The sequence below is a fragment of the Sulfuricurvum sp. genome (genome assembly GCF_028710345.1).
Lineage (GTDB): Bacteria > Campylobacterota > Campylobacteria > Campylobacterales > Sulfurimonadaceae > Sulfuricurvum.
This window is the reverse complement of sequence record NZ_JAQTUH010000003.1, coordinates 1-115,343: the sequence shown is the minus strand read 5'-3', so window position 1 is coordinate 115,343 and position 115,343 is coordinate 1. Positions and strand designations below refer to the sequence as shown.

General features: G+C 40.6%; 115 protein-coding genes and 1 pseudogene (1 of these 116 running past the window's edge). 75 read left to right on the top strand and 41 right to left on the bottom strand.

What is annotated here, in order from left to right; all coding sequences use genetic code 11:
• The 7 genes from PHC76_RS05175 to PHC76_RS05145 all read right to left on the bottom strand — a co-directional run.
• A protein-coding gene (locus tag PHC76_RS05175) for a GGDEF domain-containing protein (protein ID WP_299970353.1) crosses the window boundary here: on the bottom strand, nt 1–455 show its beginning. It extends 715 nt beyond the left edge of the window; 455 of the gene's 1,170 nt are visible here — the first part of the coding sequence; the start codon lies at nt 453–455; its stop codon lies beyond the left edge, outside the window.
• A 106-nt stretch (nt 456–561) separates the two neighbouring features.
• Nucleotides 562–747: a hypothetical protein gene (locus PHC76_RS05170; RefSeq protein WP_299970356.1), complete on the bottom strand. Its 186-nt coding sequence runs from the start codon at nt 745–747 to the stop codon at nt 562–564.
• A gap of 130 nt (nt 748–877) precedes the next feature.
• Complete coding sequence (locus PHC76_RS05165) at nt 878–1,096, bottom strand: cold-shock protein (protein WP_299970359.1); 219 nt, start codon at nt 1,094–1,096, stop codon at nt 878–880.
• A 188-nt stretch (nt 1,097–1,284) separates the two neighbouring features.
• Nucleotides 1,285–2,964, bottom strand: a complete 1,680-nt coding sequence (locus PHC76_RS05160) for a DNA polymerase III subunit gamma/tau (protein ID WP_299970362.1) — start codon at nt 2,962–2,964, stop codon at nt 1,285–1,287.
• Nucleotides 2,965–3,090: 126 nt separating this feature from the next.
• Nucleotides 3,091–3,897: a glutamate racemase gene (murI, locus tag PHC76_RS05155; protein ID WP_299970365.1), complete on the bottom strand. Its 807-nt coding sequence runs from the start codon at nt 3,895–3,897 to the stop codon at nt 3,091–3,093.
• A 6-nt stretch (nt 3,898–3,903) separates the two neighbouring features.
• Nucleotides 3,904–5,235 (bottom strand): transcription termination factor Rho, encoded by a 1,332-nt coding sequence (gene rho / locus PHC76_RS05150; RefSeq protein ID WP_299970368.1) that lies wholly within the window; start codon nt 5,233–5,235, stop codon nt 3,904–3,906.
• Nucleotides 5,236–5,373: 138 nt separating this feature from the next.
• Nucleotides 5,374–5,766 carry a YchJ family metal-binding protein gene (locus PHC76_RS05145; RefSeq protein ID WP_299970370.1) on the bottom strand — a complete coding sequence of 131 codons (393 nt, stop codon included), beginning with the start codon at nt 5,764–5,766 and terminating at the stop codon, nt 5,374–5,376.
• Between the two features lie 80 nt (nt 5,767–5,846).
• Here PHC76_RS05145 and PHC76_RS05140 point away from each other — a divergent pair, with 80 nt between their 5' ends.
• The 3 genes from PHC76_RS05140 to rmuC are packed head-to-tail and all read left to right on the top strand — an operon-like array spanning nt 5,847 to nt 8,575.
• The gene (locus PHC76_RS05140) at nt 5,847–6,281 is read left to right on the top strand and encodes an NfeD family protein (protein ID WP_299970373.1); all 435 of its coding nucleotides are present in this window, start codon (nt 5,847–5,849) and stop codon (nt 6,279–6,281) included.
• Between the two features lie 11 nt (nt 6,282–6,292).
• The gene (locus PHC76_RS05135; RefSeq protein ID WP_299970376.1) at nt 6,293–7,210 is read left to right on the top strand and encodes an SPFH domain-containing protein; all 918 of its coding nucleotides are present in this window, start codon (nt 6,293–6,295) and stop codon (nt 7,208–7,210) included.
• Between the two features lie 54 nt (nt 7,211–7,264).
• Nucleotides 7,265–8,575: a DNA recombination protein RmuC gene (gene rmuC / locus PHC76_RS05130; RefSeq protein WP_299970379.1), complete on the top strand. Its 1,311-nt coding sequence runs from the start codon at nt 7,265–7,267 to the stop codon at nt 8,573–8,575.
• On the opposite strand, the gene PHC76_RS05125 is transcribed toward rmuC, so the two are convergent.
• On the bottom strand, nt 8,570–9,130 hold the full coding sequence (locus PHC76_RS05125) for a CDP-alcohol phosphatidyltransferase family protein (protein WP_299970382.1): 561 nt from the start codon (nt 9,128–9,130) through the stop codon (nt 8,570–8,572). The two genes, rmuC and PHC76_RS05125, sit on opposite strands and share 6 nt — an antisense overlap.
• A 160-nt stretch (nt 9,131–9,290) precedes the next feature.
• On the opposite strand from PHC76_RS05125, the gene PHC76_RS05120 reads away from it, so the two are divergent.
• The 5 genes from PHC76_RS05120 to PHC76_RS05100 all read left to right on the top strand — a co-directional run bounded on the left by PHC76_RS05120 (nt 9,291) and on the right by PHC76_RS05100 (nt 14,232).
• Nucleotides 9,291–10,487: an OprD family outer membrane porin gene (locus PHC76_RS05120; protein WP_299970385.1), complete on the top strand. Its 1,197-nt coding sequence runs from the start codon at nt 9,291–9,293 to the stop codon at nt 10,485–10,487.
• A 9-nt stretch (nt 10,488–10,496) separates the two neighbouring features.
• Entirely contained in the window at nt 10,497–10,736 is a 240-nt protein-coding gene (locus tag PHC76_RS05115; RefSeq protein ID WP_299970387.1) for a FeoA family protein, read from the top strand.
• Nucleotides 10,726–12,837, top strand: a complete 2,112-nt coding sequence (gene feoB, locus PHC76_RS05110; RefSeq protein ID WP_299970390.1) for a ferrous iron transport protein B — start codon at nt 10,726–10,728, stop codon at nt 12,835–12,837. The genes PHC76_RS05115 and feoB overlap by 11 nt, the downstream gene beginning before the upstream one ends.
• A gap of 84 nt (nt 12,838–12,921) precedes the next feature.
• Nucleotides 12,922–13,419: a CZB domain-containing protein gene (locus PHC76_RS05105; RefSeq protein WP_299970392.1), complete on the top strand. Its 498-nt coding sequence runs from the start codon at nt 12,922–12,924 to the stop codon at nt 13,417–13,419.
• A gap of 75 nt (nt 13,420–13,494) precedes the next feature.
• Nucleotides 13,495–14,232 carry a response regulator transcription factor gene (locus tag PHC76_RS05100; RefSeq protein ID WP_299970394.1) on the top strand — a complete coding sequence of 246 codons (738 nt, stop codon included), beginning with the start codon at nt 13,495–13,497 and terminating at the stop codon, nt 14,230–14,232.
• Here the strand turns inward: PHC76_RS05100 and PHC76_RS05095 are convergent.
• Genes PHC76_RS05095 through PHC76_RS05085 form a run of 3 tightly spaced genes read right to left on the bottom strand, consistent with a single transcriptional unit; the run spans nt 14,222 to nt 17,328 of the window.
• Nucleotides 14,222–16,300, bottom strand: a complete 2,079-nt coding sequence (locus tag PHC76_RS05095) for a CHASE2 and HATPase_c domain-containing protein (protein ID WP_299970396.1) — start codon at nt 16,298–16,300, stop codon at nt 14,222–14,224. The two genes, PHC76_RS05100 and PHC76_RS05095, sit on opposite strands and share 11 nt — an antisense overlap.
• Nucleotides 16,301–16,303: 3 nt before the next feature.
• Nucleotides 16,304–16,903 carry an OmpA family protein gene (locus PHC76_RS05090; RefSeq protein ID WP_299970398.1) on the bottom strand — a complete coding sequence of 200 codons (600 nt, stop codon included), beginning with the start codon at nt 16,901–16,903 and terminating at the stop codon, nt 16,304–16,306.
• Between the two features lie 2 nt (nt 16,904–16,905).
• Nucleotides 16,906–17,328, bottom strand: a complete 423-nt coding sequence (locus PHC76_RS05085) for a FecR domain-containing protein (protein WP_299970400.1) — start codon at nt 17,326–17,328, stop codon at nt 16,906–16,908.
• A gap of 106 nt (nt 17,329–17,434) precedes the next feature.
• On the opposite strand from PHC76_RS05085, the gene PHC76_RS05080 reads away from it, so the two are divergent.
• The 12 genes from PHC76_RS05080 to PHC76_RS05025 all read left to right on the top strand — a co-directional run bounded on the left by PHC76_RS05080 (nt 17,435) and on the right by PHC76_RS05025 (nt 28,909).
• Entirely contained in the window at nt 17,435–18,097 is a 663-nt protein-coding gene (locus PHC76_RS05080) for a response regulator transcription factor (RefSeq protein WP_299970403.1), read from the top strand.
• Nucleotides 18,094–19,386 carry an ArsS family sensor histidine kinase gene (locus PHC76_RS05075; RefSeq protein WP_299970406.1) on the top strand — a complete coding sequence of 431 codons (1,293 nt, stop codon included), beginning with the start codon at nt 18,094–18,096 and terminating at the stop codon, nt 19,384–19,386. The genes PHC76_RS05080 and PHC76_RS05075 overlap by 4 nt, the downstream gene beginning before the upstream one ends.
• Before the next feature lie 3 nt (nt 19,387–19,389).
• Nucleotides 19,390–20,157 (top strand): 5'/3'-nucleotidase SurE, encoded by a 768-nt coding sequence (gene surE / locus PHC76_RS05070; protein WP_299970408.1) that lies wholly within the window; start codon nt 19,390–19,392, stop codon nt 20,155–20,157.
• Complete coding sequence (locus tag PHC76_RS05065) at nt 20,154–20,792, top strand: tRNA threonylcarbamoyladenosine dehydratase (RefSeq protein WP_299970604.1); 639 nt, start codon at nt 20,154–20,156, stop codon at nt 20,790–20,792. Before surE ends, PHC76_RS05065 begins: the two co-directional genes overlap by 4 nt.
• 45 nt (nt 20,793–20,837) lie before the next feature.
• Complete coding sequence (gene greA / locus PHC76_RS05060; RefSeq protein ID WP_299970411.1) at nt 20,838–21,335, top strand: transcription elongation factor GreA; 498 nt, start codon at nt 20,838–20,840, stop codon at nt 21,333–21,335.
• Nucleotides 21,322–22,335, top strand: coding sequence for an N-acetyl-gamma-glutamyl-phosphate reductase (gene argC / locus PHC76_RS05055; protein WP_299970414.1), 1,014 nt, complete (start codon nt 21,322–21,324; stop codon nt 22,333–22,335). The genes greA and argC overlap by 14 nt, the downstream gene beginning before the upstream one ends.
• Nucleotides 22,325–23,068 (top strand): UDP-2,3-diacylglucosamine hydrolase, encoded by a 744-nt coding sequence (locus PHC76_RS05050; RefSeq protein WP_299970417.1) that lies wholly within the window; start codon nt 22,325–22,327, stop codon nt 23,066–23,068. The genes argC and PHC76_RS05050 overlap by 11 nt, the downstream gene beginning before the upstream one ends.
• A complete protein-coding gene (locus tag PHC76_RS05045; protein ID WP_299970420.1) occupies nt 23,065–24,003 on the top strand; it encodes a chemotaxis protein in 939 nt (312 codons plus the stop codon). Before PHC76_RS05050 ends, PHC76_RS05045 begins: the two co-directional genes overlap by 4 nt.
• 9 nt (nt 24,004–24,012) lie before the next feature.
• The gene (locus PHC76_RS05040) at nt 24,013–26,460 is read left to right on the top strand and encodes a chemotaxis protein CheW (protein ID WP_299970423.1); all 2,448 of its coding nucleotides are present in this window, start codon (nt 24,013–24,015) and stop codon (nt 26,458–26,460) included.
• Nucleotides 26,461–26,462: 2 nt separating this feature from the next.
• Nucleotides 26,463–26,957: a chemotaxis protein CheW gene (locus PHC76_RS05035; RefSeq protein ID WP_299970426.1), complete on the top strand. Its 495-nt coding sequence runs from the start codon at nt 26,463–26,465 to the stop codon at nt 26,955–26,957.
• Nucleotides 26,958–27,041: 84 nt separating this feature from the next.
• On the top strand, nt 27,042–28,346 hold the full coding sequence (locus tag PHC76_RS05030; protein ID WP_300209839.1) for an aminopeptidase P N-terminal domain-containing protein: 1,305 nt from the start codon (nt 27,042–27,044) through the stop codon (nt 28,344–28,346).
• A gap of 53 nt (nt 28,347–28,399) precedes the next feature.
• Nucleotides 28,400–28,909, top strand: a complete 510-nt coding sequence (locus PHC76_RS05025; RefSeq protein WP_299970432.1) for a hypothetical protein — start codon at nt 28,400–28,402, stop codon at nt 28,907–28,909.
• A gap of 45 nt (nt 28,910–28,954) precedes the next feature.
• Here the strand turns inward: PHC76_RS05025 and PHC76_RS05020 are convergent, their stop codons facing one another.
• Nucleotides 28,955–29,245 (bottom strand): nucleotidyltransferase family protein, encoded by a 291-nt coding sequence (locus tag PHC76_RS05020; protein ID WP_299970435.1) that lies wholly within the window; start codon nt 29,243–29,245, stop codon nt 28,955–28,957.
• The gene (locus PHC76_RS05015) at nt 29,238–29,657 is read right to left on the bottom strand and encodes an HI0074 family nucleotidyltransferase substrate-binding subunit (RefSeq protein WP_299970437.1); all 420 of its coding nucleotides are present in this window, start codon (nt 29,655–29,657) and stop codon (nt 29,238–29,240) included. The genes PHC76_RS05020 and PHC76_RS05015 overlap by 8 nt, the downstream gene beginning before the upstream one ends.
• A 309-nt stretch (nt 29,658–29,966) precedes the next feature.
• On the opposite strand from PHC76_RS05015, the gene PHC76_RS05010 reads away from it, so the two are divergent.
• Nucleotides 29,967–30,197 carry a type II toxin-antitoxin system HicA family toxin gene (locus tag PHC76_RS05010; protein WP_299970440.1) on the top strand — a complete coding sequence of 77 codons (231 nt, stop codon included), beginning with the start codon at nt 29,967–29,969 and terminating at the stop codon, nt 30,195–30,197.
• Nucleotides 30,194–30,550, top strand: coding sequence for a type II toxin-antitoxin system HicB family antitoxin (locus tag PHC76_RS05005; RefSeq protein WP_299970443.1), 357 nt, complete (start codon nt 30,194–30,196; stop codon nt 30,548–30,550). The genes PHC76_RS05010 and PHC76_RS05005 overlap by 4 nt, the downstream gene beginning before the upstream one ends.
• 11 nt (nt 30,551–30,561) lie before the next feature.
• On the opposite strand, the gene PHC76_RS05000 is transcribed toward PHC76_RS05005, so the two are convergent.
• Nucleotides 30,562–30,996 (bottom strand): hypothetical protein, encoded by a 435-nt coding sequence (locus PHC76_RS05000; protein WP_299970446.1) that lies wholly within the window; start codon nt 30,994–30,996, stop codon nt 30,562–30,564.
• Nucleotides 30,996–31,475 carry a hypothetical protein gene (locus PHC76_RS04995; protein ID WP_299970449.1) on the bottom strand — a complete coding sequence of 160 codons (480 nt, stop codon included), beginning with the start codon at nt 31,473–31,475 and terminating at the stop codon, nt 30,996–30,998. The genes PHC76_RS05000 and PHC76_RS04995 overlap by 1 nt, the downstream gene beginning before the upstream one ends.
• 70 nt (nt 31,476–31,545) lie before the next feature.
• Between PHC76_RS04995 and PHC76_RS04990 the strand changes: the two genes are divergently transcribed.
• The 5 genes from PHC76_RS04990 (at nt 31,546) to PHC76_RS04970 (ending at nt 38,929) form a co-directional block, all read left to right on the top strand.
• A complete protein-coding gene (locus PHC76_RS04990; RefSeq protein WP_299970452.1) occupies nt 31,546–32,247 on the top strand; it encodes a DUF445 domain-containing protein in 702 nt (233 codons plus the stop codon).
• 173 nt (nt 32,248–32,420) lie between these two features.
• Nucleotides 32,421–35,000 (top strand): AAA family ATPase, encoded by a 2,580-nt coding sequence (locus tag PHC76_RS04985; RefSeq protein WP_299970455.1) that lies wholly within the window; start codon nt 32,421–32,423, stop codon nt 34,998–35,000.
• Nucleotides 35,001–35,028: 28 nt separating this feature from the next.
• Nucleotides 35,029–35,937 (top strand): phosphate/phosphite/phosphonate ABC transporter substrate-binding protein, encoded by a 909-nt coding sequence (locus PHC76_RS04980; protein WP_299970458.1) that lies wholly within the window; start codon nt 35,029–35,031, stop codon nt 35,935–35,937.
• Nucleotides 35,934–38,558 carry an EAL domain-containing protein gene (locus PHC76_RS04975; RefSeq protein WP_299970460.1) on the top strand — a complete coding sequence of 875 codons (2,625 nt, stop codon included), beginning with the start codon at nt 35,934–35,936 and terminating at the stop codon, nt 38,556–38,558. Before PHC76_RS04980 ends, PHC76_RS04975 begins: the two co-directional genes overlap by 4 nt.
• A 17-nt stretch (nt 38,559–38,575) precedes the next feature.
• Nucleotides 38,576–38,929, top strand: coding sequence for a hypothetical protein (locus PHC76_RS04970; RefSeq protein WP_299970463.1), 354 nt, complete (start codon nt 38,576–38,578; stop codon nt 38,927–38,929).
• On the opposite strand, the gene PHC76_RS04965 is transcribed toward PHC76_RS04970, so the two are convergent.
• Complete coding sequence (locus PHC76_RS04965) at nt 38,926–39,450, bottom strand: hypothetical protein (protein ID WP_299970466.1); 525 nt, start codon at nt 39,448–39,450, stop codon at nt 38,926–38,928. The two genes, PHC76_RS04970 and PHC76_RS04965, sit on opposite strands and share 4 nt — an antisense overlap.
• A gap of 140 nt (nt 39,451–39,590) precedes the next feature.
• Between PHC76_RS04965 and rpmH the strand changes: the two genes are divergently transcribed.
• The 10 genes from rpmH to PHC76_RS04915 all read left to right on the top strand — a co-directional run bounded on the left by rpmH (nt 39,591) and on the right by PHC76_RS04915 (nt 45,668).
• Nucleotides 39,591–39,725, top strand: a complete 135-nt coding sequence (gene rpmH, locus PHC76_RS04960; protein ID WP_013459438.1) for a 50S ribosomal protein L34 — start codon at nt 39,591–39,593, stop codon at nt 39,723–39,725.
• 11 nt (nt 39,726–39,736) lie between these two features.
• Nucleotides 39,737–40,057, top strand: a complete 321-nt coding sequence (gene rnpA / locus PHC76_RS04955) for a ribonuclease P protein component (RefSeq protein WP_299970469.1) — start codon at nt 39,737–39,739, stop codon at nt 40,055–40,057.
• Between the two features lies 1 nt (nt 40,058).
• A complete protein-coding gene (yidD, locus tag PHC76_RS04950; protein ID WP_299970472.1) occupies nt 40,059–40,391 on the top strand; it encodes a membrane protein insertion efficiency factor YidD in 333 nt (110 codons plus the stop codon).
• Entirely contained in the window at nt 40,385–42,001 is a 1,617-nt protein-coding gene (yidC, locus tag PHC76_RS04945) for a membrane protein insertase YidC (protein ID WP_299970475.1), read from the top strand. The genes yidD and yidC overlap by 7 nt, the downstream gene beginning before the upstream one ends.
• Nucleotides 41,988–42,824, top strand: a complete 837-nt coding sequence (locus tag PHC76_RS04940) for a Jag N-terminal domain-containing protein (RefSeq protein WP_299970478.1) — start codon at nt 41,988–41,990, stop codon at nt 42,822–42,824. The genes yidC and PHC76_RS04940 overlap by 14 nt, the downstream gene beginning before the upstream one ends.
• Nucleotides 42,824–44,167 carry a tRNA uridine-5-carboxymethylaminomethyl(34) synthesis GTPase MnmE gene (gene mnmE, locus PHC76_RS04935; protein ID WP_299970480.1) on the top strand — a complete coding sequence of 448 codons (1,344 nt, stop codon included), beginning with the start codon at nt 42,824–42,826 and terminating at the stop codon, nt 44,165–44,167. Before PHC76_RS04940 ends, mnmE begins: the two co-directional genes overlap by 1 nt.
• Entirely contained in the window at nt 44,167–44,559 is a 393-nt protein-coding gene (ruvX, locus tag PHC76_RS04930) for a Holliday junction resolvase RuvX (protein WP_299970483.1), read from the top strand. The genes mnmE and ruvX overlap by 1 nt, the downstream gene beginning before the upstream one ends.
• Nucleotides 44,550–44,936, top strand: a complete 387-nt coding sequence (locus PHC76_RS04925; RefSeq protein WP_299970485.1) for a hypothetical protein — start codon at nt 44,550–44,552, stop codon at nt 44,934–44,936. Before ruvX ends, PHC76_RS04925 begins: the two co-directional genes overlap by 10 nt.
• A 106-nt stretch (nt 44,937–45,042) precedes the next feature.
• Nucleotides 45,043–45,273, top strand: a complete 231-nt coding sequence (locus PHC76_RS04920; RefSeq protein ID WP_299970488.1) for a type II toxin-antitoxin system Phd/YefM family antitoxin — start codon at nt 45,043–45,045, stop codon at nt 45,271–45,273.
• A gap of 5 nt (nt 45,274–45,278) precedes the next feature.
• Entirely contained in the window at nt 45,279–45,668 is a 390-nt protein-coding gene (locus PHC76_RS04915) for a type II toxin-antitoxin system VapC family toxin (protein WP_299970491.1), read from the top strand.
• On the opposite strand, the gene PHC76_RS04910 is transcribed toward PHC76_RS04915, so the two are convergent.
• Nucleotides 45,665–46,303, bottom strand: coding sequence for a hypothetical protein (locus tag PHC76_RS04910; RefSeq protein WP_299970494.1), 639 nt, complete (start codon nt 46,301–46,303; stop codon nt 45,665–45,667). The genes PHC76_RS04915 and PHC76_RS04910 overlap by 4 nt on opposite strands.
• A 169-nt stretch (nt 46,304–46,472) precedes the next feature.
• Between PHC76_RS04910 and ilvC the strand changes: the two genes are divergently transcribed.
• From ilvC to PHC76_RS04895, 3 genes are all read left to right on the top strand, one after another.
• On the top strand, nt 46,473–47,495 hold the full coding sequence (ilvC, locus tag PHC76_RS04905) for a ketol-acid reductoisomerase (protein ID WP_299970497.1): 1,023 nt from the start codon (nt 46,473–46,475) through the stop codon (nt 47,493–47,495).
• A gap of 140 nt (nt 47,496–47,635) precedes the next feature.
• Nucleotides 47,636–48,673 (top strand): divergent polysaccharide deacetylase family protein, encoded by a 1,038-nt coding sequence (locus PHC76_RS04900; RefSeq protein ID WP_299970500.1) that lies wholly within the window; start codon nt 47,636–47,638, stop codon nt 48,671–48,673.
• Nucleotides 48,674–48,732: 59 nt separating this feature from the next.
• The gene (locus PHC76_RS04895) at nt 48,733–49,521 is read left to right on the top strand and encodes a DNA-processing protein DprA (protein ID WP_299970503.1); all 789 of its coding nucleotides are present in this window, start codon (nt 48,733–48,735) and stop codon (nt 49,519–49,521) included.
• 10 nt (nt 49,522–49,531) lie between these two features.
• Here PHC76_RS04895 and PHC76_RS04890 read toward each other — a convergent pair whose 3' ends face one another.
• Genes PHC76_RS04890 through hemW form a run of 6 tightly spaced genes read right to left on the bottom strand, consistent with a single transcriptional unit; the run spans nt 49,532 to nt 54,473 of the window.
• A complete protein-coding gene (locus PHC76_RS04890) occupies nt 49,532–49,855 on the bottom strand; it encodes a sulfite:cytochrome C oxidoreductase subunit B (protein WP_299970506.1) in 324 nt (107 codons plus the stop codon).
• 9 nt (nt 49,856–49,864) lie between these two features.
• Nucleotides 49,865–51,091, bottom strand: coding sequence for a molybdopterin-dependent oxidoreductase (locus PHC76_RS04885; protein ID WP_299970509.1), 1,227 nt, complete (start codon nt 51,089–51,091; stop codon nt 49,865–49,867).
• A gap of 52 nt (nt 51,092–51,143) precedes the next feature.
• On the bottom strand, nt 51,144–52,166 hold the full coding sequence (queA, locus tag PHC76_RS04880) for a tRNA preQ1(34) S-adenosylmethionine ribosyltransferase-isomerase QueA (RefSeq protein ID WP_300209875.1): 1,023 nt from the start codon (nt 52,164–52,166) through the stop codon (nt 51,144–51,146).
• Nucleotides 52,162–52,944, bottom strand: coding sequence for a twin-arginine translocase subunit TatC (gene tatC, locus PHC76_RS04875; RefSeq protein WP_299970515.1), 783 nt, complete (start codon nt 52,942–52,944; stop codon nt 52,162–52,164). The genes queA and tatC overlap by 5 nt, the downstream gene beginning before the upstream one ends.
• Nucleotides 52,944–53,363, bottom strand: coding sequence for a Sec-independent protein translocase protein TatB (gene tatB / locus PHC76_RS04870; RefSeq protein WP_299970517.1), 420 nt, complete (start codon nt 53,361–53,363; stop codon nt 52,944–52,946). Before tatB ends, tatC begins: the two co-directional genes overlap by 1 nt.
• A gap of 48 nt (nt 53,364–53,411) precedes the next feature.
• Nucleotides 53,412–54,473 carry a radical SAM family heme chaperone HemW gene (hemW, locus tag PHC76_RS04865; protein WP_299970520.1) on the bottom strand — a complete coding sequence of 354 codons (1,062 nt, stop codon included), beginning with the start codon at nt 54,471–54,473 and terminating at the stop codon, nt 53,412–53,414.
• 206 nt (nt 54,474–54,679) lie between these two features.
• Between hemW and PHC76_RS04860 the strand changes: the two genes are divergently transcribed.
• The 9 genes from PHC76_RS04860 to motB all read left to right on the top strand — a co-directional run bounded on the left by PHC76_RS04860 (nt 54,680) and on the right by motB (nt 63,288).
• On the top strand, nt 54,680–56,308 hold the full coding sequence (locus PHC76_RS04860; RefSeq protein WP_299970523.1) for a methyl-accepting chemotaxis protein: 1,629 nt from the start codon (nt 54,680–54,682) through the stop codon (nt 56,306–56,308).
• Nucleotides 56,309–56,432: 124 nt separating this feature from the next.
• Nucleotides 56,433–56,903: an RNA pyrophosphohydrolase gene (locus tag PHC76_RS04855; RefSeq protein WP_299970526.1), complete on the top strand. Its 471-nt coding sequence runs from the start codon at nt 56,433–56,435 to the stop codon at nt 56,901–56,903.
• Nucleotides 56,903–58,114: an aspartate kinase gene (locus PHC76_RS04850; RefSeq protein WP_300209837.1), complete on the top strand. Its 1,212-nt coding sequence runs from the start codon at nt 56,903–56,905 to the stop codon at nt 58,112–58,114. The genes PHC76_RS04855 and PHC76_RS04850 overlap by 1 nt, the downstream gene beginning before the upstream one ends.
• Nucleotides 58,114–58,665, top strand: a complete 552-nt coding sequence (locus tag PHC76_RS04845) for a HobA family DNA replication regulator (RefSeq protein ID WP_299970532.1) — start codon at nt 58,114–58,116, stop codon at nt 58,663–58,665. Before PHC76_RS04850 ends, PHC76_RS04845 begins: the two co-directional genes overlap by 1 nt.
• Nucleotides 58,652–59,275, top strand: a complete 624-nt coding sequence (locus PHC76_RS04840; protein WP_299970535.1) for a DNA polymerase III subunit delta' — start codon at nt 58,652–58,654, stop codon at nt 59,273–59,275. The genes PHC76_RS04845 and PHC76_RS04840 overlap by 14 nt, the downstream gene beginning before the upstream one ends.
• Nucleotides 59,265–60,404, top strand: a complete 1,140-nt coding sequence (folP, locus tag PHC76_RS04835; RefSeq protein ID WP_299970538.1) for a dihydropteroate synthase — start codon at nt 59,265–59,267, stop codon at nt 60,402–60,404. Before PHC76_RS04840 ends, folP begins: the two co-directional genes overlap by 11 nt.
• A 2-nt stretch (nt 60,405–60,406) precedes the next feature.
• A complete protein-coding gene (locus PHC76_RS04830) occupies nt 60,407–61,576 on the top strand; it encodes a cation:proton antiporter (RefSeq protein ID WP_299970541.1) in 1,170 nt (389 codons plus the stop codon).
• A gap of 87 nt (nt 61,577–61,663) precedes the next feature.
• Entirely contained in the window at nt 61,664–62,434 is a 771-nt protein-coding gene (motA, locus tag PHC76_RS04825; protein WP_299970544.1) for a flagellar motor stator protein MotA, read from the top strand.
• A gap of 11 nt (nt 62,435–62,445) precedes the next feature.
• A complete protein-coding gene (gene motB / locus PHC76_RS04820) occupies nt 62,446–63,288 on the top strand; it encodes a flagellar motor protein MotB (protein ID WP_299970547.1) in 843 nt (280 codons plus the stop codon).
• Here the strand turns inward: motB and PHC76_RS04815 are convergent, their stop codons facing one another.
• The 6 genes from PHC76_RS04815 to PHC76_RS04790 all read right to left on the bottom strand — a co-directional run bounded on the left by PHC76_RS04815 (nt 63,289) and on the right by PHC76_RS04790 (nt 67,910).
• The gene (locus PHC76_RS04815) at nt 63,289–63,819 is read right to left on the bottom strand and encodes a peptidylprolyl isomerase (RefSeq protein WP_299970550.1); all 531 of its coding nucleotides are present in this window, start codon (nt 63,817–63,819) and stop codon (nt 63,289–63,291) included.
• A gap of 14 nt (nt 63,820–63,833) precedes the next feature.
• Nucleotides 63,834–65,282 (bottom strand): hypothetical protein, encoded by a 1,449-nt coding sequence (locus tag PHC76_RS04810; RefSeq protein WP_299970553.1) that lies wholly within the window; start codon nt 65,280–65,282, stop codon nt 63,834–63,836.
• A gap of 113 nt (nt 65,283–65,395) precedes the next feature.
• On the bottom strand, nt 65,396–65,680 hold the full coding sequence (locus PHC76_RS04805; RefSeq protein WP_299970556.1) for an HU family DNA-binding protein: 285 nt from the start codon (nt 65,678–65,680) through the stop codon (nt 65,396–65,398).
• Nucleotides 65,681–66,027: 347 nt separating this feature from the next.
• Entirely contained in the window at nt 66,028–66,273 is a 246-nt protein-coding gene (locus PHC76_RS04800; protein WP_299970559.1) for a helix-turn-helix transcriptional regulator, read from the bottom strand.
• A gap of 316 nt (nt 66,274–66,589) precedes the next feature.
• Nucleotides 66,590–67,255 carry a hypothetical protein gene (locus PHC76_RS04795; RefSeq protein WP_299970562.1) on the bottom strand — a complete coding sequence of 222 codons (666 nt, stop codon included), beginning with the start codon at nt 67,253–67,255 and terminating at the stop codon, nt 66,590–66,592.
• On the bottom strand, nt 67,245–67,910 hold the full coding sequence (locus tag PHC76_RS04790; RefSeq protein WP_299970565.1) for a hypothetical protein: 666 nt from the start codon (nt 67,908–67,910) through the stop codon (nt 67,245–67,247). The genes PHC76_RS04795 and PHC76_RS04790 overlap by 11 nt, the downstream gene beginning before the upstream one ends.
• 138 nt (nt 67,911–68,048) lie before the next feature.
• Here PHC76_RS04790 and pyk point away from each other — a divergent pair, with 138 nt between their 5' ends.
• Both pyk and cmoA read left to right on the top strand, forming a co-directional pair.
• Entirely contained in the window at nt 68,049–69,494 is a 1,446-nt protein-coding gene (gene pyk, locus PHC76_RS04785; RefSeq protein ID WP_299970567.1) for a pyruvate kinase, read from the top strand.
• A gap of 111 nt (nt 69,495–69,605) precedes the next feature.
• Nucleotides 69,606–70,322: a carboxy-S-adenosyl-L-methionine synthase CmoA gene (gene cmoA / locus PHC76_RS04780; RefSeq protein WP_299970570.1), complete on the top strand. Its 717-nt coding sequence runs from the start codon at nt 69,606–69,608 to the stop codon at nt 70,320–70,322.
• A gap of 85 nt (nt 70,323–70,407) precedes the next feature.
• On the opposite strand, the pseudogene PHC76_RS04775 reads toward cmoA, so the two are convergent.
• Both PHC76_RS04775 and nth read right to left on the bottom strand, forming a co-directional pair.
• Nucleotides 70,408–70,572, bottom strand: a pseudogene (locus PHC76_RS04775) (hypothetical protein); the annotation flags it as partial.
• Nucleotides 70,573–70,589: 17 nt separating this feature from the next.
• Nucleotides 70,590–71,240 (bottom strand): endonuclease III, encoded by a 651-nt coding sequence (nth, locus tag PHC76_RS04770; RefSeq protein WP_299970573.1) that lies wholly within the window; start codon nt 71,238–71,240, stop codon nt 70,590–70,592.
• 165 nt (nt 71,241–71,405) lie between these two features.
• Between nth and PHC76_RS04765 the strand changes: the two genes are divergently transcribed.
• From PHC76_RS04765 to PHC76_RS04755, 3 genes are all read left to right on the top strand, one after another.
• Nucleotides 71,406–73,352, top strand: coding sequence for a response regulator (locus PHC76_RS04765; protein WP_299970576.1), 1,947 nt, complete (start codon nt 71,406–71,408; stop codon nt 73,350–73,352).
• A gap of 13 nt (nt 73,353–73,365) precedes the next feature.
• Nucleotides 73,366–75,279 (top strand): response regulator, encoded by a 1,914-nt coding sequence (locus PHC76_RS04760; RefSeq protein WP_299970578.1) that lies wholly within the window; start codon nt 73,366–73,368, stop codon nt 75,277–75,279.
• Between the two features lie 74 nt (nt 75,280–75,353).
• Nucleotides 75,354–76,196: a peptidyl-prolyl cis-trans isomerase gene (locus tag PHC76_RS04755; protein ID WP_299970581.1), complete on the top strand. Its 843-nt coding sequence runs from the start codon at nt 75,354–75,356 to the stop codon at nt 76,194–76,196.
• A 56-nt stretch (nt 76,197–76,252) separates the two neighbouring features.
• On the opposite strand, the gene fbaA is transcribed toward PHC76_RS04755, so the two are convergent.
• The gene (gene fbaA, locus PHC76_RS04750) at nt 76,253–77,335 is read right to left on the bottom strand and encodes a class II fructose-bisphosphate aldolase (protein ID WP_299970584.1); all 1,083 of its coding nucleotides are present in this window, start codon (nt 77,333–77,335) and stop codon (nt 76,253–76,255) included.
• A gap of 127 nt (nt 77,336–77,462) precedes the next feature.
• Here fbaA and PHC76_RS04745 point away from each other — a divergent pair, with 127 nt between their 5' ends.
• The 12 genes from PHC76_RS04745 to PHC76_RS04690 all read left to right on the top strand — a co-directional run bounded on the left by PHC76_RS04745 (nt 77,463) and on the right by PHC76_RS04690 (nt 90,728).
• Nucleotides 77,463–78,821 (top strand): M23 family metallopeptidase, encoded by a 1,359-nt coding sequence (locus PHC76_RS04745; protein ID WP_299970586.1) that lies wholly within the window; start codon nt 77,463–77,465, stop codon nt 78,819–78,821.
• A gap of 61 nt (nt 78,822–78,882) precedes the next feature.
• Complete coding sequence (locus tag PHC76_RS04740) at nt 78,883–80,469, top strand: methyl-accepting chemotaxis protein (protein WP_299970589.1); 1,587 nt, start codon at nt 78,883–78,885, stop codon at nt 80,467–80,469.
• A 59-nt stretch (nt 80,470–80,528) separates the two neighbouring features.
• Nucleotides 80,529–81,038 (top strand): shikimate kinase, encoded by a 510-nt coding sequence (locus tag PHC76_RS04735; protein WP_299970592.1) that lies wholly within the window; start codon nt 80,529–80,531, stop codon nt 81,036–81,038.
• The gene (locus tag PHC76_RS04730) at nt 81,035–81,454 is read left to right on the top strand and encodes a thioredoxin family protein (RefSeq protein WP_299970595.1); all 420 of its coding nucleotides are present in this window, start codon (nt 81,035–81,037) and stop codon (nt 81,452–81,454) included. The genes PHC76_RS04735 and PHC76_RS04730 overlap by 4 nt, the downstream gene beginning before the upstream one ends.
• A gap of 8 nt (nt 81,455–81,462) precedes the next feature.
• Nucleotides 81,463–82,755: a histidinol dehydrogenase gene (gene hisD, locus PHC76_RS04725; RefSeq protein ID WP_299970598.1), complete on the top strand. Its 1,293-nt coding sequence runs from the start codon at nt 81,463–81,465 to the stop codon at nt 82,753–82,755.
• Between the two features lie 202 nt (nt 82,756–82,957).
• Nucleotides 82,958–83,596 carry a 4Fe-4S dicluster domain-containing protein gene (locus tag PHC76_RS04720; RefSeq protein WP_299970599.1) on the top strand — a complete coding sequence of 213 codons (639 nt, stop codon included), beginning with the start codon at nt 82,958–82,960 and terminating at the stop codon, nt 83,594–83,596.
• Nucleotides 83,596–84,495, top strand: coding sequence for an NrfD/PsrC family molybdoenzyme membrane anchor subunit (gene nrfD / locus PHC76_RS04715; protein WP_299970601.1), 900 nt, complete (start codon nt 83,596–83,598; stop codon nt 84,493–84,495). The genes PHC76_RS04720 and nrfD overlap by 1 nt, the downstream gene beginning before the upstream one ends.
• Nucleotides 84,496–84,506: 11 nt before the next feature.
• Complete coding sequence (locus PHC76_RS04710) at nt 84,507–87,899, top strand: molybdopterin-dependent oxidoreductase (protein ID WP_300209873.1); 3,393 nt, start codon at nt 84,507–84,509, stop codon at nt 87,897–87,899.
• A 93-nt stretch (nt 87,900–87,992) separates the two neighbouring features.
• Nucleotides 87,993–88,610, top strand: coding sequence for a molecular chaperone (locus PHC76_RS04705; RefSeq protein WP_299973977.1), 618 nt, complete (start codon nt 87,993–87,995; stop codon nt 88,608–88,610).
• Nucleotides 88,607–89,707 (top strand): 4Fe-4S binding protein, encoded by a 1,101-nt coding sequence (locus tag PHC76_RS04700; RefSeq protein ID WP_299973974.1) that lies wholly within the window; start codon nt 88,607–88,609, stop codon nt 89,705–89,707. Before PHC76_RS04705 ends, PHC76_RS04700 begins: the two co-directional genes overlap by 4 nt.
• 92 nt (nt 89,708–89,799) lie before the next feature.
• Nucleotides 89,800–90,237 carry a hypothetical protein gene (locus PHC76_RS04695; protein ID WP_299973971.1) on the top strand — a complete coding sequence of 146 codons (438 nt, stop codon included), beginning with the start codon at nt 89,800–89,802 and terminating at the stop codon, nt 90,235–90,237.
• Nucleotides 90,234–90,728 carry a hypothetical protein gene (locus tag PHC76_RS04690; RefSeq protein WP_299973968.1) on the top strand — a complete coding sequence of 165 codons (495 nt, stop codon included), beginning with the start codon at nt 90,234–90,236 and terminating at the stop codon, nt 90,726–90,728. Before PHC76_RS04695 ends, PHC76_RS04690 begins: the two co-directional genes overlap by 4 nt.
• A gap of 14 nt (nt 90,729–90,742) precedes the next feature.
• Here PHC76_RS04690 and PHC76_RS04685 read toward each other — a convergent pair whose 3' ends face one another.
• Genes PHC76_RS04685 through PHC76_RS04660 form a run of 6 tightly spaced genes read right to left on the bottom strand, consistent with a single transcriptional unit; the run spans nt 90,743 to nt 97,228 of the window.
• Nucleotides 90,743–91,423 carry a response regulator transcription factor gene (locus tag PHC76_RS04685; RefSeq protein ID WP_299973965.1) on the bottom strand — a complete coding sequence of 227 codons (681 nt, stop codon included), beginning with the start codon at nt 91,421–91,423 and terminating at the stop codon, nt 90,743–90,745.
• Entirely contained in the window at nt 91,423–93,486 is a 2,064-nt protein-coding gene (locus PHC76_RS04680) for a cation:proton antiporter (RefSeq protein WP_299973962.1), read from the bottom strand. The genes PHC76_RS04685 and PHC76_RS04680 overlap by 1 nt, the downstream gene beginning before the upstream one ends.
• Nucleotides 93,487–93,538: 52 nt before the next feature.
• On the bottom strand, nt 93,539–94,045 hold the full coding sequence (locus tag PHC76_RS04675; RefSeq protein WP_299973959.1) for a phosphatidylglycerophosphatase A: 507 nt from the start codon (nt 94,043–94,045) through the stop codon (nt 93,539–93,541).
• A 9-nt stretch (nt 94,046–94,054) separates the two neighbouring features.
• Nucleotides 94,055–95,245 (bottom strand): sulfate adenylyltransferase, encoded by a 1,191-nt coding sequence (locus PHC76_RS04670; protein ID WP_299973956.1) that lies wholly within the window; start codon nt 95,243–95,245, stop codon nt 94,055–94,057.
• Entirely contained in the window at nt 95,223–96,110 is an 888-nt protein-coding gene (locus tag PHC76_RS04665) for a response regulator (protein ID WP_299973953.1), read from the bottom strand. Before PHC76_RS04665 ends, PHC76_RS04670 begins: the two co-directional genes overlap by 23 nt.
• Complete coding sequence (locus PHC76_RS04660; RefSeq protein ID WP_299973950.1) at nt 96,107–97,228, bottom strand: bifunctional 2-C-methyl-D-erythritol 4-phosphate cytidylyltransferase/2-C-methyl-D-erythritol 2,4-cyclodiphosphate synthase; 1,122 nt, start codon at nt 97,226–97,228, stop codon at nt 96,107–96,109. The genes PHC76_RS04665 and PHC76_RS04660 overlap by 4 nt, the downstream gene beginning before the upstream one ends.
• A gap of 221 nt (nt 97,229–97,449) precedes the next feature.
• Between PHC76_RS04660 and thiC the strand changes: the two genes are divergently transcribed.
• The 3 genes from thiC to PHC76_RS04645 all read left to right on the top strand — a co-directional run bounded on the left by thiC (nt 97,450) and on the right by PHC76_RS04645 (nt 101,969).
• Nucleotides 97,450–98,826 carry a phosphomethylpyrimidine synthase ThiC gene (gene thiC / locus PHC76_RS04655; protein ID WP_299973947.1) on the top strand — a complete coding sequence of 459 codons (1,377 nt, stop codon included), beginning with the start codon at nt 97,450–97,452 and terminating at the stop codon, nt 98,824–98,826.
• A gap of 107 nt (nt 98,827–98,933) precedes the next feature.
• Nucleotides 98,934–100,106, top strand: coding sequence for an Mrp/NBP35 family ATP-binding protein (locus PHC76_RS04650; RefSeq protein WP_299973944.1), 1,173 nt, complete (start codon nt 98,934–98,936; stop codon nt 100,104–100,106).
• 60 nt (nt 100,107–100,166) lie between these two features.
• Nucleotides 100,167–101,969 (top strand): GGDEF domain-containing protein, encoded by a 1,803-nt coding sequence (locus tag PHC76_RS04645; protein WP_299973941.1) that lies wholly within the window; start codon nt 100,167–100,169, stop codon nt 101,967–101,969.
• Here the strand turns inward: PHC76_RS04645 and PHC76_RS04640 are convergent.
• The 3 genes from PHC76_RS04640 to PHC76_RS04630 form a co-directional block, all read right to left on the bottom strand.
• Nucleotides 101,966–103,768: a GGDEF domain-containing protein gene (locus PHC76_RS04640; protein ID WP_299973938.1), complete on the bottom strand. Its 1,803-nt coding sequence runs from the start codon at nt 103,766–103,768 to the stop codon at nt 101,966–101,968. The two genes, PHC76_RS04645 and PHC76_RS04640, sit on opposite strands and share 4 nt — an antisense overlap.
• A 148-nt stretch (nt 103,769–103,916) precedes the next feature.
• The gene (glmS, locus tag PHC76_RS04635; protein WP_299973935.1) at nt 103,917–105,731 is read right to left on the bottom strand and encodes a glutamine--fructose-6-phosphate transaminase (isomerizing); all 1,815 of its coding nucleotides are present in this window, start codon (nt 105,729–105,731) and stop codon (nt 103,917–103,919) included.
• Nucleotides 105,732–105,734: 3 nt separating this feature from the next.
• Nucleotides 105,735–108,242 carry an HD domain-containing protein gene (locus PHC76_RS04630; protein WP_299973932.1) on the bottom strand — a complete coding sequence of 836 codons (2,508 nt, stop codon included), beginning with the start codon at nt 108,240–108,242 and terminating at the stop codon, nt 105,735–105,737.
• Nucleotides 108,243–108,320: 78 nt separating this feature from the next.
• Here PHC76_RS04630 and mqnE point away from each other — a divergent pair, with 78 nt between their 5' ends.
• The 6 genes from mqnE (at nt 108,321) to PHC76_RS04600 (ending at nt 115,185) form a co-directional block, all read left to right on the top strand.
• Nucleotides 108,321–109,382: an aminofutalosine synthase MqnE gene (gene mqnE / locus PHC76_RS04625; protein ID WP_300209835.1), complete on the top strand. Its 1,062-nt coding sequence runs from the start codon at nt 108,321–108,323 to the stop codon at nt 109,380–109,382.
• Between the two features lie 9 nt (nt 109,383–109,391).
• On the top strand, nt 109,392–109,961 hold the full coding sequence (locus tag PHC76_RS04620) for an aminodeoxychorismate/anthranilate synthase component II (RefSeq protein WP_299975362.1): 570 nt from the start codon (nt 109,392–109,394) through the stop codon (nt 109,959–109,961).
• Nucleotides 109,958–111,139, top strand: a complete 1,182-nt coding sequence (locus PHC76_RS04615; RefSeq protein WP_299975365.1) for a hypothetical protein — start codon at nt 109,958–109,960, stop codon at nt 111,137–111,139. Before PHC76_RS04620 ends, PHC76_RS04615 begins: the two co-directional genes overlap by 4 nt.
• Before the next feature lie 94 nt (nt 111,140–111,233).
• Entirely contained in the window at nt 111,234–112,550 is a 1,317-nt protein-coding gene (locus tag PHC76_RS04610) for an ATP citrate lyase citrate-binding domain-containing protein (RefSeq protein ID WP_300209833.1), read from the top strand.
• Nucleotides 112,551–112,560: 10 nt separating this feature from the next.
• Nucleotides 112,561–114,378 (top strand): citrate/2-methylcitrate synthase, encoded by a 1,818-nt coding sequence (locus tag PHC76_RS04605; RefSeq protein ID WP_299975299.1) that lies wholly within the window; start codon nt 112,561–112,563, stop codon nt 114,376–114,378.
• Nucleotides 114,379–114,507: 129 nt separating this feature from the next.
• Nucleotides 114,508–115,185: a type II/IV secretion system protein gene (locus PHC76_RS04600; RefSeq protein ID WP_299975296.1), complete on the top strand. Its 678-nt coding sequence runs from the start codon at nt 114,508–114,510 to the stop codon at nt 115,183–115,185.
• The last annotated feature ends 158 nt before the right edge of the window (nt 115,186–115,343 follow it).

Sequence of the window (115,343 nt, the reverse complement as noted above, 5' to 3'; positions counted from 1 at the left end):
ACGACCATCGGCAGATAAAAAGAGGGGAACGCAACAAAAACAGATGAATTGGCACTAAATGCTCCGGCAATAAGACCGGTATAGACGACAAAGAGGACGACTTGATAAGCCGCAGGCCACGATGGGTCTAGTAAAAATGCCAAACTTCCCCATATAACACCTGCAAAAAATGTACATATAATATATCGACGTACCCATATTTCTGTCATTTGATCGCTGATGTGGGTACGAAAGAAGAGGATAGTAGTGACAAATCTCATAGAATAAGCAATTATCATGAGTATTAACCATCCGCTAAGTAACGTGTGATCGGCAACTTTCCAAAGCGTTATTGCGGTGACAATCGCGGTTATCATACCAAGAACTTGAACGCTTCGGTTTTGAAGAAATAGTAAACGTATTTGTTCAGCTCTTACAGCAGGATTAGCAGGTTTAGGGAGAAGACGTTTTAGCATACTTTTTTCTTTATCATGGGAATCGTTATATAATAAAAAATAATTTGTTTATGGAAGTGTAGTGAAAAGTATCTTAATATCTTAGTATAAATCTCCGCGCGATAGATTAATCGCGAAGATTGAGCCATGAAGGGGGATTGTCAAAACAAAGTTCACTCTCGTGCCAATCGCTTTTTTCGCCATGACGGGCATGAAGTTTTCCATCTACAAGATGGTATTGTAGTCCGGTTACATTACTGGTAAGTTTTTTTCCTTGTGCAAGGGCGTCTAAAACGGCTTCTCTGCTTTCCATGGTACTATCCTTAAATTGGCTCTTTAAAACACATATTTGGTGTCTTAGTAGAATAAATTCTGAAGTAAATAAAATCGAAGTAAAAAATTGAGGTGGAGCTTAGATGCGGGCTAAAGCCCGCGAGGAGAAGTTACAGCGCAGTAACGTTTTCTGCTTGTGGGCCTTTTTCGCCTTGACCAACAGTATAAGTTACTTTTTGACCTTCTTCAAGGTTAACACGTCCGTAACCAGTGCGGTTTACTTGACGGAAATGAACGAAAAGATCTTTGTCTCCGCTATCTTGTTGGATAAATCCAAAACCTTTTTCACCATTGAACCATTTTACTGTTCCGTTTTGTAGATCTGCCATAATGAGCCTTTTTGTTAAAAATACACCCCGTTGCCGTGGTGGTCGAAAATATAAAGTGGAGTGTTCTTAGAGCGGGCCGTACTGTTAACAAAAGGTCTTCAATAGAGAGCTAGCTAAAGATGAAACTCTAAATCATCTTTCAATAGCTGAAGTATAGCTGAAAAAATGCTAAAAAGCAATGATTATAATTAAACTTTTGACTGTACGGTGATTTTGGTCGCCTCGAAGAGGGTTGCCGCTTTTTGAATCATCGGTTCTTTGAGGACATCGGAGCCGTCAAACTCTTTGACACTGGTCTCATCGCATTGGCTGACACAGCTACCGACACCGATTTCAGAATCTTCAATCATTGAAGTGGGTTCAACGCTCTCCTCTGGGTGAGCGTCTACTTCGGTAATGGTGAACGGGTCTGAGGATAGTTCAGCTTTAGGTGCTTCTGATAGAGGCATTTCAACTATCGGTGCTTCTACTATGGGTGCTTGAGATGGCGCTTGAGAACACGGTTGTGATTTGATTTGGGTGTCGATACCGTAGACTTCACGGACGAATTGACGGATGATGGCATAGCCGTGTTTGAGAAGCTCTTTTTCATCCCCCTCGGCGCAACTTTCCCATGTCAAAGTATCTTCTGCAAAAGAGACAAACGAAATATTTTTTTCAAAACAATAGAAAAGTTTTTCATCACGATCTTTTATCTTGTCGCACAGTTGGTCAAACAGTGATTTAGTAGGGGGTTGCGGTTTGGTGATCGGAGCCGTTTCGGTTGGGGCTAGTGAAATTCCTGAGGGGATGGCACTGATTTGGGTACGTGATTCGAGAGATTCAATCATCTCATCAATCTCTTTGATCTTGAGTGCTTCAATCATTTTAAAGAGGATGAGTCCGATGACAAATCCCCCATCGGCATTGATGGCAAAAAGGGTTTTCGCATCACTGAGGATTCGGAAAAATCGCTCAATTACCAAAGGGGTAAAATGGTGGTCTCCCTCGTAGAGTTTATCTTTGAGATAGGCGATAAGTTCATCGACGACCATCTCAGCTTCATACGATTCGAGCTCTTTAATCATCGGGATCAGGCGAGGGCGGTCTTTGGTAAAAATCGCTTCAAAGAGGGTATCGATATAGTTTGGATCGAGGAGCCCGAGCATATCGGCAACGGTTTTGACATCGACAAACCCTTTGGAGTAGATGATTGCTTGATCCATGAGGGTGAGGGTGTCACGCAGAGAGCCTGAACCGCTACGGGCGAGGATGTCGAGCGCTTCGGCTTGGTATTCGATGTTCTCCAAATGGAGGATGTGGCTCAGATGATGGACGATATTAGGATGGCTGATCCGTTTAAACCGAAAATGTTGCGTACGGCTGAGGATGGTCGGCGGAAGTTTTAGCGGATCGGTGGTCGCGAGGATGAATTTAACGTATTCGGGTGGCTCTTCGAGCGTTTTAAGGAGGGCATTATGTGCCTCTTTGGTGAGCATGTGTACTTCATCGATGATAAAGATTTTAAAAGCACCGCTGGCTGGACGGTATTTGGTATGTTCTATAAGATCGCGGATATCGTCGATTTTACGACTCGATGCCGCGTCCATCTCGATGATATCGATATGTCGCCCCTCGTTTGCCATAACACAGTGGCTACAGACGTCACACGGTGCCGAAGTAGGACCGTTTTCACAAATAAGCGATTTGGCAAAAATACGTGCGGTAGAGGTTTTTCCTGATCCCCGTAGACCTGAGAAGAGATAGGCGTGGGAGAGACGTTTAGAGTCGAGGGCGAGGGAGAGAGTTTGGGAAATACTCTCTTGCCCGATAAGCTCTTCAAATCGACGTGGACGGTATTTTAGTGCTAATACTTCTGAAATTGCCATATTTGAGAGCCTTATAGTATTTGTTGATGTATAAATACCTCTTAAATTCTCAAAAACGTAGTTTTTGTAGCTTTAGGGGGTTGCAAGGGACAATTTGTCCCTGCCGCTAAAACGGATGCATTCGTTTTAGTGCGTAACATCAGTTAATTGATTTAATTTTACCGTATCTACCCTAAAATTTTGACCTAAAATAGTCTTAATCATCGTGGAATTGAGAGGACCTGTGCTTAAGAGTGTCAGAGAATTTTCTCCCTGATTGATATGCCCTTTTTGCTCTAGCAAATGGAGTGTCCTATTGGAGACGGCATCGGCGGTTTGAACCAGAGTGAGGGGGGTATCCATAATGTTTTGAATTTCATGGGCAATCAGGGGATAGTGGGTGCATCCTAAGACAATAGTATCGACATGAGCTTCACGCATAGGTTTCAACCACGCTTCGAGCATCGAGAGGGTTTTGGGTGTTGATGTCTCACCCGCTTCGATTTGCTCAACCAATCCGTGACACGCTTGCTCATATACTTCGACGTGGTATTGGGATTTGAGAGAGGTGACTAATTGTTTGTATTTTTCCCCATTTAGTGTCGCAGGGGTGGCGAGAATCCCCACCTTTTTAGTGTGGGTATGAGAAAATGCAGGTTTTAGCCCCGGTTCGGTTCCGACGATGATGAGATTGGGGTATTGTTCTCGAAGCTCGTTAATGGCGGCGGAGGTGGCGGTATTACACGCAACGACGAGGGCATCTATCGAGTAGTGTTTTAAAAAGTATTCGGTGATGGAGATAGAGAAGTCTAAAATTTCATGTTTCGATTTTTCACCGTAGGGGGCATTGGCAGTATCGGCGAGATAGATTATCTCGACTCCATGGAGACGATGGAGCATGGTAGAGACGATGGTAAGACCGCCTAAACCAGAGTCAAAAACACCGATTCTCATAGTCGGTTATTTACTATCCCCGTTCATGCTATCGAGAAATTCAACGTTTGATTTGCTTTTGAGCATGGTGTTGTAGAGGAATCGGAGTGCTTCCACTTCGTCCTCTTGTTTGTGGAGCATGGAGCGCAATACAAACACTTTTTGCAAGATATCGGCACCGATAAGGAGCTCTTCTTTACGAGTTCCTGATTTGAGGATATCGATAGCAGGGTAAATACGACGGTCAGAGATTTTACGGCTGAGGACTACTTCGGAGTTCCCAGTCCCTTTGAACTCTTCGAAAATGACCTCATCCATTTTACTTCCCGTTTCGACGAGTGCAGTAGCGATGATGGTCAAACTTCCGCCGTTTTCGATGTTACGCGCTGCACCGAAGAAACGTTTCGGTTTATGGAGAGCATTGGCATCAACTCCCCCTGAGAGCACTTTTCCCGAACTTGGTGTGACGGTGTTGTACGCACGTGCTAGACGGGTGATAGAGTCTAAGAGAATCACGACATCTTTACCAAGCTCAACGCGTCGTTTCGCCCGTTCGATTACCATTTCGGCTACTTTGACGTGGTTTTTTGCAGGTTCATCAAAAGTAGAGCTGTACACTTCCCCTTTGACGGAACGTTCCATATCGGTTACCTCTTCAGGGCGTTCATCGACGAGGAGAACCATGAGCTCAACTTCAGGGTGGTTGTTGGTTACCCCATGAGCAATCTCTTTCATAAGCTCTGTTTTACCTGAGCGAGGAGGTGCGACGACGAGACCCCGTTGCCCTTTACCGATGGGACAGAACAAATCCATCATACGTCCCGTAAGGCGGGTCGGTTGGTATTCGAGTTTGAGTTGCTCAAGAGCGTACAATGGAGTCAAGTTTTCAAAGAGAGGACGTTTTTTAGACTCTTCAGGTGGGAGATAGTTGATTGCTTCGACTTTGAGGAGGGCGTAATAGCGCTCTTGGTCTTTTGGTGCGCGTACTTGTCCTGTGACGATATCCCCATTACGGAGGGCAAAACGGCGAATTTGAGTGCTCGATACATACGCATCGTGCATTGAGTCGCTAAAACCTTGGTCAACTGCGCGTAAAAAGCCGTAACCGTCTTGCATAATCTCCAAAATTCCCGTAAAGAGGATGAATCCCCCTTGTTGAACTTGGGTCTTCAAGATTTCAAAAATCAAATCTTGGCGTTTAAGCTCATTAGGGTCTTCAACTTTTAATTCAGTTGCAATCTCTAAAAGATCTTCGAGTTTTTTAGCACGAAGTGCTTCAACAGTGAAGCCATCAACTGGGGTATGGGTACGATTTTTAGAATTATTTCGAGGAGTAGGGGTTTTTGCGTTATCGCTCATTAGGAAAGAAGCCTTAAGGTAGTGTAGATTTTGAGTGAACAGAAGAATTTGGTGTTGTTAGTGTTCACGAGAGTCATTGTTTGTTGATGACATTATAATCAATGCAGATTTGGTTGTCAAGTTTCGGGTCAAACCTGATTACACCATGCTCTCATAAAGCCATTTCCCCTCGATTTTTAAAAATCGGCTTTTTTCTTTGAGAACACCGCTGTCTAATAGTGCTTCAAATGACACATACGATTCGTATTCCCCATCGATAAATTCAAGAATTTTCAATCCTAAAAACTGAGTGTTTTGAGAAAATTCCAAAATGCTTTCTTTCCAGATGGCTGTTTCATTGGTATAATCAGGATTATTGGGATGGGTAGTATGGATAATATAGTCTGCTAAGTGCAAAACATAAGCACTATAGCGGGAACGCATAAGTTTGAGGGCAGTGGATGGAAGGCTCCCTTTGTGGTAGGGGAGACAACATTGTTTGTACTTTTTACCACTGTGACAAGGGCAGAGGGCATTAGAGGATATTTTCATAGTATAGTTCGTTTTTTTTGGTTTATTATAGCGTAAGTATTGAAGGTGTATGCTGTGTATAAATTATCAAAGGGATTTTAATGTCATACTATCTTTGGCTTATTTTTGGTGTTGTCGCATTTGTTGTGGAGATGATGCTTCCGACATTTTTTGCTCTGTTCGCGGGGGTGGGATTTTTTGCGGCCGCCGCTGTCTCATTTTTTATGCCTGAATCGCTGAGTGTGCAGTTGATGGTTGCTTCGGTATTTATGATAATTGGTGCTGTTGTTTTTAAAAAAAGACATATTGGTGATGATGAACGTGATTCGGTGGGAACGCACAATGAATTCGTTGGAATCAATGGTAGAGCGTTGAGTGAACTCTCTGCTCATCAAGAGGGGGAAGTTTCTCTCTATGAACCGGTGGTCGGGGCACGTCATTGGCCAGCGGTGAGTGTTGAGGGGACGATTGAGCCTAATGCAGAGATTCGGATTGTGAAATTGAGCGGTAATACCCTTATCGTCGAAAAAATTTAAAGGAGCGTGTTATGGATATAAGTATCCTTTTTCCCTTAGTCTTAATGGTCGCGGTGGTGTATACACTGTCGCAAATGGTGCGTATTGTCCCTCAGGGGGAGGAGTGGGTTATCGAGCGGTTGGGTAAATACCATACGACCCTTTTGCCGGGGCTTCATTTACTGATTCCGATTGTGGATATTGTTGCGTATAAAATTGTTACCAAAGAGCTGATTCAACAAACGCGCGAACAAGAGGTTATTACCAAAGATAACGCGGTCGTCATCATCAGCGCGGTCGTCTTTTACCGTGTTACCGATCCGGGGAAAGCATCCTACTCGATTAGCAATTTCGAGAGTGCGGTTGCCAATATGACGATGACGACACTTCGTGCAGTAATCGGGGGGATGACACTGAATGAATCGCTCTCTCAACGGGATGTGATTAAAGCGGAAGTTGCAGGGAAGATTCGTGATTCTCTCAGCGGATGGGGTCTAACTTTAGGGAATCTGGAAGTCCAAGATATCCGTCCGAGCCAAAATCTCCAAGAGGCGATGGAGCGTCAAGCGGCGGCAGATCGTGAACGTGAAGCGGCTATTTTAATAGCAGACGGTCAAAGACGAGCCGCTATTGCTCAAGCGGAGGGGCAAAAACAGTCGGTTATTTTACAAGCAGAAGGGCGACTCGAAGCGGCGAAACTCGAAGCTCAGGCAAAAGTGGAACTCGCTGAAGGGGATCGTAAATCGATGGTTGTTGTGGCACAAGGATTTGCTGGGGGCGAAGCTTCTCCTCACTATCTCCTTGCGCAACGCTATATCGACAGTGTTAAAAATTTGAGTGAGTCGGCAAACTCCAAAGTGGTTTTTATGCCTGCCGATTGGCAACAAAGTCTTGCGGGTGCAGTAGGATCATTAGGATATTTGGGAACGGCATTGGGTGAGAAAAAATAGGGCAATTTGTCATATTTTTTACCCTCTTAGGGGTGATGGGCTATAATCACCCTTATGATGTACGAAATAACAACCCTTATAGGCTTTATCGCCACCGGAACACTCGCATGGATGTGGAATCAATCCCGACAACACTACGCGCTCCTCGAAGCGCGTGCACTACAACTCCAAGAACTCTACACTCAGGAACAAACTCTCAAATCAAAAATCCAAGCCCATCTTGATACTACCCAGAGCGAGTATCATGCATTAGAACGCGATTACGCGGTGCTCCATACCCGTCACGAAGAGTCCTCACGCTCTTTTGAGGAAAAAATCCGTCTTTTGGACGAAGCCAAAGTACAGATGAAAGTGCAGTTTGAACAACTCGCGGCGCAGATATTTGAGCAAAAATCTAAAACGTTTGATGAAGCCCATACTAAAGGGCTCGATTTGCTCCTAAAACCGTTTCGTGAGCAGATAGCTCAATTCTCAACCCAGAGCAAAGAGCAGTTTATCCACGATGCGAAAGAGCGTCAAAGTATCAAAGACGAAATTCTCCGCCTCAAAACCCTCAATGAACGGCTCAGCCAAGATGCGATTAATCTAACCCAAGCACTCAAAGGTGAGAACAAAACCCAAGGAAACTGGGGAGAGATAGTGCTAGAGCGAATACTCGAAGAATCGGGGCTACGTGAGGGGCATGAGTACGACATCCAAAGCACACTGAGTGATGAGGAGGGGAAAAAGTTCCGTCCCGATATGATCGTCCATCTCCCTCAGAACAAAGACATTATCATCGATTCCAAAGTCTCACTCGTTGCGTACGATGCCTTTATCCGTGCCGAAACCGACGAAGATAGGACTCATGCTCTCAAACAACATCTCCTCTCGATACACTCTCATATCAAAGGATTGAGCAACAAACGGTACGAACAGCTCAGCGGGGTACGAACGCTTGATTTTGTGTTGCTCTTTATGCCTATCGAGGGGGCATTTCTCCTCGCGTTGGAGCAGGACAACACCTTTTTTAAAACAGCGTATGAACAAAACATCGTCGTCGTTTCCCCTTCGACACTGCTCGTAACTCTTCGTACCATCGAGCATATTTGGCGAAGTGAGTATCAAGAACGCAATGCTAAAGCGATTGCTGAGTCTGCCGAAGCGCTGTACGAAAAACTGGTAGCGTTTGTGGAGGATATGGAGAAAATCGGCGAGCAGATCGGACGTACCCAAAAGAGTTACGAGGGGGCGATGAATAAGCTTAGCAGTGGAAAAGGTAATTTGATCCGACGTGTCGAGTCGATGCGAAAATTGGGATTGAAGCCGAAGAAGATGCTTCCCTCATCATTGATGGAAGCGGACGAGGACGAAACTCTGTTATAGATGCGGAATTTTTACTTTTGAATTCAGCAATGCTCCGATGAGTATCATCATCGCGAGGACCCCCATCCAGCCAAACGAAACGTTTAGCCCCAACCAAACAAGCCATACAATCCACAATAAAATTGCCCCAAGTGGTGTTGGAACACCCGTAAAATATTTCGCAACTTCTCCCGCATCGGCGTTGATGTTAAACTGGATTAGACGGCGTAGACCGCTGATGACGTAATAGATAGAGACGATTGAAGCGACGATAAGGGGTATTCCGCTGAGGTGATTGTAAACCGATTGAAAAATAAAGAAAGTCGGGACGAGGACAAAGCTGAGAAAATCAGCGAATGAATCGAGTTGAATCCCAAATTCGTTGGATAATCCGTATTTTCGGGCAACTTTACCGTCAAATATATCAAATGCTCCACCCATCCATGCTAAGATAGCAGCAATCATAAAATGATTTTGGGTAATAAAATAGGTAGCGAGAAGTCCGCAGGTAATGTTCGCCATCGTAATGAGATTGGCAAGGTTGAAATGACTGGTTGAACGCCAAAGAAATTGCATAAAAGTCCTAATAAGGTATGATTTGGTTTAGAATTATAGCTAAAGCAGGAAAAATAGCTCTAATTGAAAACAATTATCAAGATTAAGCCGTATAAAAGATGATAGTTATTATCATTACCAAATAATTTAAAGGTGCATTGTTGTTACAAGGAACAATAGAATGAGAAAAACCCTAACACTAAGCATAATAACCGTTATTGCACTCAACGGAGCCAATATCGATGAGGCGTTTAAGTCAGGAAAAGCGAGCGGACAACTTCGTACCGTATACCTAAGCCAAGATAACGCGATCGATACCGATACCTACGGAACCTCACTCGGAGGTATTTTGAAATACGAGAGCGGAGAGTGGAACGGATTGAAATTGGGTGTCGCAGCATACATCTCCCAAAAAGTTGGATTTGCAACCGGAGATGAAGCAAAAGCCAATAATGACTTGTTTGCTAATAACGCTCAATCATACGCCTATGTCGGTGAAGCGTATGCAGATTACACCATGGGTGATTTAAATCTTAAAATCGGTCGTCAACTACTCGATACTCCATTCGCACAAACTGATGATATTCGTATGCACCCGAACACCTTTGAAGCGGCAATCGCTACTTACAGCGGATGGGATAAAACAACCCTCATAGGCGGTTACGTCAAACGGTTCGCAGGATACGACTCAGGAGATGATATCTCTAAATTCAAAAGATTCGATGGGTTTGACAGTAAAGGTGTAACGGTTCTTGGTATTATGAATGAGAGTATCGAAAACTTCAAAGCCCAAGGGTGGATGTATGGAATCGATAATATGGCAAATGCAATTTATGCCGATGCTATCTATTCACTACCATTGAGTGAAACAATGGGATTAGAACTGAGCGCTCAAGCAGCTAACTTTTCTGAAAAGAGTGGAAGCGGTTTAGACGGTAACGTCTATGGAATCGCTACAGCATTCAATTACAGTGCATTGAGACTCAGCGCGGCATACAACACATCCTCCAGCGATAATGGAAAAGTAATCTCTAACGGTTTCGGCGGAGGACCTTATTTCACCTCTATGGAAGAGATGACTATCGATGGATATGAAGATGCAAAAGCCTGCCAGTTGAGTGCTGAACTCGATTTAGCCGATGCGGGGATAGAGGGATTAAAATTGAGTGGACAATACGGCACGTTTAAAAGTACCCCAATGGATATCAAAGTTAAAGAGGTTGACTTTATCGCTACCTATGCTATCAATGAAGCTCTGAGTGCAGAAATGAGCTATGCGATGGTGAATGATAAAAACAAAAATACGTTTGACAATAACGGAACACCGGATGATGGCGGGTATGACCGACTCTTGGTGCGGTTGAGTTATAACTTTTAAGGATTTTGAATGAATACAATGACACTGTTAAGTGCCTGTACCAAAGGTGGGATTGCCACCGTGGTCAAGATTAATGCGACAGGTGCTCTCAAACAGCGGTTAATATCGTTTGGGTTGATGAAGGGTGTCGATATTATGATGCTCGAATGCGGTTTAACGAAAAGTACGTTTGAAATCAAAGTCGGCAATGTCAATCTCGCACTGCGACGTGAAGAGGCTGAATTAATCGAGGTATGTAATGTCCGATAAAAAAATAACTGTCGCCCTTGTAGGTCAACCTAATGTCGGTAAAAGTATGCTCATCAACTCCATCGGGAACGCTCGGTTGCAGGTCGGGAATTTTACTGGGGTGACGGTTGAAAAAACGGTTGTTACGTTCGAACATGACGGGTATGAATTTAGTGTTGTGGATCTCCCAGGAACCTATGCGTTTACCGACTATTCCATCGAAGAGCGGGTAACGCACGATTATTTGACCCAAGAGCAGTACGATCTTATAATCAACGTATTGGACTCGACCAATATGGAGAAAAATCTACAACTGACCGCTGAACTCATGACCATGAGTAAAAAAATGGTTATTGCACTCAATATGAGCGACGAAGCGGATAAAGAGGGAATCGAGATTAACGCACCTTATCTCTCTGCTCTGTTGGGAATTCCGTGTATTCGTGTATCTGCGGCGGCAAAAACGGGGCTTGATGAATTGATGGCGGCGGTTATCAAAACGCATAAACTTTCGTATCAAGAGCAAAAATTGGTTTTTAGTGAAGCGGTGGAAGAGGAGATTAATTTAATCGCTGATTATCTGAATCGTCATAAGTTTAAAGCCTCAATCAGTAATCGCAATATCGCTATTAACCTTTTGCAAAAAGAGAAAAAAACATACCGTGTGCTCCATGATAATCCCCTTTGGACGGAGTTACAACCGATGTTGATTGAAGCAGATCGACATGTACTTCTTCACCACGATACCGATGATATGAAAGAGGCGTTAGCGGAAGAGTATTTTTCGTTTAACCGAGGTATCATCGCCGAATCGGTAAAGATAAAGGCTAAACTTCCGCAAAAGAAAACAACAACGGAAAAGATTGATAGTGTGTTAATCCATCCGATTTTAGGGATTCCGATTTTTCTTTTCTTTATGTGGTCACTGTTTCAGCTCACTTTTGAAATCGGTTCTATCCCGATGGATTGGATTGATGCATTTTTCGGATGGTTCGGTAAGATTGTCGGAAATACCATTTCGAATGATGATGTACGGTCGTTGATTGTTGATGGGGTGATTAGCGGAGTTGGGGCAGTGGTCCTTTTTATCCCTAATATCGTTATTTTGTTTGTTGGGATTGCACTGCTCGAATCGACGGGGTATATGTCACGGGTTGCATTTTTACTCGATGGTTTTTTCCATAAATTCGGACTTCACGGGCAGTCGTTTATCCCCCTCGTATCGGGATTTGGGTGTTCTATCCCTGCGTATATGTCGGCGAGGATTTTAAAAAATGACCGTGACCGTTTATTGACGCTGTTTGTCATCGGATTTATGAGTTGCGGCGCACGACTACCTGTATATGTCCTCTTTACGGGCGCTTTCTTTTCTCCTGAAATGGCGGGAAATGTACTATTTGGTATTTACATTCTCGGTGCGATGATAGGTCTAGTGGCGGCAAAAATTCTCAAACTAACTGCGTTTAAAGGAGTTGATGAGCCGTTTGTTATGGAGATGCCCAAATATCGTCTCCCTTCGGTGAAACTGATTTGGCATACCGTTGTGACCAAAACAATGATGTATATGAAAAAAGCGGGGACATTTATTGCTCTTGCGTCACTGCTCGTATGGTTTTTGAGTACCTATCCTAAAGATGGCTCTCTCGATAAACTCTATGGGGCAAAAATCGAAGCAGCAATGTCGGATGAAGCAAAAAAAGGGCTCGAAAATCAACTTGCGGAAGCGCAATTAGAGCAAAGTTTTTTAGGGCAAATCGGACATCTCATCGAGCCGGCATTTACTCCGCTCGGATTTGATTGGAAAATGGCGGTTGCTCTCCAAACAGGACTTGCCGCCAAAGAGGTCGTTGTCTCGACGATGGGGGTTCTCTATTCACTCGGAAGCGATACTACCGAAGCAGATCACTCCCTTATCAATACTATCAGGTTACAAATACCGTTTGCATCAGCAGTGGCGTTTATCGTCGTGATTATGACCTACTTGCCCTGTTTAGCAGCGTCGGTCGTCTTTACCCGTGAGGCGGGGGGGATAAAATATTTCGTTTATCTGTTTGTATTTACGACGATAGTAGCGTATTCGCTTGCATTTATCACGTATCGTTTGGTGTTGTGGCTTAGCTAACACACTATATATTATTCTTATAACAATTGGCTCACATTCTCCTAGTAAACTTTCGTAAAATATGATAGTAAATTAGGATAAATGATGACAGTTCCACAAAATTTTGTATACGGAAACAGTATTCGAAAGCAAATTGTAAAAGAGATCCGTGATGCGTATGTTGCCCATGAAAAATGGGTACGCCGAGCAAAACATCTCGTTGAGAATCTCCCCGTAGATGAAAAAATGATTCCGGTGGATTCGACGGAGTGTCAGTTTGGACAATGGCTTTACGGAAATGGAATGAAATATAAAAATATTGCAAAGTTGTCAGATATTTTGCATAAAATCGAACTAGAACACCGCAATCTTCATGATACCTATTTGCGTATCTATAAAATTTATTTTTTAGAAACAAAACGCTCTTGGATAATGAATTTAGTAACACAATCTCGTAAAGAGGTTACCCCAAAAAAACAACAAGAAGCTCTCCACTATTATCATCAAATGGTGAAAATATCTACAGTATTACTCGAATCGCTAGAAGTGTTGGAAGCGAGTTTAGTAATGCAAAAAGATGATGTTCTTTTAACTTTTTCATAAAGAATGAGATAGTTCTTAAGATAAGAGCGTTAAAATAGTGTGTTTAAGTGAACAAAATAGGGTAGCAAAAAAATAATGAATCTAGAAAAAATTTATGAACAAACACGACGGATGAATGTACTGTTTGTAGAAGATGATCCACAGTTGCGAGAACGGACGGCAGAGATGCTCGAAGATTGTTTCTATCGACTCGAAATCGCTGAAGACGGTGTGGATGCGTTGGAGAAATACAAAGAGTATTATAATCGTAAAGGGAGCTATTTTGATATTGTCATCTCTGATATTCAAATGCCACGGATGGATGGGGTGGAACTAACACGTGAACTCTATGCGTTGCGTAACGATCAGCCTATTATCATCCTCTCCGCACATACGGAAACAGACTATCTATTGGCCCTTATCAATCTTGGTGTTGCCCAATTTGTGACCAAGCCGATTGAGTACACCAAGATGCTGGATGTGTTATACCATGTTGCGCACAAGATTAATACCGCTTCGGTAAATCTTCCGAGTAAACCTTCCCCTCTTATCACTATCAGTGACACAATGGTGTGGGATATGGAGAGCTCTTTACTTTTGAACGATGGAAACTCTGTCTCTCTGACGAAATATGAGATCTATCTTATGAAAGTGCTAAGCGCAAAATTTGAACAGGTGTGCAGCAGTGATGAGATTGTGAACCATTTTTATCTTCACGATCTTGACATTAGCTCAGAGAGTTTACGGGGGATGATGATGCGATTACGAAAAAAACTTCCCGAAAATGCTCTTGGTAGTGTTTATGGATTAGGGTATCGTCTCTCTAGTGTTTGAGAGGCAAACGAATCGTAAAAATAGTACCATCCTCTGTTGTTGAAGCCGTGATAGAACCCCCCATTTTGGTCCGTATAATTGCATCACAGATATACAATCCGATACCGCTCCCCCCTTTGTCGTGTTTGGTAGAGAAATAGGGATTAAAAATTTGATCTATAATTTCTGCGGGAATCCCACCCCCGTTGTCGGTAATAGTGATGAGTGCATCCGTCTTAGTCGATGAGAGCTGGAGACGGATATAGGGTGTTTGGATACGATTTTCCAAAAGGGCATCGCGGGCATTGTGCAAAAGATTGATAATCACTTGTTTAAATTCACTGGGAGAACCCATAACGATAAGCGGTGCATTGCCATACTCTACGCCGATGGTGATGCCGTTAGCATTAAACATCTTTTCTACCAAACGGAGAGACTCTTCGAGCGGTTGAGCGATGTCAAATGGGGAATTTTTGCGGTCAGGTTTGACGAAATTACGAAAATCTTCGATGGTTTGGGACATAAATAAAATCTGCTCCATTGAGTCAGCACTCATTTTTTTGAGATAGGCTGAATCCACTCTCCCTTTGGCAAATGCAAACTCAGAATTTTGGACAATCGCTCCTAGAAGATTAAGCGGTTGGCGCCATTGATGCGCGATGTTATCGATCATCTCGCCCATCGCCGCGAGTTTGGATTGTTGAAATATCATCGCTTTTTGATACTCTATTTCACTTTCACTTTCATACAGTGCCATTTGTAACTCTTGTTTTTGTTTGGTGGAGAGGTTTAGCTCATCAATAAAGCGTTTTTTATTTCGGTAATCGATAATAAACATCAAAAGAGCCAGAATAAACAAATAACTACCCAACGGTATCAACAGATACCCTATAGAGATGTAAATATGTTTTTGCCATGCCCCATACGTTATTACTGCACTCACAACAATGATTAGGGTGAAAATAGCAAGGACGCTGAGATAGTGTTTACGGAGCATTTGTACAAGCAAGAGCAAACTGAGAAAAAATCCAATAATGAGGTTGAGAGGTGGATAGAGGGTAGGCTGAACGGATACATCGTTGTTTAAAATATTTTCAACCAGTGTAGCATGGATATAGACCCCTGAGCGGACAGAACCGTCACTCATTGTATAGGTTCGATCTAGCCCCAGTGCGGTGGAACCGATAAAGATGTATTTTCCTTTGAGACGATCGGGAGAAACTGCACCGCTGAGAATATCGACCGCTGAAATTTTTTCGTAGTGCTCAAAGGGATAGAAATGCAACAGTGCTTGGGCATGACGATCTGCATAAAAATGGTGGTGTGCCATAGTAAGATTTATTCCGCCGACCAAGGGAGATGCGGTATCAAAATGGATTTTAGGAGAGACGGAGGCAATAGTGGCTACTCCTAATGTCGGAATCCAAATATCCTCATGTGTCATCCCCAGTGAGAGGCGTCGGAGGATTCCATCCCCATCGGCTGCGGCATGGATATGCCCTATGGCACGGGAGTGGTTCTGAAAACGGGGCTGATTACACACTAAATCATTTAACGGAAGCAAATCATTTTTTTGGAGCAGATGATTATACGTTACGGTATCGGGCAAAATACATACACCGCTTTGTCGTGCGGTGTTGGAAAAGAGGGGCAAAACCATAGGGGATTTTGTCATGATAGAGGATAATACGGCATCGTTGTCTTCGAGCGATTGAGGGAGTCCGTTAATGGAGATATCGACACCTAGTAGGGTGTGGTAAAATGTTTTTAGCGTTGCGGGGGATGTTCGGTCGTTTTCAGAAAATACCATATCCAGTGAGATTGCCAAGGGGTCGGCTTCTGCAATCTTTTCAATCAATTTTGCGGTGATGATTCGTGGCCACGGCCATTGTCCCAACTGTTTTAGACTGTTATCATCGATCTCGACAACAACGGTTGATGATGGGAAATGGGTTGAGGGGGTGGCATGATCGGTAAAATCATACAGTTTATAATCGAGATAAGAGAGTAGCGGGGTATTCCACCAAAAAAAATACAACAGGATTGTGAGACCCAAAGAGCTCACAATCAATAGAGTGTTTTTTTTCATTAATTAGCGAACGATAACTTCTACTCGGCGATTTTGAGGTTCGGAAACCCCATCTTCTGTAGGAACAATAGGATCACTTTCACCATAAGAGGTAATGGTGCTTTTTTCCAATTTTACTTGACGAGACAAGAGGTACGTTTCTACTGATTTGGCACGCTCTAATGCCAAGAGATAGTTTTGTTGAGCCTCACCCTCACGGTCAGAATGACCGATAATATCGATAGAAGCAGGGGCGCGAGAAGCGATAATCTGAATCAACTCTTCTACTTGGTTTTTAGACGATTCAGTAAGATCGGCGGTTCCGGGTTCGAAATGAAACAGCATTGAGACCGGTGCTGTAGGTAAGCTTGTGAGTTGTTGTGCATATTTTTGCTCGATTTCTTCACGATTTCCCTCTTGAATAGGGGATGGTGCTTTATCGGCTGATTGTAAGGTAGTATAACTATAAGGTTTATCTACGGTGAGATTCCCCTCATTGGTAGAGACAACAACGGCATTGTGGGAGCTGTTGTTCTCTAATAAAATCAGAGTAGTTTTCGGTGAGTGTGAGAACATCGGAAAGGATAAAATAATAGCACTGCATAGTACAAAAAACGCTCCCATGATTATTCAGCCTCCACGATAAATTTGGTTCCACGAATACCGATAATCCCCTGAGGGACTTTAATTCCTACTTTTTCAGGGGCAAGTTTCCCGATTTTTCCCGATTCAAATACGAGTGACCCTTTTGGGAGACTCACATTAAATTTAAAATCTTGTTGCGCCGGAGCAAAGAGGAAATCATCGATTTTAAAATGGGTGTTAGCGCCAATGGAAATACGGGTTCCATCATCAAAAGAGAGACCTACAGTACTGTTTTTACCTGTAATGAGTTCATCTTTGCTAAAAAGCTCTTCCCCTTGTTGCAGAGGGTGAGTGAGATTATTCCGCATTACGGAAGCTTCACCGGAGATGCTTTTGATAAAGGCCACCGATTCGGCACCAAAAGCATAAAAGGTTAAGAGGAACATTAAAACTGCTGATTTCAAGATGATCGTCTCCTTTGTTAAATAATGAAAATATTTTATCACATAATTACTTAGAGAGTAAAAACCATTTGGAAACTATTAACCCTCCCTGCGTTACAATATCACCATGAGTAAAATATTAATGATTGAAGATGATCTCGAACTCGCCGAGATATTGAGCGAATTTTTAGAACAGTACGATTTTCAAGTGGTGACGGAAGATGATCCGTTTAAAGCCTTGAGCATCCTGAAATTGGAAAAATTTGATGTGGTCATATTGGATTTGACGTTACCGGGTATGGATGGGTTAGAGGTGTGTGAGGCGATACGGATGCGTCAAAACATCCCTATCATTATCTCTTCGGCACGCTCGGATGTAACCGATAAGATTAATGCGCTTGAATTAGGAGCGGATGATTATCTCCCAAAACCGTATGACCCCAGAGAGCTTGAAGCCCGTATCCATTCGGTATTGCGTCGATATGATGCAGTATCTCAAGCAGCGGCGGAGAACGAAAGTGATTTTCGACTGAATGAATCTGCCATGCAAATCAACTATAAAAACAGAGCGTTGGAGTTAACCAATGCAGAGTATGGGATTCTCGCCTACATGATTAAAAAACAAGGGATGGTGGTATCGCGCGAAGATTTGATTCACAATGTTTCTGCGATTAATGAAGACTCCTCCAACAAAAGTATCGATGTTATGATGGGGCGTATCCGTAACAAACTAGGGGATAAAGCATTGATCGAATCGATTCGCGGTATCGGCTACAAACTGCTCAAATGATTTTTAAACGCAATGCAGTTTTAGTTACTGTTCTTTTTGCTCTGAGCGTTACGGTTCTGAGCGTCAGTTATACGTTTTATCAGCTGTATGAAACCAATCGTACTAAACACATTGACAACCTTTTTACCAAATACTCTCTCATTTCTCAGATTTACAACAGTTTTTTGCTCAAACAAATATCACTTCCGATGTTGGAAGCCAATCTCGCAGTATATGACCTCTATGTTATCAATAACACTGCTGAATACGATGATATTACCTCTCAATCAACTGTTTTAAAAGAGGATGGGGAAAAAATATCACCTCATATTGCTTATGATGCCCCTTATAATGAATTTATTGTTAGTCAGATACATGCGCGGATGCTTCAAAATGATGGGAAAATTTATTTTTGGATTCAATCAAATCACCACTCTATGTTGCTTGAAGATCGCAAAGTAAGCGGATATTCCCCCTCAACATTGATATATGCTTACATCACGATTTTGATGATGCTTCTATTCTCATTCGCATTGATTATCTATAGACTTAATCCCCTTCGTCGTTTGCGTCGTCAAATTGCTCGTTTCGGAGAAGGAAATATGGCGGTACGATTTCGGACAAAGGGAGAAGATGAGATTGCATTGATTGCCAACGAAATGGAAACGGCTCAGGAGAAAATTCGTTCCCTTATCGAATCACGTACCCTTTTCTTGCGTAATATTATGCATGAACTAAAAACCCCTATTGCTAAAGGGAGAATTGCGGCAACGATGTTGGAAAATGAGAAACAGCAAAGCCGATTTGCCGGTATATTTGAACGGCTTGAGGGGCTGATTGTGGAATTTGCCCTCATCGAAGAGATTACTTCAGGTTCTCAGTATATTCAAAAAAAAGAGTATAGAGTGCTTGATTTGATTGATGGGGCAATCGATATGGCGATGGTTGATTATGATGCGGTTGATAACGCGGTAGTGGGGTCAATAAAACTGAATGTGGATTATCGTCTTTTTACTACAGCAATAAAAAATATGATTGATAATGCGATTAAATACTCTTCTTCGGGGAGTATGAAAATCCGTTTAGAGAATGAGAATATCGTTTTTATGAATGAAGGACGAGAGTTGCTTCAACCGCTAACGCACTATATTCAACCATTTACAAAAGATTCTCCGACACGAGACAGCTTTGGATTGGGGCTTTATATTGTTGACGCGATTTTGAATGAACATGATTTTGATTTGCTCTATGAACGGCGTGGAGAGATGAATTGTTTTATTTTTGCCCCGAAAAAATCGAAAAGGAGATAATAGATGAAAGAGATATTGATTACCAACGATGATGGGTATGAGTCAGAGGGGTTGCTAGCACTCATTGAAGCATTGGAAGGACTAGGGCATATCACGATAGTAGCCCCTTCTACGGAGAAATCAGCATGCGGACACTCTTTAACTCTTAATCGACCTTTGAGCTTTATCAGTGTTGGGGATGATTTTTACAAACTTGATGACGGTACGCCGAGCGATTGTGTTTACCTTGCACTCCATTCGATTTTTGAGGAGCGTAAGCCCGATTTGCTTATTAGCGGGATTAACAAAGGCTCTAACATGGGAGAAGATATTACCTACTCAGGGACAGCGGCGGCGGCGATGGAAGCGGTATTGCACGATGTTCCTGCTATCGCAATATCGCAAGTGATGGATTTTACCCAACCCGTCGGAGATTTTGCGTTGGCAAAAAATGCAATTCGCCATTTGGTACAAAAAGTTTTAGAGGGAGAGTTTCCTCTACGAGAGCGGGAATTTCTAAACGTTAATATCCCTTATGATACAGAAGAGCTAGAGTTCGCCGTCACCTATGCGGGGTATCGCTATTATGCCAATGATGCACACCTCCATCGAAACCCACGAGGGATGGAGTACTACTGGTTAGGGCTTCATCCTCTGGAGTTTAAACCTAGAGAGAATCGTAAAGCTTTGTGTGATTTTGAAGCGATTGAGGCAGGGAAAGTTTCATTGACTCCGATTAAACTCGATATGAGTGCCTATAAATCGATGGAACAATTACGGGAGTGGCTTTGAGAAACGTTCGGACAAAACTGGTTTTCGGCGAAGAGAACTTCGACAAACTTAGTAATGCTAAAATCCTTCTTCTCGGTGTCGGCGGAGTGGGGAGCTTTTGTTTAGACTGTCTTTATCGCTCCGGTGTGCGTGACATTACCATTATCGATTTTGACCGATACGATGTAAGCAACCAAAACCGCCAGATGCACTCAGAATCTCATGAGGGAGAACTCAAAGTCGAAGCGCTGAAAACACATTATCCCGAAGTGATAGCTATCAGCGATAAGATTACCCCCGAATGGGTCGAAGAGTTTGATTTTGAGCCATACGATCTGATCCTCGACGCTATCGATGATATGCGTGCCAAACTTGCACTCATTCAAAAATGTTATCCGAAACTCATCTCCTCCGTCGGTTCCGCCAAACGACTCGATCCGACGAAGATCGAAGTGCGCTCCATCTGGAAAACGGAGGGTGATCCGTTCGCCTCCAAAATTCGTAATGAACTTCGCAAGCGAAAATTCAAAGGCGATTTCATCTGTATCTGCTCCTCCGAACTCCCCCTTATCAAAGAAAAAGGGAGTTTTGTCGGAGTAACGGGTGCATTTGGTCTGGCGATGTGTTCGCTGGCATTACGACGGATTGGTAATTAGTCTTCCCTTTGGTATAATGCTTCATAATTATTTTTGGAGAATACAGTGGAGCAAAAAGAACCCATGACAAAATACGGGTTTCAGCGTTTATCAAACGAGCTGAATACCCTTAAAAATATCGATTTACCTGAGGTCAATGTAGAGATTGATCGTGCAAAAGAGTACGGTGATTTAAAAGAGAATTCCGAATACCATGCCGCACGTGAAAAACAGGCGTTTATCGGAACCCGTATTGCTGAACTTGGTGAGGTGATTTCCCGTGCTCAGATTGTCGATCCCAGTGAGCTAGAACATGCCCGTGTCAGTTTTGGCTCTACGGTAGTATTATCCGATTTGGATACCGATAATGAAGTGACGTATACTATCGTAGGCGGGTGCGAGAGCAACCCTGATCGCGGACTTATCTCCTTTAATTCTCCGTTAGCTAAACAGCTTTTGGGTCACGAGGAGGGGGATGAATTTAGTGCAAAACTCCCCGGTGGAGTTAAAAATTTTGAAGTGCTTGAAGTGAAATATCAGGAGATCGTTTTTGAATCCCATTAATGTCGGAATCATCGGTGTCAGCGGTTATACAGGCTTAGAGCTTGTAAAAATGTTGCTGGAACATCCGATTTTTAATCTCGTCTATTGTGCCAATACCGAAGGTGCGGCAACTTTGGCGGAACTTCACCCCTCACTTTTGGGTGTTACAGATTTGGGCGTCGAAAAAGTAAATATAGAACATGCCGCGCAATCGTGTGAGCTGATTTTTTTAGCACTTCCCCATAAAACGGCAATGCAAACGGCTAAAGGACTGTTGGAACGGGGGATAAAAGTGGTCGATCTCTCTGCCGATTATCGCCTTTCTGCTGAAAATTACGAAGCTTTTTATTGTGAACACGAAGATTTGGATAACCTCTCTCATGCTATCTATTCCATCCCTGAACTTCACGGGGACGTCGCTAAAGGTGCTCGACTTATCGCCAATCCGGGGTGTCATGTCACCGCATCGTTGTTGGCATTAGCACCGTTTTTAGATCATATCAATCTCTCACAGCCGATTTTTATTGACTCCAAAACGGGGGTATCAGGTGCGGGTAAATCACCGAGCCCGACAGTGCATTACGTGAGTGTCAATGATAATATCAACTGTTATAATATTATCAAACACCGCCATGCAACCGAAATCGAACAACATGCATCGGCTTTATGTTCTGATGAAGTAAAAGTTACGTTTATCCCTTCGCTCGTCCCGATGACACGGGGGATGCTTGCATGTGTTTATGCAACGTTAAAAGATGATTGTAATCCTGTGGATGTAATGGAGAAGTTTTATGCGAATAAACCTTTTGTTCGTCTACGCACTGCACCGCCCCATACGAAAATGACCTCAGGGACGAACTTCGCCGATGTATATGCCATTCGTCACGGTAATGCATTAGTCGCCATGTGCGCTATCGATAATCTAATGCGCGGCGCAAGCTCTCAAGCCCTCGTTAATGCCAATATTATGATGGGATTAGACGAGTCTCTCGGTATTCCGAAAATCTCTTATGTACCTTAATAGACTCCAAGAGGGGGCGATTTTAATCGCCGATTCTCATGCTGCTCCATGGAGAACCCAATTTATCGATTTTTTGCATGCGCTAGATCTTGGAGAGATACAAACCCCTCAGCTCATTTTGATGGGGGATAATTTTGATCTTCTTTTTGGCCCGATACCCTCAACGCACACACTGAATGAAGAGGGATTGAACCTCTTGAATCGACTTTCTCAAAAAATAGAGATTTGGTATTTTGAAGGTAATCATGATTTCAGGCTTACCTCTCTTTTCCCCCATATTCGTGTTATCCCGCTTAAACGACAACCTTTTTTTGTAGAGTTCCAAGGGAAACAAATAGCACTGCTGCACGGAGATATTATTGTCCCTTTGGGATATAGAATCTATACTGCATTAATCCGTAATAGTTCAATACTTGCCCTCTTAAATCTTATAGACACCCTCTTAGGTGGGGTGATTATCCATTGGCTTTGTGAGCAGATGCAACGAAAGCGTCATTGCAAAAAAATCGAAAATTTTGAACACATTGCACAACGATTCGAGGGTGAAATGTGGCTAGAAGAGTGCGATATGATTATCGAAGGTCACTACCATCAAAATCGTCAATTTCATTTTGAAAAATACAATTATATTAATTTGGGCGCTTTTGCTTGCAATGAAAGAATTTATGTTGTAAAATCTTCACAGAGCCAAATTAATTTGGAAGAAGTGATCTTTCAGAAGGAGCCCCGATGAAGGGACAAAAAGAGGTCTTAAAAGTTGGAACCAATGAGATGGAATTGGTTGATTTTCGGATTTTTAAGCAAGAAGGTGATGAAGTTTATGAGGGGATATACGGGATAAATGTCGCTAAAGTACGCGAAATTATCCGGCTCCCTATGCTTACTGAATTACCGGGAACTCCACCATTTATAGAGGGGATATTTGATCTTCGAGGGGTTGTTATCCCTGTTGTCAATCTCGCTAAGTGGATGGGCATCGAAGCCCCAGCAAACATTGAACAAAGTTCCCGTGTTATTATTACCGAATTTAATAATGTTTTGATTGGATTCGTCGTCCATGAAGCGAAACGTATTCGTCGTATTAACTGGAAAGATATTGAGCCAGCTTCGTTTGTTGATAGCAGTATTGATGGATCTAAGATTACTGGAGTAACTCGTATCGAAGATGAGAGTGTATTGCTTATTTTAGATTTGGAGAGCGTCGTTCAAGAACTGGGACTTTATCAACCTAATCAGGCGACAATGAATTCTCATCACCTTCACTTTGACGGTTATGTATTGCTTCTCGACGATAGTCATACCGCACGACGTATTATTAAAGATGCGTTCGAAAAAATGGGCTTTCATGTTATCGAGGGGAGTGATGGTGAGCAAGGGCTCAAAATATTGGAAGATCTCTATTTAGCACATGGTAACGATCTACCAAACAAACTTCGTTTAATTGCTTCGGATATTGAAATGCCGCGTATGGATGGATTCCATTTTGCGGCAAGGGTAAAAGATGATGCACGGTTTAAAATGATACCTATCGTCTTTAACTCCTCAATCAGCGATCACTTTAGTGAACTGCGCGGTAAAGAAGCAGGGGCAGAGGCCTATTTGGTCAAGTTCGATGAAAATATATTTTATGATGAAGTTGCACGTGTTGTGCAAGCACATATTCAGTAGGGGTGGAACATGGATGAATTTGAAGAAATATTACAGGACTTTTTGGTTGAATCATTTGAGTTGATCGAACAGCTTGACCAAGATTTGGTTGAGTTAGAGACACGTCCCGATGATTTGGATTTATTAAACCGCATCTTTCGGGTTGCTCATACGATCAAAGGGGCAAGCTCCTTTTTGAATTTTGATGTATTAACCCATTTGACACACCATATGGAAAATTTACTTAACATGGCGCGTCACGGTGATTTGGTCATTGATCCGAATGTTATGGATGTCATTTTAGAGTCAATCGATTTAATGAAAGCGTTGTTAGTCCGTATTCGAGATAGCAGTGAAGATTCCGGTCTTGATGTATCTGGATGTGTTGCACGATTGGATATTGTCGCTAACGGTGGAACGAATGTAGAAGAACCAGTAGCAGTTGACCATACTCCTGAACCTGTTGCTCCGGAACCTGAACCCGATTATTCTGATATGAGTGAAGCAGAGGTAGAAGCGGAAATAGAGCGTTTACTCGCTGAAAAACAAGCTGAAGCAAAAGCAAAACATGCTACTAGTACCCCTTCGGAAAAGCAAGAAGCTGAACCTGATTATTCAAATATGAGTGAAGAAGAGGTTGAAGCTGAGATTGAACGATTGTTAGCAAAAAAACAAGCAGAAGATTCGGCAAAACGTGCCTCTAAAAGTGAACACTCTCATGCAACACCTGAGCCTCAAGCGCCAGTGGTTAAAGCAGAAATTGCTCCTGTAGCCAAACCTGCAGCGGCGGCTGCACCTCGACGTGCTGAACCAAAAGAGGAGAGTGAAAACAAAGGTGGTTCAGGGGTTGAACAAACGATTCGGGTAGATGTTAAACGTCTGGATCATTTGATGAACTTAATCGGGGAACTTGTCCTTGGTAAAAACCGTCTGATTAAAATCAATGATGATGTTGAAGAGCGTTATGAGGGGGAAGCATTCCTCGAAGAACTCAACCAAGTCGTCTCGATAGTTTCGTTGGTTACGACCGATTTACAAATCGCCGTTATGAAAACCCGTATGCTTCCGATTGGAAAAGTATTTAATAAATTTCCTCGCATGATCCGTGACCTTTCTCGTGAGCTTAATAAAAAAATAGAGCTAGAAATCACCGGTGAAGATACTGAATTGGATAAATCGATTGTCGAAGAGATCGGTGATCCGTTGGTTCACATTATCCGTAACTCGTGTGATCATGGTATCGAAGTAAGTGATACTCGTATAGCAAACGGAAAACCGGAAGTAGGGACAATTCAGCTTAAAGCATATCATGAGGGGAACCATATCGTTATCCAAATCATTGATGACGGTAAAGGGCTCAATGCGGAAATGCTCAAACAAAAATCGGTTGAGAAAGGGATCATCACTGAAAAAGAGTCTGATACCATGTCTGAGAAAGAGGCATTCGGGCTTATTTTTCGTCCAGGCTTCTCAACTGCTGCGCAAGTGACCAGTGTTTCAGGTCGCGGTGTCGGTATGGACGTGGTAAAAACCAACATTGAAAAACTTAACGGTATGATCGATATTGACTCTGAAGTGGGTCAAGGGACGTCGATGAAACTCAAAATACCATTGACATTGGCGATTATTCAAGCGTTGCTTGTTGGTGTCCAAGAAGAGTATTATGCTATTCCTCTTGCGTCGGTTCTTGAGACAGTACGTATTAGCAAAGATGAGATTTATACAGTAGAAAATCGTTCCGTTATGCGTTTACGTGATGATGTCCTCTCTCTTGTACATATTGGTGATATCTTTGAAGTTGAACGTGTTTTTGACAGCAGTGAACATGCGTATGTTGTTGTTCTTGGACTGGCTGAGAGTAAAATCGGACTTATCGTTGATACGCTCATCGGTCAAGAAGAGATCGTTATTAAATCTCTTGGAGAATATCTCAAAGGTATCGAGGGGATTGCGGGTGCAACCATTCGTGGCGATGGTGGCGTAACCTTGATCGTTGATGTTGCGGCATTAATGCAAATGGCAAAATCGGTAAAATCAACAGTTGGATCTGAGAGTGGAGAAGCTAAAAAGTTAGGAGCTAAAAACAGTGCAAGCGATTATTGTGTCATGATTGTAGATGACTCCAAAACTGACCGAACGATTATGCGTAAATCACTTGAACCGATGGGAATTACCCTTGTTGAAGCTAATGACGGTATTGAAGCACTTAATATCCTCAAGCAGGGAGATCATTTCTTTGATGCTATGCTGATCGATATCGAAATGCCGCGTATGGATGGCTATACGTTAGCAGCAGAGATTAAAAAATACAACAAATATAAAAATCTCCCATTGATCGCTGTTACATCGCGCTCTGGAAAAGCAGACCGTATGCGTGGGGTAGAATCGGGAATGGTTGAGTATATTACCAAACCGTATTCACCTGATTATTTGATGAATGTTGTCAAACGCAATGTTAAATTCAATGAGGGGTTATAATTATGAGTGAAAAATTGCAACAAATTATCAGTAAACAAAATAAAGCCCTCTCCGGTGAGGATCAAAAAATCGATGAAGTGATTCAATTGGTCGGATTTATCGTAGGAGAAGAGGAATTCTCAATACCTATTTTAAGTATCCAAGAGATCATCAAGCCGATCGGTTGGACACGCGTACCGCAAACTCCAGCCTATATCTTGGGTGTTTTTAACCTGCGCGGTTCAGTTATACCGTTGATCGATTTACGTTCACGTTTTGGCTTAGAGACACAAAAACATACAGAAGAGACCCGTTTTATTGTGATGAAAAACGGCGATGATGTTGCAGGCTTCGTGATTGACCGCCTTACTGAAGCGATACGTATGCCAAAACGTGATATCGGACCGGCACCCGATACGATTAGTGAACAAGAGACGATGATTGATGGAGTCGGTAAACAAGCGGATCGTATCATTACTATTCTCAAAGTACATAAATTATTAGAGAGAAATTTCTAATATTTTGTCATCCTGAACTCGATTCAGGATCTAAGATTGCGGATCGAGTCCGCAATGACGCGTAAAATATGGCACAATATCGCCATGAATGAAACACACTTTTTAAACCGCCGCTCCAAACTCCTTGATATGATGGAGGAGGGCTTAGCGATTATCACCTCCGCACCACCTCAAACTCGTTCCAACGATACCGAGTACCCTTACCGTCAAAACAGCGATTTTTATTACCTTTGTGGGTTTAATGAAGACAACTCTGTTTTAGTATTGATTAAAACTCCCAATTCATCAAAAACGATTCTATTTGTCGAAGCTCATAATGCCGAGCACGCTCTTTGGAACGGTGCACGTATGGGTATCGATGGGGCACGCGAGAAATTTAGCGTCGATGAAGTACACGACATTGCTCAATTCGGTGGTATGATTAAAGAGCTTTTACATGAGCATATCAACCTCTACATCGATTTATACAGTGATTCATCGAGACTCTCTGAAGCCAAAACAGCGGCTCAGTCGCTTCACTCTACGCGTGGTGTTAAACGCCATATCCGCTCCATCCGTGATGTCACTTATCTCATCCGAACCTTACGACTTATAAAGTCATCTGAAGAGATAGAGTCGATAAAGAAAGCGATTGCTATTACCGCCGAGGCGCACCATAGTGCGATGGAAAAGTGCCGTGCAGGGATGAGAGAGTATCAGCTTCAAGCCGAAATGAACTATATTTTTTTAAACAACGGCGCGTCGAGTGAAGCCTATGGTGCGATAGTCGCAGGGGGGAATAATGCGAATACCCTCCATTACGTCGATAACCGTGATGAACTTCGCGACGGCGATTTAGTCCTCATCGATGCCGCGTGTGAATGGGAACTTTATGCGAGCGATATCACCCGCACCTTTCCGATTAACGGAAAATTTAGCGATGCCCAGCGAGAGGTGTACAATGCAGTCCTTGATGTTCAGCTCCGTGTCATCGAAGCGATACGAGTGGGTGTTAAACGCGATTGGCTACAAAACTATAGTGAAGAGTTACTGTGTGATGCCCTGATTGAACTGGGGATTTTGAGCGGTGAACGCAAAACGCTCATGGAAGCTAAAGAGCACAAAAAATACGCACCGCATGGAATAGGTCACTGGATGGGGTTGGATGTTCATGACCCATGTCCATATGTGGACGAAGAGGGTGAGTCGTTAGCGTTTATGGCGGGGATGGTGATGACGATTGAGCCGGGGCTCTATTTCCGCGTCGATGATGAGAGTGTACCTGAACGCTATCGCGGTATCGGTATCCGTATCGAGGATAATATCCTCGTTACCGAAGAGGGGTATGAGAACCTTTCGGTGATGATTGCTAAGAGTGTGGAGGAGATAGAGGGGATGTGTCGGCGTTGACCGTCATTTCCGCGAAGTGATAGTGAAGTCAAATCTTATACGAGGAAAGTAAAATGAATCATCTGATTGAGGCAGTGAAAAAATCTCTTGAAAATGAAAATTATATTTCAGCTTTATATTTATCTTTAACACTTCCAGATATTTGTGCACGGATAGATTCGGCTAATAATAAAACTTCTAAACAACAATATATAGATTGGTTTAATACCTATCTTGCAGAAACCTATAAACATAAAATAGGTAGTGAAAAAACAGAGCATGTTTTTTTAACAGGAGATGATTTATATGCATTGAGATGTGCAGTATTACATGAAGGAAGTTTAGATATAAGTACACAGTCTGCTCAAAAAGTACATAAAAATTTTTTCTTTACAATAGGACATCCTCATTTACGTCAAATCAATTCTGTTCTACAATTAGACTTACCAGCTTTTTGTCAAGAAATATGTACGGGTGTTTCTACATGGTTAGAAAGAAATAATAAAAATCTAAAAACAAAAGAGAAAATAAAAGAACTTGTATCTATTTTTGCTGAAGATACTTTTTCAACAAATAATCTTTAAATGATAAGAGAGCTGGATTCCCGACTTGATCGGGAATGACAAAAACTACAAAACCTCATACCCCTCTTCAATCACCCCTCTAAACTCCTCCGAAATAGCATTCCAGTCCAATACATCGACTCGTATCGGAAGAGTGGATTCTTGTAACGCCTCTTTTAGACGGCTCATCGTTCGTCGATCAATCGGTGAGCTACATTTAAGGGCGATGTCGATGTCGGAGTAAGGTTTTGCCGTTCCGTGAATACGTGATCCGAATACACGGATTTCGCATTCGCTAAGATGCTCGGTAATGAGTTGTTTTAAAAGGGCGAGATTATCAGGTGAGAGATCAATCATTGCGCGATTGGATGGTATCAAAAAGAGATTTTACTTCGATTAAAAATGGTTTGGCATCGGTAAACACTTCGTTCGCGGTTGCTTGGTCGTAAGTGTGCGAAGTTTCGTTGCGGGAAGAGTGAAATCCCATCCATAGCTCGACATCGCAAATCAGACGATTTTCCGCGGCAACACGAAATAGCTCACGGCGCGTTACCCCGTCTACATAGGTACTTCCCACATGATTTTCGATCCACCGTTTCATCATTTTCCATGATTGCTCATAGCACACTTCGAAATTTTGGATTACCCCTGCGCGGATACTTTCACGTATGTCATTGGATAGGGCGAGGGTCGAAGCATCTTCATCCGCTTGGAGTGATCTCTCCAGTGCTTCGATTGCTTTTAAAAAATTGGTGAGGACAAGTGCCATCGGTTTCCTTGAAAATATACTGGAGTGATTTTAGGGTGAAGAGCCTTAATTATAACTATAACTCCATCCGATCAATCCATCTTTCACCTCTTTAAACCCTTCTGCGTCCCCTAGAAAATCGATAATATGCATTGTTGTCCATGGGATGGTATTGGCTTCGACTTCATCGAGGAGGTGACGGGTAGGCGTCTCATGAGGTATAATGGTGAAGGTAACACGGACGAGGTCACTGAGGATGTAACGGGTTTGTGATTTCTAATATCTGTTTAATATTTCATTGTGTAAGATTGTGTAATTAAAGGTGGCATAATGAGTAAAAAAGACAAACTAATCAAAGCCATGAAAAATAATCCAAAAAATATCCTTTTTGAGGATATTAAAAAACTTTTGGAAGATTATGGATATGTTTGTCACAACAGCGGTGGAAGTCACTTTGTTTTTCGTAAAGAGAATACGACAACTATTGTAATACCGTATCATAAGCCTATCAAAGCTATTTATGTCAAACACGTATTAGAAATTTTGGGAGAAACCAAATGAAAAATCTAGAGTATTATATGAATCTTGATTATGAGATTGTTATCAAAAAAGTGAGTCTCGAAGATGGTGATGGATGGTTTGCCTATTATAAAGATTTTAAAGGGGTGATGGGTGATGGAGAGAGTGCGATAGAGGCGATAGAGTCAGCTCAGAGCGCTTTTTCGGCTTTTGTAGAAGTCTCTCTTACTCAGGGAGATAGTATACCCGAACCACATACTAATGAAAAAAGTTTACGAATCAATATCTCGATGCCTGAGAATTTGGTGAAAAAAATCGACAGCTATATCGAGCCGTTGCATTTAAGTCGTTCAGCTTTTTTACAAAAAGCAGCGATGAGAGAGATAGGGATTTAAATTTCCCTAACCTAATTATAACTATAACTCCACCCGTTTAATCCGTCTTTCGCCTCTTTAAACCCTTCTGCATCCCCTAGAAAATCGATAATATGCATGGTGACCCATGGGATGGTATTGGCTTCGGCTTCATCGAGGAGGTGACGGGGCATAGGGGTCTCTTGTGGCGTAATGGCAAAGGCAACACGGACGAGATCACTGAGGACATAACGGGTTTTGGAAATACCAAGTTGTGAGCAAAATTTGTCAAGAATTTGAGGTTTAATCTCATCGGGGATAGGATTAGAAGTGTTTAAAAAGATACTAAAATGGAGTGGCAACTCTGGTGGTGCCATCATCGATGGGGCAGCCATGAGGATATAGTCAACATTGGCTAAATGCTCTTCAATCTCGTTGCGAGAGAGATAGGTGGTGATGTTGAGAGGTTTGGCTTCGAACGGCTCCATTAGCGACCTCCTGTGAGAATTTTTTCGATTAATGCAGTGATTCCGATATGGAGATTATAGTTTGTAATCGGAAAATCTTGCCACTCATCTTCGAGATTAACGCTGTAACTACTGAGATATTTTCCGAGTATTTCGAGTTCTATTGGGGTGTAGTCGGTTTGGGTAATTTTAGTTCGCACCAATTGAGTAGCTTCATTGCTTTTAGCGAGGGTAAAGGCAAGTGTTTTGAGACTCATCAAATCGCACCAGCGTAAAAAGAGGGGTGTTGTTAGGGTATTGTGAGGATTTCCCTCAGGATCAAAGAGTAAATTTTGGTCTCGTAGGGGGATAAGTACACTTAAAATCGCTTCGACATAGGGGAGTGTTTTTTGTTTCCACATAGGAACTTCATCGCTTCGCTCCAATGCTATTGAAACCGCTGAGAGAATAGCGGACGATTCACCTGATGCAAGCAGTGTTTCCATAGAGTGTAAAACCATCTAATGCTCCTTTTTTGGGTGTAACTTTAACCTTTTTTGTATAATACAGGTATTAACTCAAGGAGATTGTATGTTTGATAAAGGATGGATGACAAATTTTGTTTCATTAGGCTTAGTCGGACTATCTTATACTGTGGAAGGGATGATGGGTACGGCATTGCGAAGTGCGGGATTGTTTGCACTCTCGGGGGCGGTGACCAACCAGCTCGCAATCCATATGCTTTTCGAAAAAGTTCCCTATCTTTACGGTTCGGGGATTATCATCGATCGGTTCGAATCGATACGTGAAGCACTGAAAAAATTGATTATGGAGCAGTTTTTTACCCCTGAAAAAATCGAAAACTTTGTACTCTCTCAAGAACGCACCATCGATTTGAGCCCGATAATTGAGCAAACCGATTTTACCCCTGCCTACAATGCCTTGCTAAAAAGTGTTATGGAGTCAAGTTTGGGAGGTATGCTCGGTATGTTTGGCGGAGAAGCGATTATCGGTAAACTCAAAGAGCCGTTTTTGGAAAAAATCAAAGCCTCCACAATAGAGATTTCTCAGAGCGAATCGTTTATGAATGCGCTCAATACCCATCTGCACCAAGGGGGAACGCATTTGAGTGAATCGATTGAAGGGATTGTCGAAGCACGTCTGGCAGAGCTTACTCCGATAATGATAAAAGAGATGCTGCATACGTTAATGAAAGAGCATTTGGGATGGCTTGTGGTTTGGGGCGGTGTGTTTGGAGGGGTGATTGGGTTAATATCTGTATTTTTAATTTAGTTTCCGTCATTCCCGCGAAGGCGGGAATCCAGCTTTTGGGATGGATCCCCGGGTCATACCCTATAGGGCACGTGAGCCCGAGGATGACAAACTTCTAAATAAAATTATTTAAAAGACTTGACAACAAGTGACTCAAAGTATTATAATTCGAATAACTCAACTAGGAGAATTTTATGGCATCTAATATTTTTGAAAAACTTACTCACCAAATGACCGAGATGATCGAATCCTCGATTTCTTTAGCACTACACAACAAAAACAGCGAAGTTGAACCAATCCATTTTTTATGGGCATTGCTCGCCAACAGCAACTCCCCGTTAAATCAAATGCTCAACAAGATGAGTATTGATAAAATAGCGATTGAACTCGATGTCAAAAGTGTAGCCTCTAAACTTCCAAGTGTCTCATCGGTAACCAAGGAAAGTATTCGACTCTCCCGTAATTTTGCCCATTCACTCGAAGTAAGTTCTGGGGAGATGGCAAAAAGCGGTGACAGCTTTTTAGCGATTGATACCTATATCATTGCGAATCTTCAAAATGATCCGTTTAAAGCGATTTTAGGAAAATATGTCGATTTGCGAGAATTGGCTAAAACGTTCGAAGCGTCTCGTGCAGGACAAAAGATCGAAAGTCAAACAGCAGATGAAAATCTCGAATCACTTGCTAAATACGGGATTGATTTAACCAAAGAAGCTGCAGAGGGGAAACTCTCTCCGGTAATTGGTCGAGATGAAGAGATCGGTCGTATGATGCAGATTTTGATTCGTAAAACAAAAAACAATCCAATCCTCCTCGGTGAACCGGGAGTCGGTAAAACGGCATTGGTCGAGGGGCTGGCACAGCGTATCTATAACAAAGAAGTGCCTTTAAGTCTTCAAAACAAGCGGGTAATTACACTGGATATGAGTGCACTGATTGCGGGTGCAAAATATCGCGGTGAGTTTGAAGATCGTCTCAAGGCGGTGATCGATGAGGTAAAGAAATCGGCTAATATTATTCTCTTTATCGATGAGATTCATACTATCGTTGGGGCAGGTGCATCAGAGGGGTCGATGGATGCGGCGAATATCCTCAAACCCGCACTGGCTCGGGGAGAGTTACACACCATCGGGGCGACGACGCTCAAAGAGTATCGTAAGTATTTCGAAAAAGATGCGGCACTCCAACGACGTTTTCAACCAGTCAATGTGGATGAGCCGAGTGTTAATCAAACTTTACAAATTTTACGTGGACTTAAAGAGCGTCTCGAAGCGCATCACAGTATTAATATTGCCGATTCGGCATTAGTAGCGGCGGCAAAACTCTCTGACCGTTATATTAATGATCGATTTTTGCCGGATAAAGCAATCGATTTGATTGACGAAGCGGCGGCAGAGTTGCGTATGCAAATCGAATCAGAACCGAATGCATTGGCGAGTGTGAAGCGTACATTAACTAATTTAGAAGTCGAAAAAGAGGCTCTTAAAATGGAATCATCGGTGGCGAATACTAAACGGCTCGAAGAGATTGCACGTGAGTTAGCCGATGCGGGAGAAGAGCGACGAAGTTTAGAATCGCAGTTCGCTCATGAAAAAGAGGTGTTTGAACGGGTAGCGAAAATCAAAGCCGAAATCGAAGCCAAACGCCGTGAAGCGGAAGGCGCGAAACAAGCGGCCGATTTTAACAAAGCGGCAGAGATTGAATACGGTCAAATCCCGAAACTTTTCGAGGAAGAAAAAGCACTCCAAGAGAAATGGAAAGGGATGGTTGCAGAGGGGACACTGCTAAAAAACAGTGTCGATGAAGCCTCTATCGCAGGAATCGTGAGCCGTTGGACAAAAATTCCGGTAAACAAAATGCTCCAAGGCGAAAAAGAGAAAATCCTTCATATCGAAGAGGAACTCAACCGTGATGTTGTTGGGCAAGTAGAAGCGACCCATGCCGTAGCCCGTGCGATTAAACGAAACAAAGCAGGACTCTCCGATAAGAGCCGTCCTATCGGATCATTCTTGTTCCTTGGACCTACGGGAGTCGGGAAAACGCAGACAGCGAAAACACTCGCTAAATTTCTCTTTGACAGTAGCGAGTCCATGATCCGTATCGATATGTCGGAGTACATGGAGAAACATGCCGTATCACGACTCGTCGGTGCCCCTCCTGGGTACGTCGGGTTTGATGATGGGGGACAACTCACCGAAGCGGTGCGCCGTAAGCCTTATAGCGTTATCTTGTTCGATGAGGTCGAAAAAGCGCACCCCGATGTGTTCAATGTCCTCTTACAAGTGCTCGATGATGGACGTTTGACTGATAACAAAGGGGTGGTGGTCGATTTTACCAATACCATCATCATTTTGACCTCGAATATCGCAAGTGATAAGATCATGGCGCATCACGGTGATGAGGGATTGCAAGCTATGGTGCTTGGTGCATTAAAACAGCACTTTAAACCCGAATTTTTAAACCGTTTGGATGATGTAGTGGTCTTTAATCCGCTGGGTGAAGCGCAGATTCTCAGTATTGTCGATCTCTTCTTTAGAGACATTGCGGCAAAAGTGGAAGAGCGTGACATTACCCTCACCCTCACTGACAGTGCGAAACGCTATATCGCGAGCGCGGGATTCGATCCGGTATACGGCGCACGTCCTCTTAAACGGGCACTTTATGAGATCGTTGAAGATCGTTTAGCGGACTTGATCCTCGGCGGAGAGGTCGATGAAGGATCTAAAGTGATATTTGATGCCGTTGGAGATGAGATTACCGTTCAAGTAGGGTGATTACTCTTTTATTTGATACAATATCTAAATGAAATACGGTATTGTAAAATTAATCTTTTTTCTTTTTCCAATGTTTTTCATTTTTTCCGGCTGTATGCTGGAAGATCATGAAGCAAACGAATATAAACCCACAACTATGCCGACACAAAAATATGAGCTAATTGTAGGTATTCATCCCTACCTTAATACACAAAAAACATTTTTGGCGTATGAACCTATTATCCGTTATTTAGAAAAAAATATCCCCTTAGCCCATTTTACGTTGGAAACTTCGCTCGATTATGGTGATTATGAGCGAAAACTCTATGCAGGACATTTTGATCTTGCCCTTCCTAATCCTCTTCAAACCCTAGAATCAACAAAGCATGGATATCGTATCGTAGCCAAAATGAAACCTGATAGTGTGTTTAGAGGTGTGATTGTTTCGCGCAAAGAGAATCATATCCATTCTGTTGAACAACTTCGACATAAACCAATCAGTTTTCCTGCTTCGACCGCATTGGCTGCTACCTTGATGCCGAAAATGTTTTTATACGAAAAAGGGCTCAATGTGGACAAAGATGCAATGCCACGTTATGTCGGATCCCAATACTCATCGATTATGAATGCCTACAGTAAAGACACCATTGCCGCGGCAACGTGGCCAACACCATGGATTACTTGGCAAAAAGAGAATCCCCAAAAAGCCCAAGAGATGGAGTTAATCTGGGAGACTCCGTCGCTTGTTAACAACGGATTCGTTATCCGCTCCAATATCGATCACAATCTTTCCGAAAAAATTGTGACATTGTTGTGCGCATTAGACACATCTGCTGAGGGGAAAAAGCTTTTGAAGGATGCAGGATTCGATGGGTTTGAAAAAGCATCGGCTAAAACCTATATTCCGGTTGAAGCATTTTTAAAACAATATGACCGTACATTAGGGTTACCGAAATGAAACTCTTTAGAACTCTTTTTAGTTCACTGAAATGGCAGCTTTTTGTCGGGGTAATCGCTTTACATGCGCTATTAATGGGGATATTTATTTACGATATTGTCCATAGAGAACATCAATTTATACACAAAGAGATGCTGGTCAAATCTAGCGGGTTAAGTAAGCTCATCGCATCGAATTCGGCGTTAGGGATTTTAAATAATGATATTGTCGCGCTCAGTGAACTGGTCAATCAGATGAAAGAGGTGCCAGATATCGAAACCGTTTTTATTATGGATCATAATTTCATCATTCGCGCTTCCAACGACTCATCCTATTTTAATCGTATGGCAATGGATAGCTGGAGTCAGAAAATCCAAAAAGAGCTTACTTCGACTCAAAAAGATGGGATTCAACAAGAGCATGATGGGGTAATCGATACGTGCGTTCCTATCCGTATCGAAAAAAGAACCGTCGGATATGTCCGTATGATCTCCTCCGCCGATACTATCGATCTTCAGATTGCGTCGCTTCGAAATAAAGGACTTTTGTACCTTGTTTTAGCTATTTCCAGCGGTGCTTTGATTGCATGGTTGATTGTTCGCAATTTGACGGGACGTTTAACTCTTCTCTCGGAGGCTGCTTCACAAGTGGCACGACAAAATTACGATATAACTCTTCCCCCTTTTAGCGGTAAGGATGAACTATCTCAGATGGGGCGTGCCTTTAGCCTGATGATAGATTCGATACACAAACAGGTGAATGAACTTGAAGCGATGCTTTTTCAGGTTAAAGCATCTGAGGTATTGGAACGTAAACGGTTTGAACAAAGTGAACGGTACCAAAATGCGCTCTTTCAATGGTCTAAAATTGAATATGGCAATCCTGAAATCGCTATTCGAAATGCTATGGAAATTTCAGCACACACCCTAAAAATTGAGCGTGTGAGTCTATGGCTTTTAAACAGTGAAAATTCGGCTCTGGTCTGTCATGATCTCTACACCGCTTCAAACGGACACCATGAAAGCGGTATGTTTTTATACCGAAGTGATTATCCCCACTACTTCGAGTCGATTGATAAAGGGGGGATTATTGCTGCGGATGATGCGCAGAATGATCCACAAACAGCTGAATTCTCAGAAGGATATCTCAAACCCATTATGATTTTTTCTATGTTGGATATGCCCATAACGGTCGATGGCAAGGTGATAGGGGTCATTTGTCATGAACATATCAGCTCGATACGCCACTGGGCACCGGAGGAGAAAGAATTTACAATCACGATATCCAATGCGTTAGCTCTCACGTTTGAAATCGATAAGCGGAAAAAAGTTGAACATACGTTAGACTATAAAGCCCACCATGATGAATTAACACATCTATCCAATCGGACACTTTTTTTAGATCGATTGGAACATTCGATAAATAAAGCGAAACGACAGAAAAAAATGCTTGCAGTGCTTTTCATCGATTTGGATCGTTTTAAAGAGATCAATGATTCGCTGGGTCATGCGATGGGAGATGCCGTTTTGATAGAGGTTGCGGATCGTCTCCGAGAACATCTACGTGATATCGATACCATTGCCCGTTTGGGAGGGGATGAGTTTACATTGATTGTGGAAGATGTTGATGATATCCAAAAAGTGAATACGATTGCATTAAAACTCCTCTCAACGCTGCAAGAACCAATGTATATTCAAGAACATCAACTTTACGTAACAATCAGTATCGGTATCAGTCTTTACCCATTGGATGGAGATAACCCCCAAAGTCTTTTGCGAAATGCCGATTCGGCGATGTACAAGGCAAAAGAGGAAGGGCGCAACAGTTATCAGTACTATACGACAGAGTTGACTCAGCGTGCTTTTGAGAGAGTCTCTTTAGAATCGAGTTTACGTCGTGCGATTGCAAATCGTGAGTTTGTTGTTTATTATCAAGCACAAACGAACGGATCAACGGATCAACTGATCGGTATGGAAGCATTGGTGCGATGGGAACATCCTGAAATGGGTCTCGTTTCACCTGCTAATTTTATCCCCTTAGCGGAAGAGACAGGGTTGGTTTTGGCAATTGATACGTTTGTGATGGAAGAGGCGATGAAACAAATATCGCAGTGGTATAGCGAGGGGCTAAATCCAGGAGTATTATCTTTAAATCTAGCAATGAAGCAATTATGGCAAGAAAATTTTGCGCAAACACTTCAAGGGATGTTGGAAAAGAGCGGATGTAGAGCAGAGTGGATTGAGCTAGAGGTGACCGAAGGTGAAATGATGAAAAATCCTGAAAAAGCGATTGGTATTCTAAAACAACTCCATGATTTAGGGATTACACTGGCAATTGATGATTTTGGAACAGGATATTCATCTCTCTCCTATCTTAAACGTCTCCCACTGGATATTTTGAAAATAGATCAATCTTTCATCCGTGGTCTCCCTGATAATAATGAGGACATTGCCATCGTACGCTCGATTATCGCATTAGTAAAGAGTATGGGGATGCGTGTCATCGCTGAGGGCGTTGAAACACTGGAGCAAAAAGAGTTTTTAGTTGAAAATGGATGTCTGAATATTCAGGGCTATTTTTATGCCCGCCCGATCAGTGCAACAGATATGGAGAATCGCCTCCGTAACTCATTAGTCAATTAGTGGATATAATCGCATTTATGAAAACAATTGCACTACTCTTTATATTATTATTACCGCTGTGGGGATGCACAGGAGACTGCATGACCTGTCATCCCGCATTACTGAAAACCATCGATACGGATCAACGTCATAAACCGATGTTGACCTGTATCAAATGTCACAGTGCTGATCCCGCTAAAATGGGAGATTGTGGAAGTGACTGTTTTGCGTGTCATTCGATTACTAAAATCGAGGGGGCTAAGGTAGCGGAACATACAGTTATTCGTGAATGTCGAGATTGTCACATGAAACTCAAGACCAAAGTAGAACTCGATGTTTCTCCGAAAGGGCAGTCGTTGGTGCCGACATTGCGAGATTATTTGAAACCTTAAGCGTAAATCGGCTCAAAAGCTTTATTAAACCCGTCGATGATTTTTTGCATCAATTTTTGAGCTTCATCGAGCATCTCTTGATGTGATTTTACATTTTGAACGGCATTGTCGAAAAGATCTACTACCCCTTTTTTTGCACTATTTTTGACATTCTCATCACTGTTTTTGAGGTTTCCGATCAGCTTAGTAACATCGGATGCAATTTTATTGATTGGTGAAGTTTGATTTTGATCAGTGAGTTCTTTCATAAACTTATCGATATAGGGTTGTGCTTTTTTCATAAAAGCGTTAATCTCTTTTTGGTCTTGTTCCGTGATTCCATTACTATCTATATTAAAAGAAAAAGCTTGTAAAGAAGAAAAAGAGAACGATTGCTCTTTACTATTAGAGGTTGTTTTATCATTTAATGAGAGTGATTGTGTATTTTCAAAATTAAGTGAAAGTGTATCTCCGCTACTGGTTTTCATCGAGATTGAAAGTTCGTGAGAGCGATAAGCATCTAATGAGCTGCTCGAAACCATAGATGACTCCTTATATTGTATATGTAGTAACTATATCGACAAATTTTAGAGAGAGTTTAATAAACTTATTTGAAGCTTAATAGCAGTTTAAGTAAGAATCAGATAACATTGCGAGCTAAAAATACACAAGGGGAATGGCTATGAAAAGAACATACCAACCGCATAATACGCCACGTAAACGTACGCATGGTTTCCGTGCACGTATGGCTACAAAAAATGGTCGTCGAGTTTTGAATGCTCGTCGTGCTAAAGGTAGAAAAAGATTGGCTGTCTAAGCAGTCACTCAATGTTGAAGCTCAACTCAGAGTTTCAGCGAGTTTATAAACGGGGGCGTAGTGCGCATAGCACTTCAATCGCGTTATTTTATCTCCCGTTAGAGGGGGAAGTAAAAGTAGGCTACACCGCCAGTAAAAAAGTGGGAAATGCCGTCGTTCGTAACCATTGTAAAAGACGGTTACGGGCACTTTTTAGAGAACACTCCGATCAGCTTTGTCATGGATGGTATGTTTGGGTGGCAAAAGGGCCTTTGAATTCAAACGAATTTGAGGATGTTAAACGAGACTTTAGATATATTTTGAAGCGAACAGGCGCCATTTCCGGTGAGTAATATGATAAGAAAATTTTTTCTTAAACTCCTGTGGCTCTATCGCCACTCTTTCTCTTTAGTGACGCGCGGTTCATGCCGTCACTACCCTTCATGCTCTGAATACGCCCTATGGCAATTTGAAAACAACTCCCTTCCTACAGCTTTTGGTGCAACTTTTTTACGAATTTGTAAATGCAATCAACTCTTTCCTGGGGGGATTGATTACCCACTAATCAACAAACCGATATTAAAACCATCCAATCTGACACTATTTACGGTAAAATATTGGTTCATTCCTAGTAAACAGAAATATTTTCTGATTAAAAATTTTAAGTATAAAGGTTCTATGTGTTAGAAAAATTGTCTTCCAATCAGCGATTGTTGCTTGCCGTTGCACTCTCGTTTGCTTTCTTTATCGGCTATACGACACTCTTTCCTCCTAAAGCGTCTAAAAGTGTAGATGTAAACAATACAGTTAAAACAACCCCTTCGGTTGCCACAGAAGTAGCTCAAAAAAGTTCTGTTTCACCTGTCGAAACCAATCAAAGTGATATTTCAACGGTTAAAACCGTTAGCAGTGATACACTTACTACTATTAATTCAAAAGAATTTACCCTTAAAATTGATACCCTTGGGCGTATTGCTTCATTTGTTCTCAAAAATGCCAAACATGATAGCAAAGATGGAAAGCTAGCGGATTTAATCCCTTTAGAGGGTGCTAAGCCGTTACAAATCCGTTTTGCTGATTCTTCGTTAGATGAAATTGCCCAAAAAACACCGTATGAAAGTAATCATGATGATGTTGTTCTGGGTGAAAACGGAAAAGCAGAGGTTGTTTTTACACAGTCATTACCAAATTTGACAATTAGTAAAAAAGTAACATTCTTTGCCGATGGACACTATGAAGCGGTAGTTAATCTTTCCGATGAGAAAAAATACTTTTTGTATCTTGGACAACATCCGAATATCAATGACAAGATGATGACGGTTATCGGTGGAATGGTTTATGCCGGTGATAATCTTACTACTATCTTCAAAGATGGTGATGTAGAAGGTCGTACTCCATTTATTGACGTTCATCTCGTTTCTGCGTTCGATCAATATTATGCGACGATACTGTATGGTTTTGATAAATCTATCCAAGTGGTGGTTGAGCGTGATGTAAACAGCAATCCTGTGAGCTATCTCGAAGGGACAAAAGATTTTTCCTTTAAAGGGTATATTGGACCAAAAGAGTATAAAACACTTCAAACAATCGATCCAGTTTTAGTCAATGCAATCGAATTTGGATGGTTTACCTTTATTGCTGCCCCAATTTTTAAAGTGTTGATGTGGTTACACAGTATATTTGGTAACTGGGGTTGGTCGATTATTGCACTTACTGCACTTATCCGTATGGTTCTCTATCCTTTGACTCAAAAGGGTATGGTCTCTATGCAAAAAATCAAAGAGATTGCTCCTCGTATTAAAGAGGTACAAGAGAAATACAAAGGCGATCCTCAACGTATGAACGCAGCGGTGATGGAGATGTATAAAAAACACGGTGCTAACCCATTGGGTGGGTGTTTACCGTTGTTGCTTCAAATCCCTGTTTTCTTTGCGATTTATCGTGTATTACTTAATGCGGTTGAACTTCAAGGGGCACCGTGGATTTTATGGGTAACCGATCTATCACGTATGGATCCGTACTATATCTTGCCAATTTTGATGGGTGCAACGATGTATTACCAACAAAAAATTACACCGAGTAATTTTACTGATCCGTTACAAGAGAAAATCTTTAAATTTTTACCGATTATTTTTACGTTTTTCTTTTTCACATTCCCAGCAGGGCTTGTGTTGTATTGGTTTATCAACAACATCTTCTCTATTGCACAGCAATATTTGGTAAACAAACAGTTTGAAGCGGCTCGTATGGCTCGCCATGAAGCACATCTTGCGGAAAAGCATCATGAAAAAGATTGAAGCTGAAACTCTAGAACTCGCTTATGCACAAGCGGCAAGCGCATTTGGATGTTCTGTTACTCAACTACAAGTTGAGATAATCCAATTCCCCTCTAAAGGGGTGCTTGGGCTTTTTAAAAAATCGGCCATTATTATTGCCAATCTTCCCCAAACTTCTTCATTAAAACATCCTCAAGAAACTCATAATGAAATTGAGGAAGAAGAACTTCACGAAGAGATTTGTGATGATGTTGTAGTTGATGAAGCTGATTCGAGTTTGGATCATCGTAATGAAGAGCTGTTTGCTGTTCATGATGATGAAGAAGAGGAACTTGAGCATTATGATGATTATGCGATGGAGATGGCATATGATGAGATGCCGATTGAAGAGTGCGCAATTGATGTTAAAGCAAAAATCAATGCCCTTTTTAAATCGACCTGCTTTGAACTCAATGAAATCGAAGTAAGTGTTTATGATGAGAATACCCTTTTAGTGGAATTTAGCGGCGCCGATTCAGCACTGATGATCGGTAAAGAGGGATATCGTTATAAAGCCCTCTCGTACATGTTGTTTAACTGGATTAATGCGATGTATGGATTGCAACTTCGCCTTGAGATTGCAGAATTTTTGAAAAACCAAGAAGAGTCTATCAGTCGTTATTTGGTTGGTGTGTACGAAAATGTAGATCGTGACGGACGGGCACAGACCAAAATTCTCGATGGTGTTTTGGTGCAAATCGCCCTCACACAACTTCGTAACCGTTATCCTGATCGTTATGTGGCTATCCGCTCAACACGTGATGGTGGTAAATTTATCATTATCAACAGTTACCACGAGTATTGATGAACCCCACTATCGTAGCTATTGCTACAGCACATGGTGTCGGTTCTATCGCCATCGTTCGGCTCAGTGGAGCCGATGCTTATGCTATCGGATTAAAACTCTCACAACGCCCATCTTTAACTCCTCGTTACGCTACTTTAACCCCTTTGTATGCATTAGATGATACCCTTATTGACGAAGCATTGGTAATCTATTTTAAAAATCCGAAAAGTTTTACCGGTGAAGATGTGGTTGAGTTTCAATGTCATGGTGGGATGATTGTTGCCGACTCGGTATTACGCGCTTGTGTAGATGCGGGTGCACGTCTGGCAGAACCGGGTGAATTTAGCAAGCGGGCTTTTTTAAACGGACGGCTTGACCTCACCCAAGCCGAAGCCATAGCTTCTCTCATTGAAGCACGAAGCGATGATGCGGCACGTATTTTGGCACGTCAGATGAAAGGGGAATTGAGAGGATATATTGAGAGTATTCGTGATTCTCTTTTAGAGATTTTAGCCTATTCGGAAGTAGTCATCGATTATGCTGAAGAGGATTTACCACTCGATGTAGTGGAACAGATTTTTGGTAAACTTGAAAAAATCAAACAAGAGTTGTCGCGAACCTTAGAATCGAGTGTACGCCGAAGCGGATTGATGCAAGGGTATCGTGTTGCCATCATCGGTAAACCCAATGTCGGCAAAAGCTCTCTATTGAACGCACTTCTCGATTATGAGCGGGCGATTGTGAGCGATATCGCAGGGACTACTCGTGATACGATAGAAGAGCAGGTGCGTATCGGCACCCATCTCATCCGTCTGGTCGATACGGCAGGGATTAGAGATGCTCACGATGAGATTGAGAGGATTGGGATTGAGCGCTCTATTGAGGCGATTGAAAATGCCGATGTGGTGATAGCGTTGTTTGACTCTTCTCGCGTTATTGATGAGGAAGACCGCTCTATTATTGAACTCATCGAGCGTTACCGTGAGAAAAAATCGTTTATCTCTATTCTAAACAAATCCGATTTAGCACAGTCGTTTGATACTGCAACGATAGAACACTATAATCCGATTCGTTTGAGCTGTAAACAAGATACACAAGCTCTGGTCGATACGTTAAGTACATTAATGGACAGGGATAATGATTCGCAAGAGATGATGCTGATATCCCAACGACAAATCACCGCAACGAGAGAGACGGTACGTGCTATCGATGAGGCGTATGAACCGCTACATGATGGTGAGTTAGAATTTTTCTCATTTCATATCAATGCCGCTATCCGCTCACTCTCCTCCCTTACCCGTCCCTATGAACTTGATGAGATGTTTGATAAGATGTTCGGACAGTTTTGTTTGGGGAAATGATGGGTGCTATTATCGCTATCGATTTAGGATTAAAACGGATAGGGCTTGCCCTCAGTTACGGAAACGGTTTAGTTACACCTCTCTCGGCAGTAGAACGTAAAAATCGCAACCAAGCCGCCAACGATGTAAAAAAAGTGTTAAACGAATACGAGGCAGAGAGAGTCGTGGTCGGTATCCCGATGGGAAGCACGACCGAAGATGAGATGCGCCGTCGTGTTGCGCATTTTATGAATCTCGTCGAATTTAGTGGAGAAATTTCCTATCAAGACGAATCCCACAGTTCCCAAGAAGCAGAAGAGCTTATGAAGGGTGAAATCCGTTACAAGCGTGACGGCCGGATTGATTCGCTCTCGGCGAAGATTATTTTAGAGCGGTATTTGAAATGCTGTTGATTAAATTGCTATTAGGTTTGTTTATCTTTGTATCATCAGTGTTTTCATGTGATGGAGAACGCTCTTTTGAATCATGCAAATTATTACCATATTATGAAGAAACTACGTATGGCAATATTAAACAAGGGCATGTAATTTATAAAAAAGAGTGTAGGAAATGTCATGGTAGTTCTTTAGAAGGTGCGAAAATGCATACTTCTCATGAATGGTGGTTATTATTTCAAGATAATGCTCAAAATTTAGTTATAAAACATCATGAAACTTCAGTAGAAGAGTACTTCAAAAGTGAAAAATTTAGAGAGCACTATCGAGATTTATATGAATTTCTTCATGAATATTGCAAAGATAGCCCAAATTTGCCACCTACTACTGGATGATAAGATGCTATGTTAAAAAATAGGGGTCATAGATTCAATATTCACTTTTTAATATTTCATAAAGCTTTATAGTTTATACTTCAAGTATATAGTTAAAGGATTTATGATGACTGTTACCGCAAAAGACCTCCGTTTTAATGTTTCATTTTTATTTGATGTCCTGAGTAAGGGTGAAGATGTGACAATCACCCATCGTGGAAAAGCCAAAGCCAAACTCATCTCTTATGACGACTCTCAACAAATACCCAAAGACGATGCTATGTTTGGTATGTGGAGTGACCTGAATGATGATGTCGATACATTGGTGCGGAATATGCGAAAACGTAGAGAGTTTTAACGTTTATGGCATACGATATTTTAGTTGATACGGATGTATTGATATGGTATTTGCGCGGGAATGAAAATGCTAAAAAATTGATTCATTCGATTGGGGATTTTTGTATCTCTGGGGTAACTCATATCGAACTGGTACAAGGGATGCGTAACAAAGAAGAACTGAGACGTTTTCAAAAGACTCTACGACAATGGAATACGAAAACGATCTACATGAATGAAGAAATCTCCGCAAAAGCACTTTTTTATGTCGAAGAATATTTTTTGAGCCACAGTATGGAACTTGCCGATGCTCTGATCGCATCAACAGCTACGACATATGGAATGAAACTCCTTACCGCCAATGATAAACATTACCGAGTGATCAAAGAGTTAGAGATAGAGGTTTTCAGACCTTAAATAGCTTTAAAAAACTCTGCTGCTTCCTCTTCATCATCCGTGAGGGTGTCAAAATCCTCATCGTTTTCTAATTTCTCTTTAATAATTTTTGCACAATACTCAAATCCAATTTTACGGGCATGTTCCAAATCAAATACAAATCCCAATCCGCTAAACTGATACGGCTCTTCTTGCTCGATGCAGAGTAAAATACCCTCACAGTGCTCTTCAAACTGTTCGACAATATCGCGATAGCTGATATTAAACTCAGTGGCGTGCCAGCCAATATCTTCTAATGGTTTGTCAGAAAATTCGGCAATACCGTCACCGCTCGTGTCATCGTATACCGACCGTTTTTGGTTATAGCCGATAATGTTCTGCCATGCTCCTGAAGCTTTGATAAGGATGCGATCGTCATCTTCGACAATGCGGTACTCTTTTCCTAACATTTCAGAAATCGGACGAGAGAGATTGGTAGATAGGGGTGAGATAGGGGGGATAGAACCTTCGTAAATAGAGATAAGATTAGAGGTAAACGGTTCATAAACGATTTTACCCTCATAGCTTATAGCAAAGCGTTTAGAAGAGTTGATTGCGTGCAAAAAATCAGTTTTAGTCACGACGATAATCTCTTTAAAAAGGTTAAATTTTTTCATAAAAATTCCTCGTTTTTTTGATGAATTGTAGCATGAGAATCGCCTTGCACCCTTAGAAGTGTAGTTACCTCTTTACTATAAGGGGTAGCTAATGTTCTTTTAGGAAAAAATGGGGTATAATTCGCCAAATTTTAAGCACAAAAGTGTGTTTTCTCTGAAGGATATTCTTATGGCATTGAGCGTCTACTACGATAAAGATTGTAATATCGAATTAATCAAAAGCAAAAAAGTGGCAATGATCGGTTTTGGATCACAAGGTCACGCACATGCGGAAAACCTTCGCGATAGCGGTGTTGAAGTTGTTGTCGGTCTCCGCAGGGATGGTAGTTCATGGGCAAAAGCGGAAGCTAAAGGGTTCAAAGTTATGACAGTAGCAGATGCATCTGCTTATGCTGATGTGGTTATGATTCTTCTTCCGGATGAAAACCAAGCAGAAATCTACAAAAATGAAATTCAACCTAATTTGAAACAAGGTGCAACCATCGCATTCGGTCATGGATTCAACATTCATTACGGACGTATTCATCCACGCTCGGACATTAACGTAACCATGATTGCTCCTAAAGCACCGGGTCATACAGTTCGTAGCGAATTTGTTCGCGGTGGCGGGATTCCTGACCTTATCGCGGTAGGACAAAATCCAAGCGGTACGACTAAAGAATTGGCGCTTTCATACGCATCGGCTATCGGTGGAGGACGTACAGCAATCATCGAAACTACATTTAAAGACGAAACAGAAACAGACCTTTTCGGAGAACAAGCAGTTCTTTGCGGTGGTGCGGCATCTCTCGTTCAAGCAGGATTCGAAACATTGACTGAAGCGGGATACGCACCAGAATTGGCATACTTCGAGTGTCTACATGAGCTTAAACTTATCGTTGATTTGATGTTCGAGGGTGGAATCGCGGATATGCGTTACTCTATCTCTAACACAGCGGAATACGGTGACTACGTAAGTGGTAAACGTGTTATCAATGCAGAATCAAAAGCGGCAATGAAGGAGATCTTAAAAGAGATTCAAGACGGCCGTTTCGCAAAAGACTTCATCCTCGAAGGTCAAGCGGGTTATCCTCGTATGAATGCTGAGCGTGCAAATGCACGTGCGTCATTGATCGAGCGTACAGGTGTACAACTACGCTCTATGATGCCATGGATTTCTAAAAACAAAATCGTTAACCAAGCGACAAACTGATTTTAAATATACTAAATGAGCAAAGCTCATTTAGTAGCAGGGACGTAACCGTCCCTTGCATCCCCCTAAAGCTACCCACATCTTTCGGATGTGGGAGAAATTGCGATTCATAATTCTAAAATTTAACATAAATGTTTTAAATGCATAAGCGCTCTTCCTTTTTCCAATCCATTAAATCCTTTTTCTCTCTCAAACATATTGCTGTATTGTTAGCATTGTTGATTATGATATTGGTCGCTGTATTGGTTGGCTATTTTATCGGTGTACATCAAATACGTTCTGAGGTTGAGCGAAAGGATGAACAAACGCGATTATTGATGGGACAAATCAAAAATATTGCTAAAATAGATGGAGACTATACGGATAAATCGATTGTTATGTCTAAAAAACAAGAAGATGAGATTCACCGTTTGAAAAAAGAGCTGAGAGAGATATTGGATCGACAATCGTTAAATGCTTCACATGAATATGCTCCTAAAGATAAAAAGGCGTTGCCTCCTGCACCAGAACCAAAAGTACCCCGTCCGACTAAAGAGGGAGATGCTAAGCTGGTCATTATTATGGATGATGTCTCTTATGCTCATGATGTTAAGTCGATACGCTCAGTAGGACTACCTTTGGTAATGTCATTTTTGCCTCCTAGTCATCGTCATGGTGATTCTGCATTGTTAGCACGAGATGTCAATGGTTATATGGTTCATTTGCCTCTTGAAGCAGTCGATTTTGAGAGTGAAGAGGATGTAACACTACGTGTAGGTGATTCGAAAGAGATGATAAACGGACAAATCCAAAAAATTAAAAAACTTTATCCTAATGTTCGTTATATTAACAACCATACCGGCTCAAAGTTTACTGCTGATGAAGAGGCGATGGATCGCTTAATATCAGTTATGAAAACCAATGGTTTAATATTTGTGGACAGTCGGACAACAGCACAAAGTAAAGCTAAAACGGTGGATTCAAAATATGGTATCCGTTATCTTGGAAGAGATGTATTTTTAGATCATCATGATGGTGTTGAGAATATCAAAAAACAGATACGTGAAGCAGTTGCTACGGCTAAACGTAATGGGAGTGCGATTGCCATAGGTCACCCTCGTCCTGACACTCTGCAAGCACTCAAAGAATCCAAGGATGTATTGAGTGAAGTAAAACTTGTAGGAATCGATAAAATCTGACAATTTGCCATATTTTTTAAATCATCATCCAAGATTGACTATGATGGTGAAAATTAAATATGAGTAATGATATGTCCTCTATTGTCCCATTTTCAATTCTTGAACTCAGTGCTATGAAAAAATATCCAGATCTCCTCTACTATAAGGGTTCTTTAGCGCTCCTATCTCGTCCTAAAATATCGATAGTCGGAACGCGTCATCCAAGTATTTATACACGTGGAGTGACCTTGGAACTTGCAAAAAAACTCTCTGCTGCCGGAATGGTGATTGTTAGCGGAGCAGCAGCTGGGGTTGATACGTTGGCACATCAGGGGGCAGGGGTTCATAATACGATTGCAGTATTACCCAGCGGTATCAATATACGTTATCCCAAATCGAATGATAAGCTTATTGAGGCGATTGAGAGACAAGGGCTTGTTCTTTCTCAGTTTGAACCCGATTTTATGACACGCGAGTGGAGTTTTGTAGTTCGAAATGAGATAGTAGTTGCCTTGGGAGAGGTATTGATTGTGAGTGAAGCAGATTTAGGGAGTGGAAGTATGCGCTCGGTAGAGTTTGCTTTGGAGATGGGTAAACAGGTTTATGTTTTACCGCACCATATACGTGAAAGTGAGGGGACTCATCGGTTATTGATAGAGGGCAAAGCAAAAGGTATCGAAGATATTGATTTGTTTGTAGCTCAGATAAGTAAATCAGCTCTCAATACGATGAATGATACCCCATTTGTAGCGTATTGTAGGAGTATGCCGACGTATGAAGAGGTTCTTGCGAAATTTCCAAGTGAAATTTTTGAAGCCGAGCTAGGGGGGATTATCGAAGTGCGAAACGGGAGAGTATTTGTCGCCTGAGAATCAGGAGTTAGTGTCCTGATTGTCCTGCTTGAACTTCATAACCGTAATGTTTTACGAGATAATTGATGATTGTTTGCTGATCTTCTTTTTCGATGGGTGCTTTGAACTCATTTACCATTTTTTGTACGGTCCCTTTCCAATACGGACGACTTTTTTTCCCTTGATTAAGTACATAACCGAATGAATGACAGATAAGACAGTATTGTTGAACCACTTCATCGTGGTCGCCTGATTCGATAGGATATTCGACATACGGCATTTCAATTGGTTTATCCATTTGAGCAAAAAGGGTAGAAGCTGTAATGAGGCTAAGTAATAATAATTTTTTCATTGTGACCCCTTATACGATTTTCACATTAACGCTATCAACTGCGTTATATTGGTATCCGCCTGCATTCCAACCGATCTCATCCGGCATCGGTTGAATATTACCGATACGGTTAATGGCACGCGCCATAATGGTAAATTCCCCTTTGTTTTTTGCTTCCCATTCAAAATTCCATGTTCTAAAAGCATATTTTCCAAGGTCTTGACCAAGCTTAGCAGCACTCCAGCTTTTGCCCCCATCAAGAGAAATCATCACCTCTTTAATCCCTTTTCCCTGATCGAAGGCAACACCGGCTATTTTGATACGAGAACCTTTTTTAATCGTGCTGTTTTCAGCAGGGTAACCGATAACCGATTTAACTTTCATGCTTGCGATTGGTTTACGTTTGTATTCGAAATCGCTTCCGGATACGACACATTCGCAATCGTTATCAGGAACTGTATAGGCAACATCCATAAAGAAACTATTGCGATAAGTATCCATAACCATGATTTCAGAGAGCATTTTTACCCAGCTATCTGAGAAATGCCCAGGAATGACGAGGCGGAGCGGGAATCCGTTGAGATACGGAAGATCTTCACCGTTCATAGAGTAGGCGACAATAATCTCCCCTTCGAGTGCCTCTTTAATTTCCATCTCTCGAAAAAAGTCTGGAGTTGCTTCCATAGCCGGTTTTTCTAGACCGTTAAGCCCAACCCACGAAGCACTCTCTTTGACCCCAGCACGATTAAGGATGTCTTTGAGTCGTACCCCTTTCCAAACGGCACACCCCATCGCACCATGATCCCATTGGACACCATGGGTTGCTTGACCTGTAACTGCGTAGTATTTACGGCTATTTCCTCCGCATTGCAATACGGCAGTAATTTCAGCAGGCTCGAATTTTGATTTCAAATCATCGACACTGAGTGAGAGAGGGGTGTTGAGCGAGCCTTTTACTTCAAGACGAAATTCATTGAGGTCAATATGCGTCGGAATATCAGGAAGATGCCATCGAACGAAAAATTCATCATTAGGGGTAATTGCTTTAGTAAAAACATCCCGTACATTGACAGGTTTTAGCAATGGTGGACGATCTGAAATAGCAACCATCGGTTTTTTTTCAGGAAATGCAATAATCGGGGGTTTATATTCTTGTGGGATTGCTATAGCTTTAGCCGGTAATTCTTTCCCTAAGAGGGTTGAAGCCCCTAAGAGTAAACCTGCCCCTAAAAAATGTCTGCGGTTAAGAGTTTTCATAAAATCTGCCTTGCGGTTGTGTTATCACTATTTTATCATAATTTGAGATAATTTAAAGAATAAGCATCGCATCGCCATAGGAGAAAAAGCGGTAGTGTTCCTTTATTGCCTCTTGATAAATTCGATGGGTCTCTTCCAAACCAATGAACGATGCAACGAGCATCAGCAGTGTCGATTGGGGAAGATGGAAATTGGTCAGAAGGTGATTTACCCGTAGCGGAGGATTGTTGGGGTGTAAAAAGAGGTTTGCTTCCCCATGTGTCTCCTCAGTACGGGCGTGATACTCTACCGTACGGGTGGAAGTTGTTCCGATAGAGAGGAGGGGGATATCGCTGCGGAGTAGTTCTAGTGCCGATGGACTAATATCAAAATACTCCGAGTGCATCGGATGATCGGTGATAATCTCTGCTTCGACGGGCTTAAAGGTGCCTGAGCCGACATGGAGGGTGACAAAGGCATATGGATGATGTGAACATACGGCATCAAACAGCTCATCGGTAAAATGGAGTGATGCTGTTGGTGCGGCTACAGCCCCCTCATAGTGGGCAAAAACGCTTTGGTACTCCCGCTCATCCTCAGAGTTATCTTCACGACCTAAATAGGGTGGAAGAGGGATATGACCGACACGTTCCAATATAGGAAGAAGCTCTTCGAATCGGATGAGGGTATCGTGAAGATAAAAATTGACATCACGCGAACCATCCTCATACAATGCAATAACATGGACACTGAGTTGTTCTTCAAAAACTAACCTAGTATCGACTTTGACCCGTCCTTTGATATAAACATTGATGGTGTAGGCATCGTGAGGGCGGTTAATAAGTAACTCTATCGCACCACCGCTCTCTTTATGACCGTAGAGTCTTGCTTTGATAACTTTGGTATCGTTAAAGATGATTCCGCAGTTTTTTGGGAGAAACAATTCGAGTGCGTCAAAACGTGCATGGGTGATACTCTTATCGGCACGGTTATAGACGAGGAGGCGTGCATGATCTCTGGGATGAATGGGATGAGTTGCTATAAGCTCATCGGGGAGCTCATAGTGATAACTGGAAGTGAGAAGAGGGTTTTTAATCAATCGTCTCTTCTTCATCTTCTTCGATATAGGCTTCCTCTTTTGGTGCAGGATTGACCGCTTTGACGATCAATATAGAGATACCGTACAAAAGGATCAATGGGAGTGCCATCATAATTTGGCTAAGAACATCCGGTGGAGTGAGGATAGCGGCAATAATGAAGATAAGGACAATGGCATAGCGAAAAAATCCGATCATCATCCGATCATCGATTAACCCTAATAGGGCAAGAAAATAACAAAATACCGGAAGCTCAAAGGCTAATCCAAATCCGAAAATAATTTTAGTGAAAAATTCAACGTATTCACTGATATTGTACATCGGTACAAAAGAGGCACTACCAAATTCAATAAAAAAAGCAAAACCTAACGGTGTTACCAGATAATAAGCGAATGCACCGCCGACAAGGAACATGACTGTCCCCCCTATGACGATGGGGATAATCATCTTTTTTTCGTTCGAATAAAGTCCCGGAGCGATAAAAAGCCATATTTGTGCAAGTATGATAGGAAGTGCTGCAATGATAGAAGCAAAAAAGGATACTTTCATAGCAACAAAAAAAGCTTCGGAGAGCTCTTTAGTGACCAGCATCCCTTGTGCGGCTTTCGGCGAAATTTTACCTACAGAGGTTAATGCAGTGATAAGTGGCTGAGTAATCCAAGCAAGTATTGCATCATGGAAATTCCACATAACAAAAAATAAAAGAATAATAGCGGCAACACTGATGCCGAGTCGTTTACGTAGCTCGGCTATGTGAGGTTTTAAATCATCAAACATTAGACATTCTCTTTTGGAATTTCGGTTGATATTGCAGGAACAATCTCTTTTGCTTTAGGGGCGAAAGTAATTACTTCAGCCTCTTTTGGTGCAATAGGAGCTTGGGCTGTTGTAATGGTGTTGAAATCAAGATCATTTTTGATAGAGTGAATTTCATTACCGATTTCGGTGACGTTAGTAAGTCTTTCTAGGTCACTGCTTGCACTTAAAAGTTCATCTCTGTATGATAAAGCTTCTTGTTTCATTTCGGAAAATTTCATCTCTTCTTCGAGTGTGGCTTTGGCACTGTTAACTGTCCCTTTGACACTTTTGAAAAATTTAGCAATTTCGACCATTGTTGAGGGGAGTTTATCGGGTCCTAAAAATAGTACCGCAATAATCGCGATTAAAAAGATTTCACCAAGACCCATACCAAACATATTTATTTACCTAATGCTAAAGATGAGGCAATTCTAGCAAAAAAAGGGTTAATATCCCTCAACCCTGAGAGCAATTTCATCCGCAAGGAGAAAATTTGGATTAAAATAGCGGCCATTTTCATAAAAAAGTATCTTTTCAGCGGTTAATAAATCGGCTTCGTTTTTTTGTCGAGGGTTTAATATGGTTTCATCAACCCCTACAGAACTACGCCATCCCAAAAAAAGTTTTTCACTAGAAAGTTCATATTTTTCTAACAATTCTTCCTGTATTTCACATGGATGAGAAATATAATATTCAACATCGGTTGAGGGGTAAAAACGTTTTGTATCTAAAAATCCTACCGCACCCGCACCGAGCCCAATGTAGCTTTTTCCTTCCCAATACCCTAAGTTATGGGCTGATTTGTATTTACCGAAGTTGGAGATTTCATAGTGCTCAAAACCATGTGCAGAAACCTCATTAAAGAGCCATTGGGTTAGTTCAAGTTCTTCGTGTGAACGTTCAGGTGTTTTTTCAAATACGGTGTTTTCTTCGATAGTAAGTGCATAGAGGCTGAGATGATCTATTGGGAGAGAAAAGGCTTGATTTATGTCGCTTAATAAAAGCTCTTGGGTATCACCGGATACGCCATAAATGAGGTCGATAGAGAGGTGCTTGAATCCTATCTTCTGAGCGTTTTGGATGGATTGAAGTGCATGAGAAGTATTGTGCGCCCGACCAAGAGTTTTAAGTTTTTCATCATTAAAACTTTGAACACCGAAGCTGATTCGATTTACTCCTAGCTTTTTCATCCCCTCTAGCCATTCATAGGTGGCACTGTTGGGGTTTGCTTCGGTAGTGATTTCAGCATTAGGGGCTAAAAAAGGGCGAATGGTTTCAAACAGTGTTTGGTAGAGTTTTGGATCAACTGTTGAGGGGGTTCCTCCCCCTATAAAGACAGTTTCGATGAGGTTTAATTCAGTGACATTAAAACGCTCTAACTCATAAGAAAGTTGAACACTGAGGGCATCCATATAGCGCTCACGTTGTGAGAATTTATCGACGTAAGAGTTAAATGCACAGTAGGAGCATTTGCTGTCGCAAAAAGGGATGTGAATGTATAAAAGCATATGCCATTATAGCATTGTGAGTCCAAGATAGTGTGGGAGGTAGGTAAATTAGTTTTATTTATCATAGGTCATGATATGGTCATATTAAAGTCATGTTTTGGTCATAAATTTAAGGATAAATTATACTTTTTATAGTATATAATGAGTTATATATTAACTTGATAGCGATTTAATAATTTTATTTTGTTGTCAAAAAGGGGTATCTTATGACGATTAAAGCCCGACTCCAACTTACATCTCTTTTAGCATCTTCGGTAATCATGGTAATTGGTATTTTTTCCTATTGGGTCGTTGATGCAGTGCGTATCAAAGGAGAAACTTATAATGAAATAATTTTGACGAAAGATTTGATTGCTGACATCTTGCCTCCTCCCGAATACATCATCGAAGCGCGTCTAATAAGTTTAGAGATTATAGAAGCTCAAAATGCGGCTCAATACGAGCCACTAGAAGCTCAATTTAATCATTTGGAACAAGATTTTAAGGATCGTCAACTCTATTGGAAAAATAGCAATTTAGATTCTGATATGAAAAGTGTTATTGCAAACGGAGTGAAATCCAGTGCCGAATCCTATTTTAAAAGTGTTAAAAATGAGCTATTTCCGCTCATCCATCAAGGTCGCTATGAGGAAGCAAGAAAACTTGTCCACGGCGATTTAGAGAAGCTTTATAAAAAACATAGAGAAAGTATCGATACCTTGGTACAAAGGGCGAATGGCTACGCAAAAAAAGGTGAAGAGCATTCAGATTCCGTTGTTTCGAACGGATTTACAACGCTTATAGTTGTTATTGTAGTGGGGATAGTTGTACTATTATGGTTTTTAGTAGTAACATCGAATCATATTTTGCACCGTATTATTGCGTTTAACGAAACTATCAATGAAATATCGACTAATCATAATCTTTCTCATAGTGTCCGTATTAATGGAGATGATGAACTCTCACATATGAGTTATGGAATTGATGACTTAGTTACATTATTACGTAATACATTCAAATCCATACAATCTGCATCAAACGAAAATCTTTCAATTTCGGCGCAACTTTCGACGACAACTCTTTCCATAGGCAAATCAGCCGAAGAAGAAGTTGCTATTGTCACCACAACAACGTCAGAGTCTGATCACATGAAAGAGGCAGTGAAAGCATCTATATCCGAAATGCAATCGGTTCAACAAAAAGCAATCAATGCACGAGAAAATCTCCAAAATGCCCAAAATGCTCTTCAAAATACTATGGATAAGCTCTCGCTAACGGTTCAATCTGAAAGTGAGATCAACAATCGGCTCAATGCTCTTTCGCAAGAAGCAACACAAATTCAATCGGTTCTTTCGGTAATTGCCGATATCGCTGATCAAACAAATCTTTTAGCACTCAACGCCGCTATAGAAGCAGCACGTGCGGGGGAACATGGACGAGGATTCGCAGTTGTAGCGGATGAAGTACGTAAGTTAGCGGAACGCACTCAAAAAAGTTTGCAAGAAACCAATGCTACGGTCAATGTTATCGTTCAATCGATTAATGACATAACCGATCAAATGAACCATAATACTGCACGGATTGAAAGTTTATCCAGCGCATCATCAGAGGTGGACACATATACGCAAACCGCTGTTGAAGCGCTGAATATGACTGTAGACGCGATTGACAAATTATCTCATGATATGAATGGAAATGCTTCAACAACCGATAATATCATCCATAAAATAAAAGAGATTAACACTCTTTCAAGTCGTAATGCTCGAAGTGTAGAGGAGATTGCAGAATCTGCGGAGCATCTGCATAAATTAACCGAACAGCTTACCAATCAGATTTCAGTTTTTAAAACGCAATAGCGGTTTTAGTATCAATAAATTCATCTAAGTGAATTAAAAGAAAGATCTAATCTGTAAAACCATTTTCAATTATACTTTTTTTAATAAGCAATAGCTTACAATACCGCAAAAAAAGATGGATTGAATGAGCCAATCAAAATTTTATCGTCCTAATGTTGCTGCGGTGATTGTCTCATCAGCATACCCCGAAAAAAAAGAGATTTTTATTGCCGAGCGTAATGATCTTAACGCTATTTGGCAATTTCCTCAAGGGGGAATTGACGAAGGAGAATCGAGCGAAGAGGCACTTTTCAGAGAACTCAAAGAGGAGATCGGGACAAAAAAAGTGGAAATCATTGCTGAATATCCGGAATGGATTTCTTACGATTTTCCGACCCATATTGCAACCAAAATGGCACCGTATGCAGGACAAAAACAGCGTTATTATCTTGTCCGTTTAAAGGATAATGCAAAGATCGATTTGGAGACGGAACATCCTGAATTTAGTGCGTATCGATTTGTCGAAGTGGACTCATTGTTTAATCATATTGCCCATTTCAAAAAACCGATATACGAGCAAGTAATCACCTATTTCAAAGCCGAGGGGTATCTATAATGGTTATTGTACAAAAGTTTGGAGGGACCAGTGTCGGTGATTTGGATCGCATCCAAAATGTCGCCAACCGTGTCTCTAAAACTCTTAATGAGGGGCATCAAGTTGTTGTCGTTGTTTCGGCAATGAGCGGTGAAACTAACAAGCTTATCGCCTATGCAGAGCATTATACTCCTTCACCGGAACGCAGTGAAGTCGATATGTTGCTAAGCTCAGGTGAGCGGGTAACGGCGGCACTTCTTTCTATTGCACTTAATTCAATGGGGCATCCGGCTACTTCGATGAGTGGACGACGTGCAGGTATTGTGACTGATAGTGTCCATACGAAAGCACGGATTGAGAGTATCGACCCTAGTGCCATGCATGCAGAATTAGCTAAAGGCAAAGTGGTTGTTGTTGCAGGGTTTCAAGGGGTGAGTGAAGAAGGGAATGTTACCACGTTGGGACGTGGTGGATCGGATCTCTCTGCGGTTGCACTTGCGGGTGCATTACAAGCCGATTTATGTGAAATTTATACTGACGTTGATGGTATCTATACGACCGATCCCCGTATCGAGCCAAAAGCTAAAAAGATGGATAAAATTAGCTATGACGAGATGCTAGAACTCGCATCTCTGGGAGCCAAAGTGCTCCAAAACCGTTCTGTTGAATTGGCAAAAAAACTCAATGTAAATCTCGTAACTCGCTCTAGCTTTAGCGATGCAGAGGGTACACTAATCACAAAGGAAGAGAATATTATGGAAAAACCACTCGTTAGCGGTATCGCACTCGATAAAAATCAAGCACGTGTTTCACTTTCAGGGGTGATTGATCGCCCAGGAATTGCATCCGATATTTTTACCCGTTTGGCCGATAGCAGTGTCAATATTGATATGATTATTCAAACACTTGGGCATGATGGGAAAACAAATCTTGATTTTACCGTACCTAAAACTGAACTCTTGGACGCAAAACATGTTGTAGAACAGTTTATTGGGGAGGGTGAAATCTCTGAAGCCTCTTACGATGAGAATATCTGCAAAGTCTCTATCGTCGGTGTCGGGATGAAGTCCCATACAGGTGTTGCGGCGAAAGCATTCCAAACGATGGCACGAGAAAATATTAATATCATGATGATTTCTACCTCTGAAATCAAAGTATCGATGGTGATTGCAGAGAAATATTCGGAGCTCTCAGTACGCTCATTGCACAGCGCTTATTCGTTGGATCAATAATGCGTCTATTTGACCAGTGGACTCTTGACGCAATACGTGCTGAGGGGGCTCCTATGAGCTGGTTTGAAGAACAGCGATTTGATTGGATCCCTCAAATTATCAATGCGATGGATCAAATCATGAGTGGGCGTACTATCGTCTTGGTTTGTGACCATGATCGACAATGGTTTTCGCATTATATTTTAGACACAATTAATAAAAAGCTCAAAGAACGTCCTCTGATTCCCATTGCTTCTTTGGATGCACTCTATCCCCACCTTAATAGGCTTGATGATGTTGATGGAATGGATACCTTAATCGATATGTTGGACCTTTCATTTAAGGGAGAATACTTTTTTTGGTATATTGGTAAAGGGGGCGATGAGAGACGCTCCGATATCGTAAAGCGAAGCGATAATGCACTAATGTGGATGATGGATGAAAACTATCCAAATGCCCTTAGTCTCCGCTCGTATGACTCCCATATAGATATCAAATTGTTACAATTGTATCGCCTCTTCGATCGTACTTTGGCCGCAGTGTTATTTGGGGAGATTGATGTTCACGCTTGAGCGCGGTGGAATCCTTATCACGCCAAACTATGAAGAGCGTGCACTTGAGATTGTACAGCAAGTTGCACCTCAAAGAGCAATTAGTTTTGTATGTGATGATTTTAAGATTGAAGATGCCAAAGAGGTGATTGCCGAAGCGTATAAAGCAGAAGAGACGACCAAGACTTTGATATTAGGGGCGAAAAGTTTTACGATTCCGGCGCAAAATGCTCTTTTAAAAATCCTCGAAGAGCCTCCGCGAAATATTGTTTTTGTGTTGATGGCTCCCAATAAAAGTACCTTTCTCCCTACTATCCGTTCCCGACTGACGCTCCATGTGGAAAAAGAGATAAAAGAGTATGAAAAACTCGATATATCATTACGACAACTCGATTTAAATGGGCTTTTTACGTGGGTAAAAGCTAACGACAGACTCAAAAAGCATGAGGCAAAAGAGTTGATTGAGAGACTTTTCCATCATGCTGTTTATAGTGAGGGGTTGGTTTTAAATACATCTCAGCTTGAAGGATTTGAAAAAGCGTATCGTTTAATCGAGCTTAATAGCCGTTTTCAGAGTGTTCTCGTGATGGTTTTGATGAATTTTCTTAAAGAGGCACCTCGTGGTCGTTGAGCATCTTTCCTCTACCTTTGATCTGCGCAGTGCTTTGGTGGAGTTGGGTGTTGATGGAGGTGGTATCTCTATTTTGAGTGATAAAGGAAAGCTCCATATTTTTAAAATTAGAGATTTGCATGTCGGAGCGGCTAATATACTGAAGCAAGATGCCCTCTCTATAGGATGTGACTTAGCAGTCCCAAGAGGGACGGTTATCGCTTCAATTCCCCAAGTGGATGTAATGCTTATTGCAAATGAACGTCAGTTGCGAGAATTAGTACGTAAAGAGAAGTCACAGCCTTTTGGATTAAAAAACCTATCAAAAGTGTTGGAACGTTTTTGTGGTTGTGAAATGCCAAAAAAAATAGAGGTGATGGGGATTATCAATGCTAATGATGATAGCTTTTACCCGCAAAGCCGTTTTAACGGTGTCGATGCAATTCGAAAAATTGATCAAATGATTGCCGAGGGGGCCGATATCATTGATATCGGGGGAGTCTCTTCCCGTCCTGGTAGTATTGCGATTAGCGAAGAAGAAGAGATGCAACGAGTTCGTCCGATTATTGATGCTCTCTATGAGCATAAAACGTATGAAAAAATTTCTCTTAGCCTTGACAGTTATGCACCGAGTGTTATTTCGTATGCGCTAGAGCGAGGATTTCGCATAGTCAATGATATTACCGGATTGGCGAATGACGAGGTCGCGCGGTTATGTGGAGAATATGGGGCTACGGCAGTGATTATGCATATGAAAGGGACACCTGAGTCGATGCAAAATACTCCTCATTACGATTCTGTATTATCTGAAATAGAGCAATTTTTTACAGAGCGTTTGGAGAGGGCTGAAAAATTCGGTATTGCGAAGTGTGTATTAGATTGTGGTATTGGATTTGGTAAAACTCTTGAAGACAATTGTGCTTTGATACGCCATCAACAACATTTTTTACCGTTTGGTAAACCTCTTTTGGTGGGAGCAAGTCGAAAATCGATGATTGATCAAATCTCTCCAACATCTGCTAATGATCGTTTGGCTGGAACTATTGCCTTGCATCTCAAAGCGATAGAAGAGGGTGCAAGCATCGTTCGGGTTCACGATGTACAAGAACATGTTCAAGCAATAGCAGTGTGGAAAGCACTAAAAGGGTAGTTATGAGTAGTACCAGTATTGTAATTATAACCTTATCGCTATTGGTGATTTTTTCCCCATTTTTATCACGTGTTACTAAAGTACCGGTGGTTGTTATTGAGATATTGATGGGGAGTCTTGCCGGTTATTTTGGCTTTTTAGAAGAGAATGAACTTTTTAAAATTATTGCAAAAGTAGGATTTTTGTACCTCATGTTTTTAGCAGGTATGGAGGTGAATCTCAAAGAGTTCGGATTTGCTAAATCATCTCTTTTACGACGGACAATTATCTATTTTACAATGTTATATGGGTGTTCACTCACACTTTTCTTGTATTTTCACCTTAGTGCTGTTTATTTGGTTGCTTTTCCTATTTTTTCATTGGGAATGTTGATGGCATTGGTAAAAGAGTATGGAAAAAATCAGCCATGGCTTGCGTTAGCACTTAACATTGGAATTATTGGGGAATTGGTTAGTATTTTAGCTTTAACAATTCTCAGTGGAGGATTAGAACATGGGTATAACCGTGAATTTGCTTTTACTCTTGGGGGATTGTTCGCTTTTATGATCGGCTTTGTATTGGTCTTTAAAGGAATTCGCATCCTTTTTTGGTGGTATCCAAGTTTAAAAGTTTTGATAATGCCGCATGATGATGGAAAAGATCAAGATGTCCGTTTCTCAATGGCCTTGATGTTTATGATGATTGCTGTGATGCTTTATCTGAAAATTGACGTGGTATTAGGGGCTTTTTTAGCGGGTGTTTTTATCGCTTCCTATTTTAAACATAAAACAGAGTTACCACATAAACTTTCATCCTTTGGATTTGGATTTTTAGTCCCTATCTTTTTTATCCATGTTGGCTCAACTCTAGCGTTAGATGCATTTTTAGATCCTAAAATTTTAATGATGGCTTTATACATTGCGAGTGCCATTATCGGTATTCGTCTCGTTAGCTCGTTTGTCGCCTATTCTGGATATTTGGGGATTAAAAATACTATTCTTTTTTCTCTTAGTGATTCTATGCCGTTAACCTTTACCGTCGCTATCGCAACATTAGGTTATGATGCCGCAGCGATTACTCATGATGAATATTATTCTTTTATCGTTGCGAGTATGGGAAGTGGAATTTTTATAATGATTTTAATCAAGTTGCTTTACAACTTTTTCTATTCAGAAAATGGAAAAAAATCATAATTTTCAGCAAAAACAAGGTACAATCAACCAATTAGCTATTATAAAGAAAATACAAATATACATTAGTCTAGTGGAGAAGGAGTTCCTGTGGATTTAACGACGATTTTGGGGATATTAGGGGCTATGGCATCCATCTCTATCGGAGATTTGATGGAGGGGGGAAATCCTGTCCATGTTGTCCATATTACCTCTTTGATTATTATTATTCCAACGACACTCTTGGCTTCAATGGTGAGTACAGACCCCGAATACATCAAAGGGGCTTGGAAAAATGTAGGGATGAATTTTAAAAAATCTCCCGTTAATTTAGAAGAGCGTATTAAAGAGATTATTGAATTAGCACTCATGGCACGACGTGATGGACTTCTTTCGTTAGAAAAAAGGGTTGCGGAACTTGATAATGAGTTTTTGAAGCAAGGGCTTAGTATGGCTGTTGATGGAAATGAGATCGATACAATTTCAGAAACCCTTGAAGCAGTGATTGAAGAGACGGAACATTATTATCATGGGTGTGCGCACTATTGGATTCTCGCAGGAGAAACTTCACCCGTTATGGGGCTAGTAGGGGCAGTTTTGGGTCTTATTCTTGCTCTTCAAAAACTTGACAACCCGGCAGAAATGGCTGAAGGGATTGCTGGGGCATTTACTGCAACCGTTACAGGGATCTTCGGTGCATACGTTTTGATCGGTCCGATGGGAAATAAGATGAAAGCTAAATCGCATCATATAGTCAAAGAGCAAAAAGTGATGCTAGAGGGGATTATTGGCATCGTTCATGGCGATAATCCGCGTACACTTGAGGCGAAACTCCTCAATTTCCTCTCCCCAGCGGAAGAGAAACACAGCCAATTCAACTGATGAGCATATAGATGGCTAAGAAAAAAAAATGTAAGCCGTGTGAGTGTGCAGCCGGAGAGAAATGGGCAGTTCCGACAGCAGACTTTTTCAGTCTTCTTTTGGCATTATTTATCGCATTGTATGCTCTTGCTTCTGTCAATAAAGAGAAAATGCGTGCAGTAAAAGAGGAATTTGTAAAAATTTACGATTATGCACCAGCACCTCAAGAGATTAGTCCTGTAACACCAATGGATCCTGTCTCTTCAGAAGAGCCATCCGATCAAGGAAGCAGCGGTAAACTCCCTGTTTCACAGGGGGGTGCTGTTTTGGATACAACGGCATCTTTGAATGATGGTAAAACAGAAGCTTCTTCTCAACAAGAAGATGAGCAGATGCAAAATGCTTCAGTAGGTGAAGGGGCGCTTGATCAAAGCATGGATGGTGTTTTATTAAAGCTACCGGCAACAATCACTTTTAGAGGTTCGAATGCAACGTTAGATGATGAAGAGATGCACCGTTTCGTTAAGCGGGTAGCTGACATTATCAAAACTCTTCCACCAACCGTTGATATATCGGTTCGTGGTTATACAGATAATCAAACTCTTCCAGCAGGATCTGCATATCGAGATAATCTTGAACTATCAAGTGCTCGTGCTAGCACGGTCGTACGTGAACTCGTTCAAGATGGTGTGCCACCTGAGAGATTGTCAAGTGCGGGATTTGGTGCTGGAAAACCTCTAGCATCAAACACTACAGAAGCTAACCGTGCAAAAAATAGACGTGTTGAATTTTATATGTTCGTGAGTAATGATAAAAAATTAGATCAAGGGACACAAAAAAATGTCCTTGACTCGATGGCTAAACTAAAAAAATAATTATGGTAATACCGTTGCTTTGATGATTTTTTGAATTTGAAGAGGACGGTCACCATTTTGCTGACCGTTGGTTTGGACGTTATTGAGCTTTGAGAGAGTATCACTACCTTTAATCACTTTACCGAAAATAGTATGATATCCATTGAGCCATGGTGTCGGTGCAGTTGTAATAAAAAACTGGCTTCCATTGGTGCGCGGACCTCCATTCGCCATAGCTAAAACCCCTGCTTTATCAAAAACAACTCCTGATTTAAACTCATCTTTGAACGGCTTTTTCCAAATGGATTCTCCTCCCATACCTGTTCCTGTAGGATCTCCCCCTTGAACCATAAAGTTTTTGATAATACGATGAAATGTTAAGCCATTGTAATAGCCATCTTTGACATGTGTTGTGAAGTTTTCAACTGCCAGTGGAGCTACGTCCTCATAAAGCTCAAGAATTAATTCACCTTGAGTAGTTTGAAGTGAGACTTGAGGATGAGCTGCAAAAGCAAGACTAGAACAGAGTAAAAAAGCAACGAGTGAACGCATGGTAAATCCTTAGATTAAAATGATTGAATTTCTTCGGTGATTATAGTAGCTGTTTCTGATGCTCTGCTTAATGCTAGGCTATACGCATCGGTATCGGACGCAATATTGATGATATAGGTATGTGGAACACTTAATCCTACGATATATTCTGTGGTAGAGAGGGTAATAGGATCTAAATTTTTGTATTGAAGACTAAAAGATGAATTTAATATACGACATTCGATTTTGAGATATTCATCAATAGCATTTTTATATTGTTGAAGTTGTGCTTCATCAGATAAAACGATTAAAATAGGGGTGTTTGCTTTTTGTTCAAATTGTTCACGAAGTTTTGACAGAAGAGCAAATAATGGCCCACCTTGTTGTACATAATAAACAAAGTTCACACTTGGAATACGATAGACATCAGAAAGTGGGTAGGTATAGATATCTTTGATTTCGGATTTACTGCTTATAATGATTGATTGTTTATCCAAATTGATAGTATTGATGAAAAAATAAAAATTATAGTCATCCAAAATTATAAGGCTAATATCATGAAGCAGTTCTTTGAAATCAATCGCTTCGGTTGGGGTTGGAGGATTAATAAAGGTTACTCTCCCAAAATCAATGTGTACCATTGCAAAGTCACATAAAGCAATGAGTTCTCTTCGAAAAAGCTCTCCGCTGACCAATGTAGGGGTAACAATCATCACTTTTGATTTGGGATCTTCTAATAGTGATTTTAGAACTTTACGAACAAGAATGGTACTTTTTCCACTACCCTCTGCACCTTTCAAAACAATTTTTGCTTGATTGAGCGGAGCATTTAGGAGTGCGTGCTGTTCTTCGGACAAGAATACTCCAAAGGGCTCACTGTGTGTGGGAAGTAACAAGGTATGTGCATTGAGTGAACCCAATACTTTGAGTTTTGAATAGGGATTGTCGTGATAGGTTCCAAGACTTAAGAGTTTTTCTTGAATACTTTGAATATCATCATCGCAAAAAATAAGTCGTTCTTTCGGTAATAATCGATGAAATGAAGAATCAAGGGCATCAAATTCTACTTCACTTAAATATTCTAATAAAAAAAAGCGCTCAATGGGTGTCGAATCGAACGATAAAACATCTTCAAGTTTTTGATGAAGAGCATATTCTGTTGATTCTAATTTCGTTGCGGGTGTTTTTTTACTTTGTCGTGAAGAGCGCTCAACGCTTGCCCCTTTGAGTTCATCAGATTTCCAACCTATTTTTTCACCAAAGAAGAGACCGTAATGAGGGAAAAAGAGGAGTAGATCAATGGTATGGGTTTGCTCATGATGAAAAAGATTGAAATTGTTGAGAAATACACCATTGGCATCCAAAACAGAATGGTTTAATATCTCTATGGGATTAATATTTTTTATTCGCTTTGGTTCTTCTAATGTTGGTAAGGCTTTAGGGGATTTAGATGGCAAAATACGTGATAAAAATGAAGATAACAAGTTAATAATCCTCTTACAATGTATTGATCTATATTATAACCTATTTAGTGTGAAATAATGAGTGAAAGAGGGATAAAAATGTTCTCGAAGAAAACTTCGAGAATAAAGAGAAATTATTTGCCAGCAGCAATACTATCTTTAAGACTTTTGCCTGGTTTGAATTTTGGAACCATTTTATCTGCTGTGCTATAAGTTTTGTCTGTACCTGGTACTTTACCGCTTTTACCTTTTTGAAGAGAAGCTGCAAAACTACCGAAACCAACCAATGAAACTTCTTCTTTAGCAACAAGCGCTGCAGTTACAGCTTCTGTAAATGCTTTGATAGCTGTTTCAGCTTCTACTTTAGTTTTGTAACTACCGCTTTTTTGTACCAACTCAACGAATTGTGCTTTGTTCATATATTTCCCTTGGATAAAGATCTGTGAAATTCGTTAAAGTCCCTTAGTATTTGAAAATAAGGAGAGTGCAACGATTCAAACGCGAATACTTTAATATCTCTTAGCTTAAATTTTTCTTGTTTTCTTGTTTTTTTGTGAATTCTTTTGCAAAAATGTGATTTTTAGCGTGTTTTTTACTTTTTTTATCACGTGAGTATGCAAAGACAGGGCTTTTAAACGCCCTTTGAGATGTAAAGATAGATAAGCATGATAGTATGAAAATTTTAATTTTAAGTATGAAGGTTGTGAAGATGAAATAGACATAAAGACATCATCGAGGGCATGACGTTCTTGATTCGTGAGTGTACTCATGATTGTTTTCCCAATTTATTTATTTTTCTAACTACCCTAATCAACTCATCATCTTCAAGCATCCCTAGCATATCCAAAACGGCTTTGGCAGCTTGCGGTTTAGCATTTCCCAATCGCCAATCTTGATACGCTCTCATTGAAATTCCTAGTTTTTCTGCCATCTCTTTTTGAGAAATCTTCTTCCCGTTGTGTTGTGCCTCTACGGCATTGTGAAGAAGATTAAAAAGGTCAGTCATTTCCATTTCCCCATTGTAGAGTTAAAACCTTAAAATAAACATTAAAACGTATTAATTAAGAGTAATATAGTATTTATAATCAATAAAAATGAATAAATAAACGTTTTTATATCGTCAATATTAATTATTTGTTTAGTAATAAACAGTAAAAATATTAGTTTATACAGAAAAACGTATAATGTTAATAATTTTATTTAAAATATTAATCAAATCAGACTGATGCATGATAAAAAAGTTGTCGTTTAGAATCGGTAAAATCCTAGTTGATTGGGTTATGGTTAAAGTTTAAGAGTTTTGTAGTGAATGAAGAGTGGGTGGAGACCTATAAAAGGTCTGTGTAGTCATATTTTGAGAGGTCAACGTAAAATTCACCCTCTTTTTGGATAATGCGAACATCACTGCCATAACGTTCTGAAAAACGGTTTCGAACAAGTTTCCGACCTTCGCTTCCGATCCCAATAAATTTAAGATACCGTTTTAGCTCTATTAAACCGCTGGAACCTAATGAGATACTCGGTTGTGGTTGCTGCTGCTGGTGTGAGACATCCACATCATGAATGGTATTGTTATTTTGAGTAAGGAGCAGTTTTGTGCTGAGAACTTCGAGAATACTTTTAAGTTGTTCATCTTTAGCGGTGTAAATCTCTTCAATGCGGTTACGTTCAGCAATAAGCATTTGTTCTTTGTCGTTGACGAGTGCATCGATTTTAGCTTCGAGTTCTTTGATTTTTAGTTTTAGATGTAGGTTCTCTTTTTGATAGAGCGAGATCACCATTCCGATACTTGTTTTATTCGGTGCAGGTGGAGAGGGTTTTATGGGTGTCTCTACTGCTGTTTTTTGAGTATCATTGAGTGAGTTGCGAGGGACAATGATATAAGTTACTCCCCCTTCGATAATATAGTTTAATTTTTTAGATTTTAACTTATTATGTATCATCTCTTTGGACATTTTGAAAGTTTTAGCGTATTCATCAATGCTAAAGCGCATTAGTTTTCCTTTTTGAAGTAAATAACCAATCTAATTTTGGCGGCGTAATAATACCGCCTTGCCTCATCCAAATGAGGTATCCTTGTCGTTCAATTTTATGTTTGTCGATAAAAGTATGCAGTGAGCTGTGTTTAAATTCACGTTGTTGTAGTAATTCGGCAAAATCTTGGTGATCTTCTAAAAAAGATTGCAGTGATTTATACGCTGTATCAGAGATAAAAACAGTGCTAACAATGAAATTTTTTATTTCAACATATCGGGCACATTCGTTTAAACCATCACCGACAAAATTATCATGTCCCAAAATATCTTCAAAGCGATATATTTTTCCCGTGTGTACTGCGACACGTATCCCTAAAAAATAGGAGTATTCTTTGGCGATTAAATCGGAAAAATGGATAAATGATAATCCTAAAATAGGACCGAATCCTTTTAAACTAGGGTGTAAGATACAATAAAAACCATCCCCCGTAGGGATCATGCCTTGAAGCATTTTTTCCAGAGGAATTCCCGAATTTTTCAGCATTTTATTGATCATTTTTTTGTAGCTTTGTGAAAGATACGTAATAATCTCAAGTTGCTGAGGCATACTTAGACGTGAAAAATCGATGATATCTACTAACACTATATCGGCTTCAATCGCTCTTTTAATCATTTTTATTGTTTCTGCCTAATTTACGAATATAGTGCTCATTTTAATAGAAACCACCTCTAAATTCCCTGAGATTAACACAGAGGTAATAAAAATATGTTACTATCTTACCAAAATTGATGTGTAGTTAAAGGTGTCATAATGCAAAAAAGAACCAAAATCTTAGCAACCGTCGGTCCAGCTTCACAAAGTGTGGAGATATTGTCTGCAATGATACGAGCAGGTGTCAATGTATTTCGTCTGAATTTTTCACACGGAAGCCATGAATATCATAGTGAAGTATTAACTAATATCCGTCAAGCCATCAAAGAGACTGGGCTTATAGTAGGAATTTTACAAGATATTTCCGGACCAAAAGTGCGAATAGGTAATTTAAAAGAGCCTTTTTATCTTTCATCCGGAGATAGAATCGATTTTTATTATGAGACCATAGAGGGGGAAAAGGTTGGAGAAAATCATTATCGAACATCGATCAATGAGAGCTCTATTTTAAAAATACTTACTGTTGATGATGCGATTTATCTTTATGACGGAATTATAAAAGCGACGATTATAAGTACCGGTGAGGAATTTGTGAGTGCCATCATCGATAATAAAGGGACGTTAACATCACGAAAAGGGGTGAATTTTCCAAATACCCGTTTAGGGATAGATATTTTGACTGCCAAAGATAGAACTGATATGGCGTGGGGTGTTGCAAATGGGGTTGATTATATGGCAATCTCTTTCGTCCAAGATGGAAATGATATGATACAGGCGAGAGAGATTATCACCTCTTTAGGTGGCAAAGTGCAATTGATTGCAAAGATTGAAAAATTTGACGCAGTAGAAAATATTGATGCAATTTTAGAACATTCGGATGGATTGATGGTGGCACGGGGAGATTTGGGAATTGAAGTCCCTTATCATGAAGTTCCGATTATTCAAAAAATGTTGATACGTAAAGCAAATGAATACTCAAAACCTGTCATTACTGCTACGCAGATGCTCCTTTCCATGACTGAAAAAGAGAGTGCGACACGTGCTGAAATCAGTGATGTTGCCAATGCAGTATTAGATGGTACCGATGCGGTCATGCTCTCTGAAGAATCAGCTGTGGGGCATAATCCTGTGTTAGTTGTAGAGACAATGGTCAATACGATTCAATCGATTGAGAAAATATACCCGTTTGATAAGTTTTCTGAATTTCAATACTATGATACGATGGATACTATCAATGAATCAGCTGTACGGCTAGGTGATGCGTTACATGCAGCTGGGATTATTGCCATGACAACATCGGGAAGCTCTGCTAAGAAACTTTCTCGCTATCGTCCAAAAATGACTATTTATGCTGCGACACATGATGATCATATCGCGAGAGTTTTAACATTGGTTTGGGGAGTAGTTCCTGCATATTTTCCTAAAAAAGGGAAGTTAGATGAGATGTTGGAAGATATTATCATACGTGGCTTAGAGCGTGGGATTATCGATAAAACACAAACCTATATTTTTACTGCCGGTGATCCTATCGGAGTGAAAGGGACAACCAATCTAATCCGCATTCTACGAGAACATGAGATAAACTTTTTTGGAAAGATAAAATAATAATTTTCAATTGAGTGCTTGGTACGCCATTTGCTTTGAAAATGGTGTTGAGGGGGGAACAATGTGTTGTTTCGTCGCGACCCTTCCCTCAAATACGCTACAATACGATTTATGAAAACCGACACACTTTTTACCAGACCTATTTCAAAACAGTTTGAATTTGATGCCGATGTTGCAGCAGTATTTGACGATATGCTTATCCGTTCTGTCCCTTATTACAAAGAATCTCAGCAATTAAGTGTCCGTTTCGCCTTAAATGCACTAGAGAATGGGGGAAGAGTTATTGATTTGGGTTGCTCAACAGCATCATTGCTTTTAGAGATTGAACGCGGTGCTAAGGGAAATGATACGATAGAGCTTATCGGTGTAGATAACTCTGCAGCGATGATTAGTCATGCGCATAAAAAAATCGAAGCATTCGGCTCAAAAATATTATTGGTCGAGGGGGATATTTTAGAGTACCCTTTTGAAAAATCCAAAGTCATACTCTGCAATTACACATTACAGTTTATCCGTCCGATGTTACGTGAACAACTGGTACGAAAAATTGTTGATTCGTTAGAAGATGGCGGCGTATTTATTTTTAGCGAAAAAGTGTTAAGTGAAAATGCAACTCTCAATAAACAGCTAATTGATTGTTATTATGATTACAAAAAAATACAAGGGTACAGTGAATACGAAATCGTTCAAAAGCGGGAAGCATTAGAAAATGTATTGATCCCTTATACGGTTGAAGAGAACGGTGCTATGGCAAAAAAATGTGGATTTAAAAGCTGTGACGTACTTTTTCAATGGGCAAATTTTGCGACGTTTATTGCTATGAAATAGAGGATAACTACCAAACTTTTCCAAGTCCTTTTGGAGAGGTGTCTTCCGGAGTAATGGACTCTTTGACGTTATCATAAATTTTTTGGGTATCTTTATAATCAAGAAGGTTTTCACCACATTTTTTGTGGTAATAGCCCTGTGCATCATAGTATTCTTCGCAGTCGTTATAATAGCGCATACTTATTCCGCGCTCATTAAAACATCCCGATACTATTAGTAATACTATCGTTAAAAGCAGTGTATGTTTCATCATGAAAATATTGTACCTTATCGTGCTTTAAAGCTTTCCGTAGTTTTGCAATATTCGCGTAAAAAACACTCCGTATCGCATTTTGGATTTTTAGCGGTACAGATATAGCGACCAAAAAGTACCATCCCCTGATGGAGTTGATGGAGATTGGTTTTAAATTTTTTGACCAAAGTTGCTTCTGTGGTTGCAGGGGTGAGATCATCGCTAAGCCCTAGCCGATGGCTGACACGAAATACATGCGTATCGACTGCCATGAGATTTGCTCCTGTGTATTCGATTAACACAACATGTGCCGTTTTTTGCCCGACACCTGCGAGGGTTATTAACTCTTTTTCATCTAAAGGTATTTCCCCGTTATAAACATCTACCACTCGAGTAGCCATGGCAATAAGATTAACTGCTTTGTTATTAAAAAAAGAACAGCTTTGAATGAGGCTTTTGATATGATTTAAATCCGCTTTTGCTAAAGTATGTGCAGTTGGATAGGCTTTAAAAAGCTCAGGAGTGATGAGATTAACCCGTTTATCCGTACATTGAGCTGATAGTGCTACTGCGATAACTAATTCATAAGCATTGGTGTAGGTGAGTTCGGTGACTGCATCAGTATATTTTTCTAAAAGAGCAGATTTGATTGCATTACACTCATTTTTTGTTGCTTTTTTTGTCATCTACCAATAATCCATTTTTTTATAACATTGTACCATTAACTTTTACTCACTTTAAAAATAATATGTAAGTAAAATTTTTGAATTATAAAGCATAGGTGACAATTATGTGTTACAATATTCGCTCAAATATTATTGGTGAAATATATTTATTATTAGGAGTCTCTATTGGAACTTACAAAATGGTTATCAAATTTATTCGGTGGCGGTCGAATCGTTTCTGTGGATGAAGTAGATCATAATATAGATAAAGGTTTATTCTATGAAATTTTAGACACAGATCCTTGTGCGATTTTGTTTTTTACCAAAGAGAATGGGTGGATTGGTGCGAATAAAGCATTTTTTAATTTGGTACAAATTAAATCTATCGAGGAACTAAAAAAATCGTATGAGAGTATACGTGAGCTTTTTAGCGATGAGGATGAAGAGGTATTTACTGAATACGATAAAAGTTGGCTGGATTATATTCGTACCCATTGCCCTAACGGCTATGGATTAGGTATTGTTGATGCAAAAGGGAAACGCCATGCAATGTCTGCCACCTCTGTGGTTCTAAAGCAAGGTGCTAAAGATTTTTATTTGCTTCGATTGGAAGATAAAACCAGTATGGTTGCACTCAAAGAAGAGGTAGTTCAGGTTGAAGCGTTGAAAACAAAATTTTTAGCCAATATTGGGCATGAATTTCGTACACCAATGAATGGGATACTTGGATTTATTGAACTTCTATCAAAAACTTCTCCCAGCGATACACAAATAGAATATATCCAATCCGTGCAAGGTTCTGCTCGAAATCTAATGTCTAATATTGAAAATTTACTTGATCTAGCGCAGATGCAAACAGGACGATTGAACATTAGCAAGGTTGATTTTAATATTATTACTGAAATGGAAGAATTTGCTCGAGGATGGGCATCTCTTGGTGTAGATAAGGGTGTTGGTGTTTTAGTTTTTATCGATCCAAAACTTCCGACTCATTTAAATGGAGATATTCGTAAAATCAAACAGGCGCTTAGTAATCTTTATAATAATGCACTTAAATTTACTGCTCCCGAAGGTCGTATTACGATTGAGATTAAACTTCTAAAGCGTAATACAAACGGAAGTTGTAATGTAGGGTTTAGTGTCAAAGATACCGGTAAAGGGATTAATAAAAATGAGCTAGGGCTTATCACACGTCCATTCGTATCTGGAGATCATGCCGATAATCGTCTCGGTGTCGGTTTGAGTTTATCTCATGGACTGGTTAATCTAATGGGTGGTGAGCTTAAAATAGCAAGTGAGGAGGGACGTGGTTCTTCATTCGGTTTTTCGCTAACCCTCGATGGATCTTCAGATCAAGCAATGAGAATGATTAATGCGAACAGTGCAAAAGTGGTATTACTTGATGAAAAAAAATTGGAAGATGCTAACCATTTGACCAATTATCTCCGTAGTTTTGGAATAAGTGTCACCAAAGCGCATTTGATTGACGAAACTATTTTTAATGACACCGATCTTGTCTATTTTATTGCTTCACAAAATAAGAGCGATTGGATTTTAAAACTTTCTACTTTTAAACGTACGTGTAAAACGGTTCTCTTGGTAGAACAAAACGAGAAACTTTTGGCGCGTACTATGCATGTGATTGACACAGCGCTAAGTAAACCGTTATTGCCGACAACATTATTGAACCATTTGGTGAAAATACTAGGGCTCAAAGATGTGGCAGAGCCAGTCATGGCTAACTTACAACATGGAATCCGTGCATTGGTGGTTGAAGACAATCTTATCAATCAACGTCTTATTAAATTATTGTTAAAAGAGTACGGGTTAAATGTTCTCTGCACTTCCAATGGAGATGAAGCGGTAGAGGCGTGTCGAAATCAGAAGTTTGATATTGTCTTTATGGATATTGATATGCCAATTAAAGATGGTATTTTGGCTACTCAAGAGATTAAAGCGGAAGAAGGGCCAGCAAAAATTGGGCGAATGCCGATTATTGCTTTGACGGCATTGGCAATGGAGGGTGATCGTGAGTATATTTTGGAAAAAGGGTTAGATGATTATATCTCTAAACCGTTGACACGTGAAAAGCTAGAGTTTATTCTGCAAAAATATTTACATGGGGTAAGATAAGAGGAGTTTTTTAATGATATATACACGTCTGTTTAACCCATTATTAGTTCCATCTTTAGGGATACTTACTTCATGTGCTAAAACACACAGTGACCCGTTTATTTATGCCAATTTGGTAGGTGAAATTGTTGGCGTGAACCCTATATTTATGGATATTTTTGGCTTTAAAAATGTTGAGGAAATACCACTACTGGAAGAGTGGCTTGATCCACAAGGGATGGAGCTCTCTACTGTTCTTTCTCAACCTGGACACTATCGTGCTAAGGTGATATTTGAATCCAAAATGTATGATATGGCACTTCGAACAGAGGTATTTGCACTGGGAGATGAATTTATTATTGCAATGGTATTGAGAGACACCTCGGCACTAGAACGGGCAAAAGCAGCTGAACGTTATTTCGATAAATTTAAAAAGAAACTTTTAACTAATATTTCGCATGAATTTCGAACTCCAATGAACGCGATTATTGGATTCGTCGATTTACTTTCTTCTAGCCCATTGAGTTCTTGGCAGCAAGAATATGTTGACTTGGCAGGTAAAAGTGCCCACTCAATGATGAGCAATATTGAAAATCTTTTGGAGCTAATGCAGGTAGAAAGTGGTGGAATTCAAACGCATATGCGTGAGTTTAACCCTTTTGATGTGTTTGAATCATTTTCATTGCAGTTTGAAGAACAGATTGAATCCAAAGAGATTCAGTGGAGTGTATTGATTGATCCGCGACTTCCACTGGAGATGATGGGCGACCAAGATAAGATTGTAACTATTTTACGAAATCTCATCCAAAATGCGATTAAATTTACCCCTGTATCGGGACAAGTCCTTTTAGAGATTATGATGGTTAAGAAAAACCATGTATCAATCGAAGTGGAATATGCGATCAGTGATACGGGTATCGGTATTGATAGTGCAAGGATGAAAACATTACTTCGACCGTTTTCGTCAGCATGGGAAAATCAGCGTAACGGACAAGATGGTATGGGGGTAGGCCTTAGTCTGAGTCATAAATACATTGAAATGATGGACTCTAGCTTAATGTTGGCATCAGAGGTTGGTCGTGGTTCACGTTTCTCGTTCAGACTGGTTCATCCTATCAATGATCCAACCTATTTGGAAGTGATCGAAGGGAAACGGGTTGCTTTATATGCGTATGAACCTCTTTCGACTCAAAGTGTTTTATTAGAAAAATATTTAGAACTCTTTGAGCTTCAAATGACACCTATTGCCTCATTAATCAATCCTAATTTGAATCAATGTGATGTTTTACTCATTGATGTCCCTCATTTATCATCATCGCAAGTAGAAACTATAAAATCCATTTATCCACATTTACAGATTGTTGCCGTTGTTGATAAGGACTATCATGAAAGAGAACAATTTCTACGAGGACTCTTAAAAGCAATTATTACCCCTCCGTTGTTACCAACAAATCTTCATAAAGCACTTTCCAATTTAGAAAAGACTGTCGCAGAGAACATTTTTGAAAAAATAAATGCAGAAGGGTTGATCCAACCTGTCAAAAATGCAAAAATTTTGGTAGCAGAGGACAATCCTATCAATTTAAAACTGCTTGAAACCATTTTGGAGCAAAATGCTTATATTGTCAAAGGGGTTGAAAATGGACAAAAAGCTGTTGATTCGTATCTAAAAGAGAAATTTGATCTAGTATTGATGGACATCGATATGCCGGTAATGGATGGTTTGACCGCTAATCGATTAATAAAAGAGATAGATAAACACGATTCACGAGGTTTTGTCCCTGTGATCGCCCTTACCGCACATGCCCTTATCGGTGATCGAGAACGGATTATAAAAGCGGGGTTAGATGCCCATTTAGCAAAACCTATTGATAAAAGCTTCCTTTTGCAGACAATAGAGAGATATTTAAAAATGGCAAATGAGAAAAAGAATAGTGGGATCGTTTAACATCGATTAATTTCTTTTGTGTATGCTTTTATTTATACTATAATTCCAACAATCGAAACCATACAAGGAATACAATGAGACGACAATTTACGATTTGGGCACTGGGAGTTTTATTGAGTGCATCATTTGCAAACGCAGCTGTATTAGCAACAGTAAATGGGGCAAATATCACATCCGATGAGGTCAACAATGTTCTTATGGAAGGGACTCAAGGTCGTTTTGATTCTCTCCCTTCAGATAAACAAAATGAATTGCGTCAACGAATTATCGAGGGGATGATCGCCCAAGAGCTTGTATTTGATGATGCAAAAAAAAGCGGTATTTTGGAATCCAAAGAGTTTAAATCTGAATACCAAAAACTTGCAGACCGAATGAAAACGCAGCTTGCAGCAAAGGTATGGGAACAACAACAATTTGATACAATCAAAGTTGATCCAAAAGAGGTTAAAGATTATTATGATAAAAACCCAGATGAATTTGTTGATAAAGAAAAAGTACATGCGCGCCATATTCTAGTTAAAACAACAGAAGAAGCTGATGCAGTTATTAAAAGTATGAAAGGCTTAAGCGGTGATAAGCTCAAAACAGAGTTTATCGCGCAAGCAAAATCTAAATCAACTGGTCCAAGTGCAGCTAAAGGTGGTGATTTAGGTTATTTCCCACGCGGACAAATGGTTCCATCTTTTAATGATGCTGTATTTGCTATGAAAGAGGGGACGATTTCATCAGATCCGGTTCAAAGTCAATTTGGATACCATGTTATCTATCTTGAAGATAAGGTTGTAGCGAAAAAAATGAGTTTCGAGGAAGTCAAAAACTTTATTGAACAACGTTTGAAAATGGATAAGTTTAAGGCGTTCATGGAGAAAAAAATGGCAACACTTAAATCAAAAGCAAAAATTACTTACGCAAAATAATAGAGAACATCTTCGTTATATTCCCGATTAAATCGGGAATGTAGTACTTAATATACTTAATTTCTATCTATCGCATTCAAATCTTCAAACGCTATTTTTACACGATTAATCAATGTTTTTTGCCCTGCTTGTAGCCATTTACGTGGATCATAATATTTTTTATTTGGTTTCTCTTCACCCTCTGGGTTTCCGATTTGCCCTTGGAGATAATCTTTGTATTTTTCATAATAATCTTTTACCCCTTCCCAGGTTGCCCATTGGGTGTCGGTATCGAGATTCATTTTGATGACGCCATAGCTAATCGCTTCACGAATTTCAGCGAGGGTAGAACCTGATCCACCATGAAATACGAAGTTCACCGGTTTAGAAGATATCGTATTAAATTTTTCTTGGATGTATTTTTGAGAGTTATTGAGGATGATTGGGGTGAGTACGACATTACCCGGTTTGTAGACGCCATGAACGTTACCGAATGATGCTGCTACAGTAAAGTTTTCACTCACTGCCATTAATTTTTCATACGCATAAGCGACATCTTCAGGTTGAGTATAGAGGAGGGCATTATCAATATTGGTGTTATCGACGCCGTCTTCTTCTCCACCGGTGACACCAAGTTCAATCTCCAATGTCATCCCGATTTTAGCCATCCGTTTCATGTATTCTACACATGTAGCGACATTTTGTTCCAAACTCTCTTCAGAGAGATCGAGCATATGGGAACTAAAGAGGGGTTTACCGGTTTGTGCAAAATGTTTTTCTCCTGCATCGAGGAGGGCATCAATCCATGGGAGAAGATGACGTGCGGCATGGTCGGTATGTAGCACAACAGGTAGTCCGTAAGCTTCTGCCATCATATGGACATGCATTGCTCCACTGATTGCTCCGGCAATCGCCGCTTTTTCGTTTTCGTTACTTAACCCTTTTCCGGCATAATAGCTTGCGCCGCCGTTAGAAAATTGGATAATTACTGGAGAATTAACCAGCTTTGCTGCTTCGAGAACCCCATTGATTGAATCGGTTCCGACAACATTAACCGCAGGAAGGGCATACCCCTCTTCTTTGGCAATAGCAAAAAGGGTTTTTAAATCCTCACCGAAAACAACACCGGGCTTGATAGATTCTAATATACGCTTGGACATGAATACCTCATGGTTTGGAATAAAATATCTTTTATTATAGCAAGGTTGAGCCTAGTTGTACTTTAGGTATGTTAAAATAGAGATGATAATTAATGAGAAACATTATTTTAAAAAAGGGTTAAAACGAGTGAAAATATTATGTTTACTATCTGTGAGTATCTTATTATGTGCACAAACTCCATTACCTTTTGATACACTCGCTGAACCTTTAAAAAATGATTCTACCAAACTGGCACATTTAAATGAAATTTATTTAGAGGCGGATGAGCCTCGTATTGTCGAAAATTTTTGTTCGGATGTTCAACATACACTCTCTCTTGGTGAAGAGATTGCATCAAAACCTGATGCTGAAGTGTTAAACAATTATCTCATTAAATTACGTTCACTCTCCAAGCGACAAGAAGAAATTCATTGGCTTTACCAAAAATCTTTATTAAACGCTATTGTGGCAAATGATAAACAAAAATTTGCCCATCTTGCCACTATAGAATTAGAACCATTGCATCAACCTCGAGTACGTTCGGAAGCAATTGCTTTTTACCAAAAAAATTTTTCAGGTCAACCGATTAAAACGCTTGATTCTCTTTGCAAAGAAGAAGCTATTGAAGCTAAAAGTATTCAATTCGCAATAGAGCAGGAAAAAGCGTACGAGGAGCATCTTAAAACTTTGAACCGTGCAGATGCTTCCAAGATTAAACGAGGTGTTACTATCGGCTCTCGAAACAGTGTTATTGTGGTAGAGGAGATGGGAAAAAATGGTGAAATTATTTTTGAAGCGGAAAACTTAAACCCATTTATGGTCACTCTTGCGTTAGATTTTGACACATTGGATAATCTAAAAGCCGATAAATCTCTTCCGTTATACGTCGAATTAGCAGGAAAATCCAAAAAAGAGATTGTGAGATTGGCCCCTATTACACTAAATGGACGAACCAATCACGTCGCATCGTATGGATGGGTAAAAGGGTCTGCATTTGCTCAACATGATGATAATTATATATATGCTCTCCCGTTTACTAAAGGCTCTACCGTACGGGTATCACAAGGGTACAATGGTGGATTTTCACATAAAGGTCTCTCAGCTTATGCGGTTGATTTCTCACTTCCAATAGGAACTCCTGTGTATGCCGCGCGAGAAGGTGAAGTGGTTGGAATAGATGTGAGTAGTAATTATGGTGGAGCATCGCCAGCATATCGAGCTTATATGAATTATGTCAATATACGCCATTCCGATGGGACATTAGGGAATTATTATCATCTAAAATATGGTGGAACAGTAGTAAAAATAGGGGATAAAGTTACCAAGGGACAACTGATAGCGTATTCGGGAAATACAGGTTATACCACCGCACCACATTTACATTTTAGTGTGAGTAAAGTGGACCCCGTATCGATGCGTCGTCCGATGAATTTACCCATAAAAATGCAAACTCTACAAGGAATCGTCACAAATCCTCACGAAGGGGAATATTATACGGTACAATAAAGGTCATAATTATGGTTACAATTGTGTACAATAATCAATAAGGAAAATTTGGAGAATAGTCATGTTTGAAACAGTAAAATCAAAAATCATTTTTACAACGTTAATGTTTAGCTTTTTGGGGTTAGGGGCTATATATTGGTATTTAACCTCCACATTTCATAATTTTTCGAACGATACGGCAAAACGTTCTTTGACGATGTTGAGTCAGTCGATTTTCCAAACAATGTCGGGAAGTATGCTAGCGGGTGACCCGAAGGTGGTTGCTGAGGCAATTTCTCATGCCCAAGAGATAGAGGGGATTAAAAATCTGAAAATCGAAAAATCTCAAGCCGTGATTGATTTATTTGGATTGGACGCTAAATTTAGTGATGAGCCGATGGTTCAAGCAATCTTTAAAAACAAAAAACCAGAAGTGATTGAAAACACCGATGGAATGCATACGATTCGCTTATTACAGCCACTTATTGCAGAAGATAAATGTATAGCCTGTCATACAAATCTCCAAAAAGGGGATGTAATAGGGGTGATGGATTTGGTGGTTTCACTCGAAAAAAATGATGAAGAGATCAATAAAACCCAAACAATTTTATTAATTGCTCTTAGTATAGTTGTTATTATTTTTGTATCTGTGCTCAATATTTTCTTTGGAAAAGAGGTTTTAATGCCTCTAACGGGTTTACGTAAGCGTATATCTGAATTAGTAAGTGGGGACAAAGATCTTACTGCACGGCTTGAAGTAGTCAAAAAAGATGAGTTTTCCCAAGCAGCAAAAGCGGTTAATAATTTTGTAGAGATGGTTCAAGGAACAGTAAACGAAGTTAAAGCGCTCGGGAAGCAAAATATGAGCATTGCTTCAGCGATTACAAATGCAACTCAAAATATTTTGGTTGGTGTTGCTAAAGAGCGTACGATTGTTGAGGCTACCACGCTAAAAAGTCAATCAATCAAAGAAATCCTTTCAGCGGCTATTACGGTTTCAGAACGGACACAAAATAATATTACCAATGCAAATCGAGAGCTCATAACCGCTAAAGGTGCACTGGATAGTTTGGTTTATGAGGTTGAGGGATATATACAAACCGAAAATGAGACTTCTCATCGATTAATGGGACTTCGTGATGATGCTGATCAAGTAAAAAGTGTTTTGAGTGTGATTAAAGATATTGCCGATCAAACCAATCTCCTTGCGTTAAATGCTGCTATTGAAGCAGCGCGTGCAGGCGAGCATGGACGAGGATTTGCCGTTGTTGCGGATGAAGTACGAAAACTGGCTGAGAGAACCCAAAAAAGTTTAAATGAGATCGAAGTGAGTGTGAATACTATTGTTCAGTCGATTAATGATGTGAGCGATACGATTAGCGAAAATGCAACAAGTATGAATGCATTGACCAGTATCTCTCATGAAGTAGAAAGCAAAATATCAGCTACCTCTATGGAGATGGAAAATTCTGTATCTATTGCGCAAAAATCGTATAAAGATTCGATCGAAATGGTCGAAAACATTGAATGGATCATTGCTCAAATTTCTCAAATAAATGATGTCTCTGAATCGAATAAAATAAGTGTTGAAAATATTGAAGGGGATTCTGAGAAGCTTTTAAGTGTCGCAAAATCGCTTCAAGCGCATATTGATGAATTTAAAAGCTAGACGTGACTAAGTTAGCCTATGCTATGATTGCGTTATTAGACTTTTAACTTTGGAACGTTATGAAAAATATTGTATTAATTGGGTTTATGGGTGTCGGTAAAGGCTCAGTTGCGAGAGCTATGGTCAAACGGAGTAAATTTATTGCACTTGATACCGATGATATTATTGAAAGCATTGAAAATCGTCCCATAAAAAAAATATTTGCCGAAGAGGGCGAAGAGTATTTTCGTAACTTAGAGAGAAAAACAGCCCGTTGGCTAAAAAAAAGTGTTGAAAATACGATTATCTCTACGGGTGGAGGTTTTTATAAGGTTCCTGCATTGCGAAAAGTAGGGACAATCGTATTGTTAAATGCCCCTTTTGATACAATTTATGAACGAATTTTATCTCATGTAGATGCACCAAAAAAGTTGAAAAAGCGACCACTTTTGCAAGATCTTGAAAAAGCGCGTGCATTATACGAAGAGAGGCTTCCTCAGTACTTAAAAGTAGCAAACATTGTTATCGATGTGAGTAATAAAGAGATAGATTCTATCGCTAAAGAGATTCTAAAAAAGGTCAAAAAATGAAAAAATTAGTATTGCTTTTTTTACTAGTTGCTAGCACAATGGTTGCGGATGGGATTAAATGGCAAAAAGATTATGCCACGGCACTTCAAAGTGCAAAAAAACTCCATAAGCCAATGATGTTTATTATCTCTAGTCACAGCTGTCACTATTGTGTTCAGTTGGAAAATACGACACTCAAAGATCCGAAGGTGATTCAAAAGCTTAATGCTGAGTATATTCCTACTATCGTTTATGTTGACGAATCTCCTATCTTCCCAAGAGATTTATACGTGGGTGGAACACCGGCAACATGGTTTATATCAAGCAATGGAGATCCGATGTTTGAACCGTTGATGGGGGCAGTAGGAAGTGAAGATTTTCTCAAAGCGCTTACTATAGTCACACAAGAATACAAAAAAAGTTCAGTAAAAAAATAGAGGATTATATGGTAACAATTCAAACAAGCGATACACATTTTGAGGCTGTATTTGACGAACTATTAAATCGCGGTAAGATGGATATGGAGCATGTCTCTTCTATCGTCAAGGGGTTGATAGATGAGATTCGTTCCGATAAAGATGATGCTTTGATTCACCATATTACAAAATTCGATCGGTGGACACCTGAGAGTGGAGAAGCCTTACGAATTTCGACAATAGATATGAAAAATGCTTACGATGAACTCGATGCACCATTAAAGTCAGCACTCCATTTGGCGTATGATCGAATTCGTGCCTACCATGAAAAACAACTTCCGCGTAGTTGGTTTGATACTGAAGCAAACGGGACGATATTGGGGCAAAAAGTAACTCCAGTCGATCGGGCAGGTCTCTATATTCCTGGAGGTAAAGCTGCATATCCGAGTTCATTGTTGATGAATGTGATTCCTGCACAAGTGGCGGGAGTAGAGCAAATCATTGTCTGTACACCAACCCCTGATAATGAGCCCAATGCACTTCTTTTGGCGGCGTGCCATCTGTGTGGTGTTTCGGAAGTCTTTAAGGTCGGCGGGGCAAGTGCGATAGCTGCAATGGCATATGGGACACAAACTATCCCCAAAGTGGATGTGATTACGGGACCGGGAAATATTTTTGTTGCGACGGCGAAAAAGATGGTGTTTGGGGAAGTGAACATTGATATGATTGCAGGACCAAGTGAAATTGGTGTTTTAGCGGATGATTCGGCAAACCCGAATCACATTGCAATTGATTTACTCTCTCAAGCCGAACACGATGAGATGGCAAGTTCTATCTTGATTACCCCCTCACAAAAATTTGCGGATGCGTGTGCGATAGAGATTGAAAATTGGTTACAACAACTCCCTCGTGAAGAGATAGCACGTAAATCGATTAATGAGCGTGCCGCTATTATTGTGACTCAAAATATGGATGAAGCGGTAAAACTAATGAACTGTATTGCTCCAGAACATCTTGAGGTAGCAACAAATAACCCTTTTGAGTTATTAGCATCGATTAAACATGCTGGAGCAATCTTTTTAGGTCATTATACTCCTGAAGCGATTGGTGATTATGTTGCCGGTCCAAATCACACGTTGCCAACCGGTGGGACTGCTAAATTTTACTCACCGTTAGGTGTTGAAAATTTTATGAAAAAATCTTCTATTATTGCGTTTTCAAAACAAGGGATTCATGAAATCGGCGAAGCGTGTGCTTTGATTGCACATACTGAAGGTCTCGGTGCCCACGAAGCATCGGTCAGATGCCGTTTAGAGGATTAATTCCTCTCCTCCACATTTATTTGTTACCATTATGTAACCTTCTCCTCTTTTATTAAGATTTTGTCAAAAATTCGTCACTTATTTAGTTTTCATTAAAGCTATTTTAGCTACTATCAATACAGCATTAATGCCGTTATAACTCCATTATAACGGTGCTAAATAATTATTATTGTATTACACAATAGGAATTCAAGGAGAATATATGCAGTTGGGCTTCTTGGTAGACCTTCACCTTTGTATGGGGTGTAAGGGCTGTGAGATCGCATGTAAAGTGGAAAATGAGGTTCCCCTTTCTACATGGCGTTTACGTGTTAAATATATAGATGTAGGATCGTTTCCGGAAACGAAGCGGACCTTTACACCGCTTCGCTGTAACCATTGTGCAAATGCACCGTGTGAACGCATTTGTCCGGTTAGTGCATTGCACTATCTTGAGAATGGAATTGTAAATATTGATAAAGAGCGTTGTATTGGTTGTGCCGGTTGTATTATGGCATGTCCTTACGGTGCTATCTATATCGATCCACAAACACAAACAGCGGATAAATGTACCTATTGTGCTCACCGTATAGCGAGTTCTATGATGCCATCGTGTGTGGTTGCATGTCCGGTAGAAGCAAATATTTTTGGTGATTTGGATGATCCGACTTCGAATATCAGCAAATACATTCAACAACATCAAGGTGATGTTCAAGTGCGTAAACCTGAAAAAGGGACCGATCCACACCATTTTTACGTTGGTGGAGGAAATGTAACATTGAACCCATTGGCATCGTTCCGTGGCGAGGGGCATAATCTCTTTAACAAGCTTACCCATCTTCCACTAGGAGGTCATCACTAATGGCACATGAAATGATTGCAGCAACGAATGCTATCGTTGTTTTAGACGTCGCACTTCCGGGTATTGTATGGGGATGGATTATCACCATGAATATGTGGGCGAAAAGTATCGGTACCGGTATTATTTTTCTCACATTCTTCTTGTTGAAAAAATATCCTGAACAAACAGGCTTTATACGTTTTCCTGCCGTAATGGTATCAATCGTATTTATTCACCTTTTCTTATTTTTTACGGTTATTGATTTGCATCAAATGTTCCGTTTTTGGCACATCTTTTTCTATCCTCATTTAACATCGGCAATCACCGTTGGTGCATGGATGGCGACAGGGTTTGTAGGGCTCATTTTGGGTATGGCGTATTTCATTTTTATGAAAAAAGATGTTGCGATGTACGATAAATTGTTGAACTACACTGTTTTGTTGGCGATTCCGGTAACGTTGTATACGGCAGGATTGATGGCTGAATCAACTGCGCGTGAGTTGTGGCAAATGCCAACAGAATCAGCGCAAATGATTTTAGCCGCTCTTTTGGCGGGATCAGCTACGATGATTTTATTGGGTGGCAATAAATTTGATAATACTATCAAAAAAGATCTTGGAATTATTCTAGGATTGAGTGCGTTTGCCTCTTTTATCCTTTACATGTCAGAGTACATCTTTGGCGGAATGAAAGCTGAAGAAGTTCAAGCGACATTGGAAGCTATCAAAGGTGGTCAATACACCATTATGTTTTGGATCGGTCAAGTGATGGCGTTTATCGTTCCGATGGTTTTGGTGTGTTTGAGCATCAAAAAAGAGTCTTATTATTTGTTGAAAATCGCTGCTGTATCAGCATTGATCGGTTTATGGGTGGCTAAACACGTTTGGCTTGTTATCCCACAATTGTTAAACATGAGCTAAAGAGGTAAATGATGTATTTAGAAAGCAGAAGAACATTTTTAAAGGGTGCGGCATTTACCGTAGCCGGCGCAGCGATTGCAAAAGGGGTTTTTACAACCGATGCTGTAGCTGAATCAATCGAAAAAAGTAAATTTACCAATACTCCGGATACGTTATCGTTTTATCCTCCACTCGATCAATGGGATCATTTCCAAGAGCTTGATGGGACAGATTGGAAACGTGGTGGTATTAAACGTCACGGTGTCCAAAGTGAAGAGAATCCAGATGGTATTTTAGTGCATGACTATATGGTTATTCCGACAGCATGTTCGAACTGTGAAGCTTCGTGCGGATTGACGGCATGGGTGGATAAGAAAACATTGACGGTTCGTAAATATATGGGGAATCCATTGCATCCTGGCTCACGCGGACGTAACTGTGCCAAAGGGTATGCTGTACAATCACAAATGTATGACCCAGACCGTATCCCATTCCCACTCAAACGCGCTCCTGGTTCAAAACGGGGTGAAGGTAAATGGATTCGTACGACGTGGGATGAGGCGATGACCACAATCGGTAAAAAGATGGGAGATACGATCCGAATCGGAGATGAACTCTCTAAAAAATCGGTAATGTATCACGTCGGTCGCCCGAATGAAAACGGTTTTGTTCCGAAAGTTTGGGAGAGTTTGGGTCTTGATTCGTATAACTCTCATACTAATATCTGTTCGGCTAACGGTCGCACCCCGTCAATTCATTTTATCAATGATGACCGTACCAGTCCGGATTGGGGAAATGCTAAGCTCATTTTCCTCAACTCATCGCATGCAGCTGATGCAGGGCACTATTTTGCCCAAGCGGCAGCGTATATTGCCGATGCACGTAAAAAAGGTGCGAAAATGGTCGTTATGGACCCGCGCCTCTCTAACTCTGCAGGGATTGCTGATCTTTGGTTGGCACCATGGCCGGGAACTGAATCGGTTATTTATCTCTATTTAGCAAGTCGTATTTTGAATGACAATTTGGTGAATAAAGCGTTTGTTAAACGTTGGTTTAACTGGGATACGCTGATGAAAGATACCGACTATTTGAATTATATGGTAGAGAAAACGTATATTTCGAAAGTTCCGGAAGGGCGTGATTTTGAGAGCTATTTAGAGCTTCTCAAAGAGATGTATGCACCGTATACACTTGAATTTGCAGTAAAAGAGACCCATATTCCGGCATACAAACTCGAAAAACTCTATGAGATGTTTATTTGGGCAGAAGATGCAATCTCTACGTATGTTTGGCGCGCAACAGCTGCGGGTAACCGTGGTGGATGGATGGCCGGTAAATCGGTATTCTTTGTCACTGCTCTACGTGGAGCAATCGGAAATGTCGGTGGAACCGGTTGGTACCACTGGCACGATATCGCTGTCGGTGGAAAAGGGGGAAGTTCTACTGTCGGTCAAGGTAAATCGGGTAAAGACGTTCCAAAAGTAAAAGCATGGAATGAGCTTACTTGGCCACCTGAATGGCCGCTTTCAACCTATGAGATGTCATTCTTGCTTCCTCACCTATTGAGTGACAAAGAGTGGCAGAAAAAATGGAATGATCGAGGGTTACAAGTACCATCTAAACTTTCAGTTTATGCACCACGTATGTACAATCCGGTGTGGATTAATCCAGATGGATTCCGTTGGATAGAAGTGTTGAAAAACGAAGAAATCATGGAATTGAGTTTCAATCTCTCTCCTGTATGGTCTGAGACAAACTGGTATATGGACTATGTTCTCCCTGTAGGGCTTGCGGGAGAGCGTCATGACCAACATTCCGAGGCAACTCTTCCTGCGCGATGGACAACGTTTCGTCAACCGGTATTGCGCGTAGCACTCGAAAAATCGGGATGGAAACCAAAAAATCCTAACCGTGCAACGCTCGAAGCGCATATTAAAGCAGGTCTTGGTGAAGTGTGGGAAGAGAATGAATTCTGGTTCCAATTGTGTACCGATTTTATTGATCCTGATGGTAGTTTGAATATCAAAAAAATGTGGGAGTCTAAACGTCATCCAGGTAAACCGGTCACAATCGCTGAATGGTATGATGCGGCGTTCGGTGACAACTTGCCGAAGCTTTATGAGACGGTTATGAATGATGACCGTTATGTAAAAGAAGAGTTCCCTGTGTATTCTTATATGCGCGATCACGGTGTATGGCTCGAAGAAGATAAAATCTACAGTGTTCAAGAGCGTGAACTCAAAATCGAAGAGGGGAAAGTAGAATCCTATGAGCATAAATTTGATGCAGGCTCAATGAGTGTTGATGGAGACGGTATTATCTCTGCGGTCAATGATCACGGTGAATCGAAAAAAATCGGTATTATGATGGATGGCAAAAGACTCCAAGGATATACCACTCCAACCCGTAAGTTGGATGTTTATACCCAATGGGTAGCTAAAGATTGGAAGTGGCCGGAATACGCGATGGCAATCTATCCGCGTAATGACAAAGAGAAAGAGGAGATGGTTCATGTCCTTTCTCATGTCAACCATTTCTATATGAAAGAGGATAACTCGTTTGCCCTTAATACGGTATTCCGTTTACCGTACAACATTCACACCCGTTCTGCGAACTCCAAACACCTAATGGAGATCAGCCAAAACCATGACCCGATCTGGATCAGTACGGGGGATGCTAAGCGTCTTGGATTTAAACGTGGTGATGCTATCCGTGTTAAAATCGTTGATACGGTTTCAGGATTGGAGAGCGGACATTTCGTTGCTATGGCGGTTCCGACAGAGGGAGTTCTTCCTGGAACGCTCGCGTGTTCACACCATGGTGGGCGTTGGAAACTTACCAATGCGGTTACTATTCCTAATGGTGTTAGTGATGGTAAAGTAGCAACCGGTGCTGCTCCGCGTGATTTGAGTAACAAAGAGTTCCTTAAAGAATCTCCGGACAATGTCGGTAAAGCAGGGGCGCAAACGAAGATTGATGATTACAGCGGAACAGCCGGTATCAATAGCTTCGGGGTTCCTGTTGCTGAGATTCAAATGGACGGTAAAGTGGGTAAACTCAAATACGTTGAGGGGATTAAAGGGTTTAAAGCAGAACGCTTCCCTGAATATAATCGTGATTCTGAAAACGTATGGTGGGATGGGCTTTCAGGTTCATGGCAAAATGCCGTTGCAGCACCACATCCTGATCCAGTTTCGGGAATGCACTGCTGGCACCACAAAGTATTACTAGAACCAGCACAAGCGGGTGATAAAATCGGTGATATTTTTGTCAACTATGACAATAATCTTAAAGTGTATCAAGCATGGAGAGATAAGCTTTCACGCGGGTTGGATTCTAACTCTAAACTCCGTCGTCCTCGCCACATCTTCCGACCTTGGGTTAAACTTGACCCATCGTCATACGATGTAACAATCAAGGGATAATTTCCTCACTTCTCTTTCTAATAGGGAGTTCTAAAGGGCTTTTCAGCCCTTTTAGTTACAATCTCGTAATCAATCATTAAAGGTCAACATATTATGGATGAGATCATTGCACGAAGCAATAACTATGCACTCCTTTCACGAATACTTCTCCAAGAGTTAGATACCGATATTTTAGAGACGTTAAATAGCGATCCGATAATTTTAGAGTTTCTCCCCCATTGGCATGATTGGGAAGTGCGTCTGAGCACTCCTCCTCAAAAACTTTTAGAAGAGTATTTGAATCCCGATTTTACAAATTTGGCTATTTTACATCTAGTGCCGTATGAAACGTTTTATACACGTGAAGATCAAATGATCGAAACGGGTGGTGCTAATCCGGTAACTGACATGTACAGCGCGTACGATTTTATCGTCGATTACGAAGTCGCACGAGTTGTTTCTGCCGATCATATCGGAATAGAGATGGAATTTATGCACCATTTAGTTCAAGCAGAACTGAAAGCTTTTCAAGAAAACGATAGCGATGCGGTTAAAGAGCTTCAAGCAGTGCAACATACTTTTTTAAACAAGCATCTTTTGCAGTGGGCACCATTGTATCTTATTAATATGAAGTATGAGGCACGTACACCACTCTATTATGATGTGGCGGAGATGGCATTGGAGTTTATCCTCTCCGATAATGAGATGTTGAGCACCAGCACTATCGGATGAGTTTTTTAATCCTCTCTCCACAAAGTTGTGTACGGGCATTGAGTGTTAACTCTGCATGCCTGCATTGTGAAACTTCGTGCCCTGTTAATGCTATTGTGATATCTGAGAGGCTACCCTCGATTAATCAATCACAGTGTGTCGGGTGTGGAGGATGTGTTGCGGTGTGTCCCACTGAGGCATTGAAACTCGATGATTTCGACCCGAATGAGCTGTTTTTTTCATTGGTGTCACAGGACGAAATCATCCTATCCTGTCAAAAAAATGTGCCGTGTCTTGCATCGATGAGTCCTGAGCAGTTGATTGCACTTGCACAATTAAAAGGTGATATCGTATGTGATATTGGGCATTGTCATCAGTGTGCTATTGGGGAGAAGGTTTTGCACCATTTTTATCCAATGATAGAGGATGTAAACTATCTGCTCGAAGCAACACAGTGCAGTTCTCAGGTGCTAACCAAAGAGATTGCCTACAAAGAAGAGGAACTAGGTGTAGAAGTCGGTCGTCGTGATTTTTTTAAAACATTTCATCTTAAAAAGATTGGATCTATCAAAGGGGACTTTGAGAAAGAGGTGCAAAAATCTACCGATGAATTTGTTACTTATACGACAGACAGTTCTCATACAGCATTACTGCGGGCAAAAAAAATAACGGACCGAAGAAAACTTTTTTTTACTGCGATAAAACGCTCAAGTGAACCAACAATTTTTCATGTTGTGGATAGTACAAAAATGAGCTTCACATCGCAAAAACTGTTGGATGAATCAAAATGCACTGCGTGTCAAATGTGCTATCGTATTTGCCCAACAGCGGCATTGAGTTCAGATGTGCGTAATTCTAAAATCGATTTTGACCCTTTTTTATGTATCAAATGCCATCTATGCCATGATGTCTGTGAAACTGATGCGATTACCTTATCCTCATCATACAATTTAAAAGAGTGGTACGCCCCAACAGTTCAAAATTTAGTTACGTATTTGGTGCGTCCGTGTGATGAATGCGGTGGATTATTTAGCTCTGTTGCAGGCGAGAAAATATGCCGTCGCTGTCAACTTGAAGAGGAAGAAGCATTAGAATTGTGGGGATTAAATGAAAAATAAAGCACACCAGTGTGCGTGGGCACTCTGCCAAAGAGAACTCAGCGTTAGCGTAGCCAAGATGGGCTTTGCTCATTTGGCGTTAGGAATATGATATGATGAACAACGATAATAGTATAACAACGGAGACTAAGTTGTATGGGTTTATTGGTGAGGAGGCGCATAAAAATCGTTTTTCCGCTACGGTCAATAAACTGTTTAAGGCGAATAATATTAATGCGATGGTCATACCGATGAATATCCGTCCTGATGATTTGGTATTTACCATTTCACAGATGCGCAGTTCCAAACTTAACGGTGCTGTCATTTCGAGAGAATATCAAGAGGAGGCGTTTGCATTACTTGATCGCTCTTTGAATGATGCTAACGATGAGGATATATGTGATTTTATCGAGATTGTGGATGGGTTATTAGTGGGTGATTTAATTGCAGAGCGTGCTTTAGTGAAATACTCGAATGACTTTGAAGAGGATATTGCGATGCACTCAATGGCACGCTATTTTTATGAATTAATAACGGGAGAAATGAAATGAAAACAAGTGATTTTAGCGATTTAAGAGCTGAATTTGATGCGTTTGTACGGGAAAAATGTGATACTGAGAGTTGTGATACTTCTAGCGATGAGAACAGTGAAGAAAATCAATATGTACCAGGGTTTGTTGATGAGTTAGGAGATAAATTACTTGCTCCGTATCATAGCGGTGTCTATTTGTCTCGTATGGATATTAAACGGGTTGCTGAGGCGATTGATGAATCGATACCGATTAAAGAGCGTAAAAAAATGGTGAAAGCACTTTTTCGTCATACTACTCGTCGTAGTTATCTTCAAGATGCGTTTAATGAATTTAATCGCCATTTCGGAGGACGTATTTTGATTTACACGGAGTTGTCCGAAGCATTTCCTGCCTCAAAACCAATTTTTGATTCCCATATTGCCAAAATTAGAAAAACTCAAAAAATGCTTGATCAGATTGTGATGGATTTCGAAGAGATTGAAGCGACCGATGATCCGATGATGATTTAGAAGGGGGTATTATATTACCCGACAAAACGATATCCAATCCCTGTTTCGGTGAGAATCCATTTTGGCCGGGCAGGGTCAGTTTCAATCTTTTGACGCAGTTGGTTGATAAAAACACGTAGATAGTGGGTTTCATGCTGATACCCAACACCCCAGACTGCTTTTAGCAACCATGCATGAGTCAATGCTTTCCCCTGATTTTCCATGAAAATATGAAGAAGTTTAAACTCTTTTGGAGTTAATTTGATAGGGTTATCTGCAATACTCACTATATGATTGGAGATATCCATACGCATATCACTCACAATCAGTATGGATAACTTCTCTTGTGGTGGAGGGACACGGCGCAGATTAGCATGGATACGGGCAATCAGTTCATCAGCATTGAAAGGTTTGGTGACATAATCATCCGCTCCTGCATTGAGAGCGGCGATTTTATCTGTTTGATCATGGATAGCGGAAACGACAATGACGGGTGTTTGTTCATCCTCTCTATAACGTTCTAGAAATTGTACTCCGCTCATGTCGGGTAATCCTAAATCGAGCAAAATCAAATGGAAATGCTCATCAGACCCTTTTTTTAATCCCTCTTTGGCTGTTGATACTGTCGTGGTCATAAAGCCTGCAAACGCTAATGTCATCGCTAATAATCGACGTATAGAGGGGTCATCGTCTACGATTAAAATATTCGGATTCATCATTCGCTCCGCAAAGTCACACGGACACAAAAATAGTTATCTTCTAAGGTAATCGATAACGTACCCCCGTGTACTTCAATGATATTTTTTGATAATCTCAACCCGATTCCCGAACCGGGTTTCCCCTCTGAATTATCGAGTCTACCGGGGAGAGTACCTAAAGTTGCAATTGTATCTGGAGGTGGAAGATCACCGTTATTACAGAGGGTAAGGGTTATTTCACTAAATGCCGAAGAAACTTCTAAATTCACTTCATGACCGTATTTAAATGCATTATCGAGTAGATTACCGATAGCAAGTTGAAGCAATGCCGTATCGCCATTCAGAGGTGGAAGATCAGGTGAAATAGAGAGTTTTGCTTGTCGATTCCAGTCATTTTCAGCTATAGCTAACGCTGATGATATAATATCTTCTAGCCTAAGCATTGTCTTGTTTAGGGGTGTTTTTCCTTCGCGAAAACGGGCATTGACTAGCAGATTATCAATCACTTTTTCCATACGGCGTGACCCTTCAACGATAGTTTGTACCATCTCTTCTTTATCTTTGTCTGCAAGGTTAAAGTTTGGATTAGAGAGATTACTGGCAGCACCCCGTATTAGGGTGAGTGGGGTTCGTAGTTCATGCGAGAGAAGATCAATTAAACTTTTTTGCATTGTTTCGACAACCTTATTCTCTTTAAACCCTCTTGTAATCAGATTGAGCATTGGTCCTGTCATAATTGTTGTTGCTAGTGCCATAACTACAAACATGGTAAACAGTTCAGTTGAGAGTATTCCCATCTCATATCCGATATTAAGAACAACTAACTCCATGAGTCCTCGTGTATTCATCAATACTCCAAGGGCGAAAGAATCCCTCCAACTAAATCCCATGTATTTAGAGGCAAGGGCACTTCCGAAGAGTTTGCCGAACACTGCAAGTACGATGATTCCGCCGCAAATCAACCATGCATCTACACTATTGAGCAAACCAATTTCACTGCGCAATCCCGTTAGGGCGAAAAAGAGGGGCAATAATACCAAAAGGCTGACGTATTCTAAACGCGGCGCGATGAGCTCTTTGAGTCTCGATAGTGCCGATGAGGGCATCATTGCCCCCGCCATAAATGCACCGAAAAGTGCATGTACCCCTATCGCTTCGGTGGCAAGAGATGAGAGGAGTAGTAAGACGATGATGAACGACATTCCGTTCATGCTGAGCCGTTCACTCTGAGAGCGTCCGATTCTGGCGAAAAGGGGGCGTATGACGTAAAACATAACAGTGACATACAAGGCGATGAGGAGCAATAACACGAAAGAGGAACTGAGCGAACCCGAAACGGAAATGGCGATAATCAGAGCCAAAATATACCATGCCGTAATATCATCGGCAGCAGCACAGGTGATTGCCATGGAGCCATAACGGGTATCACCAATATTTTTCTCTTTAATAATTCGCGCCAATACTGGAAATGCAGTGATACTCATCGCGATACCGATAAAAAGGGCAAAAGGGATAAACGATATTTTTTTGGGTGCAAAGATAGGATAGAGCCAATACGCTAATGCCACCCCTAAGAAAAAGGGGAAGATGATACTGACATGGCTGATAAACACTGAAGCACTCGATTGTTTTTTGATTTTATCAAAATCGAGTTCCATCCCTACGACAAACATAAAAAAGATCAACCCGAGTTGACTGATGAGGTGAAGATTACCGAGGGATTCTTTAGGAAAGAGGGTGATAAACATATCGGGAAACAACGCACCCATAAGTGAGGGACCGAGGATAATTCCCGCAACAATCTCACCTACAACGGTAGGTTGAGCAACAAAGGAGACCAGATAGCCAAACAGCCGTGTGACAATCATGATAACGATAAACTGAATCAGTAACAAAGGGAGTGGATGGTGGAGTTGCTTAAGAAACGTATCACTGATTGTTGTTGGTAGCGACGAAGCCGCAGGGGCTATGACTTCAGAGAATAGATGGCTCTCTAAAAGCGTTCCGTAATGGAGGATTCCAGCGATGGCGATCCCGAAGAAAAGGATTAATGCCATATAAATTAAAAGTGTCTTTTTCATGGCAGAAGTGTAGCGCAGATCGTGTCAGGAAAATATCAATATTAATGAAGGTCTAATTGATAAATCCACTTTTGAGAATAACTTGCCACACGATGGCAGTGGTGATTCCTGCAGCAAATCCTGCGAGGATATCATCTCCCATAACACCCAATCCCCCTTTTGTTTCACGGTCGATTCGTCCGATGATAGAGGGTTTTTTAATATCGTAAAGGCGAAAAAAGATAAAGCTCAAAATGATTTGAACAGCTAATCCATTACTCCATACACTGAGGTCATTACAATGGAACATAATCCCCGGTGCAATAGCCAACGCAATCCACATCCCTACCAACTCATCGATAACAATGCGTGAATCATCATGTTCATCCGAAGAGGCTTCATGTTTATCGATACCCTTAATAGCTATGAGTGTAATGAGGATAGAGAGCATAAAGAGGGTTTGCGATCCAAAAAACATTAAAAGAACTACGCCGATAGGAAGAGCGACGAGTGTCCCAACCGTTCCGGGTGCTTTAGGGGCGTGACCACTGTAAAAGAGGGTGAGAAAAAACCAATTCATTTATATCCCTTATGTTAGTGACGTCGTCTGATAGAGCTTCATCAGTTCGATGTAAAAATCTCTTTCACTGTGCTCTTCGAGCAATCCGTTGACCGGCATAATGTCGTAATAGAGTTTCGCTAGATTTTTAAATCGGTTTGGATATAGTGATGCAACAATCATTGAGGATACCTCTTTGCGTACCAGAACGGCAGGGGGGAGAAGCCCTTGCTTCATTAGCTCTAAAATAGACTCTGAGTTATAAGAGATATGGTGATGGTGACCATGGGGGCAGGTTTGTACGCTGACCAAAGTATTACAAAGGTTACAATAAACGTATTCACTGGCAATAGATACTTCGATATTGAGTCCAACAAGGCGGTCTACTACTGATTTATTGGCATTATGATCATAGTACATTCCGATTCCGGCATGATTTTGCCCGATCATCAGGCGATTACATCCATAGTTCATAGCTACAATAGCATCGAGGATTACTTCGTTATTTCCCGCAAAAATATAACTACTCTCCAATGGAACCACGATAACTCTCCCTTGGGGGAGGTAGTTTTGAATAAAAAATTCTAATACTTCGTGGCGAAGTTCATAGCGTAAATCACTGCTGTTGTAGGGTTTAAGGAGAAAAATAACAATCAAATCACTTTTTTCCAAGCTTTGGCGGATGAGACGTTCATGGGCACGATGAAGTGGATTAGCCGCCATAAACATCGCGGTAGTATGTTGAGCACCTATTCGCTCTTTAGCCTCTTGAATGGTAGATTGAATCTCTTGAATAGGGGTTATAGAGATAGAATATTCACCGCAAACGGCATATTTACCGAGTCGTTTATAAGTAGCATTGACACCGGGGTGAGAGAGATCTTCGGTTCCGTAAATTTGGCGAAGACGCTCTTGCGGATTGATAGGAAATATTTCATCGATGCAAATCTCTCCTACAATGGTATTGTCACAAACAAGGTCAAGGCAATCTCCTTTTTTTGCAGCGACTAAGACTGTTTCATTTATCTTACCGCTTGGTGATAGGATTAAAGGAAAAGGGAAGGTAGACCCTTTATAAAGACCTGTGGTTAAAACATCATTACACTCTTGCTCATTCATGAGTTGTGTAATAGGAGAGAGCATACCTGCTTTAAGTAGCATCAACGCACTAAGAGCTTCTTGGTCAATATAAAGTGATTTATTTTTTCTTGACGATGCCATATTTCTTTCTCTTTTCCCATAAGCTTTTTCGTGAAATACCTAATTTTTTAGAGAGCTCCGTATCTGGAAAGCGATTTTGGAAATTGGTCATAATGTATTTAACGTACTCTTCGATGGGTAAAATATCGCTTTGATCAAAAAGGTGATTTTCACTTTCGATTTCTATGACGCGAAACGGAAAATTTTCTACACTATCGGTGCCTGAAATAATGCAAGATCGCTTTTCTATCAATTCTAAAAAGTGTTTGATATCGCTTTTTTTGAGATTCTGAAAATCGGTAATATAGAGGATATCATTGCTTGAAAATGCAGCGATATCTTGGAGTGCTTTGGGTGAATTAAAAGATATAAAATGGAGTGCTTTGTTCGTGTGTTGAGCATATCTAAACGCAAAAGAATCGGCATATTTTTGGTAAGCACTGCAAATCATTAAAGGTAATTCAGTTTTGTCAAAATCCTCATCGATTTTGACACCGCTAAAGGTATAGTTGAGGTAGCGCTCATACGTTTGGTTTTGACGGCGAAGCTTTTCATGATTCTGGAAATGTTGAATTTTTCGAATCAGCTCTTCTATCATAAATGGTTTCAAAATATAATCTTTTGCCCCTGCTGCAAGTGGTTTAGAAACAGTATCATTACTGACATACGATACCATTAAAATAACAACTGCATCTTTATACGCATCGATTACGGGATAAATATCTTGTCCGTTGATGTTGGTAGAGAGGAGTACTACATCGTAGTGAATCCCTTTTAGTGCCTCTTTGGTTGAACTGCTGATATCACAGTTATGGTTTAGATCACTTAGTTTGGAAGCGATACTTTGAGCGAGATAGATCTCGTTTTCGATAATTAAGACATTCATCCGTTTTTCCAATCAAAATAGTGTAATGAAGCGGTAGCAAGTACGCCAACTCCCTCTTTGCGCCCTATAAAGCCAAGATGCTCTGTTGTCGTTGCTTTGATGTTCACTCGGGAGAGAGGTATCTGTAACAGCTGACAAAGTATACGGCGCATTGCATCTTTATAAGAGGCAACTTTTGGAGTTTGTGCGATGATAGTGATATCGGCATGGAGGATAACAAACCCGAATTGGTGTAATTTTAAAACACATTGGCGTAATAACTCTTTGGAATCGGCATTTTTATAGGTACTATCGGTATCGGGAAATAACATTCCGATATCTCCCATACATGCCGCACCGAGCAATGCATCGATAAGGGCATGGATAGCAACATCACCATCACTATGTGCTAAAAATCCAAACGGGCTCTCTATTTCTACTCCACCGAGTACCATCGGTTTTCCTTCTTCAAATCCGTGAACGTCGAAACCGTTACCGGTAAAGATTGCATTCGATGGTGCTTTAAGACATGTCAAGGAGGAAAGGTCATGGGTGTGGGTGATTTTATGCCCTGATTCATCACCGTCAATAAAATAACGTGTTCCTCCGTGTGCCACAATAGCACTGCTCTCATCGGTATAGTGCAGAGTGGTTTGCAGTGCAGCTTTAAGAACCGATGTTTTAGAAAGCTGCGGAGTTTGAATCCGTTTGACTTGATCTCGATCAATCGTCGTATTAACATAGACAATCGTATCACTAAGTGGAAGTGAAGGGACGATGCAATCTGCTATATCTTTAGAGGCAATGAGTCGTTCGATAAGCTCATTAGGTATACAGGATCGCGCAATATCGGTTACTAAAACATAAGGGGAATTGACGTATTCCATCGCATTCGTGAGAGATTCTTGGCGTGTTTCACCACCTGCAACAATAGCGTAGTCACACATAGAACTCATAAAGGAGATCTCATCAGGATGGGCAACAATTATCACTTTTGAAAAGTTTTTCATTGCTGTGATACGGTTAGTAACATATAACCACAAAGGATCATGATCTATTCGTAACCACTGTTTTTTTACTGCCGTTTGAAAACGGGTAGAGTTACCTGCTGCGAGTAGAATAAGTGTCAAATCAGACAAAATATATCCTATTTATGTAAACTGTTACGAAAGTATACACATAAAAAGCTTTTTTTTATCTTGTTTGTGATAAATTCTAACTCTATAAGAGACAAAAATTCTAAGATCGTATTCCTAAATATTCTTGAAATTTTCAATCTACATTAAAAGAGCGTCTACCCTTTTAGGGGCTCTTATTTATAAGTCCAATAATGCTTTTGGAAAATGACAAGGAGTTAAGTGTGAGAACCGATTGGGTAAACAAACGGAATAATGATGCGGTTCGTACTCAAATGTATTATGCTAAGCAGGGCATTATTACCGAAGAGATGAAATATGTTGCACAAATCGAAGATTTAGATGAAGAGTTGGTTCGATCAGAAATTGCACGCGGACGTTTGATCATCCCTGCTAATGTCAATCATGTGAATTTAGAGCCGATGGCGATTGGGATTGCAGCGCGCTGTAAAATCAATGCCAATATCGGCTCATCCGCGATTGCTTCTGATGTTCAAGGGGAGATTGAAAAAATTCAAGTCTCTCAGCACTACAAAGCTGATACGGCAATGGACCTCTCCACGGGGGGAGATTTGGATGAGATCCGTCGAGCGGTAATTGCAAACTCGAAAATCCCTATTGGAACTGTACCGATTTATCAGATTTTACATGATGTAAATAACAAAATTGAAGATTTGAGTATCGAAAAGATGCTTGAAGTGTTAGAGCGCCAAGCACAGCAAGGGGTGAGTTATTTTACGATTCATGCTGGGTTTTTGTTAGAAACGATGCCGAAAGTGGCGAAACGTAAGATGGGAATCGTTAGTCGTGGTGGATCATTGATGGCGGCATGGATGATGCACTACCATCGTGAGAACCCGTTTTACACTGCGTATGATGAGATTCTCGATATCTGTGCCCGTTATGACGTTTCACTCTCATTGGGTGATTCTCTCCGTCCGGGATGTTTGGCAGATGCTTCGGATGAAGCACAGCTCGGAGAACTCAAAGTATTGGGTGAATTGACACTCCGGGCATGGGAGAAAAACGTACAGGTGATGATCGAGGGGCCTGGGCATGTTCCTCTCAATCAGATTGAACGGAATATGAAAATTCAGCGAGAGTACTGTCACGAGGCACCGTTTTATATCCTCGGGCCTTTGGTTACCGACATCGCGGCGGGGTATGATCATATCAGCTCTGCTATCGGTGCCGCGGTTGGCGGATGGCACGGAGCATCGATGCTCTGCTATGTGACGCCAAAAGAGCATTTAGGATTGCCGAACGCCGAGGATGTCCGTGCAGGGATTATTGCGTACAAAATCGCGGCACATGCCGCAGACATTGCCCGTGGTCGCAAAGGGGCACGTGATATTGATGATGCGATGAGTGATGCGCGTTATGCGTTTGATTGGAATCGACAGTTTGAACTCGCCCTTGATCCTGAGCGGGCGCGTGAGTATCATGATGAAACATTGCCTCAGGATGTGTTTAAAGAGGCAGAGTTTTGTTCGATGTGCGGACCGAAATTTTGTTCGTACAAAATTACGCAACAGATTATGGACAACCCCGAAGCAATCGCACAGATTGCTGAGGAAGTCAAAGCTAAAAGTGCAAGTTAAAGGTTCGTCATCCTGAACTTCACGTGCCCTTTAGGGTAGATTCAGGATCTTTAGATTGCGGATCGAGTCCGCAATGACCAATGATATAAAATATAAGGAGAAAAATTATGACAGAAGAAATTGTAAAATCAGCATTATCAAAAGTGACCTATCCGGGATTTACTAAAGATATTATTGCGTTTGGATTTGTAAAAGAGATTAAAATTGATGGAAAGAACGTGAGTGTTACCGTTGATATTACCTCCAGTGCCCCTGAAGTTGCTCATCAGATTACTACTGAAGCAACTGATGAGTTAAAACGTGTCGGTGCCAATGAGGTGGTGGTCAATATTACTGCACCTAAAATGCCTCGTGAAAGCTCTTCTAAGGGTAAAAATATTGCCCCTCAAGTGAAAAATTTTATTATGGTAAGTTCAGGAAAAGGGGGGGTCGGTAAATCGACTACTTCGGTTAATCTTGCAGTTGCTTTGGCGATGCAAGGGAAAAAAGTGGGACTTTTGGATGCCGATATCTATGGACCGAATATCCCTCGTATGATGGGGCTGGATGGTCAAAAACCTGAAGTGGTTGGTAATAAAGTTCTCCCATTGAGTGCATACGGTGTCGAAGTGATGTCGATGGGCTCACTCATGGATGAGGGGCAATCGCTTATTTGGCGTGGTGCGATGATTATGAAAGCGATAGAGCAGTTCTTGCGTGATATCCTGTGGTCAGATTTGGATTGTTTGGTTATCGATATGCCTCCGGGTACAGGGGATGCGCAACTCACGTTGGCTCAAAGCGTACCTGTTACTGTAGGTGTAACGGTAACCACTCCTCAAATGGTATCATTGGATGATTCACGCCGTAGCCTCGATATGTTCAAAAAACTTCATATCCCTATCGCGGGTGTGGTCGAAAACATGTCTGGATTTATCGCTCCCGATACAGGGGTAGAATACGATATTTTCGGAAAAGGGACATCCAAAGCGATGGCGGATCAGTTTGATACTTGTATCCTTGCTGAAATCCCTATCGAGCCTGCCATCCGAACGGGGGGAGATGAGGGGAAACCGGTAACCTATTACGCACCGACCTCTGAAACAGCAAAACGCTACATGAAAGCGGCAGAAGATCTTTGGGCAACTATCGAGAAAATCAACGAAGAGGGTGGGGTGGATAACCAAGCGATCCAACCAAACACACCTCCAGGGGTATCGGCATGTTCTACTGCTGCTGCACCGAAACAAGAGGCTCCGGCAAGTAGCGGAAGTTGCGGCACAGGATGTGGTTGTCACTAAGAGATCAACTTTTACTAAAAATTTAGTTATAATCTACCCTTCTAATGAAGGGTGTATTGTATGCAACTAAAAACAAAAATTTTTCTCCTTTTATTTTCCTCTTTAGCAGTTTTTTTTATTTTTATTACTATTAGTGGTGTCATAGTTTTACGAAAAAATTCCCTAAAAAGTACCGAAGTTCAAGCTCATTCCGTTGTAAAAGTTATTGAGGCTGGTTTAACAGCTCATATGATTAATGGAAACATGGAACATCGTGATGAATTTTTGAAACTGGTCACATCTTTGGATGGGATGAAAAATCTATGGGTTGTTCGATCAAGAAAAGTATCCAATCAATATGGAGAAGGGCCGTTTACTGAAGAAGCATACGATGGAATTGATAAATCGGTATTGGAGAGTGGAGAGAGAGTTATTGTTAGTAAAGGGGGTGTCTTTGAAGATTCAACGGTACGTTTTTCCTACCCCTATAAAGCTACTACAACCAAAGAGGTTGATTGTCTTAGTTGTCATGATGTTAAAGTAGGGGACACCCTTGGGGTTATATCTTTAGAGATGAGTACTAATGATCTAAAAACATTGAATCTGTATACGATTCTTATAGGAATAGCTGTTCTTGTTCTATTGTTTGGCGCAATAAGTTATTTTCTCTATAAAAATATAATGATCTATTTTAACCGTTTTGAAGCAATCGGAGAGTGTGTACGTTTGGTTGAAAAGGGTAATTTTTCAGCCCGTGTGCCAGAATCTCTCTCAAAAGATCACGATGCAGCATCCCTTAATCGACTGATAGAAAAAATTCAGCAATCAATAGAATCGATTAAAGTCAATCTTTCACCTTCTATGGCTATCAATAATACCCAAGATTCACTGACGGCATTGGATATGGCAACAAGACAGTACAACAGTATTCAGCATCTGTTGCGTTTACTGAAAAAAGATACAGATAAAACTGAAATGTATTCACATATAGGATCATATTTTAGTAAAGTTTTTTCTATCAACGATATTAATATTATTGAACATGAGGTACTTGCTAACGAGATCGATATTGTTTATGAAAAAAACCAAATTTTATGTGATGCTACCAGTGGATGCCGTGCTGCTAAATCATTAGAAGTTGTTGATTCTTCTCAACCTGATAGAGTATGTCCTAAAATGATCTCTCCTGATGAAAATTATATTTGTTTTCCTTGTTCGATTTCCAGCACGAATACTATGGTCGTTTCAATACTTAATGAGAATAGACAACGTCACCATTTTGTACGTACAAATGAAGATGCCATTAAGCAAACAATGGTAGAGATTAAAGGCCATTTAGCGCAATATCAAATGGGTGATAGGCTGAAGCGATTAGAGCGAATTGATTCATTAACCGGACTGTATAATCAAAGTTATTTAAGTGAACGGATGTTCCAAATACTTAAAGAGTCAAAACGTGCAGTAATCCCTTATGGTATTTTAGTTATTAATGTAGATAAATTGGGTGTGATTAATGAGGTATATGACAAAAAAACAGGAGATGAAACTATTGCTTTGATTGGACATACTTTATTAGATGTACTAAGGGAGAGTGATTTAGTTGTCCGTTCATCAGGTGATGAATTTATTGTATTGCTTTACGATTGTGATCCGATCTATTCGGCGAGTGTGGGAGAGCGAGTACGCTCATTATTGGCAAATAAAAAATTAAAATCCCACCCAAGCGGTATTATTATGACGGTGAGTATCGGTAGTTCTATTTTCCCAGAATATCATAAAGATATCCAAGAATGTGTTGTATATGCTCGTATTGCAATGGCTGAGTCTAAACGTGAGGGTGGAAATCTAGTTACTAAATTTCATCCTCGTTTACTGGAACGTTAAAAACTATCTCCACCAGTAAACATTCTATCTTCAAACTCTATTACACGATTTCGCCCTGTGTTTTTTGCTTCATAAAGTGCTAAATCAGCAAACTTAATGACTTTCCAAATGGAATCTGCTTGGGATGGGAAATGAGAAACCCCTATACTGAGTGTTTTGTTGATAGTCTCGCTACCAAATTGGAATTTCTTTTCAGAAAAAGTAGTACGTATTTTTTCAGCAACCATAAGTGCACCCTCTTGTGTTGTGTTGTGGAGGAGGAGTAAAAACTCTTCTCCGCCATAACGGATAGGGAGATCGATTTTTCGGACTGATGTCTGAAGAATTTCTGCAAGCGATTTGATAACAATATCTCCAGCATCATGACCAAAAGTGTCGTTGATCATTTTGAAAAAGTCAATGTCGATCATTAAAATTGAGTAACTGACATGAATACGAGTCGCTTGGTTGGCACTGTGGTCGATAAACTCTTCTAAAAATCGTCGATTGTAAAGGTGTGTGGCCCCGTCTCGTAAGGATGAATCACGAAGTTTATCCATTAATGTTCGACTCTCTATGACCGCTTTAGCCGCTTCAAAGTAGTTTTTGATACTTGGAATATCAAAATTCAAGGCTTCAATGGTTTGCATATCTTTTGCTGAAAATGATAAGGTGAGAGCTAAATCATCGTTGATATTAAATGGGATACAGGTATATTGTTTATCATTAACTGAGCAGTTTTGGCAAACATGGGGAAAATCGGTAGAGTAAATATCGCTATTAGTTCGATATGCTCGGCACTCTAAGGAATTATTATCCACACCTGGTAGACAAAAACTTTGGTGATCGGTAATGTAGACGAGACGACGTATTTTGGCTGTTTTATCAACTTCATACAGTGCAAAATGGTCAAAATTAAATTTCTCTTTGAGTATATAAATAAATCGTGCATAAATTTCATCCTTGGTATTATCAAGTTCGATGGTTTTTTTAAATTTATAAACATCAGAGAGTTCTCTAATAATGGTTCCGGCAGTATTTAGTGGATCACTGCAGGAGATATTTGATCGAGTCATAAACGTTCCAAGATCATGTTTAATACCTCCAAAGGTATCGTCTATTTTTTCAAAAAGTGTATTCATCTGTTCGGCAACTTCATTTCCACCATCTTTGAGTGTTGTGGTGAAGCGGAAAGAGAAATCACCGGTGCGTGCCCGCTTAATCCCTTGTTGAAGGTTCTCAAATAATTGCATGTACGGCTTAAAGTAATGATGGGTAACCCAAAGGGCGACCACTATGAAAAAGAGATTAATACCAAGTATTTTTGCAATGGTCATTGCTCCGGTTTGGCGAACATTATTAATGTTAAATTCCATACTGATTGCACCTAGGACATCCCCCTCTCGGACATTGTGGCAGCTAAGGCAGTTTGGATTACCGTATGAAGTAGCAATGTAAGGGATAGTGACACGTAAAATCGCACTATTGGCGTCTTCTTTGCTTTGACGTAATGTTATCCCCTCTTTTAAAACTTTTTTATCAATGTTATCTCGTGGTTTTTCATTTTGCAGTCCCTCGCCGTATTGCTTAATAACATTATCGGCGCGAACAACCCAAAGATTCTCTACATCTTTAATATTGGCAATATTTCCTAGAAAAAAATCACGTTTGTCCATAATACCGTTAACCATGTGTGCCGTAAGACCGTCACGGACGATTTCAGCGGTCATTTTAGATTTTTCTATAGCATTGTTATACCCATAATCCCTAAAATTAAGTGCAACATTGGTGATTGTTGCTGCGGTCAGACCTATAAGCATTAGGAAAACTATAAATTGGATTCGTCGATTTGTATTCATGAAGAAGACCTGCTTTAAAATTAAATTATTTTTGTTTTTTAATAATAAGCACTTAGCATAACTAAATAAGGATTAAAAGAATTTTAAAAGAGGAAATAGGTGAAAGGTGTTACTCTACAGTAACACTTTTGGCGAGATTACGAGGCATATCGACATCATTTCCCAGTCGGATAGCAATCTCCATTGAGAGGAGCTGGAGTACCACCATCATTTCAAAAAATTCAAGCATATAATCATCATGATGATGGGTACGGATATGGTCATCTGCTTTATCAAAATCGAGGGGACTGATTGAGCAAATCGTCGAATCGCGTGCGCTGAGCTCTTCCACATTACTTTTGGTTTTATCATACAGTTTATGTTGCGGAAGGAGGGCGATAGTAAAGAGCTCTGGATCGGCTAATGCGATAGGTCCGTGTTTCATCTCACCGCTTGGGTACCCTTCGGCATGGAGATAGCTGATCTCTTTGAGTTTGAGTGCCCCTTCTAGTGCAAGTGGGAAAAATACATCGCGTCCAATAAAGAAAAAGCCGTGTCCATGGAGGTAACGTTTACTTAGACGACGAAGTTGTTCATGAATATTATTATCTACAGCTACAACGGATGGAAGGGTACGAAGTAGTTTTATTTGGCGCGCTATCTCAGTATTATTGAGTGTTTTACGCTCGCCAGCGAGATAGAGGCTGAGCATCCACAATACACTTACTTGAGTAGCGAATGCTTTAGTAGAGGCAACCCCTTTTTCAATCCCTGCACGGGTGAGGATAGAGGCATCGGCGAGACGAACCATAGAGGAGTTATCGACATTACAGATAACGAGGGTTTTGAGTCCCGCTTTTTTCGCCATTTTGAGTGATTCTAAGGTATCTGCCGTTTCACCACTCTGAGAGATGACCACAAAGAGAGTGTCGGGTGATAAAAGGGGTTCACGGTATCGGAACTCACTGGCGATTTCGACAGAGGTTTTGATTTTTGCGTGACGCTCTAGCAGATAAGTAGAGACCATTGCGGCATGATAACTTGTCCCACAGGCACAAAGTTTAATCTCATTGATCCCTTCAAAGAGAGTAGGGTTGAGCTCTTCGAAATAGACACTCTCTTCTCGTAACCGCCCCATCAAGGTGTCACCTAAAACAGTGCTTTGCTCATAAATCTCTTTTTCCATAAAAAAGCGGTATCCCTCTTTTTGAGCGGAGAGTTTGTTTTCACTTAACGGTGTAAATTTGAGTGACAGAAGGGTGTTATGGGTGTCATACAAATAAATAGATTCTTTTGTTGCGTATCCATAATGACCATCTTCGAGGTAGATTACTTCGTGACATTTTCCAATCAATGCCGCATCGGATGAGCCAAAAAGGGTCTCATTCTCACTATTTCGTCCGACAATCATCGGTGAGCCGTGTTTGGCAAAAAAGATAGTATCATCGGCTGAAGCATTGACGAGGAGGATGGCATAAGCCCCTTCGAGCTCATTGAGTGTTTTCTGAAAAGCTTCGAATGGGGTCGTCGAGGTTTTGAGATGGTGTTCAAAAAGGTGGACGATAACTTCGGTATCCGTTTGGCTAAGAAATTGTGTCCCTAGTGAAGTCAGTTTGTGTTTGAGCTCTGCATAATTTTCGATGATACCGTTATGGACAACATACGAATTTTCTCCCAGATGGGGGTGAGCGTTCAGCTCTGTCGGTTTACCGTGAGTTGCCCAACGGGTATGCCCAATCCCAACGGAAAACCCTGTACTCTCGAAATTTTGCGCTTTTTCTTCAAGATTGACTAACTTTCCTACCGCTTTAAACAAAGAGAATTGGTGGTTTTGCAAGACTGCTATTCCTGCTGAATCGTATCCCCGATATTCTAACTCACGTAATCCGTCAACCAAAATTTGTTTGACCGGTTTAGTTCCGATATATCCTACGATTCCACACATATGTTACGCTCCTGTTAATATAGCAATAATTTCGTGCGCATTATCGCACATCCTGTTTTGTTTTTCGATTAAGAAGTGGTCTCTGGCTCTATTTTTATCGGTATGGATTTTCGCCGTGGCGATATTGATATTGGCTTCGTCGAAAAGTTGGACAAAATAGGCGAGTAATCCCCGTTGATTGGTAGTGTTGAGATTGAGCTGTGCGTAGTTGAGAGAGTGGTCACAATCGAGGGTGATTTCGCTGGGTTTGATGATCGGTTTTGGGAGATCGAGTTTTTTAGACATATCAAATGCCTCTTCAACGATAAGTTCGATTTGCTCCATTGTCCCCTCACGTGGTCGTTGTAAAAACTCGATTTTAAAATATTTGATATCATCAAAAAGGGTAAAAATATCCATCGACGCGACATCAAGGTAGCTGAGTTTTCCGAGCAAATAGCCGAGATTGAGGGGGATTCGGCGGAAAATATGGATGATAAGCCCCCCATCGATATTGAGCTGATAGGTAAATGTTTGGCATTCAAATGCCTCTTTTGAGAGCTCGATAATCTCATCAGGGGTATGTTTAAAAAAGAAAAGGTTTGATTCGACTGAGAGAATCTTTTTTTGTTCCGCTTTATTGAGCTGCGTAAAATTAAAATCATTTACCAACCGTTTCTCTTTGTTTTGCCGTTTAATGGCATCGGTTAAACGATCATTCTGAGAGGCGATTTCGAGGGATGCTTCGTAGAGTTCATGGAGAAGATTGGCTCCAAAACTGGTATAGGTACCCGCACCGACACCGTTGATATCGGCGTAGGTTAAAATATAGAGGAGTTTCAGATTTTCAGGTGTTTTGATTTTGGACATGAACTGGTACAGCGTTTTTTCACTGTAGAGATTTTCACGATAGGCGACGTTGCTCATAGTAACGTGATGACGAACTAAAAGAGCGGCGCGCTCATGGGTCGGTTGAGGTAGTTTAATACTTTTTATAAAAGGGACAATCAGTTTCGCCCCCACTTCACTATGATCTTGTTTTCGACCTTTGCCGGTATCGTGGAGTAAAATAACCGCTTTAAGAAGCACTTTATCACTCAGAGGGAGTGGTGTATAGAGCATCTCAACATTGGGGTCTTTGATATTCTCTAACGCCTCAATACATTTGATGGAGTGCAAATCGACAGGGTAGTGGTGGTATCCGTCAAACTGTGGAAGGTGGAGTACTTTTTTGAACGCACCGATGAGGTGGTGCAAAATCCCCGCATCATAAAAGAGTTTGAGAATCACATAGAGATGGTTACGTTCAAACAGTTTACGGATTAGTGCATGGGTTTTGACTTTGAGAGGGTGTTTGATAGTAACATAGGTGAAATGGAATAAAACACTTGCATCAAACTTCCACTCACGATCTTCGAGACTAACGAGTAGTTCTAGGAGGGTGTCTATCGATGGGGTTGGGAGATGAAACGAGCTATACAGGGTTCCGTCGATTCCGTAAAACCCTTTACTCAAACGACTTGAGCGGATTGTTGAGGTTTGTGAACTATCATTGAGATAATGTCGCGCCATTTTTTTGACGTAAATTTGGGTGAAATTATTAATACGCCATTGCGCTTCTAGAAGCTTGGTAACGAGTCGTCTCTCATCACTAAATCCGAGCATCCTCGCGATAGTCGGCATAAAATCGAGGGCAAGCTGATCTTGCTGTTTGTTGGCGAGCAGATGCAGTGCACTGCGTACCCGAAATAGCAGTTCTAGCGCGATTCGGTATTCTCGATACTGCTCTTCACTAAAAAGTCTCCCTGTCAGTTCTCGCAGCGTATTAACCCCATACACAGTTTTAGCTATCCAATAAAGGAGCTGAGAATCTCGTAAGCCTCCTACACCCTCTTTGATATTGGGTTGCATTGAAAAAGGGTATTTTGTACGACGGCTTTGCGCCTCTTCGATTTTTGCTAACACAAACGCTTTGGGATTATCATGGCGGATGAGGGTGAGTCGATTTTGGGTCGCATTCCATGTAAAGGGGGAGCCGATGATGAGACGTGATTCCATCATCGCAGTTTTAATCGTAATATCTTCACGTGAAGAGTTAAACAAATCGCTCACTTCATGGACGCGATGACCGAGTTTTAGCCCTGCATCCCATGCGAGATAGAGAAACTTTTCGATAATAGCGGCAGTGTTATACCCCTCGTTTTTTTCATAGACGATCATCAAATCGATGTCACTGTGAACGCAGAGCTGTTCGCGTCCGTAACTACCTAAGGCTATGAGGGCGATAGGAATATTCCCCCGCATCGGAAGATAGTTACCAAAAAGGCGTCTTAGGATTGTTTTATACATCAATCCAATAATCGAATCGAGAGTTTTGGTGTGAATGACGAGAAAATCTTTTCCTTGATTACGTTCAAAAAGTTCAGGAAGTGAATTTTTATAATCGCTGATATGCGCTTTAAAGAGTTTGGAAATCTCAAAATCACTTGCTTTACGCTCGATGAGGTCTTCTATTTGTTCTGTGATACTCATAGGAACTACTTTTTAAAGATATTGTATCGTTTTTCTTTTGCTATAATGCGCGTCAAAATATAGAATTAAAGATTTTTCATGAATATTATCGAAAAAGTAAAACAAAATATCCGTTTATCCTTTGATGAAGCGGTCTCTTTATACGATTTAGATCTCTTTACACTTGGTGAATTAGCTGATGAAAAGCGGCAATCATTGCACGGTAAACGCACCTATTTTAATATCAATCGCCATATCAACCCGACCAATATCTGTAAAGACGTCTGTAAATTCTGCGCCTACAGTGCGAGTCGTAAAAATCCGAACCCTTATGCGATGAGCCATGAAGAGATTTTAGCGATTACCGATGACATCGTTTCACGCGGGATTCGTGAAGTCCATATCGTCTCCGCCCACAATCCTGATACGGGATTAGAATGGTATTTGGAAGTATTTAGCAAAATTAAATCACGTCATCCAGAACTCCACATCAAAGCCCTCACAGCGGCAGAAGTCCACTTTTTAGCCGAAGAGTATGGTAAAAGCTACGATGAGATACTCGATTTGATGATAAGCAATGGGGTTGATTCGATGCCAGGCGGGGGTGCGGAGATTTTCGATGAAAAAGTACGCGATTACATCTGTAAAGGCAAAGTTACTTCCGCACAATGGCTCGAGATTCATCGTAAATGGCACGAACGTGGGATGAAATCAAATGTCACGATGCTATTCGGTCATGTTGAAGAACGTTCTCACCGAATCGATCATATGTTCCGAATCCGCGATTTACAAGACGTTAGTGGGGGATTTAACTGTTTTATACCTCTCGTATATCAAAGTGAAAACAACTATTTGAATGTAAAAGAGTACATCACGGCACATGAGATTCTAAAAACCATGGCGATTAGTCGCATCGTTTTGGATAATGTTCCGAACCTTAAAGCCTATTGGGTTACGTCAACCGTAAACTTGGCATTGGTGGCACAAGAGTTCGGGGCGAATGATTTGGATGGTACAATTGAGCGCGAGTCGATTAACTCTGCAGCAGGTGCCGCAAGTGCACACGGTGTCAAACTCGATGAATATGTCGCTTTGATTAAAAACAGTGGATTTATCCCCGTTGAGCGCGATAGCTTGTATAATGTTATTAAAGAGTGGTAGGAGAAAAATATGATAGTAATGATTGATAATTATGACAGTTTTACCTATAACATTGTCCAGTATTGTCTCGAATTAGGTGCTGATTTGAAAATTATTCGTAATGATGAGATGAGTGTAGAAGAAATCGAAGCACTGCACCCTGAAAAACTCATCATCTCTCCTGGTCCTGCAACACCCGATGATGCGGGAGTAACCCTCGAAGCGATCCGATATTTTGCCGATAAAATCCCTATTTTAGGTATTTGTTTAGGGCACCAAAGCATTGCACAGGTATTTGGTGGCGAAGTAGTACGGGCAAATCGGATGATGCACGGTAAAACATCGAGAATGATCCGCGAAGGGGAGAGCCCGATTTTCAACAAACTGCCGGAGATGTTCACCGCTACCCGTTATCACTCACTGATTGTACAGCAAGAGAATCTTCCTGAGGTGATTATTCCCACGGCGTACAGTGAAGATGACCATGAGATAATGGCATTGGAAATCAAAGATAAACCTATCTATGGGGTTCAGTTCCACCCAGAATCGATTATGAGCGAGTACGGTCACGAAATATTGGATAATTTTCTCAAATTATGAGTGAACGAAAGATTTTTGCAACACTGCTAGGGGTTAACCTCCTTATCTTGTTGGCACAAATCCAAGGACTTTCAATCAGTTATTCTGAGGCAAAAATAGTATATGGCGATTTTTCTCTTATCAAGAGTTTAGTTACTTTTTTCCTAAATTCATTCGGGTATAACGATTACGCTTTACGATTACCGATGATTTTCATCCATCTCTATTCCGCAATCCTTTTGTATCTTATTTCAGGTTATTATGTTTCACGAAAGTACGATCGAGCATGGATTATGGCGATATACCTCCTTTTACCGGGGGTAACAAGCGCTGCTCTTTTGGTAAACGTAGCAGGATTGAAAATAGCCATTATATTTACCTTCGTCTATCTCTATTTGAGATACGCAAATTGGTCATTAATCGTTTTGCCATTTTTTTTATTTCTTGATTCTACCTCTATATATTTTTTCCTCTCTTTAGTTTTATACGCATTTATACGGAAAAACTATCTTTTAATACTATTCTCTTCACTATTATTTATTGCGTCAATCATCTATTTTGACCCTGCTATCGGAGGTGTTCCAAAAGGTCACTTTTTAGATGCGCTTGGGATATATGCGGCAATTTTTTCACCGTTGGTTTTTATTTATCTTTTTTATGTACTCTATCGTCGTTTTATTGCCAACGAACGTGACCTTTTATGGGTGATTGCATCCAGTATGTTCATTGTTTCTCTTTTATTGTCGTTTCGTCAAAAAGTGAATATACAAGATTTTGCACCTTATGTGATGGTAGCGTTACCGCTTGCCGCACAAACATTTTTACATACGTATCGTATACGCTTATCGATGTTTCGTCGTCGTTATCGACTACTGTTTTATACTGCCTTTACCCTTCTTGTTCTAAATGCTTTAGCAGTGTTGCTTAATCATTGGTTTTATCAATGGATCAAAAAACCGCAAGACCATTTTTCTTATACGATGCATGTTGCTAAAGATTTAGCAAAAGCTCTTAAAGAAGAGAATATTGCCTGTGTAACTACGAATGAAAAAATGCAATTACGTCTCCGCTTTTATGGAATTGGTGAGTGTCGTTCAACACTTTTGAGTAATAATAAAGAATATGGAAGCAATAAAGTTACAATTAGTTACACTAATATTCCCATATATACTATATATGTTACAAAAGTAAACAAATAAACCTTTTCAACTCTTTAAAATAGTAGTGATTGAGTATTTCTATACTCCATATTGGTTATAATTATTCTCAAATAGATTTTTCGAAGGAGTTGCAATGGCTCAAAGAGCAATTCGTGAATACGATGGTAAAGCAATTTTCTCAAAACATTGGGAAAAATACTTCAGCGGTTTCCATTACGGTTTTAAATCGGTATTGGTAACTAATGGTGATGAACTTCGTGCAAAAGCACAAGAGCATGGTTTTGAATGGCTAAAACAAGAAGCGTTGGTTGCAAAACCGGATATGCTTTTCGGTAAACGCGGTAAAAATGACTTAGTTTTATTCCGTACTAATAAACCGGGAGATGTCACACTTGAAGAAGCTGCAACGTGGATCGATGCAAAAATCGCTAATGAGACTACGCTCCTTTCTGGTCAAAAAGGGATTTTGACCCATTTTATTGTTGAGCCGTTTACTCCACACTCGCAAGATCAAGAGTACTATATTTCAGCGACTACGGTTGGTGAAGATGATGTTCTTTATCTATCGGCTGAGGGTGGTATGGAAGTTGAAGAAGGATGGGAAGAGAAAGTTAATGAAGTAGTAATCCCTATTACTATGAATGATACTAATATTGCTCATTTGATTCGTGCAAATGTTCCTGCCGGAATTCCAGCAGAGAATAAAGAGCGCTTTATCGCTTTTGCTGAACAATTTTATAAATTTTATCGTGATCAAAACTTTGCTTATTTAGAAATCAACCCAATCGTTATGGTGGGTAGCGATATGCATATTCTTGACCTTGTTGCACGTCTTGATGACACGGCAGGATTTATGATGGGAGATGCTTGGTGTGGTGCGGAGTTCCCAACAGCGTTTGGTATGGAAGATCAATCTCCTGAAGAGAAAGCGATTGCAGAAGCAGACTCAAAATCGGGTGCTTCATTGAAACTCACTATTCTCAATCCAATGGGACGCATTTGGACGATGGTAGCCGGTGGTGGTGCTTCGGTTGTATACGCTGACACTATTGCGGATTTGTCTGGAAATGTATCAGACCTTGCGAACTACGGTGAATACTCAGGTGGACCGACAACAGGTGAAACCAAATTCTATGCGGATACCGTTTTGGATTTGATGACACGTAACAAAGATTCAAAAGGCCGCGATAAAATCCTTATCATTGGTGGGGCTATTGCGAACTTTACCGATGTTGCGAAAACCTTTACAGGTATTATCCAATCGTTTGAGAGTTATGCTGATCGTATGAAAGCGGTTGGAACACGTATTTATGTACGTCGTGGCGGACCGAACTACGAAAAAGGTCTCAAAGATATCAAAGAAGCGGCAGACCGTTTGGGTCTCTATATCGAAGTTTATGGGCCAGAAACACACGTTACGGATATCGTACGTATGGCTTTAGAGAAGTAAGGGGAAAAATATGGGTGCTTTATTTACCAAAGATACACAAGCGATTTTCTGGAATAACAACGCGAGTGCGATTCAACGTATGTTGGATTATGATTATGTTATTAATCGCACAAAACCCTCTGTTGCAGCGATTGTAGCTCCAACATCTGGGAATAAATTCGAGAAATTTTTCTACGGTCCTGATGAAATCATGGTTCCGGTTTTTCGTAACACTACCGAAGCGGCTGCTGCATTTCCTAATGCTGATGTTCTTTTAAACTTCGGCTCATTCCGTACAGCGTATGACGTTACGATGGAAGCGATCACTCTTAAAGGGCAATTCAAAACCGTCATGGTAACCGCTGAGGGGATTCCTGAGCGTTTAGCGCGTAAAATGAATCAAGCGGCTCGTGATGCGGGTGTTGTTGTTATCGGGCCGGCTACTGTTGGTGGAATCGCTCCGGGTGGATTCAAAATCGCTAACGTCGGTGGAACTATCGAAAATATCATTAACTCTAAACTTCACCGTGCAGGTTCATGTGGATTGGTAACGCGTTCAGGCGGTCTTTTCAATGAACTTTCCAACATCATCTCTATCAATGCTGATGGTATTGCTGAGGGTGTGGCAATCGGTGGAGACCGTTTCGTAGGATCAGTATTTATTGATAACCTTCTTCGTATGGAGAGCAACCCTGAAGTTAAATACATGGTTCTTCTCGGTGAAGTCGGTGGTACTGAAGAGTACAAAGTAATCGAAGCGGTCAAAAACGGTCAAATCAAAAAACCAATCATCGCATGGTGTATCGGGACGATTGCTAAACATTTTAGTTCAGGGGTACAATTTGGTCATGCAGGTGCTTCGGCAAATGCTGATGCTGAAACGGCAGCCGCTAAAAATGCTGCTATGGCAGCAGCAGGTATCTATGTACCTGCAAGTTTTAACGATCTTCCACACACCATAGCAGATGTTTATGGAAAACTTCGCTCTGAGGGAACAATCGGCGAAATCGTTGAGCCTGAACTTCGTGCTGTCCCAAAAGTACGTCGTAAAAAAGAGTTTATTTGTACGATTTCTGATGATCGTGGTGATGAAGCGACTTATGCCGGTTATCCGATTAGCTCAGTAGCTACTCCGGATACTGGTTTTGGTATCGGCGATGTTATTTCACTTCTCTGGTTCAAAAAACGTTATCCGAAATGGGCAACAGACTATCTTGAGACTGTTATCAAAACCGTTGCCGATCACGGTCCAGCGGTATCAGGTGCACACAATGCAAAAGTGACTGCTCGTGCAGGAAAAGATGTTATCAGCTCATTGGTAACTGGACTTTTAACTATTGGACCACGTTTCGGTGGTGCTATCGATGATGCAGCTCGTTATTTCAAATACGCAAATGACCGTGGAATGTCTCCGGCAGAATTTATCGATTACATGAAAAAAGAGGGTAAAACAATCTCCGGTATCGGTCACCGTATCAAATCGGTTCGTAATCCAGATCTTCGTGTATCAGGTTTGAAAAAATATGCGGCAGAGTTTTTCCCAAGCACGCCGTTGTTGGATTTCGCTCTTGAAGTAGAAAAATTGACAACGTCGAAAAAAGATAACCTTATTTTGAACGTTGATGGAACTATCGGTATCTTGATGGTTGATATGTGGCGTGCCCTTGGATATTCTGAAGAAGAGATTGACGGTTTCATCGATGCTGGTGCATTGAATGCATTCTTCGTAGTGGGTCGCTCAATCGGATTTATTGGTCATATCTTAGATGAAAAACGTCTTGGTATGCCAATGTATCGTCATCCGACGGATGATATTCTTTACAACGTCGAATTGGCAGACGAGATTTAATACTATCTTTTTGTGTATTTTCGTCATTCCCGCGAAGGCGGGAATCCATCCCCTCTTTTTTTCTCCTCTTTTTTTTCCATATTTTGTTATAATCGTTTTTAATGAAATTTGTTTTATAAGGTACTTATAATGAAACGTACAGCTTTTTCTATGCTTGAACTCATATTTGTTATTATTGTTATTGGTCTTTTAGCTGCATTATCTATTCCAAATTTAAATACTAATCCTCTTTCAGACGCAGCTGAACAAGTTGCAAATCATATTCGTTATACACAACATTTAGCTATGGTTGATGATCGTTTTGATTCAACTAATGCTAATTGGCCTTCAGAATTATGGCAAATACGATTCAGATCAGTCAAGGATTACAATAATGCTTCAGAAAAGGAATGGTTTTACGAAATATTTTCAGATAAATCTTTTGATGGTGATTCAACAGAACAAGAAGAAGCAAAAGACCCTTTAACAGGAGAATCCTTAGGAAATGGCACTTTCAATAATACAGTAGATGATCATAAATTAATTAATTTAACACGTAAATTTGGAATTAAGAATATTGTTATTAGTGGAGGAACTAATTCATATGATTCTAGTCAACCTCGGATTGCTTTTGATAATATAGGAAGACCGTACCGAAATGCTTTACCAAATTTAGGTGATGATTGGCATAAATTATTATTAACATCAGATATGAATATTACTTTAACTGGGTCTGATGATCAAACATCTATTATAACTGTCAAAGCAGAAACAGGTTATGTATGCATCTTAGATAATACTACAGGAGAATGTCAAGGTACTAAATAGTGAAAATAACGTCAATTTGAAAACTTTTAGTAAATTCTTTTAAATTCTTTCGAAAAGCTCTTGACATTCATTTCATTTTCCCCTATAATTCCCGTCCACAAACGATGAGACGCTTCGAAAGAAGGGTTAAGTTTGAGTTTGAGATCATTGAAAACTAA

Bases quoted from the DNA above. Each gene is read 5' to 3' on its own strand.
- PHC76_RS04740 (WP_299970589.1), top strand. From the start codon at position 78,883: ATGTTTGAAACAGTAAAATCAAAAATCATTTTTACAACGTTAATGTTT.
- PHC76_RS05080 (WP_299970403.1), top strand. From the start codon at position 17,435: ATGAGTAAAATATTAATGATTGAAGATGATCTCGAACTCGCCGAGATA.
- PHC76_RS04720 (WP_299970599.1), top strand. From the start codon at position 82,958: ATGCAGTTGGGCTTCTTGGTAGACCTTCACCTTTGTATGGGGTGTAAG.
- PHC76_RS05170 (WP_299970356.1), bottom strand. From the start codon at position 747: ATGGAAAGCAGAGAAGCCGTTTTAGACGCCCTTGCACAAGGAAAAAAA.
- PHC76_RS05160 (WP_299970362.1), bottom strand. From the start codon at position 2,964: ATGGCAATTTCAGAAGTATTAGCACTAAAATACCGTCCACGTCGATTT.
- PHC76_RS05010 (WP_299970440.1), top strand. From the start codon at position 29,967: ATGAGTAAAAAAGACAAACTAATCAAAGCCATGAAAAATAATCCAAAA.
- nrfD (WP_299970601.1), top strand. From the start codon at position 83,596: ATGGCACATGAAATGATTGCAGCAACGAATGCTATCGTTGTTTTAGAC.
- glmS (WP_299973935.1), bottom strand. From the start codon at position 105,731: ATGTGTGGAATCGTAGGATATATCGGAACTAAACCGGTCAAACAAATT.
- PHC76_RS04855 (WP_299970526.1), top strand. From the start codon at position 56,433: ATGAGCCAATCAAAATTTTATCGTCCTAATGTTGCTGCGGTGATTGTC.
- cmoA (WP_299970570.1), top strand. From the start codon at position 69,606: ATGAAAACCGACACACTTTTTACCAGACCTATTTCAAAACAGTTTGAA.
- motB (WP_299970547.1), top strand. From the start codon at position 62,446: ATGGCTAAGAAAAAAAAATGTAAGCCGTGTGAGTGTGCAGCCGGAGAG.
- PHC76_RS04925 (WP_299970485.1), top strand. From the start codon at position 44,550: ATGCTGTTGATTAAATTGCTATTAGGTTTGTTTATCTTTGTATCATCA.
- ruvX (WP_299970483.1), top strand. From the start codon at position 44,167: ATGGGTGCTATTATCGCTATCGATTTAGGATTAAAACGGATAGGGCTT.
- PHC76_RS05105 (WP_299970392.1), top strand. From the start codon at position 12,922: ATGACAGTTCCACAAAATTTTGTATACGGAAACAGTATTCGAAAGCAA.
- PHC76_RS04970 (WP_299970463.1), top strand. From the start codon at position 38,576: ATGAAAACAATTGCACTACTCTTTATATTATTATTACCGCTGTGGGGA.
- PHC76_RS05090 (WP_299970398.1), bottom strand. From the start codon at position 16,903: ATGGGAGCGTTTTTTGTACTATGCAGTGCTATTATTTTATCCTTTCCG.
- rpmH (WP_013459438.1), top strand. From the start codon at position 39,591: ATGAAAAGAACATACCAACCGCATAATACGCCACGTAAACGTACGCAT.
- PHC76_RS05000 (WP_299970446.1), bottom strand. From the start codon at position 30,996: ATGGAGCCGTTCGAAGCCAAACCTCTCAACATCACCACCTATCTCTCT.
- PHC76_RS04840 (WP_299970535.1), top strand. From the start codon at position 58,652: ATGTTCACGCTTGAGCGCGGTGGAATCCTTATCACGCCAAACTATGAA.
- PHC76_RS04790 (WP_299970565.1), bottom strand. From the start codon at position 67,910: ATGATTAAAAGAGCGATTGAAGCCGATATAGTGTTAGTAGATATCATC.
- tatB (WP_299970517.1), bottom strand. From the start codon at position 53,363: ATGTTTGGTATGGGTCTTGGTGAAATCTTTTTAATCGCGATTATTGCG.
- rho (WP_299970368.1), bottom strand. From the start codon at position 5,235: ATGAGCGATAACGCAAAAACCCCTACTCCTCGAAATAATTCTAAAAAT.
- PHC76_RS04920 (WP_299970488.1), top strand. From the start codon at position 45,043: ATGACTGTTACCGCAAAAGACCTCCGTTTTAATGTTTCATTTTTATTT.
- tatC (WP_299970515.1), bottom strand. From the start codon at position 52,944: ATGTTTGATGATTTAAAACCTCACATAGCCGAGCTACGTAAACGACTC.
- PHC76_RS04605 (WP_299975299.1), top strand. From the start codon at position 112,561: ATGGGTGCTTTATTTACCAAAGATACACAAGCGATTTTCTGGAATAAC.
- PHC76_RS04885 (WP_299970509.1), bottom strand. From the start codon at position 51,091: ATGAAAACTCTTAACCGCAGACATTTTTTAGGGGCAGGTTTACTCTTA.
- PHC76_RS04600 (WP_299975296.1), top strand. From the start codon at position 114,508: ATGAAACGTACAGCTTTTTCTATGCTTGAACTCATATTTGTTATTATT.
- PHC76_RS04805 (WP_299970556.1), bottom strand. From the start codon at position 65,680: ATGAACAAAGCACAATTCGTTGAGTTGGTACAAAAAAGCGGTAGTTAC.
- PHC76_RS04990 (WP_299970452.1), top strand. From the start codon at position 31,546: ATGTTTGATAAAGGATGGATGACAAATTTTGTTTCATTAGGCTTAGTC.
- PHC76_RS04760 (WP_299970578.1), top strand. From the start codon at position 73,366: ATGATATATACACGTCTGTTTAACCCATTATTAGTTCCATCTTTAGGG.
- PHC76_RS04670 (WP_299973956.1), bottom strand. From the start codon at position 95,245: ATGGCATCGTCAAGAAAAAATAAATCACTTTATATTGACCAAGAAGCT.
- hisD (WP_299970598.1), top strand. From the start codon at position 81,463: ATGGTAACAATTCAAACAAGCGATACACATTTTGAGGCTGTATTTGAC.
- PHC76_RS05035 (WP_299970426.1), top strand. From the start codon at position 26,463: ATGAGTGAAAAATTGCAACAAATTATCAGTAAACAAAATAAAGCCCTC.
- PHC76_RS05165 (WP_299970359.1), bottom strand. From the start codon at position 1,096: ATGGCAGATCTACAAAACGGAACAGTAAAATGGTTCAATGGTGAAAAA.
- pyk (WP_299970567.1), top strand. From the start codon at position 68,049: ATGCAAAAAAGAACCAAAATCTTAGCAACCGTCGGTCCAGCTTCACAA.
- PHC76_RS05045 (WP_299970420.1), top strand. From the start codon at position 23,065: ATGAAGGGACAAAAAGAGGTCTTAAAAGTTGGAACCAATGAGATGGAA.
- PHC76_RS04620 (WP_299975362.1), top strand. From the start codon at position 109,392: ATGATAGTAATGATTGATAATTATGACAGTTTTACCTATAACATTGTC.
- PHC76_RS05005 (WP_299970443.1), top strand. From the start codon at position 30,194: ATGAAAAATCTAGAGTATTATATGAATCTTGATTATGAGATTGTTATC.
- rnpA (WP_299970469.1), top strand. From the start codon at position 39,737: ATGTTGAAGCTCAACTCAGAGTTTCAGCGAGTTTATAAACGGGGGCGT.
- PHC76_RS05145 (WP_299970370.1), bottom strand. From the start codon at position 5,766: ATGAAAATATCCTCTAATGCCCTCTGCCCTTGTCACAGTGGTAAAAAG.
- PHC76_RS04700 (WP_299973974.1), top strand. From the start codon at position 88,607: ATGAGTTTTTTAATCCTCTCTCCACAAAGTTGTGTACGGGCATTGAGT.
- PHC76_RS04630 (WP_299973932.1), bottom strand. From the start codon at position 108,242: ATGAGTATCACAGAACAAATAGAAGACCTCATCGAGCGTAAAGCAAGT.
- PHC76_RS04850 (WP_300209837.1), top strand. From the start codon at position 56,903: ATGGTTATTGTACAAAAGTTTGGAGGGACCAGTGTCGGTGATTTGGAT.
- PHC76_RS05100 (WP_299970394.1), top strand. From the start codon at position 13,495: ATGAATCTAGAAAAAATTTATGAACAAACACGACGGATGAATGTACTG.
- PHC76_RS04985 (WP_299970455.1), top strand. From the start codon at position 32,421: ATGGCATCTAATATTTTTGAAAAACTTACTCACCAAATGACCGAGATG.
- PHC76_RS05140 (WP_299970373.1), top strand. From the start codon at position 5,847: ATGTCATACTATCTTTGGCTTATTTTTGGTGTTGTCGCATTTGTTGTG.
- PHC76_RS05015 (WP_299970437.1), bottom strand. From the start codon at position 29,657: ATGGCACTTGTCCTCACCAATTTTTTAAAAGCAATCGAAGCACTGGAG.
- PHC76_RS04690 (WP_299973968.1), top strand. From the start codon at position 90,234: ATGAAAACAAGTGATTTTAGCGATTTAAGAGCTGAATTTGATGCGTTT.
- PHC76_RS04900 (WP_299970500.1), top strand. From the start codon at position 47,636: ATGCATAAGCGCTCTTCCTTTTTCCAATCCATTAAATCCTTTTTCTCT.
- PHC76_RS04730 (WP_299970595.1), top strand. From the start codon at position 81,035: ATGAAAAAATTAGTATTGCTTTTTTTACTAGTTGCTAGCACAATGGTT.
- PHC76_RS04665 (WP_299973953.1), bottom strand. From the start codon at position 96,110: ATGAATGTCTTAATTATCGAAAACGAGATCTATCTCGCTCAAAGTATC.
- PHC76_RS04685 (WP_299973965.1), bottom strand. From the start codon at position 91,423: ATGAATCCGAATATTTTAATCGTAGACGATGACCCCTCTATACGTCGA.
- yidD (WP_299970472.1), top strand. From the start codon at position 40,059: ATGATAAGAAAATTTTTTCTTAAACTCCTGTGGCTCTATCGCCACTCT.
- PHC76_RS04680 (WP_299973962.1), bottom strand. From the start codon at position 93,486: ATGAAAAAGACACTTTTAATTTATATGGCATTAATCCTTTTCTTCGGG.
- PHC76_RS05030 (WP_300209839.1), top strand. From the start codon at position 27,042: ATGAATGAAACACACTTTTTAAACCGCCGCTCCAAACTCCTTGATATG.
- murI (WP_299970365.1), bottom strand. From the start codon at position 3,897: ATGAGAATCGGTGTTTTTGACTCTGGTTTAGGCGGTCTTACCATCGTC.
- PHC76_RS04995 (WP_299970449.1), bottom strand. From the start codon at position 31,475: ATGGTTTTACACTCTATGGAAACACTGCTTGCATCAGGTGAATCGTCC.
- PHC76_RS04830 (WP_299970541.1), top strand. From the start codon at position 60,407: ATGAGTAGTACCAGTATTGTAATTATAACCTTATCGCTATTGGTGATT.
- PHC76_RS05050 (WP_299970417.1), top strand. From the start codon at position 22,325: ATGTACCTTAATAGACTCCAAGAGGGGGCGATTTTAATCGCCGATTCT.
- PHC76_RS04710 (WP_300209873.1), top strand. From the start codon at position 84,507: ATGTATTTAGAAAGCAGAAGAACATTTTTAAAGGGTGCGGCATTTACC.
- PHC76_RS04940 (WP_299970478.1), top strand. From the start codon at position 41,988: ATGAAAAAGATTGAAGCTGAAACTCTAGAACTCGCTTATGCACAAGCG.
- PHC76_RS04815 (WP_299970550.1), bottom strand. From the start codon at position 63,819: ATGCGTTCACTCGTTGCTTTTTTACTCTGTTCTAGTCTTGCTTTTGCA.
- PHC76_RS04695 (WP_299973971.1), top strand. From the start codon at position 89,800: ATGATGAACAACGATAATAGTATAACAACGGAGACTAAGTTGTATGGG.
- PHC76_RS04675 (WP_299973959.1), bottom strand. From the start codon at position 94,045: ATGAATTGGTTTTTTCTCACCCTCTTTTACAGTGGTCACGCCCCTAAA.
- PHC76_RS04645 (WP_299973941.1), top strand. From the start codon at position 100,167: ATGCAACTAAAAACAAAAATTTTTCTCCTTTTATTTTCCTCTTTAGCA.
- PHC76_RS05115 (WP_299970387.1), top strand. From the start codon at position 10,497: ATGAATACAATGACACTGTTAAGTGCCTGTACCAAAGGTGGGATTGCC.
- PHC76_RS05120 (WP_299970385.1), top strand. From the start codon at position 9,291: ATGAGAAAAACCCTAACACTAAGCATAATAACCGTTATTGCACTCAAC.
- feoB (WP_299970390.1), top strand. From the start codon at position 10,726: ATGTCCGATAAAAAAATAACTGTCGCCCTTGTAGGTCAACCTAATGTC.
- PHC76_RS04965 (WP_299970466.1), bottom strand. From the start codon at position 39,450: ATGGTTTCGAGCAGCTCATTAGATGCTTATCGCTCTCACGAACTTTCA.
- PHC76_RS05075 (WP_299970406.1), top strand. From the start codon at position 18,094: ATGATTTTTAAACGCAATGCAGTTTTAGTTACTGTTCTTTTTGCTCTG.
- PHC76_RS04735 (WP_299970592.1), top strand. From the start codon at position 80,529: ATGAAAAATATTGTATTAATTGGGTTTATGGGTGTCGGTAAAGGCTCA.
- PHC76_RS05025 (WP_299970432.1), top strand. From the start codon at position 28,400: ATGAATCATCTGATTGAGGCAGTGAAAAAATCTCTTGAAAATGAAAAT.
- PHC76_RS05040 (WP_299970423.1), top strand. From the start codon at position 24,013: ATGGATGAATTTGAAGAAATATTACAGGACTTTTTGGTTGAATCATTT.
- mqnE (WP_300209835.1), top strand. From the start codon at position 108,321: ATGAATATTATCGAAAAAGTAAAACAAAATATCCGTTTATCCTTTGAT.
- PHC76_RS05095 (WP_299970396.1), bottom strand. From the start codon at position 16,300: ATGAAAAAAAACACTCTATTGATTGTGAGCTCTTTGGGTCTCACAATC.
- PHC76_RS04705 (WP_299973977.1), top strand. From the start codon at position 87,993: ATGGATGAGATCATTGCACGAAGCAATAACTATGCACTCCTTTCACGA.
- PHC76_RS04795 (WP_299970562.1), bottom strand. From the start codon at position 67,255: ATGCGCTTTAGCATTGATGAATACGCTAAAACTTTCAAAATGTCCAAA.
- hemW (WP_299970520.1), bottom strand. From the start codon at position 54,473: ATGCTTTTATACATTCACATCCCTTTTTGCGACAGCAAATGCTCCTAC.
- PHC76_RS04910 (WP_299970494.1), bottom strand. From the start codon at position 46,303: ATGAAAAAATTTAACCTTTTTAAAGAGATTATCGTCGTGACTAAAACT.
- PHC76_RS04890 (WP_299970506.1), bottom strand. From the start codon at position 49,855: ATGAAAAAATTATTATTACTTAGCCTCATTACAGCTTCTACCCTTTTT.
- PHC76_RS04915 (WP_299970491.1), top strand. From the start codon at position 45,279: ATGGCATACGATATTTTAGTTGATACGGATGTATTGATATGGTATTTG.
- mnmE (WP_299970480.1), top strand. From the start codon at position 42,824: ATGAACCCCACTATCGTAGCTATTGCTACAGCACATGGTGTCGGTTCT.
- ilvC (WP_299970497.1), top strand. From the start codon at position 46,473: ATGGCATTGAGCGTCTACTACGATAAAGATTGTAATATCGAATTAATC.
- PHC76_RS04860 (WP_299970523.1), top strand. From the start codon at position 54,680: ATGACGATTAAAGCCCGACTCCAACTTACATCTCTTTTAGCATCTTCG.
- PHC76_RS04615 (WP_299975365.1), top strand. From the start codon at position 109,958: ATGAGTGAACGAAAGATTTTTGCAACACTGCTAGGGGTTAACCTCCTT.
- PHC76_RS04610 (WP_300209833.1), top strand. From the start codon at position 111,234: ATGGCTCAAAGAGCAATTCGTGAATACGATGGTAAAGCAATTTTCTCA.
- nth (WP_299970573.1), bottom strand. From the start codon at position 71,240: ATGACAAAAAAAGCAACAAAAAATGAGTGTAATGCAATCAAATCTGCT.
- PHC76_RS04640 (WP_299973938.1), bottom strand. From the start codon at position 103,768: ATGCTTATAGGTCTGACCGCAGCAACAATCACCAATGTTGCACTTAAT.
- PHC76_RS05020 (WP_299970435.1), bottom strand. From the start codon at position 29,245: ATGATTGATCTCTCACCTGATAATCTCGCCCTTTTAAAACAACTCATT.
- PHC76_RS04980 (WP_299970458.1), top strand. From the start codon at position 35,029: ATGAAATACGGTATTGTAAAATTAATCTTTTTTCTTTTTCCAATGTTT.
- PHC76_RS04975 (WP_299970460.1), top strand. From the start codon at position 35,934: ATGAAACTCTTTAGAACTCTTTTTAGTTCACTGAAATGGCAGCTTTTT.
- PHC76_RS04895 (WP_299970503.1), top strand. From the start codon at position 48,733: ATGAGTAATGATATGTCCTCTATTGTCCCATTTTCAATTCTTGAACTC.
- PHC76_RS04650 (WP_299973944.1), top strand. From the start codon at position 98,934: ATGACAGAAGAAATTGTAAAATCAGCATTATCAAAAGTGACCTATCCG.
- PHC76_RS04845 (WP_299970532.1), top strand. From the start codon at position 58,114: ATGCGTCTATTTGACCAGTGGACTCTTGACGCAATACGTGCTGAGGGG.
- PHC76_RS04800 (WP_299970559.1), bottom strand. From the start codon at position 66,273: ATGGAAATGACTGACCTTTTTAATCTTCTTCACAATGCCGTAGAGGCA.
- surE (WP_299970408.1), top strand. From the start codon at position 19,390: ATGAAAGAGATATTGATTACCAACGATGATGGGTATGAGTCAGAGGGG.
- PHC76_RS05135 (WP_299970376.1), top strand. From the start codon at position 6,293: ATGGATATAAGTATCCTTTTTCCCTTAGTCTTAATGGTCGCGGTGGTG.
- PHC76_RS04755 (WP_299970581.1), top strand. From the start codon at position 75,354: ATGAGACGACAATTTACGATTTGGGCACTGGGAGTTTTATTGAGTGCA.
- PHC76_RS05125 (WP_299970382.1), bottom strand. From the start codon at position 9,130: ATGCAATTTCTTTGGCGTTCAACCAGTCATTTCAACCTTGCCAATCTC.
- rmuC (WP_299970379.1), top strand. From the start codon at position 7,265: ATGATGTACGAAATAACAACCCTTATAGGCTTTATCGCCACCGGAACA.
- fbaA (WP_299970584.1), bottom strand. From the start codon at position 77,335: ATGTCCAAGCGTATATTAGAATCTATCAAGCCCGGTGTTGTTTTCGGT.